Below are 111,336 nucleotides of genomic sequence, written 5' to 3' on the forward strand. Positions count from 1 at the left end.
GAAGCCGAGCGGATCATCCGGTCGGCGCCCCACGTGCGGACCGACCAGGACCTGGCCGAGGGGCTGGACTACCTGGCCGGCAGCATCAAGGCGACGCTGCACATGGTCTGGGCCTACGACCGGGACTTCCCCTACTTCGCCACCTCCACCGGGCCCTACACCAAGCTCGGGCTGGACAACCCGGACACCCTCTACTTCCACGCCTACCTGCGCGACGACGCCGAATACGTGGTCACGGGCCGCCGGGGCAGCACGGCCGACCTGAGCTTCCAGGTGCTCAACGGCGACTACTCGCCGTCACGCTCGCCCGACAGCCTCACCGCGTTCGACGACCGCGACATCGAGATCGCCGCGGACGGATCGTACGAGCTGCGGTTCGGCCCCGCCGGAGCCGGGACGGGCCCGAACCGGTTCACGCTGGGGCCGGGCGCGGCGATGCTGATCGCGCGCGAGGTCTTCAGCGACTGGGACACCGAGCGGCCCGGCGAGATCCGCGTCCACCGGGCCGGCGCGCTCGGCACCGCTCCCCCGCCGCCCACGGCCGAGCGGATGGCCAGGAGGTACGAGATCGCGGGCCGGATGCTGGTCTCCCGGCTGCGCACGTTCCTCGCCTTCCCGGAGCGGCACTACCTCACGCTGCCGGTCAACACGATGACCGAGCCGCGGCCCACCCCGGGCGGGCTCGCCACCCAGTACTCGTCGGTCGGCCACTACGACCTCGACGACGACCAGGTCATGGTGATCACCGTGCCGGTCGCCGGCCGCGCCGTCGCGCCGTACCAGGGCTTCCAGCTCGGCAGCATGTGGTACGTCTCGCTGGACTACATCAACCACCAGACGAGCCTCACGGCCGGCCAGGCGCGGGCCGACCCTGACGGGATGATCCGCTACGTCGTCAGCGAGCGCGATCCCGGCCTGGCCAACTGGATCGAGCGCACCGGGCACCGCCGCGGCTACCTGCAGTTCCGCTGGCAGCGGCTGGCCCGCGAGCTCAAGCCGGACGACGGCCCCGAGGTGGAGGTGATCCCGTTCGGCGAGTTGCCGGAGCGGCTCCCCCATTACGAACGGCAACGGGTGACCCCGAGCGAGTGGGCGAGCCGGATCGCCGCGCGCCAGACCGCCGTCGCGAAGAGGATGCTGGGCTGATGTCTCTGGCGAACCGGGTCGTCGTCATCTCCGGTGCCGGGCCGGGGCTGGGCCGCGGGCTGGCGCTTCAGTGCGCCAAAGCCGGCGCCGACGTGGTGCTGGCCGCGCGGAACGAGGCGCGGCTGGCCGAGGTGGCCAAGGAGGTGGCGGAGCTGGGCCGCCGCGCGGTCGCGGTGCGGACCGACATCACCGACGAGGCGTCGTGCCGGGAGCTGGCCGAGACGGCGCTGGAGTCGTACGGCCGGGTGGACGGCCTGGTCAACAACGCCTTCGCGATGCCGCCGCTGACGGACCTGACCACCGTGGACCTCGACGTGGTGCGCGCCGCCTTCGAGACCAACCTGCTGGCCGCGCTGCGGCTCACCCAGCTCTTCGCCCCCGCCCTGGCCGAGCGCGGCGGCTCCGTCGTGATGATCAACTCGGCGGTGCTGCGGCACTCCAGGCGGACGTTCGGCGTGTACAAGATCGCCAAAGCCGCGCTGCTCGCTCTGTCGCAGAGCCTGGCGACCGAGCTCGGACCGCAGGGCATCCGGGTCAACTCGATCGCGCCGGGCTACATCTGGGCGGACAACCTGAAGCGGTACTTCCATTACCTCGGGCGCGAGCGCGGCGTCCCGGCCCAGCAGGTGTACGACGAGATCGCCGCCACGCTGGACCTGCGCCGGCTGCCCGAGCCCGACGAGGTCGCGGACACGGTGGTGTTCCTGCTGTCCCCGCTCGCGCGGGCGGTCACCGGCCAGTGCCTCGACGTCAACTGCGGCGAATGGCACCACTGACCCCGGAGGGACGGCGACGATGACCACGGACACGGGTGTCGGCACGGCCGCGGACCTGCTCGCCTCGGCCACCACCTACACAGGGCTGGACGACTTCGGCGAGGACCCGTACCTCGACGGGCTCGAAGCGCTGCTGGAGTCCTACGCCCGCGACGAGGCGCTCACGCCGCTGGGCGTCAAGGTGACGCGCGCGACGCTGCGCGGGGCGCTGACCTCGCGGCTGCTGTCGGAGGCGGCCTGGCGGGAGCACCCCGAGCACGCGGAGGTGCCGGTCGAGCGGCCGATCTTCGTCACCGGGCTGCCGCGCACCGGCACGACCGCCCTGCACCGGCTGCTCACCGCCGACCCGGCGAACCAAGGGCTGGAGGTGTGGCTGACCGAGGTGCCGCAGCCGCGCCCGCCTCAGGAGACCTGGCCGGCGAACCCGGCCTTCCAGCGGATCCAGGCCGCCTACGAACGGCACCACGTGCGCAACCCCGAGTTCATGGGCGTGCACTACATGTCCGCCGGGCAGGTCGAGGAGTGCTGGCGGCTGCTGCGCCAGTCCATGCGGTCGGTCTCCTTCGAGTGCCTGGCCCACCTGCCGTCCTACTCCGCCTGGCTGGACGGCCAGGACTGGACCGCGGCCTACCGCAGGCACCGGCGCAACCTGCGGCTCATCGGGCTGCGCGAGCCCGGCCGGCGCTGGGTGCTGAAGAACCCGAGCCACCTGTTCGCCCTGGACGCGCTGATGGAGGTCTATCCGGACGCGCTGGTCGTCCAGACGCACCGCTCACCGCGGACGGCGATGGCGTCGATGTGCAGCCTCGCCGCCCACGCGACCGAGGGCTGGTCGGAGGTGTTCACCGGCGCGCTGATCGGGCGGGACCAGGTGGAGCTGTGGAGCCGGGGCCTCGACCGGTTCCGGGCCGAGCGGGCCCGGCACGACCCGGCCCGGTTCTGCGACGTCGACTACGACGCGTTCGTCCGCGACCCGCTGGGCACCGTCGAAACGGTCTACGCCCGGTTCGGGCTGCCGCTCGGCGACGCGGCCCGCGCGGCCATGGCCCGGCTGCACGAGGAGAGCCGCTCCGGCGGGGGCCGTCCGGCCCACCGGTACGACCTGGCCGACTTCGGGCTGACCGGCGAGGAGATCGACGAGCGCTTCGCCGCGTGAAATCCGCGAAACCGGTGCGACTTGGAACGATACGAGCTCTGGTCCACATTCGGCGGCGAAATGTACATTAAGGCAGCCTTCACCACAAAGCCGAGCTGAAGAGTCGAGGCGCTCTTCGGTTCCACGGGGATGCGCGACGACGCCCGCCCACTCGCCCGTCACCGGTGCCGGGTCGCGTCGCCGTGCCAAGAGAGGAAAAGTGATGGGAAAGACGGGGAAGAAGGGCTTACCCCAGGCCGTCGTCGCGCTCGCGGCGCTGATCGGCACCCTGTTCGTGACGGGGCAGCCCGCCTGGGCCGGTGAGTACGACCGCGAACCCGAGGTGACCTGCACCTCCGAGCAACATCCGCAGTTCGCCGACCAGATGGCCGACTTCATCCGCATCGCGGTCAACGTGGGGACCGTCGTCAGGCTGGAAGGACTCCGCGAGCCGGGCGTCGCCTTCTACGACCACGTCACCGGCACCGAGTGCTACAGCACGACGGAGCAGTTCTTCGAGACCGGCAGCCTGGTCAAGGCGTCCATCCTGGGCGCCCTGCTCCACCGGCCGCAGGACCTCAGCGCGGCCGAGCGGCCGCTGGTCGAGAAGATGATCCTCGAGTCGGACAACGACACCTCCCTGCGCCTGTGGCGGGAGTCGCTCGGCTGCGGCAAGGACGACAGCGGCACCGTACGGCCGTGCGACCTCTTCAGGGCGTTCCTCGAGGCGGCGGACATGGAGAACACCTATCCCGACGACGAGGGCGCCTTCGGCGACACCCACACCACGGCCCGGGACCAGGTCAGGCTGTTCCGGCTGTTCAGCGCGCCCAACCAGGTCATCAACGAGACCCGGCGCGGCTACGCCCTCGACCTCCTGCGCCGCGCCGAACCCCGTTACGGCGTGCCGTCCTTCGCCCCGCCAGGCACCACGCACGCGCTCAAGGTCGGCTTCAGCAAACTCGGCGGCAGCAACCACGAGTGGCGCACGAACGTCGCCGGGTACGTCTCCGGCGGCAACCAGGGCTACGACTACGTCACGGCCTTCCTCAGCGACCGCAACGAGGAGGTCGAGATCCCCGGCCCCTACGACTGGCCCTTCAACGGCATCAAGCGCCTCAACAAGGTGGCCGAGCAGGTCAACTGCGGAATCCGCGAGCTGAATGGCGACAACACCTGCTGGGACTTCGAGAACGAGGACTGCTTCATCTCCTCGCCGGACATGGAGTGCCGCACCGACCACCCGCTGCGCTCCCACCGCAGCCAGCACTGGGTACGGGTGGACATCGGCGCCAAGCTCGGCTCGACCGTGCACTGGAAGCTCGTGGACGCCGCGAACGGCATCGTCGTCGACGAGGGCGACGCCGTCGGCGGGCCGAACTGCGTCTGCGACAAGACCGTCTACGGCCTGTACGGCAGCTACATCCTGAAGCTCAACACGAGCGTGGCCAACGGCGGTGACAGGGGCGCCATCTTCAACCACACGGGCGGCCCCCAGGATCCCGATCCCGACCAGCCGCCTGTCGTCTCCGCCGGACCGGACCGCACGGGCGCCGAGGGCCAGGCCATCGAGCTGACCGGGCTCGCCAACGACGACAAGGGCACGCCCGCGGTCCACTGGAGCGTCGAGCCCGGCCCGGACGTCGACGCCGGGGCCTCCTGCTCCTTCTCCGCCCCGACGGCCACCCGCACCACGGTGACCTGCGATGACGACGGGACGTTCACCCTCAAACTGTCGGCGTACGACGGCGTCAACGCGGCGGTCGGCGACGAGGCACGGCTGGAGCTGACGAACGTGGCGCCCGCCACGGAAACGCCGAGGGCCGCGCGAGCCGCGTCGGCGGTTACTCCCCAGCCCTGGCAGGTGTTCCGCGCCGGTGCCACCGTGTCGCTGAGCGTGCCCTTCACCGACCCGGGCGGCAACGACACCCACACCTGCCTGACCGACTGGGACGACGGCACGACGTCCACGCACGCGGCCGACGGGCTGACCTGCCAGGACAGCCACGTCTACACGCGACCGGGAATGTTCACCATCAAGACCGAGGTCACCGACGACGACACCGGCTCCGGCGGGCACGAGGTCATGGTGATCGTCTACGATCCGGACGCGGGCTTCGGCACTCAGGGCGGCTGGCTGACCTCGCCCGCCGGCTCGGTCACCGCCGACCCGCCGGCGACCGGTAAGGGGCACTTCCAGGCGAACGTGAAGTATCTCCCCCACGACCAGGGGCCCGAGCCGGGCAACGGCAAGGTCTCCTTCCGGGTCACTCCGGCCGGGTTCGATCTCGACTCGACCAGCCTCGAATGGCTGGTGGTCACGCCCGACGACCGGATCGCGGTCAAGGGCACGGGCAGCGTCGACGGCCGGCCGGGCTACGGGTTCGTCCAGTACTCCTACGACGCCGACCCCGACCGGGTGCGGCTGGTGGTCTGGCCGCTGACGGCGGGGGCCTATCCGACGGACACGCTGACGTACGACAACGTCAGGGGCGCCGGGTTCGACCTCGACGTGGCCCGGCCACAGGAGATCGCGCACGGCTCGGTCGTGGCGCACAACTGATGCCTAGTGGGGCCTGGCCGAAGTGCCACCGGTCCAGGCCCGTTGGATCAGCCGGTAGTCGATGACGATGATCTCCTGGTCGCGGAGGAGTTCGCGGGCGGCCGCCGAGGTGAGGAACTCGTAGTCGGTCCGGCGCACGAGCCACCCACTGTCGATCGCGTGCGTCTCCTGGGTGCCCAGGCTGGGATGCACCGCCCACTCGCTGAGCCCGGCCGGGAGATCGCGCAACAGACGGGAGTACGTGAGCGCCTTGTCCTGGACAGCGAGGGAGAAGCTGTCCAGGAAGGGGTTGTCGACGACCGGCAGGCCCTGATCGCGCATCCTCTGCCGTCCCGGTTGGAGCCAGACCCGCACGGCGTGGCCCCGGTCGTCGAGCAGTCGCAGGGCGTGGTGCGCGGCGGGACAGGGGGTCATCAGGCTGCACGAGGCGGCGATCCCCTGCTCGATGGAGTCGATCACCGCGACGTTGACGGCCTCGTGCATGCCCAGGTCGTCGCAGTTGACGATGAGCACCCGGGCCTCCGGTGGAAAGCCCAGCAGCTCGCCTGAGGAAACCGGGGGCGTGGCGGGCTCTGCGTCATGGCTGTTCATGTCGTAAGAGTGGCCGGTCCGAATTCGCTCCCGCATGCGAATATCCGGCCTTTCGCCATTCCCGAGGTCGTGGTGAGAGCCGGCGACGGCCGGTCAGGCGGGGATGGCGGCCGCCGCTTTCTGGAGCGCGGTGCGCGCGCCCGTGATGGGGTCGCCGTGGCCAACGCAGGCGACCTCGGCGTCGAGGTCCGCGAGCCGGCGGAACGAGCGGAGCGTCTCGTCGCGGTCGATGTTGAACACCCCTGGCATGACCTGGCCGTTGACGTGCGCCACGGTGTCGCCGGTGAACAGGACCCCCTCGTCCGGCAGGTGGAGGGCGATGCTGCCGGCGGTGTGCCCGGGGGTGGCGATCACGCGGGCTCCACCGCCGAAACCGATCAGGTCGCCGTCCTCCAGTTCGCGGTCGACGCGGCACGGCGGGACAGGGGGCAGCAGGTGGGCACCGAGACCGCGGTGCAGTTCCCGCTCCTCGTCGGTGAAGTTCGGTGGCGGCGCGGGCGTCTCGCCCCGGATCACCGGCGCCTCCAGCCGATGAGCCATCACCGTCACATCCCCCCACGTCGCGACCGCCGCCGCGCCGCCGCTGTGGTCCTCGTGGTAGTGGGTGAGCACGACCTGCCGTACGGCGTCCGTGCGCAGGCCGAGCCGGCCGATCGCCTCGGCGATCTCGTCACCGGAGGTGGCGATGCCCGTGTCCACCAGCGTGAGCGCGCCCGCGTCGTTCCACAGGTAGGCCTGCCCGAACTCCAGCCGCAGCAGGTGCAGCCCTCGCCGGATCTCCACGATCTCCAATGCACAGCCCTCTCTTCCGAACGATGACGTCAGGCGACCAGATAACCCGCTCATCGAGGTCGCCGTCCAACAATGATCGACGCCGCATTGACAACCGATCGTTGTCGCTCCAGGCTCCCGGCATGGATGCGGACATCCCAGGCATGCGTGCCTTCGTCGTGACCGCCGAGGAACTGCACTTCGGCAGGGCAGGAGCGCGGCTGTTCGTCACCCAGCAGGCGCTGTCGAGACGCATCCGCAGGTTGGAGGAGGCGCTGGGCACGCCGCTGTTCGAGCGGACCACCCGGTCCGTCGAGCTGACAGCGGCGGGGCGGGACTTCCTGCCCATGGCGGTGGAGGCGGTCGCCGCGTTCGACCGGGCGGTCGAGGCGGTCCGCGTGGCGGACGCCCCGGTCCGGGTGGATGTCTACGACGAGCGGTTCACACCGCTGCGCATGGTCCGCGAGGCCAGCGAGCGCGATCCGCGGTTGCGGGTGGAGCTGAGCATGCGGCAGGGGCTGGCGGTCGCGCTGCCGGCCCTGCGCCGGCGGGAGATCGACGCGGCCTTCGGGCGGGCGCACGACCTGCCCGGGCCGTGGCCGGAGGAGCTGACGTACCGGCTGATCCATCTGGAGCCGCTGGCCGCGTTCGTACCGGAGGATCACGCGCTCGCGGGGAGGAACGAGCTGCGGCCCGCCGACCTGCGAGCAGGCGGCATCGCGATGCCCGACCCGGCGGGCGCCGCGGAGTGGCACGGCTACTTGAGACGCCTCGCCGACCGGTTCGGCGTCCCGTTGCGCTTCACCGCGCCCGCGATCGGCCAGCGGCATCTGGTGGAGCAGTTCCTGCGCGAGAAGAACGCCGTGGGCCTGGGCGAGATGAGCATCGACGCGGCCGGGAGCGGGCTGCGCAGGATCCCGATCGTCGAACCGACACCCCTCATGCCGTGGTCGGTGGTCTGGCACCGGCGCAACCCGCGCCCGCTGCTGCGAACGTTGCTCGGCCAGCTGCGACCCGTGTCCCCGCCCGATCCGGCCGACCGGCGGCACTGGATTCCCGAGATCGACCTGGCCGCGGTTTCACCGGGTGAAGCCGGCCTTCGATAGCGGAAAGAAGTCTTCCGCATCGGCTCGTACCGTGGCGGTGTCCAACGATCCGAGGAGTCTCCCGATGAGTATCGAGCCGTTCACCATCGCCGTCCCCCAATCCGCCGTCGACGACCTGACCGACCGGCTGGCGAAGACCCGCTGGCCCGATGAACCGCCCGGTGCCGGGTGGAGCCGCGGCGTACCTCTGGAGTTCTTGAGGGAGCTGGCCGCGTACTGGGCGTCAGGCTACGACTGGCGTGCCGCCGAGGCGCGGCTCAACGAGTTCGCGCAGTTCACCACCGAGATCGACGGACAGCGGATCCACTTCCTGCATGTCCGCTCCGACAATCCCGACGCCCTCCCACTGATGATCACGCACGGCTACCCGAGCGCGTTCGCCGAGTTCACCACGCTGATCGGGCACCTGCGGCAGGATTTCCACGTGGTGGCGCCGTCGCTGCCCGGCTTCGGCTTCTCCACCCCGGTGCACAAGCCCGGCTGGGAGATGAGCCGCACCGCGCGGGCCTGGGCCGAGCTGATGCGCCGCCTCGGCTACGACCGCTACGGCGTCCATGGCGGTGACATCGGCGCGGGGGTCTCGGGCGCGGTCGCCGGCATCGACGGCGAGCACGTCGCCGGGGTGCACGTGGTGACCGACCCGCTCACGGCGGCGCACACGGCCACCTTCCTGCCCGGCATGGCCGACCGGCTGGACCCGGCGGATCCGGCGGACAAGCCGGCTCTGGACCGGATGGCGGAGTTCCGGCGCGAAGGCAGCGGCTACCTGGCGATCCAGAACAGCCGGCCGCAGACCATCGGATATCTGCTCAACGACTCGCCGGCCGGGCAGCTCGGCTGGATCGTCGAGAAGTTCGAGGAGTGGACCGACCTGCCGTACGACCGGGACCAGCTGCTCACGATCGTGAGCCTCTACTGGTTCACCGGCTCCGGCGTCTCCGCCGCCCGCTACCTGTACGAGCAGGCCCACTCGTCCGAGTGGGGGGCGCCGCCCGCGGTGCCGCAAGGATTCTCGGTGTTCGGCGCCGACGCCACGGTCCGGAAGCTGCTCGACCCGCCCGCCGACGCCCACTGGGTGGAGCACCGGCGGGGCGGACACTTCCCGGCCATGGAGGCGCCGCAGGTGCTGGCCGCGGATCTGCGTACCTTCTTCGGGCAGGTGAAGTAACGCCCGATGGTGTCGGAACTCTCGGATCATCAGCGGCTTGATGTCGGATTTCCGCGACAGAGGGGGCGCTGGTCGGACCGGAACGCGGGAGATGGCGCAGAGTGTCGCGGTTGTCATCGACCGCGGCGCGCCGTCGCCGCAAAAACGATCACCTACGAACATCCGCCCGTGTGAACCGATGAGTTCGATCAGCTCGACTAGTCTGACCGGCATGCGCAAACTCATCGTCCAAGAGCTCGTCACGGTCGACGGTTACGCGGCCGGACCAGATGGAGAGCTTGACTTCTTCGAGTCCGTCACCGACTACAGCCAGGTCGACCAGGACAACCTGCAGATCATGGAGAACGTGGACACCGTCCTGCTGGGTGCCGCGACGTACCGGATGTTCGTCGAGTACTGGCCCACCGCCGACGAGACGGTCGCCACGTCGGTGAACACCATGCCCAAGCTGGTCTTCTCCAGCACCCTCGACAAGGCGCCGTGGGGAGACTGGGAACCGGCGCGGGTGGTGCGCGGCGACGCGGCCGAGAAGGTCGCCGAGCTCAAGCGCGAGCCGGGCGGGGACATCATGCTCTGGGGCAGTCTGTCGCTCGCCCGTTCGCTGATCCGGGCGGGTCTGCTGGACGAGCTCCAGCTCCGCGTGATCCCGGTCGCCGTCGGTGCCGGTCAGAGACTCTTCCCCGGCGATCTGGGCCGCCTCGACCTGGAGCTCATCGAGGCCAAGCCGTACAGCTCAGGGATCACCTCGATGCGTTACCGCCCAAGGCGCGCCTGAACCACCCCGCCGGTGCGGCTCCGATGGCGGACGACGGGGGACCTGCAACGGAACCGCTGAAGCCCGTCGCCCCGAAATCCACCGACGGCACGCCCGGATCTTGATTGAACGCAGCCCGACGCACTTCCGGCACGTAACCGCAAGCGCGCCACATACCGACAGGGCACTCGTCGTACATAATGGGGTGCCTTGCGGCGATCAAGGAGCGGCGATGCAGCTCACGCGACGATTAAGCACTGTTTTCGGTTGCGGCAGTCCTGACCGTGGGGCTGGGACCTCCGGCGGAGGCGACGGACGATGCCCTGGTCGTCCGGGACATCACCACCGGCAAGGTGCGTGCCGTGCCCGGAGTCAAATGGTCGACTACGAACCGATTCATGATAGAAATCTCGCCTGCCGGGCGTTTCATCATCCTCGATCGCGGCAGTGCGCAGCCGTACCGAATCCTGGATTCGGTGTCTGGTGAAGTGCACACGCTGCCTGCCGGGCAGATCCCGGTGAGTTTCAGCCCGGACAACAAGTATCTGCTCACCCGCGGGCAGGAGGTCGCCACGGTCTATTCGACCGAGACCTGGCGGATGGTACGGGTCAGACAGGGCACTCTGGGCGGCGCGCTCCATATGGACGGAACGACGGTCGCCTATATTGATCGCAGCGGCCACAAGACCCACTCCATCCGGTTCCTCAATCTGGCCACGGGCGGATCGGCCGGATCCCCGATAGAGATCCCCGGCGAGTCCGGCAGCGCCCGCGTCTATCCCCGTCGGCGGCACATCCGCCACACCATCCCTGAACCACGCGATCAACGCGCCAACCGCCGTGCCTGCGTTCGATGATCGCCGACGCCTCCTTCACCGTTATCACGGCGCCTCCGCACGCTGAACGGCCCTCCCGACGTCGCTGCCAGGCGAGGTGGGAGGGCCGTTACCGATCCTGCGGGCCAGCTTCAGCCCCCCAAGGTCGACCAGACCGGCAGACAGGGGCGAGAGTTGAGCCCCGTCTCACCCGCCGGCTTGCTGCCAGGGGAACGGAGCGAGGTCCGGCTCGACCCAGCCGGTCCTGGCCGGGTCGCTTGCCAGCGTCGAGGACCGATAGAAGCGGGCGAGCAGCTTCTTGTCGAGCAACGCGGGGTTCTGGTCGGCGAACGCGTCGAAGTCGGCGGTTTCCAACTGCCCGGCGTGGTGGCCCACCAGTTCGATCCAGGCCCGGCTGACGGTGGCGTTGTACTTCTGCGGTGCGCCCGCGTAGCGGGCGGTGCGCTGGATGCCGTCGCTGACCAGGTCGACCGCCGCAGTGGTGCCGTAGCGCCGGACGGCCAGCCAAGTCAGCTGGACGTGCTGGCGGTGCCCGAACCGCTCGGCGGTCGCCATCACCTCCCCCATCAACTCGGCGAACGGCGAGGACTCCTCGTCCGTGCCGTTCGCGCCGTGGCCGGAGTGCGGGCCGTGGTCGTGTGTGGTCATGACCCCTCCTTGACCAGCGCGTCCAGAACGGCGTAGAAGCCGGCGACCGCTTCGGCGGGCAGGCTCTCCAGCGCGCGGTTCTCGATGTCGGTCAGGGTCTGGGTGATGACGGCGGCCGCCGCGCGCCCGGAGTCGGTCAGTTCGATGAGCACCGAGCGGCGGTCGCCGGCGCGCGTGCCGCGAGTGATGTGACCGCGGCGTTCCAGCCGGTCCAGCACGCTGGTCAGCGTCGTGGGGCGGGCCCCGACCGCGGCCCCCAGCTGGGAGACGGTGCGGCCATGACCGTCGGCGAGGTTAGCCAGTGCGTTGATCTCGGAGGCGGTCAGGTCGAGGTCGACGAGTTCAGTGGCGATCAGGTGCAAGGTGGCGTGGGTAGCGCGCTGCAAGGCCAGCAGCGCCGACCGGCCCGGTGATACGGATTCGGACTTCACGTTTTCGGATATTACGATATCGGGATACTTTGCCGCAAGACGCCACCATCGTCACGGTGCCGCTCAGCACCCCGAATGGAGACCGTGAAGTCCAATCGAGGCCAAGCCGTACAGCTCGGGGATCACCTCGATGCGTTACCGCCCAAGGCGCGCCTGAACCACCCGTCCGGTGCGGTTCCGATGACGGACGAGGGGTGCTTGGGAGGTCGCGGGGGGCGGCGTGACTTCAACGTGAACCTTTGGTGCTACGTCGGGCTAGTAGTTGGTGTAAGCAGCTGCGGGCGAGAAGGACACCTATGGGCCCACCTGACGTGATTCGCGATGAGAGGGACGATGCGACGTTGATCGCGCAGTCCCTCGACGATCCCCAATATTTCGGTGCACTGTTCAGCAGGCACGCCCCGTCGTTGCACCGCTACGCCGCCCGTCGCCTCGGCAGTGATCTTGCTGACGACATCGTGGCGGAAACTTTCCACCTGGCCTTCTGGAAACGGGAGGGCTACGACCTGGCCCGGTGCGATGCGTTGCCATGGCTGTGGCGTATAGCCACCAACCTGATACGCCGCCACTACCGCTCGGAGGTGCGTCTGTACCGTGCGTTGGTTCGCACCGGTGTGGACCCGGTACTGGAAAGCCATGCCGACATGGTCGCCGAGCGGGTATCCACCGCTGCGGGAACCTCACATCTGGCGGCCGCGCTGGCCGGCTTACGCAAGGGAGATCGTGACGTCCTGCTGCTGACCGCCTGGGGCGAGCTCAGCTATCAGCAGGTCGCGGACGTCCTGGACATTCCCGTGGGCACGGTGCGCTCACGGTTGAACCGCGCCCGCACCAAGGTTCGAAAGGTACTGGGAGGAGTCGCAGATGGACGAGAGTGAGCCGCTGCAGAAGATGAGATCGCAGATCCCCTTGCGGGATCCCGACGAGCTGGCCATGGCCATCGGCTGGCAGCCGGGAGAGCCGCACAAGACGCGGCGATCTCGTCGAGCGTGGCGGGGGTTTCTCCCGTCGTCCAGCACCGTGCCCGTGGTGCCGGCGCGGCGGCTGATCATCGGCGCGGTGGTGACGGCGGGTCTGGTGACGGTCGCTGTGGTCGGCCCGAGCCTGGTGCCGGATGGCGTGGGCAGTGCCACGTCCTATGCCGGCTCGGCCATCGATATCAGGCAGGAGGGCGGGCAGTGGGTCGCCCGGATCAAGGATCCGCTCGCCGATCACGAGAGATACACCGAGGCGTTCAGTGCCGTTGGGCTCAAGGTCGAGTTGCAGCCCAGGCCTGTCTCGCCAACCCTCGTGGGAGACCTGGTCCTGACGCAGGGCGAAGACGGCACCACACCGGCGGGAACGTTCGCGGGTGGCCGCGAACCCGTCAATTGCAAGATCGGCGAGGAGGGTTGCTACCTGGCGGTTCGGGTTCCTGTCGGGTTCAAGGGAGAGGTACGAGCTCAGCTGGGCAGGCCGGCGGAGCCTGGTGAGCGCTACCAGGCCGCAGCTTCCGCCACCGACAAGGGCGAGGTCCTGGAGGGCGTGGAGCTGGACGATCGTACGGTGGCCGAGGTGCTTGAAGAGGTACGCAAGCGTGACGTGCAGGTCGTCTATCAGATGGTGAAGTCCGATCCCGACCCTTCGACAGTCAACTGGATCGACGGGAAGAAGGGCGGCTTCCACCTGTCGTACGAACCCATCGCCTCGGACGCCGTCGGCTCGGACTGGCTTGTGTGGGCGGCAGAGCCGCAAAGCGACGGAGTGGTCAGGCTTGGAGTCACGCCACATCCGCTGGAGCCCGTCGCCCCCACATCCACCGACGGCACGCCCGGATCTTGATTGACCGCAGCCCAACGCGCCTTTCGGCACGTACCCGCAAGCGCGCCACATAGCTGAAGGTGCGTGATGAGGCACCGACGCGATCGTCATCCGTTTCTCCGCCAGGACTGCCGGCCTTGCCCGGGCCGGCAGGCGCGCACCACCGCCGGACTCGCTATCGCGGCCTGGCCAAGGTCCATCTCGCCCGGCCGGAACTCACCCTCGCCGCCTGATCACGAACAAGCCAGGTCAAGACCCTCACCTGCGAACAGGAGCGGGACCGCCGTCATAGCGCGCCTATGACGGCCGCGCCGGCGACGGCACCGAAACCGATCAACCCGAGGATGCACACCACCTGCACGGCCGGCCGGGAACGGGTGAGCAGTCGTTGCACCCACATGGGTTCACCGAACGCGTTGACCGGTCGCCAGGGCGGGAGGAGCGTGCAGGCGGCCAAGGACAAGGAGAAGCCCAGGCCGTAGGCCAGGCCGAGCCACCAGGGCGCGAGCTGGAGCAGTGCGAGGCCGATGGTGACCCAGGTCAGGGAGGACACCCTGATCGTGGTCACCGCCGTCCCGGTGTCGATGCCCCACATGAACGTGCCCAGGTACGGGCCGAACCTGTCCTCCAACGCCTTGGGCGTCTGCCTGCGAAGCGTCAGTTTGCAGACATCCCCGGCCCTGAGACTGACGATGTCGACGAGGAGCATGCCCACGACGAGAATCCCCGCCAGCGCGACCCGTACGCCTTCCGGCAACCAGCCGATCCCGAACGCGGCGCCGGCGAAGGTCACCAACCCGAAAACGAGCGAGGCGGACAGCACGAATCCGGCAGCCAGCGCGGCGAGAGGACGCGCTGCGCGGTGGCGACGGATCTTTGTGGCCCCCTGGACCAGGGGGTGCGGCAGCTCCATGGCTGGTCTGAACATGCCGACGAAGGAGAGGCCTCAAGGGCTGAACAGCTGGGCGAACCCGGCCACCGCCGCCAGCAGGACCGCCCCCAGGGCTATGGCGTCAGGGGGCACGGTGACGCGGCCCTGCCTGACGGCGGTCGCCCGGCCCGGCGGCCGTGAGCACTTCCACCCCGTTCATCCTCCCTTCACGGACCGGACCGAGCACGCCGAAGCGAAAGTTCACGACAAGCCGACGGCGTACTCGGGACGGGCCGGTCAGATCAGTCAGCAGGCGTTTTGGTCGATCATGACGGAGCAGGTGTACGAGGTGCCGTTCCAGCACGAGGTGCCGCCCTTCTGACACTCTCCGCACGTGATCGGCCGGACACCGGCGATGCAGCCCCATGACCGTTTCGTCCAGCCGGATGGGCAGCAGAAGCTGCAGTTGCTCGGGCAGCCGCGGCTGCAGTTGTTGTTCCTCGCCAGGTGGCAGCAGGCTTTGTGGTAGCCGTCCGCCGAGGCCTGGGAGGAGGTCGCGACGATGGTGGCGATGCCTCCCACCAAGGCGATCCCGCCTTTGGAGAGCATTCCGAGCAGGCCGCGACGACGGATCGACTCGAAGCCGACGGACTCGTCGTGGGCGTGCTCGGCGACTGGACCGGTAAGGGGCGGGGCAGTCATCTTCACGATCACTTCACCTCCAGCGAGGACGGCCCGCCGACCTCGATCGTTCGGTTGGCGCGCAGCGACTCGAGCAGCGCGTAGAGCTGTCGGGAGGACGGGACGGTGGTCGCCCTGGTGAACCGCCCCTCTTCGACCACGATGGCCACCGGGGTCGTGTTGATGCCGAGGGCGTCGCCGATGTGGCGCGTGGAGTCGATGATCGTGCGGGTGGGATCGAGGTCGTAGGACATGGTCAGCCCGGCGCTCTGGTCGGGGTCCTCGGCCTCGATCACCAGGACCACGTCGCGAGGGACGGCACCGTCGAGCGAGGCGACGATCGACCTGCACGTCGCGCATTTGTCCGAGAGCAGCAACACAAGAGCCTGGGCCGCCGCATCCAGTTCGGCGGGCAGCCCCACGCCGCTCGGGCGCTCTCCCGAACGTGTGAAGGCGACGGGGACGGGGCGGTCGATCAGCCCGCTGTACTCGCGGAGCTGCTCGATCGTCCGATACATCTCGACCTGGGAACCCAGCAGCAGAAAAACCAAGATCGCCAATATCACGACCGACGCCGACAGTGCGACCGTCATCCCGTCTCGACCCCCTCAGCTCTCATCACGATGGGCCTGCGGACTCCGGCCGCCTCGCCGATCGCCTTCCGATAACCAGCGGACCTCGACGCGAGCCTCACCAGGGCGTGGGCGCGCACTGCGACGATGCCCACCGTCACCGCGGCCAGATATTGAATGCCCTGAGAGGCCGGCCAAGCCGGAGCCAGCAGGTACAGCGCGGCGGCCACGCCCAGCCAGGCCGGTAGGAGACCGATCTGCCGACGACCGAGCATGCTGCCACCCGCGCCGAGGCATGAGCACGTGATGTTCCGGCCGGTACGGAGAGCGAGCAGTCCGGCGGCGGCGAACAACACTCCCAGCCCGGCGACCGATGCGACCGGCCAGGTCGCCGATGGGACCAGAACCAGGCCGGCGCCCGTGACGATCTCGGCAACGGGAACGACGACGGCGAGCAGGCTCCCCGCTCTTCCGGCGAAACCGAGTTGCGCGAGGGTGCCCATGAACTGCCCGCGTTCCCGGAGCTTTTCGAGCCCTGCCCAGAGCAGGATCCCGGACAGCGGAAACGTCAGCAGCAATGCCGCCATCTGCGCCTCAGCCATGGAAGCGTAAGGCGACCGCGGTCAAAGAATTGTCTGTCCGGTTGCGGATGCAGAAAGCATCCGTATGGGAGCCGTCCGCCGACTTCTCGCCCATTTGGATCGTCTGCGGGGTGATGTTCATGTTCGCACCCGCGACGCTCACGGAGCGTCCGCGCTGCGTGCCGAGCGAGCCGGAGACGGAGACCACCACCGGCGCCGCATGGTCGGGCACGCCGTGGAACTCGGCCTTCATCACCATGACAGGGTCGCCCGGCCGCAACTGCCAACCGGGAGGGAACCCGACCGGCGGGACCAGCACGGTGCCGCCCGCGTCGAGCGCCACCTCGACCAGCGCACCGTCTACTCGGGTCACCTGTCCGACCAGCGCGCCGGGGCCTGCTGATCCGAGGGCCGCGCTCTCGCCCACGGCGACCACACCGGCCGCACCGGCCGCCACCGCGGCTGACTTCTTAAGAATTCCTCGTCGCGTGAACCTGTGTGCCATTCGGCCTCCTTCGGCCATTGTGTAAGCAGTCCGCGAATGCGTGAATGCGCGCCGTCATTGACCCCCGACCGATGCTGAGCAAGATTTTTTAGGCGTCCGCCAGGATTATCACTGACCTGTGATGTGATGTCCAGAAATATCCCGACATTTCCCAACCACTGCCTCATTCGCCAACCGCCTCGCACGGCCCGCGGCCCCCGAGGAGCGTTCATCCAGTTCCGTCGATTTCCCAGCCTCGCGGCTTTCGCTACGCGCGTCGGGTCATCTCGGGTGCGGCTCCGATGGCGGGCGACAGCCCTGCGGGGATGCGGGCGAGCAGGTCCCGGACGAGGGACGCGGGGACGCGCGCGAGTGCCTGTTCTGCCGCGTGCGCGGCCACGAGCCGTTCCGTCTGGTCCGTCAGGAGGTCGTCTGAGATCCGCGGGAAGAACGGCGAAGCCCCCAGGTCGCTCTGGGCCCCCTTGACGAGTGAGTACGCGATCCCCAGATGGCGTCCGTACGCGGCCAAGGCCTCAGTGGTGGGCGCGTCGCACCCACCGAGCCGAGCCCCCAACCGGCACGGCAGTTCGAACGCCATGGCGGTCTTGTCCCGCAAAATCCGGTCGCGTTCCGCCGGGCCGCCCACTCCCCCGGCGGTCAGCTCGCGCCCCCGTCCCTGGCAGAGCGCGGCGAGCGCCTCGGCGAACTCGGCCGCGACCGCGCCACCACCCGCGGCGGCGAGTTCGTAGGCTCGGGCCAGGAAGAAATCGGCGGCCAGCACCGAGAAGCGGTTCCCCCACGCGGGCCGCCCGTCCTGTTCACCGGCCTGTCGCACGCTGTCGGCCGCGAGGCCGGCGAGGAGGCCCAGGTCCACGGCCGCCGCCATGACCTGCGCGAGGGAATGGGGATGACCGCCCACGTAGGTGGCCAGCAGGAGGAGAACGGCGGGCCGTACCCGGTGTGCGGACAGGCTCTCCCCGAGCCCGTTCAGTTTGACGAACATCGGCCAGTCGTCACGGACGGTGCCCGCGAGCAGTTCGGCCACCGCCAGGAGATCGCGGCGGAGCATCCGGTCGATGGCGGGGTCCGGCTTCGGCAGGGGGTCGAGCAGCACCTCCGCGTAGGCGCCTTCGGGGAACAGGGCAAGGCGCCGGCACAAGGAGAACAGCGGACGGTCGTCGTGGAAGGTGGCGCCGAGCACTCGCCAGGCCAGCAGGTAGCGGCGTACCGAATATCGGCCCGTCTCGAAGTGCCCGCCGTGCCTGAGCCCGAGCCGGCGCGCGTAAGCCTCGGGGCGGACGGGGCCGGCATGGTCCGCGCCGAGGGACTCGTCGATGTGCTCGGCCGCCAAAGCGCCCGACTCCAGCGCGAAGCCGATGCCCTCGCCGGTGAACGGGCTGATCAGGCCGGCCGCGTCCCCGACCAGGAGCAGGCCGGGGACGCCGCAGCGGCCGGGGGCGAAGTCGGTGCGCAGCGGTGCCGCCGTCATGGGGCGTTCGGCCAGGGCGCGGCGGAAGCGGGGATCGGTACGGCGCAGATCGGCGACGAACCGGTGGTAGAGGTCGCTCACGTTCTGGGTCTTCTCGGGCTCGAACAGGCCGACGCCCACATTCGCGCGGCCGGGGCCCAGCGGAAAGATCCACCCGTAGGACGGCAGCAGGTACCGCTCGGTCATGTCCTCCAGCGGCAGGTGGAACTCCAGCACGTCGGGCAGCTCTTCGAGGCCGATGAAGTAGCCGCGGGCGGCGACACCGGTCCATCGGCCGCCGTCTGGACCCAGCCCGGCCTGCCTGGCCAGGCGGGACGACGCTCCGTCGGCGGCGACCAGGACCGATGTCCGTAGCCGGACGGGCCTGCCGTCGCGGACCACCTCGATGCCCTCGACGCCGGCCGGCCCGCCGATCAGTCTGGTGGCGGTGGCGGTCCACAGGGTGGCCCCGGCTCGGACCGCGTGGGCGCACAGCCGGGCGTCGAGCTCCAGGCGGGGCACCACCATGCCGTACCCGACGCCGCCTTCGTAGCCGAACTCACGGGTGCCCTGGTGGCGCATGGTCACGCTGACCCCGCCGATCCGCCGGGCGTGGGACGTCTCCACCAGTTCGTTCAGTTCGTCCAGCATGCCCATCTCAGTGAGGAGGTGTACGGCCCGGCGGGTCAGCCCGTCGCCACAGCACTTGTCCCGTGGAAGGCGTCTGCGGTCGAGGAGGAGCACCTGCCGGCCTCGTTTCGCCAGGTGGTACGCGGTCGCGGACCCCGCGGGACCGGCGCCCACCACCACCGCGTCGAACGCGGGCCCGGCCATGTCAGCCCGCCCTGGCCACGGCGTGGTCTGCGAGCCGGCACAGCGACTCCCGGGCAGGGGTGCGGGGCAGGGTCGCCAACTGTTCGCGGGCTTCGGCCGCCCGGCTTCTGGCCTCCCTCAGCGCCTCGTCGACCGCCCCCGATCCGAGCGCCAGCGCGGCCACCTCGGCGATCTCCGCTGGGCACGGATCGGTGAGACCGAGGAGCTCGCGCAGCCGCTTCGCCTCGGGCGCGGTCCTGCCGAGCAGCCGGGCGGGGAATCCTCCGCACACCGTCCTCAACATCCATGCTTTCGTCACGTAGCGCCGACGGCGAGGGGATGGCGACGGGACATGCCCGGTTTTGTCTAAGGTTTGGCCAGTCGTGAGCGCCCCCTTGGGAGGTACGCCGGACTGTTGTACGGCGGTCGACACCGTGGATCCACTTCGCCGACCGAGCGTGCCGGCGATGGCCCCGCCGGACGTGTGGCGGGGCCATCGGGGTGCCAGGTGCGCTGGATCGGGCCGTCTCAGCCGGCCAGGACCTGGCGGAGGGTGACGGCGAAGGCGTCCGGGTCGCCCTTCATGCCGAAGTCGCCGTCGAGGAAACCGCCGTGGTGACTGGGGAAGGTCACGGGCGTCGTGCCGAGCCGCTCGGCGACCGCCACGCCCGCGCGGTGGGCCATCTCCCCCTCCGACTCGGCTCCGACGCCGATGACGACGCGGGTCGACGCCGTGCGCAGCGCCTCGAAGTCATGCTCGTGGTGTGTGCAGCTGATGAGGTTCTGCGCGAACAGCGCGTCGTCCCGGGAACCGTCGTCCTCCGCCGGCAGGCCGAAGTCGCCCGGGCTCGGAGTCGGCCGTCCGGCGAGATCGGCCGGGATCTCGCCCCGCAGGCTGCTGACCGCGATGAACTTCACCATCGCCGGCCCGAACCCCTCGCGCTCGTACGTCCGGCGGACGTCCGCGACCGCGGCCATCGCCTGCTCACGGTCCGGCAGCACCTGGGCGGCCGGCGGCTCGTGGGCCACGAGGGTGCGCACCTGCTCCGGATGCCGGGCCACCAGCGCCAGGGCGTTGACCGCGCCGCCGCTGCTGGCGAAGATGTCCACCGGCCCGCCACCGAGCGCGGTGATCAGCCGGTGCAGATCGTCGGCGTGCTGGTCGGGCGTCGATTCGGCGGCGCCGTCGGTCCGCTCGCTCCGTCCGATCCCGCGCGGGTCATAGGTCGCCACCGTACGGTCCCGGAAACGCTCGGCCAGGCCGGCGAACCCGGTGGCGTCCATCGGCGATCCGATCATCAGCAGAATCGGCTCGGCGCCCGCCTCGGCCTCGCGTACGTCGTAGTGGAGGATGCCGCCGGGCACCTCGAGGGTATGGCTCTTGGGCTCGCTCACGTGTGGTCTCCGTTCCGATGTTTTGCCATGTGGACCATCGGGAGCGGCGAAACTGATCGACCGGCCGGCTCCTGACAGGGACGTCGAGCTTAGGCTTGGTTATCGCTCACATGTTCGACTGCGATCGACTGTACCATTTCTCAGGGATCCGCGGGCGCCCAGGATCGCCCGTACCGAGCGGTCGACGTCGTCCTCGGTGGTCGACCAGTTGGAGACCGAGACGCGCATGGCGTAGCGGCCGCGCCAGATGGTGCCGCCCAGCCAGCAGGTGCCCTCGCGCTGGACCGCGTCCACCACGCGCCGCGTCAGCGTGTCGTGGTCGCCGTCGTCCGCCCGGAAGGCGACGAGCACCTGGTTCAGCGTCACCCGGTTCAGCACCTCCACTCCGGGGACCTCGCGCAACCGCTCCGCGAAGCGCCGGGCGAGCTCGCAGGTGCGCTCCACCAGGTCGGCCACCCCCTCTCTGCCGAGGGCGCGCAGCGCCGCGTACACCGGCACGGATCTGGCCCGCCGCGACCACTCCGGGTTCCAGTCGATCTGGTCGCGGGTCTGCTCCGACAGCACGACGTACGGGGCCGCCGCGGCGGAGATCCCCATCGCGGCGCGGTGGCTCGCCGGATGGGCGCAGAGCGCGATGCCGCAGTCGAAGGGGACGTTCAGCCACTTGTGCGCGTCCGTGGACCAGGAGTCGGCCAGTTCCAGCCCTGCGGGGCGCAGCCGCCGGCTGGCCGCGGCCCACAACCCGATCGCGCCGTCCACGTGCACCCACGCTCCTGGAGCGTGTTCGCGGGCCAGCGCGCACGCCTCGGCGATCGGGTCCACCGCGCCGGTGTTGATGTTGCCCGCCTGCAGGCAGATGATGGCCGGATGGCGGGTCTTGTGTAGTTCGTCCCGGAGGGCGGCCGGGTCGACGGCGCCGTCGGCGTCGCACGCCAGGTCGCGGACGCCGCCAGAGCCGAACCCGAGGAAGCGCAGCGCCCGGTCCACGCTGGCGTGCCGCTCGGCGGAGGCGAGGATCGTCACCTCCGGGGCTCCGGTCAGGCCCCGTTCCGGCACGTCCCAGCCGTGCCGTTCAAGAAGGTGGTGCCGGGCCGCCGCGAGTCCCGTGAACGTCGCCATCTGGCCGCCGGTGACGAAACCCACCGACGATTCGCGCGGCAGGCCGTACAGCTCTACGAGCCAGCGCGCGCAGACCTCCTCGATCACTGACGCGGCCGGGCCGGGCGTGTAGGCGGCGGCGTTCTGGTCCCAGGCGGAGACCATCCAGTCGGCGGCCAGCGCGACGGGCAGGCTTCCGCCGATCACGAAGCCGAAGTAGCGCGGGCCGGGGCTGGCCACGGTCCCGCGCCTGCCGGCCTCGGCGAGCAGGTCGATCACCTCGGCGGGATCGGTGGGGCCGTCCGGCAGCGGGGCGTCCAGCAGGGCGCGGAGCTCGGCGGGCTCGGCTTCGGCTCCGGCGCGGCGGCCCCCGAGCCCGTGGAGGTGGGCGAGCGCGTGAAAACCCGCCCTGCCGAGCAGCCCTTCAGTGGTTCTGACGGGACTCTGCTCTGGTGCCGGACGGCGCGGCCTCTGGCTTGTCATACTCGAAGCCTACGAAGGCGAATACCGCCTCCTGAAGACAATCAAGTCGGGATAAATCCTGTTCCGCCAGCGGAATGACGGTAATTTTCAAATGTGACGATCGAAGTGGCATTAGACCTGATTGACCGGCAGATCCTGCGCGAACTACACGAGGACGCCCGGCTGAGCGTGGCCGGGCTGGCCCGGCGGGTGTCGCTGAGCCGCCCCGCCGTGGCCGACCGTCTTCGCCGGCTGGAGGACACGGGAGTGATCACCGGCTACGGCGTTCGCGTCGACGCGGCCAAGCTGGGGTTCGAGCTGCAGGCCATCGTGCGCGTGCGCACCCACGACCCGTCCGGGAACGCGCTCGACCGGATGCTCTCCCAGATCCCCGAGGTCGTGGAGTGCCGCCACGTCACCGGCGAGGACTGTTACGTGCTGACCGTGTGGGCCCGGTCGATGGCCGAGCTGGAACGCGTCTGCACCCACCTGGCCACCGCCGGCCGCACCACCACCACCCTGATCTTCTCCACCCGCATCCACGACCGCATCCCCCTGGGCCCCGAGGTCTAGGAGGCGAGATCGTGGCCGCCCGACGTGGATCACGTCATTGACAAAGTTTATTTTTACGTACAAACTTTTCATATCAATGCGAGGCGGCCTGCGCCCGAGCTGATCGCGCGGCTCCACCTCCCTCTGAAGGGAAGACCATGACCCAGCCCTTGACGATGAGCGCCCGCGTCTCCGCACCGGCCAAGACCGTGCACGAGGCGTTCACCGACCCCGTTCAGATGCGCGTCTGGCTGGCCGAGCACGCCGAAGCCGAGCTGCCGGACCGCTACGCCTTCTGGGGCCGCCACACCCTGGAGGGCGACGCCCCCCGCCAACGTCCGCTCCACGTCGACGACCACACGCTGCGCTTCGCGTGGCCGCTGGCGGGCAAGACGACCACCGTGGAGATCGGCCTCCGGGAGGAGACTCCCGGATCAACCGTCGTCACGGTGTCGCAGACCGAGTTCGACTTCTCCCATCCGGGCAGCCTGGGCACACTGCAGACCTTCTGGGCGCTGTCGATCGCCAACCTGGTGGACCACCTCGAAGGCCGCCCCCTCACCCCCAAGCCCGACTACACCTCGAACGAGCTGCGCGCGGACGTGCTCCTCGCCGCGCCGCCCGCCGAGGTGTACGACTCGCTGGTCGACGGGGCCCAGGTGAGCCGCTGGTTCGGTTTCCCCGTCGACATCGACGCGCGCGTGGGCGGACAGTACGGCCACGGCGGCAGGATCCTCGACCTGGACCCGGGCCGGGCGCTGTCCATCGACTGGGCGGGCACGGGCGTGTTCACCTGGGAGCTGGCAGGCTCCGGCGGCGGCACCCGGCTCACCCTGGCGCGCAGCGGCTTCGACGCCGGCCAGCCGCCCTACGCGGCCTGGACGGGCGAGCTGTGCGCCGTCGCGGAGCTGCGCCGCTTCCACGAGCTGGCCGACTGGCAGCCGATCTGGCTCCACGACGAGCACGACTCCACCGCCGGGTGAGCCCGCCCCGCCTCCGCGACCCGACCGGCCGCATCCCTGAATCGGAGAGACCTTGAGCAACCAGGCTGTCGACGAATACGTCAGGACCCGGGTCGCGCCCGCCCACCAACCCACCGTCGAGGCCCTGCGCGAGCTGATGAGGCAGCACGCGCCCGAGGCCCAGGAGGTGATCACCTACGGCTCTCCCGCCTGGCGGGGCAACAGGATCCTGGCGATCATCAGCGTCAGCAAGACCCACATCACGCTCGCCTTCGAGCGTGGAGTCGAGTTCGCCGACGCGCATGGCCTCCTCAACGGTTCCGGGAAGAGAACCCGGCACGTCAAGATCAAGAATCCAGAGGACGTCGATCACGAGGCCCTGCGTGACTACATCAACCAGGCCGCCGAGCTCGACCAGCGATCCTGAGGATCTGCCGACGGCAGGCCGGCGCGTCCGTGACGATCAGGCACGCCCGCCGTCAGTGGCGCGCGGCGGGAGCGGGGGCCTCGGCGTGCGCCTCGGGCTGCTCGGCCCGGCGTGGAAGGGCCAGGGTGATCGCCGCGGCGGACAGCGCGGCGCCGCAGCCGATGAGCATGCCGACCCGGAAGCCGCCCTCCGAAGGCACCACCGCCGGGCCGAACCGGATGGTCATCTGCGATAGGACGAGGCCGATCACGGCCGCCGAGGTCGTGGTGCCGATGGACCGCATCAGCGTGTTGAAGCTGTTGGCCGCGGCGGTCTCCGAACGCGGCACGACGCCCATGATGAGGGCCGGCATCGAGCCGTAGGCGAAGCCGATGCCGATGCTGCAGACGCAGGTGATGACCAGCATGCCCCAGGGTGAGCCGAGCAGGACCATGGAGGAGCCGTAGCCGAGCGCCATGATGAGGCTGCCGGTGATCAGCGTGACCTTGGGGCCGCGGACGGCGGACAGCCGGGCGCCGACCGGTGAGACGAGCATCATCATCAGGCCCGAGGGCGCCATCCACAGGCCGGCGGCCAGCATCGACTGGCCCAGGCCGTGGCCGGTGGCCTTCGGAAGCTGCAGGACCTGCATGATGATCAGCGCCTGGGCGTACATGGCGAAACCGACCACGATCGAGGCGAGATTGGTAAGTAGGACCTGACGCCGGGCGGTGACCCGCAGGTCGACCAGCGGATCGTCGTTCCGCAGCTCCCACCAGCCCCACGCGAGCAGGACGACCGGCGCGGCGCCCAGCAGGCCGAGCGTGGTGCCGCTGGTCCAGCCCCAGTCGGCTCCCTTGGACACACCCAGCAGCAGGCACACCAGCCCGGCGCCCAGGCCGAGCGCGCCGACGACGTCGAGGCGTCCCGGGGTCCGGGCGGGCGTGGGCGGCACCAGCGTGCCGATCAGCACGGTCACCAGCACGCTGAGCGCGGCCGTGCCCCAGAACAGCACCCGCCAGCTGGCGTACTCGGCCACCCCGGCCGCGAGCGGCATCCCGAGCGCGCCGCCGATGCCCATGGAGGAGCTCATCAGCGCGATGGAAGGGCCCAGCCGCTCGGGCGGCAGCAGGTCGCGCAGCGCGCTGATGCCCAGCGGGATCAGGCCCATGCCCATGCCCTGCAGGCCACGGCCCACGATCATCGGCGCGAGGGAGCCGGAGAGCGCGCAGATCACACAGCCCACGATGAGCGGCACCGAGCAGACGAGCATCATGCGGCGCTTGCCGTAGAGGTCGCCGAGCCGGCCGACCACCGGCGTCGTGACGGCTCCGGCCAGCAGCGTGGCGGTGAGCACCCAGGAGGCGTTGGACGCGCTGGTGCCCAGCAGCCGGGGCAGCTCGCCGATCAGCGGCACCACCAAGGTCTGGGTGAGCGAGGCGACGATGCCGGCCACCGCCATCACGATCACGATGCCGTGAGGACGGGTACCGGTCGTGGAATCCTCCACGCGAACTCCCTCATTCTTCAGCCGACACAAACGATGTGCACTCTACATATGACGTGTGACTTGCACATAATATGGGCGTTACACATCGCAAGGCAGTCATGCAGGCGTGCGCCGAGGGAGAAGGACTGGCATGGACAAACCCACGCATCTGATCGAGTACGAGACGATGCTGCTCGGGCGCTACCGCCACGTCGACCGCAGCGCCTACACCCTGCTCAGCCGCCTGCGGATGGAGGGCCCGATGTCCATCGGGCAGCTCAGCGACGCGTTCTGCCTGGACGTCTCCACCCTCAACCGCCAGACCACGGCTCTGCTGCGCGACGGGCTGGTCGAGCGCATCCCCGATCCCGAGGGGGGCATGGCGCGCAAGTTCCGCCTCACGGCGGCGGGCGAGCGCCACCTCGACGAGGAGCACGCCAGGAACATCCGGGGCCTGGAGAAGGTGCTGGCCGAGTGGTCGCCCGAGGACGTCGCCGCTTTCGCCGCCTACCTCAAGCGGTTCAACACGGACGTGGAGCGCCTGGGCGGGCGGCCCTGGCCGCGCCCGGAACGATCGCGGACGTCCTGAGGGCCGGTTCTGGCCGGCGTCCTCAGAACGATCGCGGTCATCCTTGACGGCCGGTTCCGGCCGGCGTCCTCAGAACGATCGCGGACGTCCTTGGAGGGCCGTTCTAGCCGGCGTCCTCGCGGCCGCCGAGGGTGTGGAGGGTGACGTCCAGCCGGGAGGCGAGCTCCTCGACGGTCGTGCCGTAGGTCTCGGCGACGGTCACACCGTCCGGGCCGAGGTGGAAGATCGCCTGGTCGGTGTAGAGACGGCTCACGCAGGCCAGGCCGGTCAGCGGGTAGGTGCACTCCGGGACGAGCTTGGGCGTGCCGTCCCTGGCGAACAGCGTCATCATGACGAACACGTTCTTGGCGCCGATGGCCAGGTCCATGGCGCCCCCAACGGCGGGGATCGCATCGGGGGCGCCGGTGTGCCAGTTGGCCAGGTCGCCGTGCTCGGACACCTGGTAGGCACCGAGCACGCACACGTCGAGATGGCCGCCGCGCATCATCGCGAAGGAGTCGGCGTGGTGGAAGTAGGAGGCGCCCGGCAGCTCGGTGACGGGGATCTTGCCGGCGTTGGTCAGGTCGGGGTCGATCTCGTCGCCGTGCGCGGCGGGGCCCATCCCGAGCATGCCGTTCTCGGTGTGCAGGATGACGCCGGAGCCGGCCGGCAGGTGGTCGGCGACCGTGGTCGGCTGTCCGATGCCGAGGTTGACGAACGAGCCCGGCGGGATGTCGCGGGCCACGACGGCGGCCAGCTCGTCGCGGTCGAGCGGGCCCCGGCCGGTGTGCTCGACCGTCCGGTCGTCGGGGTGGCCGTCGGTCCGGCCGTCGGGGTGGCCTTCGGGGTGGATGGAGACGGTCACGCTGAGACCTCCGCTGCGCTCAGGTCGAGGATGCGGTCGACATAGACACAAGGGGTGACGACGGTCTCGGGATCCAGCTCGCCGACCTCGACGACCCGGCGCACCTCGGCGATCGTGGTCGTCGCGGCGGTCGCCATGACGGGCCCGAAGTTGCGGGCGGTCTTGCGGTAGACGAGGTTGCCCATCCGGTCGCCCACGTGGGCGGCGATGAGCGCGACGTCACCCTTGATCGGATATTCCAGCACGTGGTCGCGGCCGTCGATGGTGCGCGTCTCCTTGCCCTCGGCCAAGGGCGTGCCCGCGCCGGTGGGACTGTAGAAGGCGCCGATCCCGGCGCCGGCGGCGCGCATCCGCTCGGCGAGATTGCCCTGCGGCACCAGCTCCAGCTCGATCCGCCCCTCCCGGTACAGGGAGTCGAAGACCCAGGAGTCGCTCTGCCGGGGGAACGAGCAGATCATCTTGCGCACCCGGCCGGCCGCGAGCAGCGCCGCCAGGCCGGTGTCGCCGTTGCCGGCGTTGTTGCTGACCACGGTCAGGTCGGTGGCGCCCTGCCGGATCAGCGCGTCGATCAGCGTGACCGGCATGCCGGCCATGCCGAACCCGCCGATGAGGACGGTGGAGCCGTCCGCGATGTCCGCGACGGCGGCGCCGGGATCGGCGGTGACCAAGGTCATCGGAGTTCCTTTGCTGGAGACCCCGGGCTTCAGCCCTGGGGAGGAGGTCAAGAAGCGCTCACGTTCTCGAGGACGACGGCCAGGCCCTGGCCGACGCCGATGCAGATGGCGGCCACGCCCCACCGCGCACGCCGTTCGCGGAGCACGTGGGCGAGGGTGCCGAGGACGCGTCCGCCGGAGGCGCCGAGCGGGTGGCCGATGGCGATGGCGCCGCCCTTGGTGTTGACGATTTCGGGGTCGATCTTCCACGCGTCCAGGCAGACCAGCGACTGCACGGCGAACGCCTCGTTCAGCTCGACGGCCCCGACGTCGTCCCAGCCGATGCCGGCCCGGCGCAGCGCCCGGTCGGCGGCCTCGACCGGCGCGTACCCGAACAACTGGGGCTCCAGCGCCGAGGCGCCACGGCCCGCGACGCGGGCGATCGGGTCGGCGCCGACGCGGCTCGCGGCGGCCTCCGAGCCGAGCACGACGGCCGAGGAGCCGTCGTTGATCGGCGAGGCGTTGCCGGCCGTGATGGTGCCGTCGGGGCGGAACACCGGCTTGAGCCCGGCGAGGATCGCCGGGGTGGTGCCAGGGCGGATGCCCTCGTCGCGCGCGAGGTCGGCGCCCTCGACCGGCACGACCATGTCGTCGTAGAAGCCGGAGTCCCAGGCGGCGGCGGCCAGCGCGTGGGAGCGTGCCGCGAAGGCGTCCTGCCGCTCCCGGGAGATGGAGTAGGTCTCCTGCAACTGCTCGTTGGCCTCGCCCAGCGAGACCGTCCACTCCCGGGGCATCCTCGGGTTCACCAGCCGCCAGCCGAGCGTGGTCGAGACGGCGGTCGCGTCTCCGGAGGGGAAGGCCCGCGACGGCTTGGGCAGCACCCACGGAGCCCGCGTCATCGACTCCACTCCCCCGGCCACCACGATGTCGGCGTCGCCGCTCTCCACGGTCCTGGAGGCGATCATGGCCGCGTCGAGGCTCGACCCGCACAGCCGGTTGACCGTGGTGGCGGGCACGCTGACCGGCAGCCCGGCCAGCAGGACGGCCATCCGGCCGACGTTGCGGTTGTCCTCGCCCGCGCCGTTGGCGTTGCCCCAGACGACGTCGCCGATGGCGGCCGGATCCAGCTCCGGGACCTTGGCCAGGGCGCCACGCAGGGCGGCGGCGGCCAGGTCGTCCGGACGGACACCGGCGAGCGCGCCGTTGAACCTGCCGAACGGTGTGCGCGCCGCGGCGTAGACGAAGGCCCCACCCATGCCGTCCTCCTTTGATGTTCGCTATGCGAACAACAGTTCCGTATACGAACTTTCGTAGTTTACCCGCATCTTCACCCGGTGCTACGGGCACGAGACGGGTACATCGGGGGCAGCTCGCCGGGTGTGAGGGCGGTCGGCCCGAACAACCAGTCCACGTAGTCGTAGTCGTAGACGTCGCGGTCACGGAGCACCTCGTTGCGCCACAGCCGCTTGTCCCCGTCGTGGTGCCACAGGTCTCCCCAGGACCGTGCCGTGGTCAGCACGCGGCGGCAGTGCTCCGGGCGGACCGCGTTGTAGGCCGCCAGCGCGGCGTCCCAGTCGACGCCCGTCGGGGTTCCCGAGGCCGCGGAGCCGGTCACTCCCTGCGCGCCCACGTGCTCGGCCAGCACCCAGGCGTCCTCGATGGCCATGACCGCGCCCTGGGCGAGGTACTGCAGCGGCGGATGGGCGGCGTCGCCGGTGAGGGCGATCCGGCCCCGGACCCAGTCCGTGAGCGGGTCCCGGTCGAACATCCGCCACCAGCGGTCACGCCACATCAGCGGCAGCCCGGCCCGCACCTGGGCGCAGGTGGCCTCGAAGGCTCCGTCCAGCTCGTCCGGCGTGCCCCAGTCCTCCTCACCGGCTCGCGCCTTCGGCGACTCGAACACCGCGACCTGGTTGAACATCTCGCCGTGGCGCAGCGGGTACTGGACGAAGTGGCACCGGGGGCCGACGTAGACGACCACGTCCTTGAGCCGCACGTCGAGGTCGGCGACCCGGTCGACCGGGATGGCGCCCCGGTAGGCGACGTACGCGGAGCTGACCGGCCGGTCGTCGCTCAGGATCCGGCGGGCCACCGAGTGGAGGCCGTCGGCGGCGAGCACGATCTCCCCGAACTCCCGCCCTCCGTCGTGGACGGCGACGGCGCCGCCCTCGGCCTGCTCGTACGCGGTCACCGTGACGTCGTTGACGAGGTCCACCCCCGCCCGCCGGCAGGCGCGCAGCAGCGTGCCGTGCAGGTCGCTGCGATGGATCACCATGTACGGGAAGCCGTAGCGCCGCTCCACGTCGTGCAGGTCGAGCCGGGTGAGGACGTCCGCGTCGACGGCGTCCTTCATGACGATGCTCTCGGGGAGCACGCCGAGCGACTTGATCTCGTCGAGCAGGCCCCAGCGGTCGAGGATGCGGGTGCAGTTGGGCGCGATCTGCAGACCGGCGCCGACCTCACCGAACTCGGAGGCCTGCTCCAGCACCCGCACCCGCAGGCCCTTCCCGGTGAGGGCGAGGGCGTTGGCCAGGCCGCCGATCCCGCCGCCGACCACCACCACGTCGACGTCGTTACCGTCTTCGGACATGTCCGATGTTCCTTCCATCAGGTCGTGCCGGGGAGCTAGAGCCACCGCGGAAGCTCGGGAGCCGGCCGGTCGCCGGCGGCGGTGACGCCGTCGCTCCGCCGGCCGGAGAGGTAGGCCGCAAGGCCGGCGAGGGTGCCGGTCACCGGAGTGGGGTCGCCGGCGCCGGACACGGCCCAGGTGCCGTCGTGGCCGGCGGCGGTGAGGGTGAGCGCGGGGCCGTCTCCGGCGCCGGACCGCTTGGCGGTGATGTCGTCGATCAGGGCGGCGAGGAAGCCGGCCGGGAGGGCGTCGAAGCCCACCCCGGCGCCGAGGTCGACGGCGTGCACCATGACCTCGCGGGCGCGCATCCAGGGGATCTCCCCGGCCGGGACGGTACGGCCCTGGGCGGTGCGGACCTGGCGGGCCCACTGCGACTCGTCCAGCTCGGCGAGCCGCGCGTCCAGGGCCTCGGCCGACCGCGCGGCCCAGGCGCGCAGCTCGGCCGCCGGCCGGGTGGCGCCGGCCTCGATGTCGGCGTCGCGCCGGCCCGGGGAGGAGTACATCGGCGTCTCCTCTCCGGTCCGCGCCCAGTGCGCCAGGTTGACCAGCGCGTCGGCGTTGGCGGCGACGTGGGCCAGCAGATGCCGGCCCGTCCAGCCGTCGAGCGCCGTCGGCCGGGCCAGCCGCTCGTCCGGCGACGCGTCCAGCGCGCCGAAGAAGAGCTCGCTCCCCTGGGCCGTCCAGCGCAGGCTGTCGGCCCGGCTCCTGCTCGCGGTCATCACGCCGCCGATTCGGCGACGGTCTTCGCCTCGGAGCGTCCCAGCCCGGTGATCTCGGTGGTCAGGACGTTGCCCTCGGCGAGGTAGCGGGCGGGCTTGCGGGCGTGTCCCACTCCGCCGGGGGTGCCGGAGGCGATGACGTCGCCCGGGTTGAGGGTGATGATCGTGGAGACGTAGCGCACCAGCGCGACGGGGTCGAACACGAGGTCCGAGGTGTCGGCCCGCTGCACCACCTCGCCGTCGACGGACCCGGTCAGGGTGAGCGACGGCCGGGTGCCGCCGGGCAGTTCGTCGGGGGTGACCAGGTAGGGGCCGAACGGTGTGCTGCCCTCCCAGGTCTTGCCCTGCAGCCACATCGCGGAGCGGTACTGCCAGTCGCGCATGGTGACGTCGTTGAGGACGGCGAACCCGGCGATGGCCTCGGCCGCCTCGTCCTCGCCGGCCCGCCGCACGGTCTTGCCGATGACGACGGCGAGCTCGGCCTCCCAGTCGACCTGCCCGGACTCCGGCGGCAGCCGGATCTCGTCGTCGGCCCCGATGAGCGCCTCGGCGTACTTGGCGAACAGCGTCGGGTACTCCGGCAGCTCACGCCCCATCTCCAGGATGTGGTTGCGGTAGTTGAGGCCGACACAGATGATCTTGCCGGGGCGGGGGACGACCGGCGCGTAACCGGCGCTCTCGACCGCGCTCCCTTGCGCACGGGTGGCGTGCCCGGCCCAGTCCGGCTGGGCCAGCAGCTCGCCGACGTCGGCGAACCCGAGGTCGACCAGGGTCTCCCCCTCCACACGTACGGCCCGGGTGGCGCCGTCGGCGGTGCGGATGGTGGCGAGCTTCATGCGTTCTGTCCTTCCACGTGGGCGCGGTCGAGGCGGAGCGCCTCGAAGATCGGCCCGTCACTGAATCTGAAGAGGTCGAGGGCGCCCGAGTCGGAGTCGGACGCCGAGGCCTCGGACCGGGCCGAGAACGGCGTCCACGACGGGACCACGAACAGGTCGCCGCGGGTGACCGACCAGGACGCGTCGCCGACGGTGACCCGCCCGCTGCCGTCGAAGACCTGGTACACCGAGGAGCCGACCTCGCGCAGTGGCGCGGTCTCGGCCCCGCCGCGGATCCGGTGCATCTCCACCCGGATGGTCGGCAGCACGTCGCCGCCCGTGGTGGGGTTGGTGTAGCGCACCGCCGCGTGGCCCGGCTCGACCGTCCCGGGGTGGCCCTCGGCCTCGAGTGCGAGCTGGTCCGTCAGAGCGCGGTCGGTGTCGGCCCACCGGTAGGCCAGCAGCGGGGTGCCGGGCTGGGCGCCGGGCGCGGAGACCGGGCGCAGGCCGGGGTGGCCCCACAGCCGTTCCGACCGGGAACGCTCGGGGGTGGCGTGCTCGGCCGCGCTGATCTCGTCCCGGCCGAACTCGAAGAACTGCGCCTCGGTGACGTACTGGAACGGGATGTCCAGGCCGTCGATCCAGGCCATGGGCTTGTCGGTCGCGTTGTGGTGGGCGTGCCAGTTCCATCCGGCCTGGGGCAGGAAGTCGCCGCGGCGCATCGGCACCGGGTCGCGGCCGACCACGGTCCACACGCCCTCACCCTCGACGACGAACCGGAACGCGTGCTGGGTGTGCCGGTGCTCCGGAGCGTCCTCGCCCGGCATCAGGTACTGGATCGCGGCCCACAGCGTCGGCGTCGCGAACGGCCGGCCGCCCAGCGCCGGGTTCGCCAGCGCGATCGCCCGCCGCTCCCCGCCGCGGCCGACGGGCACCAGGTGCCCGGCCCGGTCGGCCAGGGCGAGCAGGTTGTCCCACCGCCACAGGTGCGGGACCGCCCTGGAGCGCGGGTGCGCCGGCATCAGGTCGCCGATCTCGGTCCACAGCGGGACCAGCAGCTCCTTCTCGAAGCCGTGGTACAGCTCCTCCAGCGCCGCCGACGGCGCCGGCTGGTCCGGTGAGTCGAGCACGGTGAGGCGAACCGGGGAGTTCGCGTTCTCAGTCAAGTCTGGCTCCTTCGACGTGCCGTGACACGGCTTCGGCGCGGGGTGACATGGCGACGCCCACCGGCGCCGCCGTGCTGCAAGCTTGTATCTTGGGCACTGGAAAAGAACAGGAGATTCTGCTCTGAAGAATCCACCCAACTACTCCGTGCGCAGTGTCGACCATGCGCTCCAGCTCGCGGTCCTGCTCCAGGTCGAGGGCCCGTTCGGCGTGGGCGAGGCCGCGGAGCGCCTCGGGGTGGCGCCCTCCACCGCGCACCGGCTGCTGGCGATGCTGGTGTACCGGGACTTCGCGATCCAGACCAGAGATCGCCGCTACGCCGCCGGGCCGGTCCTGTCGCTGGGCGCGAGCTCCCAGTCGCGCACCGCGCTGCTGCGCTCGGTCGCCATGCCGCACCTGGCCGCCTTGGTCGAGCGGGTCCGCGAGAGCGCCAACCTGGTGATCCTGGCGGGCGACCACGTACGGTTCATCGGATCGGTGGAGTGCGCGCAGGCGCTGCGGGTCGGCAACCGCGAGGGCATGGTCTTCCCCGCGCACCTGGCCTCGGGCGGCAAGGTCCTGCTCGCCGACCTGCCGCCGGAGCGACTCGACGCGCTCTACAGCGAGGAGAAGTGGGCCGGCCGCCTCGACCGGCGCCCCAGCCTGGGGTCGCTCCGCCGCGAGCTGCGGACCGTCCGCGAGCGGGGTTTCGCCATCAACGCCGGCAAGACCGAGTCGGGCGTCACGGCCGTCGGCCGGCCCGTGCGCGGCGAGGACGGCCGGGTGCTGGCCGCGCTCTCGGTGTCGCTGCCCACCGTCCGGTTCTCACGGGACCGCCTGCCGGAGCTGACCAGCGCCCTGGCCATGACGGTCCGCGACGTCGAGGAGGAGATGCGCGGTGGCGGCGCTCACCTGCCCGGTCCGCGGTAGGTGGCGACCTGGTCGCCGCCGCCGGGGTAAGCCATGATCAGCAGGCGCTGGGCGCCCTCCCGCGCGCCCTTCCACGGGAACCAGGCGTAGTGCACGCGGATCCGATAGTGGCCCTCGCGGCCGTCGAGCGCGATGTCGGTCAGCTCGGTGCCGCTCAGGTCGTCCGTGAGCACGATCTCGCCGGTGGGGCTTTCGTAACCGACCTCGACGACGTGGTCCCAGCCCTTCGTCTCCACCGGCGGGCGGCGGGTGTAGGTCTCGACGTTGACGCACAGGTCGAAGTCGGGGTGTGACAGCACGATCAGATGGCCGGGACGGGCGGCTACCAGCCCGTTGTCCTGGGCCTTGTCCAAAAGTTCCATGCTGGACGGGTCGTAGTGGTCCTCGGTCTGCTCCCAAGCCTCCAGGACCCCGTGGTCGGTCCGCTGGGGCTCCTTGATCACGATCCGCCGGGCGGGTCTGATGAGCGGCCGGTGGCGCGGAGTCGCCGCACAGCCAGCGTCCGTGGGCGAGCAGCACCTGGTCGGGTGTGGTGGCGGCGAACTTCAGCGTGCCGCCGCTCCGGATGCCGCACAGGTACGCCTCCCCGCCGGTCGGCGTGCGTCTCTCGCTCTGGTCCAGCCCTCTCCACTCCTCGGGCGGCTCGCAGTCCTGGGCCGTGGTGACCGGGCCGCGCGACTGGTCGGCGACCGGCAGGAGGCAGAGGCTCGTGCGCGACGACCCACCACAGGAGGTCCACCTCTCCGGTGACCAGCGCGACGACGCCGAGCACGGCGACGGCGGCGAGGTAGAGCGCGGCGACCGACGCCGCGAGCCTGCCGAAACGGTGGCGACGCACGAGCACTCCCGGGGGGACGGAGCGGCCAAAGCGCCCCACCCTAGCGAGCCGCCGCGAGCCGATCTAGCGGGTTGATCATGGACCTGGAAGCCACGGAAATGACTTTTTCACGGCCGTGAACGCCTCGCGCTCACCGCCCCCTTCCGGCCGAGATCGGTACCGGCCTCCGGTGACAACGGGAGGGCGCGCACAGATATTCTCAAAACGGGACAATTAACCCGTTCGTCGGGAGCTGGAGGCGCGTGGATCGCGGCTATGCTTTGGCTTTGTGCGGTCGGTTGAGAACAAGAACTCGGGAGACACCGGGCGTCCGTCGGCGAACGGCACCCCTCCCGACGAGGGGCAGACGAGCAGCGGTGTGGAGCGCGCCCTTCAGGTGATCTTCGCCGTGGCCGCCGCCAAGGAGCCCGACATCGGGGTCTCGGAGCTGGCCCGGTCGCTCGGGCTGAGCAAGGCCGTGGTGCACCGCGTGGTGCGCACCCTCGTCGCCGCCGACTTCTTCTCCTTCGACGAGCGCACCCGCCGCTACCGGCTCGGGCCCGGCGCGGTGAGCGTGGGCCTCGCGGCCATGGCGCAGATGGAGGTGCCGCGGATCGCGCAGCCGCACCTCGAACGCCTCGTGGCCCGCACCCGGGAGACCGCGACGCTGTCCGTCCGCTACGGCTACCAGCGGATGTATCTGACACAGGTGCTGTCTCCGCAGGAGATCCAGATGTCGGTGCAGCTCGGCCGGCTCTACCCGCTGCACGCCGGCGGCTCGTCCAAGGCCATCCTGGCCGCGATGGAGCCCGACGAGATCCGCTCCTGCCTCGCCTCGGGGCCGCTCGACGCGCTGACCCCGATCACCATCCAGGACTCCGAACGCCTGCTTGAGGAGCTTGAGCTCACCCGGCGGCGCGGCTACGCGGTAAGCCTCGGCGAGCGCCAGCAGGGCGCGGCCTCGGTGGCCGCTCCCGTCTACGAGGCCACCGGCCGCGTCTACGGCTCCATCTCGGTCTGCGGCCCGGTCAGCCGCCTCAGCGCCGGCGAGACCGAGGAATACGGCCGGCTCGTCAAGGAGGCCGCGGCCGAGGTGTCGCGACAGCTCGGCTACCGGCCGGCCCAGCCCTGACCCTCTCTCCCCGGAAGCCGTCCCGCGACGCCATGTGAACCGGCGCCTGGAGTTCGACGGCGTCCGCGGCATCCCGTGCCACCTGCGGACATCACCTTTCGTGTCCGCATCATCACCTCGCAGTGGTAACCGGAGCCGTCAATCCGGATGCTGGGCCTGCTCGGCTGAACGCGAGAGGCGCCTCCAGGCGGCGCCCGGCGAACGAAGCGTTGACCTGGAAAGAAGCAATGAACTAACCTCTGAGCGGACCAGCGTTCGCTATAGCGGAACATGGAGCTGAGGTGGAAGACGGCCCGCTGACAGGACTGAGGGTGCTGGACGCGTCCACCATCCTCGCCGGACCCCTGTGCTGCCAGATCCTCGGCGACCAGGGCGCCGAGGTCATCAAGATCGAACACCCGGTCAACGGGGACGGCATGCGAGGGCACGGACCGTCCAAGGACGGGGTGCCACTGTGGTGGAAGGAGATCTCCCGCAACAAGCGGGCGCTCGGGGTGAGCCTGTCGGCTCCCGAGGGCGCCGACATCCTCCTGCGGCTGGCCGTGACGGCCGACGTGCTGGTGGAGAACTTCCGGCCCGGCACGCTCGAACGCTGGGGCCTCGGGCCGGAGGCGCTGCACGAGGCCAACCCCCGGCTGGTCATCGTCCGCATCACCGGCTTCGGCCAGCGGGGGCCGTACGCGGCCCGCGCCGGGTTCGGCACGCTGGCCGAGGCGATGAGCGGGTTCGCCCACCTGACCGGTGAGGCCGGCGGCCCGCCGACCCTGCCGGCGTTCGGCCTGGCCGACAGCATCTGCGGCATCGCCGCGTCGTCGGCGACGATGATGGCGCTGTGGGCCCGGGAGCGGACCGGGCGGGGCGAGGTCGTCGACCTGAGCCTGATCGAGCCCATCATGGCCGCCGTCGGGCCGGGGCCCACGGTGTACGACCAGCTCGGCGTCGTCGGCCGGCGGCAGGGCAACCGGTCGTCCAACAACGCCCCGCGCAACACCTACCTGTGCAAGGACGGCGGCTGGGTCGCGGTGTCGACCAGCGCGCAGAGCATCGCCGAGCGCGTCCTGACGCTGGTGGGCCATCCCGAGGTCATCGATGAGCCGTGGTTCGCCTCCGGCCGCGGGCGGGCGGAGCACGCCGACCTGCTCGACTCCTACGTGGGGTCGTGGATCGCCGAGCGCACCCGCGCCGAGGTGCTGGCGGAGTTCGAGCGGGCGGGCGCGGCCGTCGCGCCCGTCTACAGCGCCCGCGACCTCGTCGAGGACCCGCACGTGCGGGCCACCGGCATGCTCACGCACGTCGAGGACGAGGATCTGGGCCCCGTGCTCATGCACAACGTGATGTGGCGGATGACGGGCGCTCCCGGCCGCATTCGCTTCACCGGGCGGGACCTCGGCGCCGACACCGACAGGATCCTCCTGGACGAGCTCGGCTTCGACGCCGGGACGGTGGAGGACCTGCGCACCAGGCGGGTGATCGCATGACAGGCGCCGGCATCACCGGCGTTCGGACCAGTGACGAAGGACGAGAAGCGTTGAGCCCAGAAGAGTCGAGCCGACAAGAGTCGAGCCGGGAAGCGTTGAACGGGGCCACCACGACCGACCTGCTGCTGCGGGCGGTCCAGGGCGGGATCCGGATCTACGACCTGGGGCGGCCCCTGACGATCGGGATGCCCCAGTCGCCCAACCACCCGGCCTTCTGGCACGCGCTGCCGCGCCGGCACGGCGACATGGTCCGGGCCGACGGCGGCTCGGCCGCCAACGACGTCATCACGATGGGCACCCACGTCGGCACGCACATCGACGCCTTCTCCCACGTGTCGCAGGACGGCAGGCTGATCGACGGGTCCGACGCCGTGGAGGCGAGCCGGGGCGGCAGGTTCGCCGCCCTCGGAGCCCACACCATCGCCCCGATGTTCCGCCGGGGCGTGCTGCTCGACGTGCCGGCCGCCCTCGGCACGCCGGAGGGCTGCGCGCCCGGCTACGAGATCACCCCCGAGGACCTGGCGGCGACCGCCGAGCGGCAGGGCACGCCCATCGGCGCCGGCGACGTGGTCCTCATCCGCAGCGGCTGGGGGCGCCTGTTCGGCGACCGCGACGCCTACACGGGCCTGGAGTCGGGCGTGCCCGGCGTCGGCGAGGCCGGGGCGACCTGGCTGGCCGACCACGAGCCGCACGCCGTCGGCGCCGACACCATCGCCTTCGAGTGTCTCAAGCCGGGCGGCGGCCACAGTCTGCTGCCCGCCCACCGCGTCCTGCTCGTCGAGCGGGGCGTCTACATCGTCGAGACGATGGTGCTCGACGAGCTGGCCGCCGACGCCGTGCACGAGTTCGCCTTCGTGCTCTCCCCGCTGCCCATCTTCGGCGCGACCGGGTCCCCCGTGCGTCCCCTGGCGGTGGTCGGCCATGGCTGAGACGCCGGTCCTCGCGGCCGAGCTGTCCCGGTTCGCGGCCGGGACGCTGACCGGGCCGCTGCCGGACGAGGTGACCGACAGCGTGCGCCGCCGGATCCTCGACGTGCTCGGCCTCTGCGTCGCCGCCTACCGGCTGCCGACCAGCGCCGCCGCCGCCGGCTACGTGGCCGACCAGGGCGGCGCGCCGCGGGCCAGCGCCGTCGGGGTGGCCGGCCGCCTGCCCGCCCCGCAGGCCGCCTTCGCCAACGGGGTGCTCGCCCACTCGCTCGACTACGACGACACCCACCTGCCGTCGGTGCTCCACCCGAGCGCGGCGGTCGTGCCGGCCGCGCTCGCCGCCGCCGAGGCGTCCGGAGCCTCGGGGGCCGACACGGTCGCCGCGGTGGCCGCCGGGCTGGAGGTCGCCGTACGGCTCGGCATGGCCGGCTACGACAGCGAGCTCGGCAACTCGGTCTTCTTCGAGCACGGCCAGCACGCGACCTCCATCTGCGGCGCGATGGGCGGCGCGGTGGCGGCCGCGCTGCTGATGGGGCTCGGCGCGGACGGTGTCGGGCACGCGCTCGGGATCACCGCGTCCTTCGCGTCCGGCATCATCGAGGCCAACCGCACCGGCGGCACGGTCAAGCGGCTGCACTGCGGCTGGGCCGCGCAGTCGGCCGTCACCGCCGCGGAGCTGACCCGGCGCGGCTTCACCGGCCCGCCCACCGTCCTGGAGGGCCGCTTCGGCTTCTTCGAGGCGTTCCTGCGCGGCGAGACCGACCTGGACCAGGTGCTCACCGGGCTGGGCGAACAGTGGGCGGTCCCCGGGATCTTCTTCAAGCCCTACCCGGCCAACCACTTCACCCACACGGCCATCGACGCCGGCATCGCGCTGCGGGAGCGGGGCGTCCCGCTCGACCGGATCGAGCACATCGAGCTGCGCGTGCCGTCGGCGGTGATCCGCACCATCGGCCAGCCGCTCGATCAGAAGCGGGCCCCGGAGACGGGCTACCAGGCGCAGTTCAGCGGGCCGTACGCGGTGGTCGCCGGGCTGGTCGGCGGGTCGGGGCTCGGCGTGGGCCTCGACGACTTCACCGACGAGCTGGCCCGCGATCCGGCCCGCCGCGCACTGATGGCGCTGGTCGACGTCGTCCCCGACGAGCGCTGCGATGCCATCTTCCCGCACCAGTTCCCCGCGGTGGTCCGGGTGCGCGCCGACGACGGCCGCGAGTGGACCGAGGAGGTATTGGCCAACCGGGGCGGCCCGGCCCGGCCGCTGTCCGACGCCGAGCTGGCGCGCAAGTTCCGCGAGAACGTGGCCGGCCGGCTGCCGGAGGAGTCCGCCCGGACCGTACGCGACCTCGTCCTGCGGCTCGACCGCCTCACCGGCGTGGCGGAGGTCATGCGCCCGCTCACCCGGCTGACCGACACCCCGCCTTCCCTCTGAGACTTCAAGGAGAACCTCGTGGCATCGTTCGACGTGATCGTCACCAACGTCAGGGTCGTCCGGCACGACCGGCCCGAGCCGGAGACCGCCGACATCGGCATCCTCGACGGCCGGATCGCCGCCGTCGCGCCGGGCCTCGACCCGGCCGAGGCGCACACCGTCGTGGACGGTGGCGGCAAGCTGGCCTTCCCCGGCGCGGTGGACGCCCACCAGCACTGGGGCATCTACAACCCGCTGGCCGTGGACACCGAGACCGAGAGCCGGGCCTGCGCCCAGGGCGGCGTGACCTCCGCCCTCACCTACATGCGCACCGGCCAGTACTACCTCAACAAGGGCGGCCCGTACGGGGAGGTCTTCCCCGAGGTCCTGGACGGCTCCGAGGACCGCTCGTACGTCGACTATGCCTTCCACCTCGCGCCCATGATGCGCAGGCACATCGACGAGATCCCCGCCCTGGTGCGCGACCACGGGGTGACGTCGTTCAAGGTGTTCATGTTCTACGGCAGCCACGGCCTGCACGGGCGCTCCGCCGACCAGAACTCGTTCCTCATGATCCCGGAGGGCGAGCGGTACGACTACGCGCACTTCGAGTTCGTCATGCGCGGCATCCAGGCGGCCCGCGAGCAGTTCCCCGACCTGGCCGACGAGATCTCGCTGTCCCTGCACTGCGAGACGGCCGAGATCATGAGCGCGTACACGAAGATGGTGGAGGAGGAGGGCACGCTCACCGGCCTGGAGGCCTACAGCGCCTCCCGTCCCCCGCACTCGGAGGGCCTGGCCGTCAGCATCGCCTCCTACCTCGCGCACGAGACCGGGCTGCCCACGATCAACCTGCTGCACCTGTCGTCGGCCAAGGCGATGGACGCGGCGCTGCGGATGGCGGAGGCGTTCCCGCACATCGACTTCCGCCGCGAGGTGACCATCGGCCACCTGCTCGCCGACATCACCACCGCGAGCGGCATCGGCGGCAAGGTCAACCCGCCGCTGCGCCCGCGCGAGGACGTCGAGGCGCTGTGGGGCCACCTGCTCGACGGCAAGGTCGACTGGGTGGTCAGCGACCACGCCTGCTGCCGCGACGAGCAGAAGTTCGGCGAGCCGCGCGACGACGTCTTCGTGGCCAAGTCGGGGTTCGGCGGCGCCGAGTACCTGCTGCCCGGCCTGATCAGCGAGGGCTCCCGGCGCGGGCTGTCCTACGGCGACGTCGCCCGGCTGCTCTCCTGGAACCCCGCGCGGCGGTTCGGCCTGCGGACCAAGGGCGCGATCGCCGAGGGCCTCGACGCCGACTTCGTTCTCGTCGACCCGGACTCGTCCTGGACCGTGCGCGCGGCCGACTCCGAGTCCACCCAGGAGTACACGCCGTTCGAGGGCTTCGAGCTGACCGCGAGGGTGACCGACACCTTCCTGCGCGGCCGGCACGTGCTGGAGGACGGCAAGATCGTGGGCGACCCGCGAGGCCGCTACCTGGCGAGGCCGGTCACTGTCTGACCGAGGCCGCCGCAGCGTGCTCGCCCCGCCGGAACCCGGCGGGGCGAGGACCGTCGCGGTCGAGGGCCGCACGACGCGGTCCGCCGAGCCGGGCCGGCCGCCCTGGAGACGCCCGCGCTCAGGGGATGAGGGCGACCTTGCCGGTGACGCGGCGCTCCAGGAGGTCGTCCAGGATCCGGGCCCCCGACTCCAGCGGGGCGGTCGCCGGGGCGGCCGGGCTCAGCACGCCGTCGGCGACGAGACCGAGAAGCTCGGTGAGCAGGGCGTGCTGCCCCTCGCGATCGGACATCGACCAGGCGCCCCAGTCGACGCCGACGACCGCGCGGTTGCGCAGCAGCACCTGGTTGAGCGGCAGCGACGGGATGGCCCCCGAGGCGAACCCGATCACCAGGTAACGGCCGCCCGGCCGCAGCGACCGCAGCGCCGGATCGGCCAGGTCACCGCCCACCGGGTCGTAGACCAGGTCGACCCCGCCGGAGGAGAACTCACGGGCCGCCTCCTTGACGCTCCGCGTGGTCGTGTCGACCACGGCGACGGCTCCCGCGTCGCGGGCGGCCCGCCGCTTGTCCTCGCTCGACGCCCCGGCCAGCACCGTCGCGCCGAGCGCGGTCGCCACCCGCACCGCCGCCAGCCCGACCCCGCCGCCCGCGCCCAGGACGAGCACGGTCTCCCCCGCCCGCAGCCCGCCTCGGTTCCGCAACGCGAACAGCGCCGTGCAGTAGCTCTGGGCGAACGTGGCGGCCCGGGCCGCGTCGAGGGCGTCGGGGATCTCCACCGCGCCGGCGGCCGGGACGACGACCCGTTCGGCGAACCCGCCCAGCCCGCACACCGCCGCCACCCGCGTGCCCACCGCCAGCCAGGTCACGCCCGGCCCGACGGCGCTGACCGTGCCGGCGACCTCGCTGCCCGGCACGAACGGCGGCGGCAGCTTGATCTGGTAGCGGCCGTGGACGAACAACCCGTCCACGTAGTTGACACCCGCGGCCTCGACCGCGATGACGATCTGGCCGGCGGCGGGCTCCGGGTCCTCCGTCTCGGTCACCGCGACCGAGCCCAACTTCTCACAGATCAACGCGCGCATCACGCCACCCTACGCGCCAACCGAACGGCGTTCTACCCGGGACGGGCGGTCACGCAGGGCTGCCGGAATTGGAGCCCACGCGGCCATCGTGAGACGATCACCATCGTGACCGGACTCCCCAGCTCGCCGTCCCGTCGCCGCTGCGCCATCGCGGCGGCCTCCAGCCACCCCGCGACCGCTGGGCGAGCGCCGGCACCTACCCGCGCCCGCCTCGCGCGCCCGTGCCCCGATCCGGCCGGCGGCGACGTGCCCGCCGGCTCCGGCCGGCGGCTCGGGGGCTTCCGGCTGAACTTCCCCACTGATCTGGTCGTCACCTGGAGCGGTCGATGAACACGCACCCACTCGACGGCGGCAGGCCGGCATCGAGGACGACCCTGCCACTCGGCTCCCGCTCAACCGGCGTCCAAGGGGTGACCGAGACCGCCGCTCCGCCGACCGGCCCGCCGGTGACCAGCGTCGGGGAGATCGCCGGGCTACGGCCGCGCCGCCGGGCCCGCGACGGCGGCGAGGTGCCCGGCGGCGACGTCGATCTGATCGACGCCCTCGACGAGCAGGCCCGGCACACCGTGGCCGGCTGGCTGGCCGACACCCCTTCCCCGGCCGGCCGGCGGACCCGCCTGCGGGTGCTGGCCGCCTTCCTGCGCTGGCTGCACGACCTTCGGCCCGCGGTCGAGCTGCTCGCGGTCACCGAGGAGCACCTCGACTCCTACCGCGACGCCGCCGCCTCCGGCGCGCTCACCGTGGGCGTGCGCTCACCCGGCAAACCGCTGGGAAGCTCCACGGTGGCCAAGAGGCGCGCCACCCTGTCGTCCTTCTACACCTACGCCCGGCTGCGCGGCGCGCTGGGGGACGACCCCGGCGCCGCGCCCATCGAGGCCGCCCGCGCCCGCCGGCCGCTCTCCCGCGAGGAACGCCGGATGTTGCGCCAGGGCGTCGCCCGGCTGGCCGCCGACGGCCGGCTGGCCACCGCCGCCGCCATCGCGCTGCTGGAGGGCACCGGAGCCCCGATGGGCACGCTGGCCGGCCTGACCGCCCGCGCCCTGCGTACCGTGGCCGAGGTCGACGGCACCGAGCACAGCGTCATCACCTTCCGCAACCACGGCGGCGACATCGTCGCCGTCCCGGTGCCCCGGCCGGCCCGCCGGCTGCTGGACGTGCTGCGCCTCAGCCGGCCCGCCGGCGAGCTGCTGATCACCAAGGACGACGGGCAGCCCGCCGACCGCGAGTGGATCGGCGCCGCGCTCATCGACGCCGCCCTCGCCGGTGGCATCTCGCGTGAGCGGGCCGGGCAGTTGCACCCGCACCTGCTGTGCGCCGCCACGATCAGCGAGCTCCTCGACGGATGGTGCTTCCCCACGTCCCCGCGTTAGGGCCCCGGCCTCGGCACCCCGCTGATCGGCGCGGTTCAGCCCAGCAGACGATCGATGAGGAGCCAGGCGCCGACACCGATCATGGCGGCTCCGGACAGGCGGCTGATCAGGCGGCCGGCGGGGCGGCCGTACAGGAGCGCGCGGGTGAGCCGGCCGACGGCGAGGTAGAACAGGCCGCAGGTGGTCATGAAGGCCAGGCCGAGCACGCCGATCTGCGCGGCGACCGGCCAGGCGCCGCGCGGGTCGGTGAACTGCGGGAGCAGGGCGAGGAAGATCAGCAACCCTTTGGGGTTGAGGCCGCTGACGCCGATCCCGCGCAGGAAGGTGGTCCAGTCGTTGCCGGCCGGGCCGTCGGCGGGCGCGGTGAAGGTGGCCGGGCGGGCGAAGGTCGTCGTGCCGTGCCAGATCAGGTAGAGACCGCCCACCACGGTGAGACCGGTCAGGATGACCGGGTTCGCGGCGACGAGGGCGCCGACCCCGGCCGCGACGACGAGGGTGACCGCGGCGTAGCCGACGACCAGCCCGCTCACCGCCGGGTACACCGACCGGCCGCGCAGCCCGGCGCCGATGGTGAACGCCCAGTCGGCGCCCGGCACGACGATGAGCAGGAGCGCGACCCCCCAGAAGGCGAACACGGAACCGGCCGTCATGCCCACCATCTCCCCTGATAGCGATGATGGGCGAAGAATAGTGTCGATCAGCCCGAAAGTGCTTCCAACTTTTGCCCCCTTCAGTGGCGATTGTGGAATGATCTTCTTCATGGACGCGATCGACCGGAAAATCCTTGCCGTCCTGCAGGAGGAGGGCCGCCTGACGATCACGGAGCTGGCGGCGCGGGTGGGCCTGAGCGTCTCGCCCTGCCACCGCCGGCTGCGGGAGCTGGAGCGCGGCGGCGTCATCCGCGGCTACCGGGCGATCGTGGACCCGGCAGCGGTCGGCCTGACGTTCCAGGCGCTGGTGTTCGTCACCATGCGCCAGGAGGACCGTGACACGCTGCTGGGCTTCGAGGAGGCGGTGGCGCGGGTGCCGGAGGTGGTCCAGGCCCAGCGGTTGTTCGGCGACCCCGACTACCTGCTGCGCGTCGTCACCGCCGACCTGACCGCCTACCAGGAGCTGGAGGACGACGTGTTGTCGGCGCTGCCGGGCGTGCAGCGGCTCAACTCCACGCTCGTGATGAAGCACGTGGTGAACGACCGGCCGCTGCCCGCCTAGCGGACGATCCCCGGGTGGTCAGCCCGCCGTCGCCTCCAGCAGGTCGCGCACCTCCTCGGCGGTGGTCTCCCGGAGCTCGTCCGAGAGGAGCAGCCAGCGGGTGATGCCCACCGATTCGAGGAACGGCAGGTCGTGCCCGGCGATCAGGAGCGCGCCCTGGTAGGAGTCGAGAGCGCCGGTCAGCTGCCGCACGCTGGCCGCGTCGAGGTTGTTGGTCGGCTCGTCCAGCATCAGCAGCTGCGGGGCCGGAGCGGCGAGCATCGTCGCCGCGAGGGCGGCCCGGAAGCGTTCACCGCCCGACAGCGTGCCCGCCGGCTGCTCGGCCCGCGCCCCCTTGAACAGGAACCGCGCGAGCTGGGCGCGGATGTGGTTGTCGGTGACGCCGGGGGCCAGGCGGGCCACGTTCGCGGCGACGCTCAGCTCGTCGTCCAGCACGTCCAGCCGCTGCGGGAGGAACCGCAGCGGCACGAACGTCCTCGCCTCGCCCGTCAGCGGCGCGACCTCACCGGCGAGGGTCCGCAGCAGCGTGGTCTTGCCGGATCCGTTGCGCCCGACCAGCGCGACGCGTTCGGGCCCGTGCACCCGCAGATCGCCGCCGCGCAGCCTGCCGAACCGCAGGCTCAGCTCGCGCAGGCTCAGCACCGTACGGCCCGCGGGCACGGCGGTGTGCGGCAGGCTCACCCGGATCTCGGCGTCGTCGCGGATCGCGTCCGCGGCCTCCTCGCGCCGCTCGCGCGCCTCCTCCAGGCGTTCCTCGTGCAGACCGCGAAGCTTGTCCGCGGACTCCTGCGCCGATCGCTTGCGCTCGCCGGCGACGATCCTCGGGGCCCGCCGCTGGGCGTCCAGCTTCTTGCTGAGCCGCTGGCGGCGCGCCACCTTGATCTGGGTCTCCTCCAGCTCGCGTTTCTGCCGCCGCACGTCCGCCTCGGCGGCCCGCAGCATCCGCCCGGCCGCCTCCTGTTGTACGGCCAGGGCCTCCTCGTAGGCCGACCAGCCGCCGCCGTACCAGGTGACCGATCCGGCGCGCAGCTCGGCGATGCGGTCCACCCGCTCCAGCAGGTCGCGGTCGTGGCTGACCACGACCAGCACGCCGGAACGCCAGGAGTCGACGGCCTCGTAGAGCCGGCGGCGCGCGAACAGGTCGAGGTTGTTGGTCGGCTCGTCGAGCAGCAGCACGTCGGGACGCTCCAGCAACAGCGCGGCCAGGCGCAGCAGAACGGTCTCCCCGCCGGACAACTGCCCCACGGTGCGGTCCAGCTCGACGTCGCCGAGCCCGAGGGAGCCCAGCGTCGCCAGGGCTCGCTCCTCGACGTCCCAGTCGTCGCCGACGGTCTCGAAGTTCTCCTCGCGCACGTCTCCGGCCTCGATGGCGCGCAGCGCGGCGCGCCGCTCGGCGATGCCCAGCGCCTGGTCGACGCGCAGGGTCGTGTCGAGGGTGAGGTTCTGCGGCAGGTAGGCGAGGCTGCCGCCCACGGTCACCGACCCCTGGGAGGGGCGCAGCCGGCCGGCCAGCAGCCGCAGCAGGGTGGATTTGCCCGAGCCGTTGACGCCGACCAGGCCGACGCGGCCCCGGCCGACGCTGAGGGAGAGCCCGTCGAAGACGGTCGTGCCGTCGGGCCATCGGAAGGACAGGGCGGAGCAGGTCACGGAGGCATTGATGGAATTGGCCATGGTGGTTCTCGCAGTCGCACGCGGTGGATGGGGACTTCGTGTGCGAGCACCACGCGGCGACCGGGCCGGAAGAGGGGTGCGGCGGCCCTCCGAAGGGTGAGGACGGCTCATGCACCGAGGTCGCATTCCACGCGGGGTCACGGGCGGCCGGGAAGGCAGGCTGCGGCGTGACGTGTACGGACCAGACCGTACCGCGCGGTGTTCGCGGACCTCAGATGCGCAACGTCCACCTCTATCGGAGACGACAGGACCCTGGAACCCTACCCCGGTCGCTCGCCGGAGTCGCCGGATTTATCACCCCTAAGGCGGGTGCCGCGTGGCGGAGTGCCGCCCGCGCCGGGCCCGGGTTAGGTTCGAGGAAGACCCGGAGCGAGCGGAGGGGGCCGCGCCATGGCCGTGCAGCTGAACCACACCATCGTCGAATCCACCGACCGCGACGGCACCGCGGCCTTCCTGACCGATCTGCTGGGGCTGGAGCCCGCGCCCCTGTTCGGCCCGTTCCGCGTGGTCGAGCTGGGCAACGGCGTCTCCCTGGACGTGATGCAGAGCGGCGGTCCGGTGCACCCGCAGCACTACGCCTTCCTGGTCACGGAGGAGGAGTTCGACCAGATCTGGGACCGGATCAAGGGTCGCGGCCTCACGTTCTGGGCCGACCCGCGCCACGACCAGCCCGGCACCGTCAACACCCACGACGGCGGCCGCGGCCTCTACTGGTCCGACCCGGACGGCCACAACCTGGAGATCATCACGCGCCCGTACGGCGGGTGAGTGGTCGCGCCGGTCGCCGGAGGCAGGTGGTTCGGCGGCCGCCCGCGATCAGCACGGTCACGTCGTGGTCGCCGGGGACGAACCAGGCGCCGAGCCGGACCCCGTCGTCCGCGCTGAACGACACGTCGCGCGCCCCCGGGATCATCTCGGCGGCGGGCGGCACCGGCTCGCGGCGCACTGCTTCCCGGCCTCGCGTACGTCTTGGCGAAGGTTTTAAGTCAGTCGCTTGACTTTGATTCGCGGGCTCTGGTTGCCTGACGGTGAAGGTTGACCAGAGAGGTGACGATGAGCCAGGACATCAGTAAGCAGCCGCTGAGCTATCCCCTTCCGAACGACGCGCCGCTGGAGCCGCCGGCCGAGTGGGCGCTGCTGCGCCGCCAGTGCCCGGTCGCGCGGGTCGAGCTGCCCAGCGGGGACGAGGCCTCCCTGCTGACCCGCTACGAGGACGTCAAGCAGGTACTGGCCGACCCGCGCTTCACCCGGCTGCTCAACGCCGACGACGCGGCGCGGCTGTCGGCCGACGACTCGGGCGGGCTGTTCAGCAGCGAGATGGCGCAGGTGATCCCCGACAGCGGCGAGGGGCACCAGCGCTGGCGGCGGCTGGTCGGCAAGTGGTTCACCGCCAAGCGGATGGCCGCGCTGCGACCCGTGATGGAGGAGATGGCCGACCAGCTCATCGACGACATGGTCAAGCGCGGCCGGCCCGCCGATCTCAAGGCGAGCCTGGGCTTCCCGCTGCCCGTGTACGTGATCTGCGACCTGCTCGGGGTGCCCGCCGCCGACCGCGACAGGTTCGCGTACTGGTCCGACACGATGCTCAACCTGACCAAGTTCGCCAAGGCGGAGATCGACGCCGCGCAGGCCGAGTTCGCCCAGTACATGTCCGAGCACGTCGCCGCCAAGCGGGAGCAGCCGGGCGAGGACCTGATCAGCGAGCTGATCAGGAGCGCCGACGCCGAAGGCGGCGGGCTGTCCGACGTCGAGCTGCTGGTCACCGGGATCGCGCTGCTGGTGGCCGGGCACGAGACGACCGCCAACATGATCGGCAAGATGGTCGGCATGCTGCTGGCCGACCGCACCCGCTGGGAGCGCCTGCTGGCCGACCGGTCGCTGGTGCGCACGGCCGTGGAGGAGTCGCTGCGGTTCGACGCCAACTCGGGCTTCGGCCTGCCGCGCTACCTCCGCGAGGAGACCGAGGTCGGCGACACGGTGCTGCCGCGCGGCACGACCGTGATCTGCAGCATGGCCGCGGCCAACCGCGACGAGAGCGTCTTCGACGGCGCCGGCGAGATGGACCTGGGCCGTAGCCCCAATCCGCACCTGTCCTTCGGCTCCGGGGCGCACTCCTGCCTGGGCCAGGCGCTCGCCCGCACCGAGCTGCAGGTCGTGCTGGAGGTGCTGCTGCGCAGGCTGCCGACCTTGGAGCTCGCCGTGCCGGTGGACGACCTGCCGAAGGTGGACGGCCTGGTCGTCGGCGGGTTGCGCGAAGTCCCGGTGCGGTGGTGAGGAATGGCGGCCCGAGCCGAGCGGGTCAACGCGACGCGTGAGCAGATCCTGGCGGCGGCGGAGCGGCTGTTCGCCGAGCACGGAGTGTTCGCCGTGTCCAACCGCCAGGTCAGCGAGGCCGCCGGGCAGGGCAACAACGCCGCGGTCGGCTACCACTTCGGCACCAAGACCGACCTGGTGCGCGCGATCGTGCGCAAGCACGTGGAGCCGATCGAGCGCATCCGCACCCGCATGCTGGCCGAGGCCGGCGACTCCGCCGAGGTACGGCACTGGGTGGCCTGCCTGGTGCGCCCGTTCACCGAGCATTTGGCCGCCCTGGGCAACCCCACGTGGTTCGCCCGGTTCAGCGTCCAGGTACTGACCGATCCCGCCCTGCGCGACATCATGATCGACGAGGCGCTCACCTCGCCCACGCTCCTGGACATCCTCGACGGGCTCAACCGCTGCCTGCCCGAGCTGCCGCCCGAGGTGCGGGCCGAACGCGGTGACATGGCCTCGCACCTGCTGCTGCACATGTGCGCCGAGCGCGAACGCGCGCTCGCCGACGGCCTGCCCACCCCCCGCGCCGGCTGGCACGGCGCGGCCACCGGGCTGATCGACGCGATCGCGGCGGTGTGGACGGCCCCCGTCACACCCGACGCGACCTGATACAGAAAGGAATCCCCTGATGAAAGTCATCGTGGACGAGGCCAGGTGCTGCGGCGCCGGCCAGTGCGTGCTGCTCGCGCCAGAGGTGTTCGACCAGCGTGAGGACGACGGGATCGTGCTCCTGCTGGAGGCCGAGCCGGCCGAGCACCTGCACGCTACGGTACGCGAGGCCGCGGCCGTCTGCCCCGCGTCCGCCATCGAACTGAGCGACGCCGGGTGAGCGTTCCCGCCGGCGTCGTGGTGGTCGGCGCCTCCGCCGCCGGGCTCGCCACGGCCGAGGCGTTGCGGCGCAAGGGCTACCGGGGCGGCCTGACCGTCCTGGGTGCCGAGCCGCACCTGCCCTACGATCGGCCGCCTCTGTCCAAGCAGGTCCTGTCCGGCGCCTGGGCCCCTGACCGCGCCCGGTTGCGGCCACGGGAGGCGCTGTCTGCCCTGGGCGCCGAGTTCCTGCTCGGTGACCCGGCCGTCGGGCTGGACGTGGAGCGGCGCGCGGTCCACACCACGTCCGGCCGCACCCTGCGCGCCGGCGCCGTGGTGGTCGCCACGGGACTGCGTCCGCGCACGCTGCCCGGACAGGACGGGCTGGCCGGGGTCCACGTGCTGCGCACCCTCGACGACGCGCTCGCGCTGCGGGCCGACCTGCGGGCCGACCTGCGGGATCCGGCGCGGCTGGTGGTGGTCGGCGACGGGGTGCTCGGCGCCGAGATCGCCGCCACCGCGCGCGAGCTGGGAGCGGCGGTCACCCTGGCCGGCCCCGAGCCCGCGCCTCTGACCGGCAAGCTCGGACCGATGATCGCGGGACTGCTCGCCGAGCGCGGCGTGCGGCTGCGGCCGGGCGCCGGGGTCAGCGGGCTGGACGGGCACGACGGGCGGGTCACGGGCGTGCGCCTCGTTACCGGCGAGGTGCTGCCGGCCGACGTGGTCGTGGTCGCGATCGGGGCCGTCCCCGAGACCGGCTGGCTGGCCGGCAGCGGCCTGCGGCTGGACGACGGTCTGGTGTGCGACTCCCGCTGCCGGGCCGCCCCGGGCGTCTACGCCGCCGGCGACGTGGCGCGCTGGCACCACGACACGCTCGGCACGCTGATCAGGCTGGAGAACCGCACCAACGCCACCGAACAGGCCGGCCTGGTCGCGTCCTGCATCCTGGGCGACGACCGGCCCTACCGCCCTGTGCCCTACTTCTGGACCGACCAGTTCGACGCCAGGATCCACGTCCACGGGACCCCGTCCGCCGGCGCCGAGATGACCGTCGTGGACGGCGACCCGGCCGCACGCCGCTTCGTCGCGCTCTACCACCGCGACGCCACCATCACCGGCGTCCTCGGCTGGAACATGCCCAAGCAGGCCCGCCTGTGGCGCGGCCGGATCGGCGACGCCGTGGCCGGCCTCGCTCCCGCCCTGTGACGACACGCAGCGCGGCGGAGCACACCCGTCCGGCGTTCCGCCGGCGCGAGGGCCAGGTCGAGACAGGAACCCTGACCGGCGGCCGTGGGATTCCTCCTCGTTGACGAGGGGAGGATGTCAACCGTCAGAAAGGTGCCAGAGACGACCGGTGAGCGGTGCGGACATCTCTCCGGGTCGGCAGGGCGGCGGACGGGGGATCCCATGAAGATCGTGGTCATCGGCGGCAGCGGACTCATCGGCAGGAAAGTGGTGAACGACCTGCGCGGGCGCGGTCACGAGGCGGTGCCCGCGTCGCCGTCCTCGGGCGTCGACACCCTCACCGGCGCCGGCCTGGCGGCGGCTTTGCAGGGCGCGCCGGTGGTCGTGGACGTGTCCAACTCCCCCTCCTTCGAGGACAAGGCGGCGCTGGACTTCTTCAGGACGTCGACCCGCAACCTGCTCGCCGCGGAGGCGGAGGCGGGCGTCGGACATCACGTCGCGCTGTCCGTGGTGGGCACCGAGCGGTTGTCCGAGAGCGGCTACTTCCGCGCGAAGAACGCGCAGGAGGAGCTGATCAAGGAGTCCTCGATCCCCTACTCGATCGTCCGGGCGACGCAGTTCTTCGAGTTCGTCAAGAGCATCGCCGAGGCGGGCTCCGAAGGCGACGCGATCCGCATGCCGACCGCGCTCATCCAGCCCATCGCGGCCGGCGACATCGCCGACGCCGTGGCCGACGTGGCCGTCGGCCCGCCGGTGAACGGCGTCGTCGAGGTCGCCGGGCCCGAGCGGTTCCATCTCGACGACCTCGTACGGCGCGGCCTGAGCGCGTGGCGCGATCCGCGCGAGGTGGTGCCCGACCCCCACGCGCGCTATTTCGGCATCGAACTGGCCGAGGACACCCTCATCCCCGTCGGCGAGGCGCGCATCGCCGAAACCCGCTTCGCGGACTGGCTCGCCCGCCCGGCCACCTAGCCGGAGCAGGCCGGAGCCCGGCCACCGCGAGCCGGGGCGGGCTATGGTCTGGCAGATGGGTGACGCGCGAAGGGCGACGGCGGCGGACGCCGCGGAGCTGGTACGACTGCGGAGCGTGATGTTCGCCGACATGCCGGGACAGGAGTCTGGCGGCGACGCATGGATGGGGAGCGCCAGGGAGGCGCTGTGCCGCCGGCTGGACGAGCCGGACCCGTCGATGGTCGCGTTCGTCGTGGAGCGCCCCGACCGGCCGGGCGAGCTGGCGGCCTGCGCGGTGGGCGCCGTGGAGTTCCGGCTCGGAGGCCCGAGGAATCCCAGCGGAGTGTCCGGATACGTCTACAACGTCGTGACCGATCCCGCCTACCGGCGACGGGGCTACTCCCGGCTCTGCGTGACGGCACTGCTCGACTGGTATCGCGACCGCGGGATCACCACCGTCCACCTGCGCGCCTCCACACAGGGCGAGCCGCTCTACCGCTCGCTGGGGTTCGTCCGCACGGCCGCTCCCGCCATGCGGCTCAAGGGCTGAGCGACCGGCCGGCCCCACCAGACGTCGCGGAAGGGAGGGCGACCACCCCACCTCGGAGGAAGATCGCGATGGCGCATTGACAAAATTGATTTTTATATTCAAGATTCCTTTTGAAAAGGTACGCGCATCCCGAGGAAATGAGTGCACATGAGTCATGCCTGGCAAGCGCCCGAGACGGCGCCCGTAGCCACCTCGTCCAGGACGACGCCCCTTCTGTGGTGCGGTGTCGCCGCCGGCCCGCTGTTCGTCGCCACGGTCGTCGTCCAGGAGCTCACCCGTGACGGGTTCGATCCCGTGCGCCACGCGCTCAGCCAGCTGAGCCTGGGCGACAGCGGCTGGATCCAGACGGCCAACTTCGTCGTCTCCGGCCTGCTGGTGCTGGTTTCCGCCGTCGGCCTGCGGCGCCTGCTGCATCCGGGTCCCGCCGGGACGTGGGGGCCATTACTGATCGGCCTGTACGGGTTCGGGCTGATCTGGGGCGGCGTGTTTCCCACTGATCCGGCCGCCGGTTTCCCACCAGGCACGCCTGACGTGGTGAGCGAGCCGAGCTGGCACGGCATGCTGCACAACCTGGCCCCGGTCTTCACCGGCCTGACCCTGATCGTGGCCTGCCTGGTCTTCGCCCGCCGCTTCGCCCGGCTCGGGCAGCGCGGGTGGGCGGCCTACTGCCTGGTGACCGCGCCGGCCTACCTCGTCCTCGGGTTCGCCGCCTTTCCGCTGGCGGACCTGAGATGGCTGCTGCTCGGCGGGGCGCTGATCTGGCTGTGGGCGTCGGCGGTGACCTTCAGGCTCATCACCGAATCGAGGACGGCCGGTCAGCGGTAGCCGGTCTCGCCGTCGCGCAGCCGGTACGGTCAGGCCCGGGTCAGCCAGGCGTGGCACAGCCACCAGGCGTCCACCGCGCCGAACGTCGCGTACGGGTCGATCCCGGTGACGTCGGCGAAGCGCTGCAGCCGGTTGCGCACCGTGTTGGGGTGCACGAACAGCGTCTCGGCCGCCCTGGCCACGTCGCGGTCGGCCTCCAGCCAGGCGCACACCGCGCGGGCGATCGGCTCGGCCCGCGTGCCGAGTGCCGTCCACGCCGGGCGGTGATGGTCGAGCAGCACCGCCGCCAGCTCGGTACGGTCGGCCATCGCGGCCAGCGCCGGCACCCTGGCGACGTGCACCACGCCGTCCCGGCCCGTCGACTCGGCGGCGTTCAGCGCGGTGATCGCCAGACGTCGTACGGTCGCCAGTTCCTCGGGATCGGCGGGACCGGCGAGCCCGGCCACCGTCCCTGGCCTGGCGGCGCGGCCCGACGGAGCCCGGCCGAGCACCCCGACCAGCAGGCCGTCCACCACCGCGCACAGCACCGGGGGCTGCTCACGCAGCGAACGCTCCAGGGCCGTCGCGGCCTCGCCCGGACGGGCGGCCACCACCCACAGGCCGCCGGTGACCGGCAGGCCCGCCTCGGCCGCCGCCAGCGCGGCCGCCGAACCTCCGTCGAGCAGGCGGCGCAGGATCGACGCCTCCCGATCCCAGGTCCGCGGGCCCTGCACCGCCTTCGTGGCATGGTGCGCCGCGATCAGCCTGGCCCGCATGGCCTCCGCCCAGTCGTCGTACAGCTCGCGAGCGTCCAGCAGGCGATCAGGACTGACCCCTGCCGCGCCGGCGACCTCCCGGGCCCGCGACCAGATCGCCCGCTCGGCCACGTGGATGGCCCCCAGAACCGCCTCGATGGGCACGCCCTGCCGGGCCCGCGTGACGGCGAGCTCCTCCACGAACGACAGCTCCGCCTCCGTCGGGCCGCGCCTGGCCGCCAGCGCCCGGGTCGCCGCCACGAGCAGCGCGCGGGTGTGCCCGGCGATGTCAGGCGACGGCAGGACGGCGATCTCCCGCACCTTCGCCCGCACCACGGACACGACCGACGCCATCAGGTCGGCGTCGCCGGCGATCCGTTCGATGAGGTCGCCCACGGGAGTCCAGTCGTCGCGAGAATCCACCCCGTGATCGTGCCCGAGGTTGTGATTCCTCACAACCCGGGACGGCAAAACCGTAAGGAGGACCATGGTCCGGGCCCCGATCAGGCCATACGTTGGAAACCGCCACAACAGGCGTCCACAGGCGGGTGGTGACCCCACTCGCCGCGCCCTCTGACGTAGCCGCGCCCCTCGAGGAGAACGCCCCCATGCTCCCTGCCTGCCGTGTCGCCGTGATCGGCGCCGGAGCGGCCGGACTCGCCACCACCAAGGCCCTGCTCGACGCCGGCCTCGACGTTGTCACGTACGAGAAGGGCGACCGGCCCGGCGGCCTGTGGGCCCGCGACAACAGCAGCGGCCTGTCCCCCGCCTACGCCTCCCTGCACCTCAACACCAGCAAGGGCCGCACCGAGTTCGCCGACTTCCCGATGCCCGCCGAGTGGCCCGACTACCCGTCGGCCGACCACGTGGCCGGCTATCTCGCCGACTACGCCGAGACTTTCGGCCTCACCCCGCATCTGCGGTTCGGCGCCACGGTCGGCTCCGTCGAGCGCGATGGCGCCGGGCACTCCTGGACCGTGACGACCGAATCGGGAGAGACCGGCCGCTACGACGCCGTCGTCGTCGCCAACGGCCATAACTGGGACCCGCGGCTGCCGGATCCCGGCTACCCCGGCACGTTCGCCGGCACCCAGATGCACGCCCACGACTACCGCGTTCCCGACGTCTTCCGCGATCGGCGGGTGCTGGTGGTGGGCATGGGCAACTCCGCGATGGACATCGCCGCCGACGCCTCCAACGTCGCGCGCGGCCCCGTCCTGCTCTCCGCCCGTCACGGCGTGCACATCGTGCCGAAATACCTGTTCGGCCGGCCCGCCGACGCGACCGGCGCCGCCATGTCCGCGCTGCCCTGGCGGCTGCGCCAGCGCATCGCCGAGACCCTGCTCAGGCTGGCCGTCGGCGCCCCGCAGAGCTACGGACTGCCCGCCCCCTCGGGCGGCCTCTTCCAGAACCACCCCACGATCAGCGACACCATCCTGCACCGCCTCACCCACGGCGAGGTGGCCCCCCGGCCGGGCGTCGACCGTCTCGACGGCGAGCGCGTCGTCTTCACGGGCGGCGCCTCCGACCCGGTCGACGTGATCGTCTGGGCCACCGGCTACCGCGTGACCATGCCCTTCCTCACCTCACACTGGCTCGGCGACGATCCGGAACGGCTGCCGCTGTACCAGCGCATCTTCCACCTGCGGGATCCGAGCCTGGCCTTCGTCGGGCTCATGCAGTCGACCGGCGCGGCACTGCCCATCGTCGAGGCCCAGGCCAAACTGGTCGCGGCCCACCTGTCCGGCCGCTACGCGCTGCCCTCCGCAGCGGAGCAGCGGCGCTCCGTCGCCCGCGCGCTGCGCGCCGCCACAGAGCGGTGGGGCGACCGGCGCCCGGCCATGCGCGTCGACTTCGACCGCTACGTCGCCGCGCTGCCGCGCGAGATGAAGGCCGGCCGGGCGCGGCTGCTGCGCGGCGCCCGGCCGTTCACCCCTACCCGCCGCGAGGAGACCCGCGCGTGAGCACTTCCCCCGCCTCCCCCGCCTCCCCTGGTTCCCCTGGCCGTACGACCGGCCGCCGCCGTGACGCGCGCGGCCTGCGCGTCATCGTCACCGGTGCGTCCGGCACGTTCGGCCGGGCGATCAGCGCCCGGCTGGCCGGGCTCGGCGCCCACGTCGTCGGCCTGGACCTGGCTCCGCGCTCTGACGACCCGGTCGAGGTCCTGGCCTGCGACATCACCGACGACGCCGCCGTGCCCGCCGCCGTGGCGGCCGCCATCGCAAAGCTCGGCGGCCTCGATCTGCTGATCAACAACGCCGGCGTCGGCGGCCCCGCCCCGGCCGAGCTGCCGCCCGGAGCCGAGGCCCGCCGCCAGCTCGACATCAACCTGCTCGGCACCTGGCGTGTCACCGCCGCCTGCGTGGACGCCCTCGTCCGATCCCGCGGCCGGGTCGTCATGCTCTCCTCGCGGATGGCCGTCATGCAGCTGCCTCTCGCGGCCGCGTACGGCGCCTCCAAACGCGCGCTCGTCGCGTACGCCGACGCGCTGCGCCTGGAGATCGGCACCCATGTCACCGTCACCTGCGTCTACCCGTCGGCGGTGCGCAGCCCCATCCACGACTCGACCGCCGCCGCCGGCCTGTCGCTGGAGGGCATGAGCAGCTACGAGCCGCTGGAGGGCGTGGTCGACGCGGTGCTCCGCGCCGCGCTCGGCCGTCGGGCCCGCCGCGACCTGGCGACCACCCGCCGCGGCGCCGTCGAGCTGTTCCTGGCCCGGCACCTGCCCTCGGTCACCGACCGGATCATCGCCCGCACCCTGGCCGGCCGCGCCCGTTCCGGCGCGTTCGACGGAGCCGAGCTGGCGGCCGGGGTCGTCGCGCGCCACACCGGCACCCCCTGAGCACGGTGCCGGGCACGCCGGCTCCCCCGCCGGGTCAGGGGCGCAGCAGCACCTTGATGGCGCGGCGCTCGTCCATGGCGCGGTAGGCGTCGGCGACCTGCTCCAGCGGCAGCGTCAGGTCGAACACCTTGCCCGGGTCGATCCGCCCGTCCCACGCCCGCTCGATCATGTCGGGCAGGAAGCGGCGCACCGGCGCGGGACCGCCGCGCAGCCCTACCTGCGAGTAGAACAGCTCCTCGACCGGGAGGTCGGCTCCGTGCGGGACGCCGACGAAGCCCACGTTGCCGCCGGGCCGGGTCGAGAGCAGGGCCTGCAGCATCGACTCGTGGGTGCCGACGCACTCCAGCACGGAGTCCGCGCCGACTCCGTCGGTCATGTCCTTGACGCGGGCGACGCCCTCGTCTCCCCGCTCGGTCACGAGGTCGGTGGCGCCGAACGCGCTCGCGAGCCTCTGCCGCGTCTCGTGACGGCTCATGGCGATCACCCGCTCGGCACCGAGTTGCGCGGCGGCCAGCACACCGCACAGCCCGACGGCGCCGTCGCCGACCACGACGACGGTCGCGCCGGGCTTGACCTCGGCGGCCGCGGCGGCGTACCAGCCGGTGCCCATGACGTCCGACAGGGCCAGGAGGCTGGGCACGAGCTCGGCGGCGGGCTCGCCGGGAGTGGCCACCAGGGTGCCGTCGGCCAGCGGGACCCGGACCAGCTCGGCCTGGCAGCCGAGCATGAGCTCACGGTGCAGGCACGAGCTCTGGTAGCCGGCCCGGCAGTTGGGGCAGATGTTGTCCGAGGCGAAGAACGAGCCGATGACGAACTGGCCGGGCTTGATCGTGGTGACCTCGCCGCCGACCTCCTCGACGACGCCGACGTACTCGTGCCCGATCGGTGTGGACTCCGGGAACGGGGTGATGCCGCGGTAGTACCACAGGTCGGACCCGCACACGCAGGTGGCGACCGTGCGGAGGACGGCATCGCCGGGATCGACGACCGCCGGGGCGGGACGCTCTTCCAAGCGCACGTCGCCGGGGGCGTGAAAGACGGCTCCTCGCATGATGGCTCCTCGCTCTCGGGTCCGGGGCTCTCGGGTCCGGGGCTCTCGGTCCTGGGCTCTCAGTCATGGGCTCGGGTCACAGGCGGGACCGGCCCGCCCGCGCGTGGCCCGCCGGCCGCCGGTTGTGGAGCTCCATGGCTTGGCTCACCGGCTGACGCGGCGCCGCGTCAGCCGATGTCGTCCTCGGCCCGCTCGACGATGGTCTTGAGGGTGTTCATCGCGGTCATGGCGGCCGGCCAGCCGGCGTAGAAGGCCAGGTGGGTGATCGCCTCGACCAGTTCGTCCTTGGTCAGGCCGTTGTCCAGGCCCTTGCGCAGGTGGAACTCGATCTGGTCGGTGCGGTACAACGCGGCCAGCGCGGTGATGGTGACCAGGCTCCGGTCCCGAGGGGACAGTTCGTCCCGCTCCCAGACGTCGTCGAACAGCACGCCGTCGGTCAGCTCGACCAACTTCGGCGCGAAGTCGCCGAACCGCTGACGGGCGGCGGTGGACTGTGTGGCCATGGTCGCACTCCTCGACGGTCGCCATATAACCCCTTTTTATGGTTATTCACCTCATTCGGGGCATACCCGGCGATAGACGACATTCCGTCACCGGCAGTCCTGCTGCGCACCCGTTTTCGGGAAAACGGGCGCGTAGCAGACGTCGAGTTGAGCGACGAGCAGCTGAACACGCTGGACGACCTCCCCCCGGCCTCGGCGAGCACCACGACGAGGAGCAGACGCGGTTGATCGGCCACTGACCGGGGACCGGCCGGGGCGCTCAGACGGCGCCGGGCGTGGCCGAACCGGCCAGCCACTTGGCGCCCTCGTCATACAGGCGCTCGACGGCCGGGCCGACCAGGCCGGGCAGCCCGCCCTTCACGGTGAACCCCGCCTTGGTCTGCAGATAGCCCAGGTGGCGGTAACCGGCCGGAAAACGACCCAGCAGCTCCGCGTCCAGCGCCAACGTGGCCGCCGGGTCGACGACGTCCAGCCGGTCCTTCTCATAGATCGGCTGCCTGCGTACGAGCTTCCAGGCGCCGTCGTGGACGGCGAGGAAGTCGTAGAACCGCCCGGTGCACACGACGTCGACCTCCACGCCGTCGATCGCCGCCCGCTGGTTGATGGTCATCTTCGTCTGGGCCACCGCCCGCTCCCTCGCCAAGTCACACGTGTGACCGCCGAGGAAGTGCAGGATGTTCACCCCGGCCTCGAACCCCTCACGACTGCGCGTGATGAACTCACTGGCCGGCCCCTGGAACCAGGTGGCGCTCATCCAGCCGTCCATCGGATGCCAGAGCGTGGCGAACCGCTCCCAGAAACCGGCGTCACGCCACAACGCCTAGTTTTCCACGAGCTCGCGAATCGCGATCCTGTCCTCATCCACCTTCGCCAACGCGGACCTCCCGGTCGTCCTCGCTCGAACCCCGATGGCACCCGCCATCGGGAACCACGTCCGGCATCGTCCTGCACCGGACCTCGCGCGGTCCACCATCCGCTGCCGTCCAGTGGCAGCCGTCCAGTGGCAGCCGGCCCCGCACGTCGCGGCGGGGATCACCGATCGCGCGGGCCTGTCGGTCAAGGCCACCGAACCCGCGCCCACCCGGCCGAAACCCGCGCTCATCCATCAGAGGCTGTCGACCGGCGGCCCCGGCGCAGCAGGAAGGCGGCGAGCACGCCACCTCCCACGAGGGCCTGGACGACCACCGAGGTGGCCGGCGAAGCCGCCGGGTCGGTCAACGCGGCCAGCGTGGGGAGGCAGCCGAGCAGCGCGAGATCGACGCCGGTCAGCGCCCAGATCAGCGGCCCGGTCGGCAGGGAGCCGACCGGCGTCTCGATGACCGGCTGCGCATGGTCGACGGGCCGCCGGCCGGCCATCCGCAGGGCCGCCGCGGCCAGCGCGGGAGCGAGAGCCGGGCCCAGCAGCCACCACGGACCGCCGGGAAGGACACCGGCCACCGCCAGGCCGGCCAGTGCGAGGGTGGACCACAGGCCTGCCATCAGGGCGGGCAGCAGCGCACGCGCGGCCAGCAGGGCTCGCCCGTCCACGGCCAGCAGCCGGGCGAGGGAGGGGTTGTCGCCGTCGCGGCGTGCGCCGGTGGTGCACGCCACGGCGGCTGCCAGCGCCCCGCACAGCAGGACGCCGATCGGCAACACGGACATGCCTCCCGAGGCCTGCGCAGCCAGAGCGGGCAACGCGACGGAGCCGGACAGCACCGCCAGCCGTCCCGGGCGTCTCCCGGCCCGCCGCCACTCCTGCCAGGCCGGCGCCAGCGCCCTCCCCCAGCCGCCCGCAGCGGCGAAACCGGGCCAGGGACGGGAGCCCAGCGCCCGTCCACGCCAGTGGTCGTCCTCGGCGGCCCAGGTCAGCGCGCCGGGATCCAGGGTGACCGCGGCCGAGATCACCCGCCCGCTCCTGACCGACGAGCTCAGGAGCCGCCGAGCGGGGATGCGGTCGAGCGCCGCCCATGCCCGCCGCAGCAGCACCGCGGCCCCGGCGGCCACCAGGCCGGCCGCCGACACGGCCAAGCCGACCGGCGCGCCGGCGACGGCGGTGAGAGCCTGCCGGGCAGGGCCACTGCCCAGGACGGCCACCAGCACGGCCATCACCACGATGCCCGCGATCGCCACCCGCAGCCAGGAGTCCCACGCTCCGGCGGCCTGGGCGAGCACCGCCGCCGCCATGCCTCCCGCGCCCGCGCCGACGCCCACCACGAGTGCCGCGACCAGGCGGAGAACGAGGTTGTCCGGGGCGCCGAACGCCGACAGCGCGGCCAGGCCGAGCACCGCCCCGCCCGCCACCGCGATCACCAGCAGGACCGTCACCGCTCTGCCCAGCACCGAGCGGCGCGGCAGCGGAGACAGCACCAGCCAGGCGGCGTCGGCTGCGGGCAGCACGACAGGCCCCAGGAGGCGGGCCAAGGCGAGGTATCCCGCGTAGGCGACCATGACCAGCGCGAGCGCCGCGGCCAGCCGCGCGGGATCGACCCCGGCCGCGAGCCCGCGCAGGGTGGCGGCGAGGGGCTGGCCCAGCAGCGCCACGCCAAGGGCCGCCCCGAACACCGCGGCGTAACGATCCGACCAGGTCATCGGCCGTCCCCGGCGGGATCGGAGGTAGGCGCGCGCGGGGTTCACGACGCGGCTTCCAGCGTGATCAGGCGGGCCCCGGTGGCCGTCGCGAGCTGGAGGTCGTGCGTCGCCATGACCACCGTGCCCCCGTCGCCGGCGTAGCCCTGCAGAATCGCGGCGAGGCGGGCCCGGAACGCCGCGTCCAGCCCGCGCTCCGGCTCGTCCAGCAGCAACAGCCGGCTCGGCCGGAGCAGCGCCATCGCCAGCGACAGCCGTTGCCGCTGTCCGGTGGAGAGGGTCAGCGGGGACAGTTCGGCCCGTCCGCGCAGCTCGAACATGTCCAGCGCCTCCCCCACCGTCAGACGGGCGTCCCGGTGGACGGCACTCATCAGCTCCAGATGCTCCTGGACGCTCAATCCCGGATACCAGGCCGGCTCGTCGCCGACCAGCACGACCCGCTCCCAGAATTCGGCGGCGTCGACCGGAGGCCCGCTGAGAACCTCGATCAGGCCGCGCAGCGGCGGGCGCAGACCGGCCAGGCAGCGCAGCAACGTCGACTTGCCCGCGCCGTTCTCCCCCAGCACGGCTACGACCTCGCCCGCCGCGGCCACGAGGCCGACATCGCGCAGGACGGGGGTGTCCCCCAACTCCACCTCGACGCCGTGGGCAGCGATGATCATTTCTGACATGGCCCGAGCCTACGTGCACCAGGCGCCGCCCGGTCCCTGGGCCTACAGGACAGCGGTCACGCTATGTCCTCTTGAGAGGCGGTCCGAAAGGTGGTCGTGAACAGGGCCTCGATGCTCTCGTCGTCGAGCCCCGCCCCGTCCTGAGGAGCGCCTCGCCATCCGCGCTGCCCGCCTGGTCAACCGGTCGCCTCTGGCGCGCTCGCGGCCCGCCAGTAAGCCTCCAGGGCGGGTCTGTTTAGGACTTGGAGCCCGACACGGAGGGTGTCGGTGTCGAGGACGGGACAGAGGGCGATGTGCTCGGGTCGGGGAGGTCGCCGGGGACGGGCTTGGGCTTGCCAGAGATGCAGGAGTCGACGAAAAACTCCTTTACCTGAGCCTGCCACTGGGGCGTGCTGCCGCCAGTCTGCATGTCGGGCGGCATGTCGCTGCTCGCACCGCTGCCGTTGAAAGCGCGCTCGCACCGCGCCTTGTCGATCTTCGCCTCCTGCGAGTACAGCAGCTTGTAGGTGTCCACGCCCCGGTTGGCTGACTTGCGCAGGAAGGCCATGCGCTCGTCATAGAGGTGGAACTGCTGCAGGCCGTGGTGAGCGCAATGGCAGCAGCCGCCACGGAAACCAGAGCGATCTTGCTGGGGGATTCATGTCTCACATTGTGAAGGGCGCCGACGTTCTGGGACTGCTGGAATTGCGATGCGGAGAACGACACTCCCGACGACGACGACTAGGAGTGGACCTGGCGGACGCCCCGCCACCCATCGCACGCTGACGTTAAGCCGCCGATCATGTCAACCATCGGCGTGACGCGACAGGACCCCACGCAGGACCACACCGGCCCCCTGCAGCCCACCCCCCAGCAGCAGGCGAGCCGCGAGGCGCTGCAGCGGCCCACGATGACCGTCCGCGAGGCGGCCGCGGTGCTCGGCGTCGACCGCGGCGCCGCCTGCGCGGCCGTTCACCGCGGTGAGTTGCCCGCGCTGCGTATCGGCCGCAAGATCCTCATCCCCACCGCGCCCATCCGGGCCATGCTCGGCATGCTGCCCGCCGACGGCGGGCAGTGATGAGCATCCACCTGATCGTCGAGGTGATGGATCACGCACCCGACCTCACGCACCGCGAGCACAAGGTGCTGATCGTCTTCGCCGAGAAGGCCAACGACATCACCCGCCAGGCCTGGCCTGGCATCGACAGTCCCGAGTTCGTCCGGCGGACGCGGATCAAGAGCCGGTCCGAGCGCTACCAGGTCATCAACGAGCTCATCGCCAAGGGCGTGCTGCGCCGGGTCAGCGGCGGGCACAACGGCCGTCGCGCGGTGTTCGAGATCCCGCCGCTTGCCCCTCAGGCCACCACAGGACAGGACGGTCAGGGTCCGGGAGACCAGGACCCTTCCGCTGGGAAGCCTCCGGGAAAGCCGGACCCTACGGCAGCGGCGAAGGATCCGGAAAACCTGGCCGAAGGGGCCGGGAAAACCAGCCGAAGCGTCCGGGGAAGCTGGACCCCATCTCCTCAATCCCCTCAAGAACCCTCATCATCAGGGCGCGTACCTGCGCGATCAGCCCCCGTCGTGCGGCCCGCGCAGGTGGTGATGAACGAGCTCGGCGTCGACGCCGGCGAAGCCGCGCAGATCGCGGCCGCCGTGCAAGCCGAGCACCGGCCGCGCGACCTGGCCGGCTACCTGACCAAGCTGGCCCGCACCGGCGACCTGGCCGACTGGCAGGACCGCGTCCGCGAACAGGCCGCCCGCCAGCAGGCACGCGCGGCCGCCGGCGACCACCGCACCGCGCCGCCCTGCCCGCACGGCGAACCCGGCGGCGACCAGTTCCACCCGCGCACCGGCCGCCCCTGGTGCCCGCTATGCCGGGCCGGCGCTCCCGCCGACATCGACGCCGCCATGCTCTCGGGCAGCAGGACCGGCGGCTCATGAGGGCCACGGGGTTCCCGGACTGGCCTACGCCCGCGTGCCAGGACGGCTCGCTTCGGCCGTCCTGCCCTGAACTTTCGAGAGTTTTGCGAGGCACCACGCGCGCGGGCGCGCGCGAACGCGGTGGCGTCGCTCGCTGCCAGGCCAGCCGCTATGGCGCGAAGTGCGCGAACGCCCGGCCAGGTCGCAATTGGTGACAATTTTGCAACACTCGGCAATCAGTGGGGTGCCCTGCTCTTGTCACTAAACCTGGCAACAGGGCACACACTGCTGGTGCTAGTGTCCGGCCGGGCGGTCGCGGGCGTCGTTGATGCGCAGCGCCTTAGCGAGCTGGTCTTCCAGGATGATGATCCGGCAGGCGGCTTCCACCGGGGTGCCCTGGTCGACCAGTTCCCGGGCCCGGGCGGCCAGGCGCAGCTGGTAGCGGGAGTAGCGGCGGTGCCCGCCGCCGGAGCGTAGCGGCTCGATCAGTCCGGCGGTGCCCAGAGCCCGCAGGAACGTCGGGGTGACACCGAGCATTTCGGCGGCCGCGCCCATGCTGTAGGCGGGGTAGTCCTCATCGTCGAACCGATCCTCGAACCGGTCTTCGGCCCTGAATCCGGGCGTGGATCCGGCCGTGTGCGCGATCCTGCCGTGAGCGATCGTGTCTCCACCGGCAGCCGAGCGACGTTGACCCATACATTCCTTTCCCTGACGCGCACAGGGGGCCCCGGCGCGTGTCGCGCCAGGGCCCCGAAGAGTTCAACACCATCTACCGGCCATCCGGCCGGCTTACCGTCGTCCGCATCCGCCGTACTGCCTGGCGTGATGCGGGGATCGCGGATACGTGACCTCAGACCACCTTCCCATCTGTGGAACTGCGGTACCCGAGCGGCGAGACTTCAGCCGGCAACGGGCGATCCCGATGGCGTTCAACACTCCCTTCATCTCTATCTTCCGGACCTACTGCCCTACTTCACCTGCAGGCAGCGCGTCCACGCTCTGGGCCCCTAACCGTGCGCTGGCCCGTCACGTCCGACCTTCTGCCTCAACTTGCACTTCATCTAGCTCCGGGCAGTTCATCGTGGTGCCAATACTTCCGCTGCCCGTCGATCCGTCCTTGCGATGTGAGAAACACTAGCCCCAGCAGCCTCAAATGTCTACTGTGGCGAATGAAGATTTCCGCTGTCAGGCGTGGCAGCCTTCCGGCGGCGTCATGGAGAGCTGCTTCGCCCTGGTATCGGCGACCCGCGTGCCAGGCCGGAATGTGTGCATCAGCCGATTCCGTGATGATCGCGCCGATACGGTGACCGTCGTGGACACTGCGAACACCGTTCACTAGATCAAGGTCACCCTGCGCGAGGTTCACCCGCCGGTGTGGCGGCGTTCATCTGCCGTCGACGGCGACCGGTCCGATGGGTCTTCAAATAACGATCGTTTGTTGAAACGGCGAGAGTGGGGAAGATCGCCGTTGCCTGCTACCTGGCAGACCCGCGGCGAACCGCGGGCCTGCCACTTGGACGACCGTCACGCCTATCCGGACTGCACATTGACCGCGACAGGTTTCTCGGCCGCGGTATTCACTACCGCCCGGTCGCCCAGCGGTGTCTTCAACCGGAGTTGCACCGGATGCGGATACCCAGTCAACGTGCTGTACGTCGGCTCTTCCCAAGGCCACGGCCGATCACAGATGTCCTCCTCTACGAGAACACCGATGACGACCGTCGATGCGGACTCTTCCACAATGGTGTCGGCCACGCGCTCGCACGGCTCGGGATTCGAAGGAGGGCGGCTGAACATGACCTGCATGGTCAGCGTCCGCCCGTCGGGCGACAGCGTCACGTTCTTGACGTTCCGCCACTCCGACGTACTGCATCCCGCCACAACCAGTGAGACGCAAACCACTGCGAGTGCTCTGCTCCCCAGGCTGGTCCTGAGCGTGGCCATAGAGTCTGCCCTCCTTACCTGCGTTTCATGACGTCGCCACCGTACGACTGCCGCACTGTGGTGATGTCGGTGAACGCTACATAGCAGTCGAGCAGGGTGGAGGTGCCGCTGCTCGTGATGCCCTTGGCGACGACGGATCCATCAGATTGGAATGTGTAGATGGGGCCGCCGGAGTCTCCGCCTTCTTCCCTGAGGCATTCCGAAGCGTGCGTGGCGGGGATCGCGTTGTCCAGCAGTCCTCCGTCGGTCTTGAAGTAGTCGTTGCCTTCCACGACCTTCCAGGAGCAGTGCTGCCCGTAGTATCTGCCGCCGACGCAGAACAGATCGCCGGGTGCCGACCGTCGTTGCCAGCTCCGTTTCACCGGCCGCTTCTCCCTCGACGTTGGACCACCGATGAAGATGGACGCGGTCGGGTAGATCGAAGCGTTCGGGGTCACCAGGGCTGAGTCGCCCTGTGCCTCGTTCTTACCGGGCAGGAACACTGTGCCTATACCGTCGTCCCAGGTCGTCAGCACGCGCTTGCCGTACTCGCGCGTCCCGCCGGTGAGCGGTACGCCCGTAGGGTCGTCCACCGGGAGGCAGTGCCCGGCCGTCACCAGTCGCCTCCCAGCGGGAAGCGACCACGCGAACCCCATCGTGCACTCGAAGTCATTCTTGGTGTCGAATGCTCCGCCACCGTTGATGTATTCGTCATTGTCGTTCGCGCGACTGTCCGTGCCCGCCTGCGTCGTCAGCTGCCGGTTGTCCGTGCCCGTTTTCGTCGTCAGTCGTGCGGCGTCGGGCTTGAGCCTGATCACCACGTTGTTGACCCCGTATCGCTGGGCTAGCGCCAGGCGGAGCTCCGGTGACACGGCGTTGGCCGTGATCAATACCTTGTTCCGCTCGGGCCACGGCCGCGCGGAGATGATCGCGTCTGCTCCGGGAAGTTGAGCGCTGGTCAACTGCAGTACTTCACGAATGATCGTCACTTGCTGGCCATGGCTGGCCGTCACATCGGGGACCTGGGGGGTGAAGTTGTATGACTCCGTTGGTCCGGGTGGGCCTTCGCCGTCTTCGTCGGTGTCGCCGTCGGTGTACTCGCCCGGGATCGTCCAGTCCGTCCCGCCGTATCCGAGGTAGGCCGTACCGGACAGCAATGCAGATCCGACGGCGTGGCCGTCAGCGGTGGCCGCAGGCACGATGACCTGGCCGCTGACCATGTCCACGTACGGGTCGGCGAGCTTGTCGGCATTGGCCACGACCCGGTCGAAGGCCGCGCTCAAGGCGTGCGCCTGCGGCTCGGCCATCTGTACGGCGTCGTAACGCCAGTTCGCGGGAGCCTGGATCACCTCCACCCCGTCCGGCCCTGCCGGACTCACCACGACCGGGTCGCCGACCGGCGAGAACGTCGCCGTGAGCTTCGGCGGATCGTTGAAGTCGCTGTTCTCCGACGACGGGTAGACGCGGTAGTTCCGGACCGCCCGCTCCGTCGGCGACATCAGCACCAGCCCGTAGTTGCCCACGTCGGCAGCCCACTGCTGCGCCACCGCGGTGATGTCCCACGTCATCGGCGTCGGCGCACACGAACCGCCCACGCTGCTGCGGTTGGTCACGGCGTTCTCGGTGGTGTTGGTCGGCTGCTGGGCCCAGGTCACCGTCGCCGGGCTCCAGCCGCTCGTGACCCGGCGCACCTGGATGCCGTCGCTCACCTGTGACCCGCAGCTCGGGCCGTCGATGTTGAGCAACGACAGGGTCACGTTACTGATCTGCTGTCTCACCAGGGATGATGTGTCGAACTTCAGATAGGCGCGGCTCTTGGTTCCATCCGACTGGGTGCCGGCCATCAACGTCATGCCGCTGCCGTTGGGATCATTGGGCGTGACGCTCCACACATCCGCGTCGGAGGCAGCTGTCATACTGAACGCCGACTGGAGCGTGACCGGGTACCGCGTCGCCGGATCGGCGAGGAAACCGGGGTCCGGCTTGAGCTGCAGCACTTGCTGCGTGCCGGACTCTTCGACGGAGGTCTCGACCGCCCCGGCGCGCCCGGCGGGCTTCCGCATGTCCTTGGCGCTCCGGAGGGTTGGCGGAGAATTGACCGCGATGTTCAGCCCGGAGGCGTCCGTCACACGAAGGACGCCATCGGAGGTTTCCCGAAGAGAAAGACCCTTCCCCCGGAAGGGAATCTGGAGTTTCACGTCCTTGGCCGGCCGGGTCCGCAGCACCACGTCGTACCGGAATCCTGTCGCGAGCGCGGTGACGACGAGGTCTGCACCGGGGCCTGCCGCGTCCGGGTAGGTGGCGTGGCTGCCGTCCAGAGTCGGCGTGGGCAGCGTCGTCGGCCAGGTCAGCGAGAGGGATCGGCCGTCTTCGGGCGCGTAGGAGGTGATCGCCGCATCACCGCCACCGGACAGTGCCAGGTCGCCCTTGATGACCTTGGGCTTCACCACGCCGCCCTGTTCGCTCAGGGTGGGGTCGATCCACGCCCAGGCAGCATTCTTCTTCACCCGCACGGGCCGCGCCCACATCTCCGTGGTGATACGACCGTCGGGGTGGCGCCAGTAGCGCGTGGTCTCGGTTGCGGCGCCGAGAAGCTCGACGGGGCCTGCCGCGGTCGCAGCACCCGTCCGGGAGGTTGTCGATGTTCCTGAGGCAAGGCCAGCGTGTGCGGGGGCGGAGAGTCCAGCGGCCAGAACAGGTACTAGGAGCCCTACCAGGATTCCGAGAAGCCGGCTGCGATGTCGAGTCGTGGGAGAAAGAGAGAGAACTGAGAGTGACACAGAACTCCGATCTTGACGAAGATCATCAACAGAGCGGAAGGTAACAGTAAAGATCGGGAAAAAGCAACATCACAGACAAAGGTCGCGATACGCGACAAGACAAACTCCGCAATGTGTGTGAAATAGGTCGTTTAAGGGACGGTTCCACGACGCCGGAGCCGTCTCCGCAGATCCCCAGTTCAGACGATCACGCGATTCCCGGCGATCGTCCCGAAACCCGTTGTGACTTTCTGAAGTCGCGTGCACGGATGTCCTGCTGTTTCGGAGTCTGTGCAGAGGACTGTGAAGCACCGGATTGTCAGCAGTTCTCTGCGCTACGGTGCGTTTGTTCCGTACTCGCGTGCGCGACGGTGAGGCCCTGGGCATGGATGGCGGGCAGACGGAGATCGTTGAGCGGGGCGTGCTGACCGCCCCGAATGCGGCTTGGGATGTGGCGATACGCCAGGCGGAGCTGATCAGCCCACTGGCCGATCAGCCGCGGCTGGGATTGGCGGCCGCGAACGCGGCGGCGGACGAGCTGGGGATCTCGCGGCGTCAGGTGTACGTGCTGCTGAGCCGGTGGCGGGCTGGCGAAGGCGTCGTGTCGGACCTGCTGCCCCGGAGCTCCAGCGGCGGCCGGGGGCGACGGCGGTTGCCTGCGGCCGTTGAAGCGGTGCTGCGCGAGGTCATCGAGTCGCGGTATCTGAGCCGGCAGCGGCGTTCGCTGGCGGCGGTCTACCGGGAGGTCGTACGCCGGTGCCGCATCGCCGGCCTGCCGGTACCGGCCCGTAACACGCTGGCGCAGAGGTCCCAGCGACGCATCCCGACCGCGGTGAATTCGCCAGCCGATTGAGTGCAAGCCATGGCTCCTCCACCGGGCCACCGGCGACGTGGGCGTGTTGAACGAGGCCATCGCCTCGGGCCGGGCTGCCGTGAGGGCAACCCTCGTCGACCATCCCGACCGGCCGCGGTTCCTCAGCAATCTGGCCGCCAGCCTGCGCGCCAGCTATGAACAGACCGGCGACGCCGCGCTCCTTGATGAAGCGGTCATGCTGTCACGCGCCGCGATCGACGCCACGCCCCCCGCGCAGCCCGCCGAGAACCTCGATCAGGCCGCGCAGCGGCGGGCGCAGACCGGCCAGGCAGCGCAGCAACGTGGACTTGCCCGCGCCGTTCTCCCCCAGCACGGCGACGATGTCCCCCGCCGCGGCCACGAGGCCGACATCGCGCAGGACGGGGGTGTCCCCCAACTCCACCTCGACGCCGTGGGCAGCGATGATCATTTCTGACATGGCCCGAGCCTACGTGCACCAGGCGCCGCCCGGTCCCTGGGCCTACAGGACAGCGGTCACGCTATGTCCTCTTGAGAGGCGGTCCGAAAGGTGGTCGTGAACAGGGCCTCGATGCTCTCGTCGTCGAGGCCGGCCAGGCGGGCCTTGGCCAGCCAGCGCCGCAGCTCTCTGCGCAACGGTGCGTGCGCGGCCAGGGAGGAGTCGGTCAGCGTGCGGGTCACGAACGTCCCGACTCCGGGCCTGGCCGCCACGAGGCCCTCGTGTTCGAGCTCCCGGTAGGCCTTGAGCACCGTGTTGGGATTGATCGCCAGCCGCCCCACCACGTCCTTGACGGTCGGCAGCTGGTCACCCTCACGCAGCAGACCCAGCCGCAGCGCCTGCCGTACCTGCTGGACCAGCTGCAGGTACGGCGAGACCCCGGACCGGCCGTCCAGATGGAACTCGATCATCAATCCTCCATTTATCTAGTCACCTAGCACTTGAGGGTAACGGATGCTCAGCGGCCGTAAAGGTAGGGTGAGGGCTTGTGACGACGTTCCGGATCAGCGAAGCCGCCACACTGCTCGGAGTCAGCGCCGACACCGTCCGCCGCTGGGTCGACGCGGGGCGGCTGCCGGCCGAGCGAGACGAGCACGGCCACCGGCGGGTCGACGGCGCCGACCTGGCCGCCTTCGCCCGATCCCAGATCGACGCGGGCGGCAGCGGCCGCTCCTCGGCGCGCAACCGCTTCCGCGGGATCGTCACCGAGGTGATCAGGGACGAGGTGATGGCACAGGTGGAGATCGCCGCCGGCCCCTTCCGGGTGGTGTCGCTGATGAGCCGTCAGGCGGCCGACGAGCTGCGCCTGGAGCCAGGAGTGGTCGCGGACGCCGTGATCAAGTCCACCAACGTGGTCGTGGAGATCCCCGACCACTCACGCGTGACCAGCGGCCACCAGGAAGCCAGATAGCGGCGTTCGGCCAGGTCGCCGGGCGACCAGCCGCAGGTTGGGCGCAGCCCCCCGATCCGCATGCGGATCATGACCTCGAAAGCCACCCTTTCTTGCGTCATGAGCAAGGCGCTATGCCAACCCCGCAAGCCGGCGTTACGGTCGAATCATGAACCACCACCACCAGCACGCGGCCTCAGGGCCCGGCGACCTCGCCATGGCCGAGCTTCTGGACCTCGACGCCGAAGTGCTCCACACCTACCTGTCCGACGTGACCGCCTGGCTCGCGGAGCTCACGAGCGATCGGCACCCGCGCCGGATCCTCGACCTGGGCAGCGGAACCGGCACCGGCACCTTCGCCCTGCTGGAACGCTTCCCGCAGGCCGCCGCGACCGCCCTGGACATCTCTCCGCAGTTGCTCCACCACCTGGCCCGCAAGGCCCGCGCCCGCGGCATGGAGAGCAGGATCGAGACGGTCCAGGCGGACCTGGACGCGGCATGGCCGGCCCTCGGCACCGCCGACCTGGCATGGGCGGGCTTGTCCCTGCACCACATGGCCGACCCCGCGCACATCCTGACCGAGGCGTTCGGCGCGCTGCGTCCCGGCGGGCTGCTGGTCATCTCCGAGATGGACTCCTTCCCGAAGTTCCTGCCCCACGACCTCGGCCAGGGACGCGCCGGACTCGAAGCGCGCATCCACGCCGCACGACACAACGAGCAGCCCCGCGCGACGCACGCGGGCCCCGACGAGCTGACCCCACAGCTCCGCACGGCCGGCTTCACACTCCAGGCCAAGCGAGCCTTCGCCATCGACCTGCGGCACCCGCTCCCGGACGCCGCCCGCCGCTACGCGCGACTCTCCCTCCAGCGGGCACGCGACCACCTCGACGACCACCTCGACACCGAGGACCTGACCACCCTCGACACCCTCATCGCCGGCGACGGCCCCCACAGCGTCCTGCGCCGCGACGACCTCACCGTGCGCACATCGCGGACCGTCTGGGCGGCCAAGCGGCCCTGAGGGGCACCCAGTTAGTCAGGTGTCCTACCCTAAAGCCGCCAATCACGGCGTTCGTGGCGCGTCACGAGTTGGTTTCGAGGCTTGACCGAGCCGGATTACCCACTTACGGTCCCTAGCAAGTTAGGAATCCTTACTAATCCTCCGGCGGACGACTAACCCCCCACACCAGCTCATAGGAGACCCTCGTGCGCTTCGTCCCTCTCGCGGCGGCCGGGTTGCTGGCCCTGTCGCTGACCGCATGCACTGCGGGCAAGGAGGCGCCGCCATCGCTCGGCGCCCAGCCCAAGGCCACGACGAGCGGCACCGGCCCGGCCGCCGCCGCGTTACCCGCCGCCACGCTGGAGCTGTGGCACGGCTTCTCCACCGACGTCGAGACGAAGGCGTTCGAGGAGGCGGTCGCGGGCTTCACCACGAAGTTCCCGCAGATCAAGGTCACCATGAAGAAGGGCATCCAGGACGACCAGATCACCCAGGCGATCCGCGGCGGCAAGGCGCCCGACGTGGCGGCCTCGTTCACCACCGACAACGTCGCCCAGTGGTGCAAGAGCGGCGCGTTCCAGGACCTCACCCCGGTCATCGAGCAGGACGGCATCGACCTCGGCGTGCTGCCGGCCGCGTCCCGCGCCTACACCGAGTTCGAGGGCAGGCGGTGCACGATGCCGCTGCTGGCCGACGCGTACGGGCTCTACTACAACAAGGCGCTGATGAAGGGCGAGCGGCCGCCGAAGACCCTGACCGAGCTGACCGAGCTGACCAAGAAGCTCACGGTCCGCGACGCCGACGGCACCATCAAGGTGGCCGGCTTCATCCCCAGCTTCCAGTACTACGAGAACTCCCCCAGCCACCTCGGCCCCATGGTCGGCGCCCGCTGGTACAACGACGACGCCACCTCTGCCATCGGCGCCGACCCCGCCTGGAAGCAGCTCCTGCGCTGGCAGAAGGAGCTGGTCGACTGGTACGGCTACGACAAGCTGGAGAAGTTCCGCAAGGGGCTGGGTGACGAGTGGGGCGCCGAGCACCCGTTCTTCAAGGGCAAGGTCGCCATGGTGCTCGACGGCGAGTGGCGCAACGCCATGATCGCAGGCGACCCCGTGGCGAAGGACCTGGACTACGGCACCGCCCCGCTGCCCGTCGCCGACGACAAGCCCGAGCTGTACGGCAGCGGCTTCACCGCCGGGACCGTGATCGGCGTGCCCAGAGGCGCCGAGCACCCCCAGCACGCCTGGGAGCTGGTCAAACACCTCACCACCGACACCGACTCGCTGGTGACGCTGTCGAACGCGCTGCGCAACGTGCCCACCACCAAGGCCGCCATGGACCACCCGGACCTGGCCAGGGACGAGAACTTCGGCACGTTCCTCGACATCTTCGCCCACCCCAAGACCTCGACGCTGCCGCCCAATGTCAACAGCGTCTTCAACCAGGACGCCTTCTCCACCTTCCTCACCCAGTGGGAGAAGGGCGCGGTCAAGGACCTTGACGCCGGGCTGGCCGGGGTGGACAAGCGGATCAACGACAAGCTGAAGCTCTCCGGAGGCTGATGATGGTCTCCACCCGCGTCGCGCCCCCGCCCCGGTGGCGCGGCGACGGCGCGCGCGCCCTCCTGTGGCTGTCGCCGTGGCTCATCGGCGTCGCGCTCTTCTTCGTCTATCCGCTGCTGTCCACGGTGTACTTCTCCTTCCACCGCTACGACCTGTTCACGCTGGAGTTCATCGGCCTGGACAACTACCGTTACGCCTTCTCCGACCCCCGCGTGCTGCAGTCGGGGCTGAACACCCTGTGGCTCGTGATCTTCATGGTCCCGGCCCAGGTGCTGTTCGCGCTCGGCGTGGCGCACCTGCTGACCAAGCTGAAGAGCGGCGGCGGCATCCTGCGGACGATCTTCTACCTGCCGTCGCTGGTGCCGATGGTGGCCGGCACGGTCGCCTTCGTGTACCTGCTCAACCCGGCGACCGGCCCGGTCAACCAGCTGCTGGCCTGGTTCGGGATCACCGGACCCGACTGGTTCGGCAGCGCCGCCTGGTCCAAGCCCAGCCTCACCCTGCTCGCCCTGTGGGGCGCCGGCAACGCCATCATGATCTTCCTGGCGGCGCTGCTGGACGTGCCCAAACACCTGTACGAGGCGGCCGCGATCGACGGGGCGGGCGCCTGGCGGCAGTTCCGCAGCGTCACGCTCCCGGTGATCTCCCCGGTGCTGATGTTCTCGGCGGTCACCGGCGTGATCTACGCGGTGCAGTACTTCACCCAGGCGATGATCGCCTCCCGGGTGGCCTCCGGCGCGACCGACTCGCCCGGCACCACATTCACCCCCGGCTATCCGGACGGCTCACTGCTCACCCTGCCCCAGCATCTGTTCCACACCGGTTTCCGCGACTGGTCGATGGGGCTGGCCTGCGTGCACGCGCTGCTGCTGTTCGTGGTCGCGATGCTGTTCACGCTGGTCCTGCTGCGCCAGTTCAGCCGGGCGGAGGCGGCGTCGTGACGCGCAGGCGCGGCCTGATGTGGATCGCGCAGCACGCACTGGCCATCGCGCTCGCGCTGATGTTCCTCGGCCCGGTCGTGTTCGTGGCGCTGACCGCGCTCATGACCGACGAGCAGGCGCTCACCAGCCGGCTGTGGCCCGAGCAGTGGAACTGGGCCAACTTCGGCGAGGTGTTCGCCCGCTCGGAGCTGCTCACCTGGACGGCCAACACCTTCGTGTACGCCTCGCTGGCGACGCTGTTCATGCTGGTGTCGTCCATTCCCACGGCCTACGCGCTGGCCCGCTTCCGCTTCCGGGGGCGCACGGCGGCCTTCCTCGTGGTGATCAGCGCGATGATGCTGCCGCCGCAGGTCGTCGCGGTGCCGATCTACCTGGTGTGGGCCCGGCTCGACCTGACGGACTCGCTGTGGCCGCTGATCCTGCCGATGCTCTTCGGCGACGCCTTCTCGATCTTCCTGCTGCGCCAGTTCCTCATCACGATCCCCCGCGACTACACCGACGCGGCCAAGGTCGACGGCTGCTCGGACGTGCGGATCCTGTTCACCGTCATCCTGCCGATGGCCCGTCCCGCGATCGCGGCGGTGGCGCTGTTCTCGTTCTTCTACTGCTGGAACGACTACTACGGGCCGCTGCTGTACGCCGGAGTCGACCAGGAGGGCTGGACCCTGTCGCTCGGGCTGGCCACCTTCAAGGCCTTCCACAGCGTGCAGTGGAACCTCACCATGGCCGCCACCCTGCTGGTGACCGCCCCGGTGATCATCGTTTTCCTCTTCGCCCAGCGGGTCTTCATCGAGGGCGTGACATTGACGGGAGTGAAAGGTTGAAACTCGCCGTGGTCGGGGGCGGCTCGACGTACACGCCTGAGCTGGTCGACGGGTTCGCGCGGCTGCGGGAGGAGCTGCCGCTGACCGAGCTCGCCCTGGTGGACCCGGCCGCGGAGCGGCTGGATCCGGTCGCGGGCATGGCCCGCCGGATGCTGCGCGCGGCCGGGCACCCGGCCGTCGTGACCGCGACCGCCGACGTGCGCGAGGGCGTCGCCGGGGCGCGGGTCGTCCTGCTGCAACTCAGGGTGGGCGGACAGGCGGCCCGAGAGGTGGACGAGACGCTGCCGCTGCGCTGCGGCTGCGTCGGCCAGGAGACGACCGGCGCGGGCGGGCTGGCCAAGGCGCTGCGCACGGTCCCGGTGGTGCTGGACATCGCCCAGGTGATCGCCGAGCACGCGCCCGAGGCGTGGATCGTCGACTTCACCAACCCGGTCGGCATCGTCACCAGGGCGCTGCTGGACGCGGGGCACCGCGCGATCGGGCTGTGCAACGTGGCGATCGGCTTCCAGCGCCGCTTCGCCGCCGCGCTCGGCGTCGAGCCGTCGCGGGTGTCGCTCGGCCACGTCGGCCTCAACCACCTCACGTGGGTGCGCTCGGCGCACCTGGACGGGGCCGACGTGCTGCCGGACCTGCTCAAACGGCACGGCCCGGAGATCGCCGCCGAAGTCGGGCTGCCGGCCGAGCTGATCACCAGGCTCGGCGCGGTGCCGTCGTACTACCTGCGCTACTTCTACGCCCACGACCTCGTGGTCGAGGAGCAGCGCACCGCGCCGACGCGGGCCTCCGAGGTCGCCGCCCTGGAGCGGCGGCTGCTGGAGCTGTACGCCTCACCGTCCGCCGACACCAAGCCCGAACTGCTGGAGAAACGCGGAGGCGCCTTCTACTCCGAGGCCGCCGTGGCGCTCATCGCCTCGCTGCTCGGCGACCGCGGCGACACCCAGGTCGTCAACGTCCGCAACGGCGGCGTCCTGCCGTTCCTGCCGGACGAGGCGGTCGTCGAGGTCCCGGCCAGGATCACCGCCTCGGGGGCCGTGCCGCTGCCCGTCGCCCCCGTCGAGCCGCTGTACGCCGGGCTCATCGCGCACGTGTCGGCGTACGAGACGCTCGCCCTCGAAGCCGCCCGGCGCGGAGGGCGTGAGCGGGTCGCCGACGCGCTGCTCGCCCACCCGCTCGTCGGCCAGGAGCACCTGGCGCGCGAGCTGACCGGGCTGCTGCTGGAGGCCAACCGCCCGCACCTGCGCTGGGCGGGAGCTCGGTGAGGACGATCCTGGCGGTCGACGGGGGCAACAGCAAGACCGACCTCGCGCTGGTGACCGAGGACGGCACGGTGCTCGCCACCGGCCGGACCGGCCCGTTCACGCCGCAGAGCGCCGGGGTGGACGCCGCCGCGGACGTGGTCGAGCGGGGGGCCAGGGCGCTGCGCGACGGCATGGCCGCGCCGTACGCCGACGTGATGGCGGCTTACCTGGCCGGGGCGGACTTCCCCGCCGAGGAGGAGGCGCTGCGCGCCGAGTTCCTGGCGCGCGGCTGCGCGGGCGAGGTGTCGGTGGCCAACGACACCTTCGCGGTGCTGCGCGCGGGTGCCTCCCTGCCCTGGGGGGTGGTCGTGGTGTGCGGGGCCGGCATGAACGCCGCCGGCGTCTCCCCGTCCGGCGACACGGCGCGCTTCCCCGCGCTCGGCAGGCGCAGCGGCGACTGGGGCGGCGGCGAGGAACTGGCCGAATGGGTGCTCTGGCACGCCGCCCGGATGGAGGACGGGCGTGGCCCGGCGACGGCGCTGGCCGAACTGGTCGTCACGCACTTCGGCACGGCGAGCGTCGCGGAGGTGGTGCTCGCCCTGCACTTCGGCGAGCTGGACCCGGCCCGGCTGCACGAGCTGGTGCCGGGCCTGTTCGCCGTCGCGGCCGGCGGCGACGCCGTGGCCAGGGGCGTGGTCGCCCGGCAGGCCGAGGAGGTGGCCGTGATGGCCAGGGTGTGCCTGGAACGGCTCGACCTGCTCGACACGCCTGCCGAGGTGGTGCTCGGCGGGAGCGTGCTGACCGCCCGGGACCCGTACCTGCACGGCCTGATCGAGGCCGCGATCGGCGCGAGCGCGCCGGACGCGCGGGTCGTGGTCAGCGCCCTCCCCCCTGTCGCGGGCGCCGCGCTGGCCGGGCTGGACCTGCTCGACGCGGCCGAGGCCGCGCGGACCCGAGTTCGCGATCATTTCAGGAGGAGCAGTTGACATCCTCCCGGCTCTGAAGAACCGGGATTCCAACCGTCGCCGGTTGGTCTTCCTGCTTCACCGCCGGTCGCCCGCCCGAGAGAGGACTCTCGTTGAGGTCTTACACCGGCTCCACAGGCGTTTCACCTCTCCGCAAGCCCTGCGGCGAGGATGTTTCCGATCATTCGTCCGGTGGCGGGCGCGGTCGTCAACGGCCCCAACGACGCGAAACTGTTCGCCGACGGCCTGGGCGAGCACTTCGCGGAGATGCCCCCCTGCCCGGCCGACGGCAAGGACCGCCACGAGCGCTTCACCGGGCACGGCAGCCGCTTCGTCGACGACGTGCGCTCCTGGCAGGCCTCCGAGCCGGCCGACGATTTCGCGGCGATCGCCCTGTACGCTCTCACGTTGACGTCCTCACCTTGACGTCGACGTGACGCCCTTCGACGCGGAGGTGACGTGAAGCCCCCTGTCCACGGGACGCCGAGGCTGATGCGCGCGATCAACGACCGCGCCGCGCTCCGCATCCTGCTGGAGAAAGGCCCGCTGACCCGCCCCGAGCTGAGCGAGCTGACCGGCCTGTCCAAGCCGACGGCGTTCCAGCTCCTGGCCCGCCTGCAGGAGGCGGGGCTCGTGGTCAACGACGGCGTCCGGGCGGGCCAGCCCGGACGCACCGCCGAGGTCTACCGGGTCAACGCCGCCGCCGCGTACGTGGCCGCGCTGGACGTCACACCTGAGCGGATCGACGTACAGGTGGCCGACATCACCGGCGCCGTCGTCGGCGCGGCCGGCTCACCCGCCCCGTCGCCGATGGGCGGCGGCCTGGTCGGGCAGTTGCGGGAGGCGGTCGAGGCGGCGCGGCCGCCCGGCCCGCTGCGCCGCGTCGTCATCGGCGTGCAGGGCGCCGTCGACCCCACGACCGGCAGGCTCGACCACGCCACCGCCGCGGACATGCCCGGCTGGCAGATCCCCGACCTGGTGCCCACACTCGGCGACGGGCTCGGCGTCACCGTCGACGTGGAGAACGACGTCAATCTCGTCGCCCTCGCCGAGCAGGCGCACGGCGCGGCGGCCGACTGCCCTGACTTCGTGCTGCTGTGGGCGGGTGAGGGGCTCGGCGCCGCCCTCGTGATCGGCGGACGGCTGCACCGCGGCTTCTTCGGCGGCGCCGGCGAGGTCGGCTACATGCCCGTCCCCGGCGCGGCCACCGCCCTCGACGGCGGCCGGTTCAGCCACCACGGCTACCAGGCGCTGGCCGGCGGGCCGGCGGTGCGGGACCTGCTGCGCTCGTACGGCGTCCAGGGGGCCGACTTCCAGGAGTCGATGGCAATGGCGGTGCGCCTGGCCGAGGGCACCGGGAGGGCCGCCGAGGAGGCGGTCGCGGGCCTGCGGACGGTGGCCGCCCGGGTCGCGCTCGGCCTGGCGACCATCGCCTCGGTCGTCGACCCGGGGCTCGTCGTGCTGGCCGGGGGCCTGGTGTCCGCCGGGGGCGAGCGGCTGCGCGACCTCGTCGAGCGCGAGCTGCGGGCACTCGACGTCGGGCGGCTGCGGGTGCGGCTGTCGGCCGTCCGGGGCAACCCGGTGCTGGTGGGCGCGATGGACCTGGCTCTCGCCCGGGTCAGGGACGAGGTGTTCGGGCAGGTCACCCGCGATGGTGGCCCGGCTAGCACGGGCCACTGACGGCGGGCGCCTTTACATTGTAGATTCGTGGGGGATGTCCGACAGGCCGGAGATCGCCCTCCGCAGGCGGGCCGCGCGTCCGGCCGGGGTCTTGGCCGTCAGCAGCGGCAGGATCACCTGGTAGCGGTCTGTCCTGCCGAGCGCCTCGAAGCGGACAGCGGCCTCCGGGCAGTCCGCCAGCGCCTCGGCCAGGTCGGGCGGGACAGTGGCCTCGCGCTGGGAGGGGTAGGCGGCCGCCCAGCGGCCGTCGGCCCGGGCGGCGGCGACCTCCGCCAGACCCGGCGGCCGCATGCGCCCGGCGGCGGTCAGCCTCTCGACGTGCCCGACGTTCACCTGCGACCAGGGACTGCCCTTGCGGCGGCGCGAGAAGCGCTGCAGGTAGCAGTGCTGATCATGGGACTTGCGCTGGCCGTCGATCCAGCCGTAGCACAGCGCGACCTCCAGCGCCTGCCCGATCGTGACCGTGGAGAGCGCCGACCCCTTCCTGGCGATCCGCAGCCAGATCCCGCCCTCGGTCTCGTGATGCTCGGCCAGCCACGCCTCCCACCGGGCGGCGTCCGCGAAGAGTCTCATCGGCCCAGGACCTCCAGGTAGTGCGGGTTGTACATGATGCCCAGCACGTTGCCGAACGGATCGATCACGGCGGCGGTGACGAACCCCTCGCCGCGCTCGGTGAGCGGCAGGTACGGCCTCGCCCCCATGGACGACAACCGGTCCAGTGCGGCCCGGACGTCGTCGACGTGCCAGTGCATGATCACTCCCCCGGGGTCCCTGGGCAGGCCCGGCGGGGCGTAGCTCCGGTCGATGAGGCCGAGCTCGGCCTGGTGGTCGCCGATCCGGAACTCGTAGTAGGCGGCCGGTCGGCCGTTGCCGGGCCTCTCGAAGTACGGCTCGACGCCCAGCAGTTCGGCGTACCACTTCCTGGCCGCCTCCAGGTCGTCGGCCCAGAAGTTGATGGTGGCCGGTCCTCGCAACATGTGTTGCTCCCTTCCTCTCCCCCGAACATTAGGAGCCATTGCGGAACGTTCGGTTCCGCATTGAACCCCGGTATTCGCGAGTTTCAGACCGCACTGATCCCGTCCACACTGCCCGCGCCGCAGAGGCCACCTCGCTTTGGCGCCTGGCCGGCAGATGACCACGGCTCAGGACTACGATGACCACATGACCGCTCCCCAGCACCGGTCACACCTTGCCGACCGTGCCCAACGGCTCGAAGCCGCCGCCTTTACGCTCGGTGCCGACATGGGGGATATCAAGACCGCGGTAGACCAGCTCCCGCACACGATCCGCCAGGAGATCCTCGAATACACCGAGCCCGTCTTCGGGGAAATCATGGCGGGCAACGCTTCGCTGGCCACGAAAGAACATTTGGACCAGCTTGAGCAACGTCTGAAGAACCTGATGGACACGCGCTTCGGTCAGGTTGACGCCAAACTGGACGCGCTCTTGGCGGCTCTGCAGTAACCGCCCTCGAACGGTCCCGGGCGGCAGGGCCCGTGCGGTCACCGTGGTGAACCTGGACCGCACCGGCCTCGGCACCTTCACCCGTCGGCCCTGACCTCCCCGCCTCGGGGGCGCTCAGCGGCCGAACGTTCGCCGGTAAGCGACAGGGGTGGTGCGCAGAGCGCGGTGAAACCTGCGCCGGAGGTTGACCGCGGAGGACAGGCCGACGCGGGCGGCGATCGTCTCGACCGGCAGATCGGTCTCCTCCAGCAGGGCCTGGGCCGCCGCGACGCGCCGGCTGAGCAGCCACTGCCCCGGGCTGACGCCGAGCTGGCCCGCGAACCTGCGGGCCAGCGTGCGCGCGGAGACCCCGGCGCGGGCGGCGAGCCGGTCGACGGTGAGGGGCTCGTGCAGCCGTTCGGCGGCCCAGTCGAGCAGGGGCCCCAGCGAGTCGGCCGGCCGGGCGGCCGGGGGCGCGGCGGCGTACTGCAGCTGGCCGCCCTCCCGGTGCGGCGGCATCACCATGTGCCGGGCGACCTGCGCGGCGTAGGCGGCGCCGTGGTCGGCGCGGACCAGGTGAAGGCACAGGTCGATGCCGGCGGCCGTGCCGGCGCTGGTGGCCACGTCGCCCAGATCGGCGTAGAGGGTGTCGGCGTCGACGTCGACGAGCGGGAACCGGTCTCTCAGCTCGGCGGCCATCCGCCAGTGCGTGGTCGCCCGGCGGTGGTCGAGCAGCCCGGTCTGGGCCAGCAGGAAGGCGCCGGAGCAGATCGCGACCAGGCGCGCGCCCCGCCCGTGGGCCCGGCGCAGCGCGTCGAGAACGGCCGGCGGGGCGGGCTCAAGGGGCCGCTGCCAGCCCGGGATCACAACGGTGCCGGCGTGGTCCAACGCCGCCAGCCCCGAGGTGACCGCCATGTCGTAGCCGGCCAGGGTCGGCACCGCGCCGGGGCGCTCGGCGCAGACCTGGAAGTCGTAGTGGTCGGGCAGCCCGGGACGGCGCACCCCGAAGACCTCGGCGGCGCACGCCAGCTCGAACGTGGACTGCGGCGGCAGCGCGAGCGCGACGACCCGGTGAACACCCATGGCAGGAAAGTATCTGAGAATGTCAATCCGGTCACTGTGCCGGAGAGCCTCCCCCGGCCACGATGGGAGCCATGGAACACGACGACATCCAGGTCCTGAACGTCGACGAGGTCGAGGCCGTCGAGATCGTCCCCGGAATCGTCCGGCGCCGGCTCCCCGCCACCGAGTGGGCCCGCGGCTGGATGTACGACTTCGCGCCGGGCACCGAATGGCCGGAGGTGGACGTACACGACGGGGAGGAGCGCTACTACGTCGTCTCGGGAGAGTTCATCGACAGGGGGCACCGGCTCGGGCCGGGCAGCTACGTGGTGTTCGCTCCGGGCAGCACGCACCGGCCGCGCACCGAGACGGGAGCGCGCATGCTCGGCATCAGCATCATCCCCGCGCGCTGAGCGGAGCCCGGCGGCACGCGCCGGTCACGGTCGTGCCAGAGGCCGGCAGCGTCAGGCGACCCGGCGGCCTGGCGCTCTTGGCCGCTTCCCACCCTAGGAGGACGAGTGTTCCTCGTCGGCCGCGTCACCCAGGGGGATGCCACGGAGGCTGAGCAGTATGAGCAGGACGCAGCCCCCAGTGAGGGCGATGTCGGCGACGTTGCCGACGAACAGGCCGCCGTAGTCGATGAAGTCGACGACATGGCCCTGGGCGAAGCCGGGCGGGCGGAAGAGGCGGTCGAGCAGGTGGGTGGTGGCGCCGCCCAGCAGTGCGCCCAGGACGACGGCCCACACGGGCGAGCGCGACCGCCGGCCGACGTACAGGATGCCGGCGACCGCGGCGGCGGCCGCGAGGGTGAACACCCACGTCACCCCCTCGCCGATCGAGAACGCGGCACCGGGGTTGAACAACAGCCGCAGCTGGATCAGTCCCGGGATCACCGTGATGCGCTCACCGTCCGAGAGCGCCGAGATCGCCCAGAACTTGGAGGACTGGTCGGCGAGGAGCACCACCGCGGCCAGCGCCAGCATCCACGCGTACGGCCGTGATCCTCGTCTCGTCCCCTGCGAACCGCTGGTCTCCTGCGAACCGCGCCTGACCGACACCCGTACCTCGCAATCCGCGATCTTCTTGCATCGAATCTACCGAAACCATGCCCGTCCGCTCGCCTTTACGTTGTAGATCCTTACAGCCGGGAGGCCGCGGTTCCCTCAGAACGAGCCGTGCCCGTCGCCGTCTGGCACCGGGTACCGGCGGATCGGCCGGCTACCGGCTCTCCTCCAGCCGGGCGCGGTCCACCTTGCCCGTCGGGTTGCGCGGCACGGCCCGCACGAACACGACATCCCGCGGCACCTTGTAGCCGGCCAGCCCGCTCCGGACGGCCTGCTTGAGCTCGTCGGCCGAGGGCGTCGCGTCCGGCGCCGGCACCACGTAGGCCGCCAGGCGCCGGCCGTACTCGTCGTCGGGCACTCCGAGCACGGCCACGTCGGCGACCTGCGGCTGCCGGGCGAGGAGGTCCTCGACCTCCTGCGGGAAGACGTTCTCCCCGCCTGAGACGATCATGTCGTCCTCGCGTCCGTCGATGAACAGCCGCCCCTGCTCGTCGCGGTGCCCGAGGTCGCCGGTGCTCAGCAGGCCGTCGAGCGTCCGGTCGTCGTCGCCCGTGGAGCCCCCCATGGAGGAGCCGCCCGTGGAGCCGCCCGTGTGGCCCCCCGTGGAGCCGCCCGTGTGGCCCCCCGTGGAGTCGCCCGTGTAGCCGCCCGTGTAGCCGCCGAAGGTGACCCCGCCGCCCACGAACACCCTGCCGACCGCGCCCGGCGCGAGCTCCTCGCCACCGGGCCCGGCGACGCGCACCGTGGTCCCGCGCGAGGGGCGTCCCACCGTGCTCGGGGCCTCGCGCAGGTCGGCGGGGGTGGCGATGGTCGCCCAGCCGGCCTCGGTGGAGCCGTACAGGCTGTAGAGGACGTCGCCGTACGCGCGCGTGAACTCCTCGGCGAGGTCGGGCCGCAGCGCGGACCCGCCGGAGATCACCGCGCGCAGGTGCGGCAGCGGCCGTGGTTCGCCGGCGAGCAGGCGCCGCAGCATGGCCGGCACGGCCACCATCGCGCCGGCCCGGTGCCGGTCCAGCGCGTCCAGCACGGCCTCGGGCTCGAACCGCCGCATCAGCACGACGGGACAGCCGAGCACCAGCGCCACGCCGTACCAGAGCAGCCCGAGGCCGTGGAACAGCGGCGGCGCGATCAGCATCGGCTCGCCGGAGCGCAGCGGCACGGTGGCGAGCATCGAGGTGAACGGCTCGGCCAGCGCGGTCAGGGACAGCCGTCGCGGAGCGCCCTTGGGCGTGCCGGTCGTGCCGGAGGTGAGCAGCACCAGGCGGCCCGGCCGGCGCGGCGCCGGCGGCTCGTCCGCCCCGGCGGAGGCGATCAGCTCGTCCAGGTCACCGGTCTGGGGGCCGTCGAAGCCGGTGGGCGGCAGGCCGGGCGCCGCGATCAGCGTGTGGACGCTCTCCCGCTCCAGCACGTCACGCAGCGCGGGCCCGGCCAGGCCCGTGTTGAGCGGCAGCAGGTCCGCGCCCAGGCGGGAGACGGCCGCCATCGCCTCGGCGAAGCCCCGATGGTTGAGCCACATGACCGCGACCGTGTGCCCCGGCCGCACGCCGAACCGGTCGTGCAGGGCCGAGGCGAGTGCCGCCGCCCGGCGGTCGAGCTCGGCGAACGTCAACCGCCCGTCGTCGTCGAGGATGGCCGTGCGGTCCGGCCAGCGGGCGGCGGCGATGGCCACGCCCGCGGCCGGTGTCGCGTCGTAGCGCCGGTAGGCGGCGACCATCCTGGCCAGCCGGTCGGGCGGCTCGGGACGCAGCAACCCGTTGCGCCAGAACGTCTCCACCGCCTCGGCGCCGAAGCCGCACAATTCGGCCAGTCTGCTGGTCATCTTGGACCGGACCTTTCTTCCCAGGAAACGGACCTTCAGCGTGCTACCCAGGGCCATGGCCCCTATGAGGCGCGCCACCCGTGTCAACGCCCTTCCCCGTGCCCGTGCTGATCTCCATTCCGGTGCTCGCGCCGGTCCTGGCGCTCGATCCGGCGCTGCCGGCGCCCGCGCCAGCGGCGCAGGAGGGTGGTGACGACGGGCACCCGGGGCGGTTGCGGCGGCTTGGCGACCTTGAACCTCCTGGCGCCCTCGTGCACGGCCGCCGAGGACTCGGCCGGTTCCACTCCCGCGAACACCAGCACGTCGATGGCGACCATGTCCAGGGCCGCGACGGCGTCCCGGCCGCTGGCCTCGGTTTCGAGGCGTTCCAGGTCGAGCGCGCTGACGGCGTCGAGGACCCGGTCGGCGGCGTGCTGCCGCTCGGCGCGGCTACCGAGTCCGGCCGACAGGTCGCGCAGGATGTCGGCGAGGTGGGCGATGCTCGGCGCCAGCACGAGACGCTCGTCCTGGTCGGCGGCCAGCGCCGTGCGCGCGAGCATGAAGCAGCTCCCGCCGAGCAGGTCGAGGTAGCCGGCGTTCTCCCGCTCCTGCACCAGCGGCGCGGCCCGGACCCGCCAGGTCACGGTGTACTGCGTCACCATCGAGCTGACGTGCCGTGCCCTGCCCACCTCGGCGAGCCCGTCGATGAGGTCGCGCAGCTTCTTCATCGCCCGGTCGCCGGCCTCGCCCGCGTCGGCGGCGTCTCCGCCCAGCGCGCTGGAGGTGAGTTCGAGGCCGTCGGCCATCTTCTCCAGCGCCTCGGCCTCCGCCCGCCGCAGCAGCGCGACGGGCTCGGGAGCGAACAGCAGCTGGCTGAAGACGAGCGCGACCCCGGCGCCGATCAGCGCGTCGATGAGGCGGCTCGACCCCGCCATCGCCGTGGCCGAGGCGATGGTCAGGATCGCGCCGGCGGCGGCCTGGCCGACCACCAGCCGGCTCCCGCCGAGGGCGCGGGCCGTGGCGGTCCCGAAGAAGACGGACACGGCCAGGCCCAGGTAGCCGCCGCCCACGTGCGACAGCGTCAGCTCGCCGGCCACGATGCCGAGCACCACTCCCGTGAGCAGGCGCAGGGACTGCAGCCCGCGCTCCCCCGGCGCGGTGTTGAGCGCGACCACGGCGGCGATCGGCGCGAAGAACGGATCCTGGTGGTCGCCGAGGTGGGTCGCGATCACCCACGCGAGCGTGGCGGCGGCGGTCTGCTGCAGCAACGTCCACGCGTGCGTCACCAACCGGCGCCGGGCCCCGGCCAGGGCCTTCAGAAGCCGCTTCCACAGCTCGGCGGCGGGAGGGATGCGCGGGACTCGCATCCGCGGGCGTCGTGGTCAGACCTGGAGGTCGACGACGACCTTGACGTCGTCGGGATGCTTGTGCAGCCCGTCGACGAAGTCGCTCATCGGGATCCGTCTGGTGATCATCCGCTGCAGCCAGCCGAGGTCGGCCTTGGTCAGGGCGTCGGCGGCCTGCTCGAAGTTGCGGCGGGAGGCGTTGACCGAGCCGAACAGCACCGTGTTCTTCAGCACCATCTGCTTGTTGATCTCGTCGAGCCGGGCCTCGGCCGGGTGTGTCGCGGGCATGATGCCGAGCAGGCAGATCACCGAGTCGGGCGCGACCCGCTCGGCCAGCCCGAAGACGAGCGGCCCGTGGCCGGTGCACTCCATCACCACGTCGGGAACGACGTCGAGGTCACCGAGCTCCCCCACGTGGAAGGTGGCGCCCAGGTCGGTGACCAGCCGCCGCCTGGGGCCCTGGTCGTGGAGGTCGAGGACGTGCACCTCCAGGCCGCGCTGGACGCCCATCAACGCGGCCAGCAGGCCGATCGGGCCCGCACCGGTCACCAGGGCGATTCTGGGCCGCCAGGTGGCGCGGCTGAAGATGCGCTCGCTCTGCTCCCACGCCTTGGCCAGCACGGACGCGGGCTCCAGCAGCACTCCGCAGTCGCCGAGCCCGGGGTCCAGCTTGATCGCGTACTGCGTGTCGACCACCCAGCGTTGCGAGCCGTACCCGTCGAGTTCCTTGATGCCGCGCTCGGTGTACAGGCCGTTGCGGCAGAAGTCCGGCTCGCCGTGCCCGCACGGTTCGCACGGGACGGGGTCGGGACGCCGCACCATGCCGGCGACCAGGTCGCCGGGGGCGAACCGGGTGCCCGGCGGCGCCTGGATCACGGTCCCGAGCGACTCGTGGCCGATCACCAGCCGTTCCCGGCCCGGTGGCGGCCAGCCGTAGTCGTCGCCCTCGACGATGTCGGTGTCGGTGCCGCAGATGCCGAGGAGCCTGCCCTCCACGAGCAGGTCGTCGGGGCCCGGCGCCGGCTCGTCGAGGTCGCTGACCCGCACCTGGCCGGGCCGGCCCGGAATCACCGTGATCGCCTTCATCGAATCTCCTTGAGGCTGGAGACCCCGTCCTTCAGGGCGGGGAGCAAAGCCGGAACAAAACGGCTATATCGAACACGTGTGCTAGATTTGGCGGATCTTGCGATACGGTGTGCGGCGTGGCGCAGATCGTGAAGCGGGCCTACAAGTACCGCTTCCACCCGACCCCCGAGCAGGCAGTGGAGCTTGCCCGGACGTTCGGCTGCGTCCGCCTGGTCTACAACAAGGCGCTGGAGGAGCGGACCCGGGCCTTCCGGCTGGAGGGCCGCGGCGTCTCCTATGCGGAGTCTTCGGCGCTGCTGACGGCGTGGAAGCGCTCTGCGGAGCTGAGCTTTCTGGGTGAGGTGTCGTGTGTCCCGTTGCAGCAGGCGTTGCGTCATCTGCAGGCGGCGTTCGCCGGTTTCTTCGCCAAACGGGCCAGGTATCCGGTGTTCAAGTCCCGTAAGAAGTCCCGCATGTCGGCGGAGTACACCCGTTCGGCGTTCCGCTGGCGCGAGGGCCGGTTGACGTTGGCGAAGATGGGCGAGCCGCTGGACATCGTGTGGTCGCGGCCCTTGCCTGAGGGAGCTGAGCCGTCCACGGTGACCGTGAGCAGGGACGCGGCCGGTCGGTGGTTCGTGTCCATCCTGGTGGAGGAGAAGATCGCCCCGCTGCCCCCGGTCACGCAGGTGGTGGGGGTGGACGCGGGGATCACCGCCCTGCTCACCTTGTCGACCGGGGAGAAGATCGCCAACCCGCGTCATGAGCGGGCCGACCGGCGCAGGCTGGCTCGCGCTCAGCGGGCGCTGGCCCGAAAGGAGAAGGGCTCGGCCAACCGGGTCAAGGCCCGGCTGAAGGTGGCCCGCGTGCACGCGCGGATCGCCGACCGCAGACGCGACTTTCTGCACAAGGTCAGCACCCGGCTTGTTCACGAGAACCAAGTGATCGCCGTGGAAGACCTGACCGTCCGCAACATGGTCAAGAATCACAGGCTGGCGCGCGCCATCTCGGATGCGTCCTGGCGGGAGCTGCGCGGCATGCTGGAGTACAAGAGCCGCTGGTACGGGCGGCGGCTCGTGGTGGTGGGTCGCTGGTTCCCGTCCTCCAGGCTGTGCTCTGTGTGCGGGACACTCCAGCCGTCCATGCCGCTGAACGTCCGGACCTGGGTGTGCGCCTGCGGCGCATCTCATGACCGGGACGTGAACGCGGCCAGGAACATTCTCGCCGCCGGGCTGGCGGAGAGCTGAAACGCCTGTGGAGCCGATGTAAGACCTCAAGGGAAGTCCTCCTTCCTGGCGGCGATCGGCGATGAAACAGGAACCCTCACGGGCGACCGTGGGAATCCCCCTCGTTCACGAGGGGGAGGAGGTCAACTCGCCGTCTTCCTGTCTCGGGCTGCCCGCCGTGGCGCGGGGCCGGTCTCCCGAGCGCACCTACCCGTCGCAGCAATCTCGATACGTATTGTGATATTTCCTTACGAAGTCTTCGCTTTTCTCCATCTGCTGACCCTTGGGGCAACCTTGGCGGGACACGGCCGGGAAAATCCCGGGCAAAGCCCCATCCCCAGTGGACCCTGTGATCGAAAAGGGCCGCCGACGGACAGGGGATGGCGATGGGACAACAGGCAGGGACCGCCCCGCTCGACGAGGCCGCCGCACGTCGCGCGGGCCCCGGCAAAGCGCTGGCGGCGGACGCCGGGCGGATCGTCATGTGCGCTCTCGACATGGCCGAGCGCTTCCATCGCAAGGGCCGGCTGCTCACGTTCGGCAACGGGGCCGCGGCGGCCGACGCCGGGCATCTGGCCGTGGAGTTCACCCATCCGGTGATCGTGGGCAAGCGCGCGCTTCCCGCGATCTCGCTGGCCAACGACGCCGCGGCGGTGAGCGGCCTCGCCGCCGCGAGCGGCTACGAGTCCGTCTTCGCCACGCAACTGCGGCTGCTGGGGCGGCCCGAGGACATCGCGGTCGGCTTCCTCACCGGCGACGGGTGCGGCAGCGTGCGCGCCGCGCTCGCGGCGGCCCGTGACCTGGGCATGCTGACGGTCGCCCTCACCGCGAGCGGCTCGGACGACGGAGTCGTGAACGGCCTGGAGATCCACCACGTGCTCCCCGCGCGGACCGGCGATCCACGGGTCGCGCGGGAGATCCACGTCACGATCTACCACGTCCTGTGGGAGCTGGTGCACGTGTTCTACGAGGATCCGGTGTTCTCCCTGGCCCCGGCCGCCTGCCACGACGACGGCGCCTGCGTCACGTGCGCCGACACGGCGGTCCCGGTGCGGGTCACCGAGGTGCGTGACGGCGGGCTGGCCGTGGTCGACACGGGCTCCGGCACCGAGGAGATCAGCGTGGCGCTGGTCGAGGCACGGGTCGGCGACGTGGTGCTGGTGCACGCCAAGGAGGCCATCGCGGTGCTCGGAGGTGACGGGGCATGACCGGGACGCTCTACCCGTTCCTCGGCACCGGCCAGGTCACCGTCGAGGACGTGACCCGCTCCAGCGTGGAGAAGGCCGGGGAGAGCCTGGCGCTGCGCCTGCGGGTGCTCGAAGGGCTCGGCCCGGCGCTCGCGGAGTGCGCGGACGTGCTCGCCGCCGCCTTCCGGTCCGGAGGCAGGCTCTACACCTTCGGCAACGGCGGCAGCAGCACCGACGCGCAGTCCGTGGCCCAGCTGTTCCTGACGCCCGGCGCGGACGGCCGGAGCCTGCCGGCGATGTCGCTGACCGGCGACGCCGCGCTGCTGACCGCGCTCGGCAACGACGTCGACTTCGATGTGATCTTCGCCCGCCAGCTGGCCGCCCTCGGCCGTCGCGGCGACATCGCCCTCGGGCTGTCGACCAGCGGCGGCTCGGCGAACGTGCTGCGCGGCCTGGAGGAGGCGCGCCGCCGCGAGATGGTGACCGTCGGCTTCGCCGGGTCGGGTGGCGGCCGGATGGCCACCGAAGAGCTCGCCGACCACCTGTTCGTCATCCCCTCGTCGTCGGTGCACCGCGTCCAGGAGGCTCAGACCACCGCCTGCCACGTGCTGTGGGAGCTGGTCCAGCGCTCACCGGCCGGGGCGTGACCGGCCGGGTCCGCTCGCGCATCCGGGTCGAGGGCATCGTCCAGGGCGTCGGCTTCCGACCGTTCGTGCACGCGCTGGCCTCCCGGTACGGCCTGGCGGGCCTGGTCGGCAACGACGCCACCGGGGTGTTCATCGAGGCGGAGGGCCCGCCCGCCGCGGTGACCGCGCTGGTCGAGGCGGTGCGCGAGCGGGCTCCCGCGCTGGCCGTGGTCGAACGGGTCAGCGTGACCGAGGTCGCGCCGACCGGGGCCCGGGGCTTCGACATCGCGCCCAGCGTGGCCGGCGGGGCCCGGCGGACGCTGATTCCGGCGGACGTGGCGACCTGCGACGACTGCCTGACCGAGCTGTTCGACCCGGCCGATCGCCGCTACCGGTACCCGTTCGTCAACTGCACGAACTGCGGGCCCCGGTTCACGATCATCACGGCGATGCCGTACGACAGGGGCGCGACCACCATGGCGGCCTTCCCTCTGTGCCCGCAGTGCGCGGCGGAGTACCGCGACCCGGGCGACCGGCGCTTCCACGCCCAGCCGGTGTGCTGCCCCGCCTGCGGGCCGGCCCTCACGCTGCGCGCGCCGGACGGGTCACGGGTGCCCGGTGATCCCGTCGCGGTGGCGACGGCCTGGCTCGCGGGCGGCGCGGTCGTGGCGGTCAAGGGGCTCGGCGGCTACCACCTGGCCGCCGACGCCGCCGGCGGGACGGCCGTCGCGACGCTGCGGGCCCGCAAGCGCCGCGCGGACAAGGCGTTCGCGGTGATGGCCGCGGATCTGGCCGCCGCGCGCGAGCTGTGCGAGGTGGACGACGCCTCGGCGGCGCTGCTGACCGGCCCGCGCCGGCCCATCGTGCTGCTGCCCCGCCGGGCGGACGCGCCGGTCGCGCCCTCGGTCGCGCCCGACGGTCCCGACCTGGGCGTGCTGCTGCCGTACACGCCGCTGCATCATCTGCTCGCCCGCGCGTTCGCCCGGCCGTACGTGCTGACCAGCGGCAACCTGTCCGACGAGCCGATCGCGTACGACGACGAGGACGCGCGGCGGCGGCTGGGTGGGATCGCCGACGTCTTCCTGTGCCACGACCGGCCGATCCACACGCCCGCCGACGACTCGGTGGTGCGGGCCTTCCGGGGAGCCGCGCTGCCGATCCGCCGGGCCCGCGGGCACGCCCCCGAACCGCTCGCGCTGCCCCTGGCCGCGCCGCGCCCGGTGCTGGCCTGCGGGGCCGCGCTCAAGAGCACGTTCTGCCTGGTCAGGGGACGGCACGCGTTCGTGTCGCAGCATCTCGGCGATCTGGAGAGCCACGAGACGCTGCGCGCGTACACGACCGGGATCGAGCGCCTCCGGCGGCTGCTCGGCGTCGAGCCGGAGGTCGTCGCCCACGACGCGCACCCTGACTACCTGTCCACGACGTACGCGCTCGGCCTCGAAGGGGTGGAGCTCGTCGAGGTCCAGCACCACCATGCCCACATCGCCTCCTGCCTGGCCGACAACGGCGAGGTGGGGCCGGTCATCGGCGTCGCGTTCGACGGCACGGGATACGGCTCAGACGGCACCCTCTGGGGCGGCGAGCTGCTGGTGGCGTCCCTCACCGGGTTCCGCAGGGCCGGGCACCTGGAGCCGGTGCCGATGCCGGGCGGCGTCACGGCCATCCGGCAGCCGTGGCGGATGTCCGCCGCCTTCCTGCACGCGGCGGCGGAGCCGGCGGACGGGCTGGACGTGGCCCGCCGCAACGCGGCCCACTGGCCGGCGGTGGCCGCGCTCGCCGCTCTCGGCGGTCGCGGTGTGCCCGTCACCTCCAGCGCCGGCCGGTTGTTCGACGCGGTGGCGGCGCTGATCGGCCTGCGCGACGCCGTGACGTACGAGGGGCAGGCCGCGGTGGTCCTGGAACACCACGTGGACCCCGCCGTCCGGGACGGCTATCCCGTGACCGTGACCTCGTTCATGGCTGACGGCCGGCCGGCTGCCGTGACCTCGTCCGGAGGGACGCTGGATGGTCGTCCGGCCGTGCTGATCAGGAGCACCGACCTGGTCCGGGCCGTAGCCGCGGACCTGCGCCGGGGCACGCCATCCGGGGTGATCGCGGCGAGGTTCCACCACGGGCTCGCAGCGGCGGTGGTGAAGGCGGTCCTGCTGGTCGCCGAGTCCACGGGACTCGACACGGCCGCCCTGTCGGGCGGCGTGTTCGCCAACCTGGTCCTGCTCGGCGGCGTGACCGACGGCCTGCGCGGCCACGGTCTCCGCGTGCTGACCCACCGCACGGTGCCCTGCAACGACGGCGGCATCAGCCTCGGCCAGGCGGCGGTCGCCGCCGCCCGAACCTGACCGGCGACCACCCTCAGCAGATGCGTGGGAGAGGGTCGCCGACGAGGACGTCGACGATGCGGGTGCCGCCGAAGGCGGTGCGGAGCAGGACGAGGCCGGGCGGGTCGGCTTTCACCGTGCCGATGACGGCGGCCCCCGCGCCGAGCGGGTGGCCGCGCAGCGCATCGACCGCGCGGCCGGCGTGCGCGCCGTCGACGATGGCGACGAAGCGTCCCTCGCAGGCGACGTAGAACGGGTCGATGCCGAGCAGCTCGCACACGCCCGTCACCTCGGCCCGCACCGGGACGGCGTCCTCGTCGACGACCACGGCCACGTCGGAGGCGGTGGCGACCTCGTTGAGGATGGTGGCGATCCCGCCCCGGGTGGCGTCGCGCAGGGTCCGGACCTTCCCGGGCACGCTGTCCAGCAGGCCGGCCACGAGCTCGTGCAGGGGCGCGGTGTCGGACTGGAGCGCGGCCTCGATGCCGTAGTCGCCGCGGGCCAGCATGATGGCGGCGCCGTGCTCGCCGATGGGCCCGGAGACGATGACCGCGTCGCCGGGCCGCGCACCGGAGGCCGACAGGCTGACCGGCCGCTCGATGACGCCGACGCCGGTGGTGGTGACGTAGCAGCCGTCGGCCTTCCCGCGTTCGACCACCTTGGTGTCGCCGGTGACGATCGACACGCCGGCGGCGCGCGCCGCGGCGGCCATGGAGGCGGCGATCCGGCGCAGGTCGGCGACGGGAAAGCCCTCCTCCAGGATGAATCCGGCGGCCAGGTACTCGGGGCGGGCCCCGCACATGGCGAGGTCGTTGACGGTGCCGTTGACGGCCAGGTCGCCGATGTCGCCGCCGGGGAAGAACAGCGGGGAGACCACGAAGGAGTCAGTGGTGAAGGCCGCCCGCGCGCCGTCGAGCCGCAGGGTCGCCCCGTCCTCCAGGGGGGCGAGCAGCGCGTTGCCGAACTCCTTCAGGAAGACGGCCTCGATCAGCGTCTGGGTCGCCCGGCCGCCCGCGCCGTGGGCGAGCGTGATGCGCTCCTCCTTGACGACCGCCTTGCGCCGCCTGGCCCGCGCGATGCGGTCGAGGACCTGCTGCTCGCGGCCGGGGTGGGGCGTGCCGGGCAGCGCGTGCCCGAGGTCCGGCGTCTCGCGCGCCGGCCGTTCGGTGGTCATGCCCGGGTCGCCTCTCTCACGCGGTCGCGGCTGAAGCGGCCGAAGTTGTAGTACGCGGCGCAGGCGCCCTCCGAGGAGACCATGCAGGTGCCGATCGGCGTCTCCGGGGTGCAGGCGGTGCCGAACACCTTGCACTCCCAGGGCCTGAGCACGCCCTTGAGGACCTCGCCGCACTGGCACGCCTTGGGATCGGCGACGCGTACGCCGGGCAGCTCGAAGATCCGTTCGGCGTCGAAGGCGGCGTACTCATCGGCCAGCATGAGCGCGGACTGGGAGATGAAGCCGAGGCCGCGCCACTCGAAGTGCGGCCGGAGCCGCATCACCCTGCGGATGACGTCCATCGCGGTGCGATTGCCCTGCCACGGCACCACCCGGGCGTACTGGTTGGCCACCTCGGCCCGTCCCGAGGCGAGCCGGCCAAGGAGCATGTGCACCGACTGGAGGATGTCCAGCGGCTCGAAGCCGGCGACGACGAGCGGCTTGCCGTAGTCGCGAGCGATGAACTCGTACGGCTCGCAGCCGATGACGGCCGACACGTGGCCGGGGCCGATGAAACCGTCGAGCCGGAGGTCGGGCGAGTCGAGGATGGCCTTGATGGCCGGAATTATCATGACGTGGTTGCAGAAGACGGAGAAGTTGCGGATGCCGTCCGCTGCCGCCCGCAGGATGGTCATCGCCGTGGACGGCGCCGTGGTCTCGAACCCGATGGCCATGAACACCACGCGCCGGTCGGGGTTCGCCTGGGCGATCCGGAGCGCGTCGAGCGGTGAGTACACCATCCGGATGTCGGCGCCGGCCGCCTTGGCGTCGAGGAACGAGCCCTGGCCGCCCGGCACGCGCGTCATGTCGCCGAACGACGTCATGATCACGTCCGGCTGGGAGGCGATGTGGATCGCGTCGTCCACCCTGCCCATCGGGATCACGCACACGGGGCAGCCCGGACCGTGCACGAGCACCACGTTCTCCGGAAGGTGGTCCTCCAGGCCGTGCTTGTAGATCGTGTGGGTGTGCCCTCCGCACACCTCCATGAACGTGTAGCGCCGTCCCGGCTCGCACCTGGACGCGATCTCCGCCGCCAGCATCCGGGCCTTTCCGGCGTCGCGGTACTCATCGACGAACCGCACGCGTCCCCCTTGTCGTGATACCGCTCATCCCGATACCGCTCATCCCGATGCCGCTCATCCCGATACCGCTCATCTCGATGCCGCTCATCCCGATGCCGCTCAAGAGATGTCCGACTGCCTGAGCGCGTCGAGCTCGTCGTCGTAGGCCTGGCCGAGCCCTTCCAGGTAGTCGAGGACGGCCTGCGCCTCCGACTCCGAGATCTTGGACAGCGCGAACCCGACGTGGACGAGCACCCAGTCGCCGGCCTTCAGGTCCTCGTCGGCGAGCAGGCCGACGTTGATGCGGCGGCGCACGCCGCTGACGTCCACCAGGGCGAGGTCGGCGTGCTCCTCGTCGGTCCCGACGAGTTCACCCGGGATGCCCAGGCACATGCGCCGGCTCCTCCCGGTAGCTGATGGATTCGAGGACCAGTTCGTCGCCGCCCGTGAGGTCGACGTCGTCGCCGCCGCACACCGGGCAGACGGCGAGCACGTCCAGTGACTCCGTCCGGCCGCCGCAGGCGCGGCAGGTGACGGTCAGCGGCGTGACGACCAGGTCGAGCACGGCGTTCTCGGCCGGTGTGCCCGCGGCCGCGTGCGCGAAGGCCTGGTCGAAGGCCTCCCCCACGACGGCGTGGCGGGTGCCGACGCGCACCCGCGCTCCGGTGATCTCCCGGTCGCCGGCCTGTCGCCGGATCAGGTCGACCAGTCCTTCGCACATCCCGTGCTCATGCATACGGCGCTACATCCATTTCATCATCAGATACCGCTTGATATCCGGCCATTGCAGGGCGATGACCGTTACCACCCCGCAGGCCCCGATCAACGCCACTACACGTGTCTTACTCATGTCATGTCACCTCATTCCGTGGTCCAGGACCGGGAGCCAGGCCCGGCACTTTCCGCAATCATCGAAACTCCTTGAACGTGGAGACCCCGGGCTTCAGCCCTGGGGAGGAAACGCGGCACGATGCCGCAGAACTTTGTCGGTGGTGGTCGGTAGGTTGATCGACGTGTCCCGCTTCCGGCTCTCGCCTTCGCCCGCTCAAGAGGCGGCGCTGGCGGAGCATTGCGGGCACGCCCGGTTCGTCTGGAATCTCGCTGTCGAGCAGCACGCGCACTGGCGTCCGGGGCTGAAGTCCGCGCCCGGATACAACGCGCAGTCCAAACAGCTCACCGAGGCCAGGGCGGAGTCCGCCTGGCTGCGGGCAGGGTCGCACACGGTGCAGCAGCAGGCGTTGCGGGACTTCGCGCAGGCCATGGCCGGCTTCTTCGCGGGCACCCACCGCCGTCCGACGTGGCGCAAGCGCGGCCGGAGCGAGGGCTTCCGGATCGTCGCGGTCAAGGCGGGAGACGTACGCCGCCTGTCGCGCAACGTGGGCGAGGTGAGGGTGCCGAAGGTGGGGTGGGTGCGATTGCGCTGGTCGCGGGCCGTCCCCGACGCGGTGAGGTCCTACCGGATCACCCGCGACCGCGCGGGCCGCTGGCATGTGGCGTTCGCCGCCATCCCGGAGCCGATCCCGGCACCCGGCACGGGCGAGGTCGTCGGCGTTGATCGAGGTGTTGCCGTGAGTGCCGCGCTCTCGACGGGCCAGATGCTGAACGCGCCCGCCCTGCGCGACACGGAGAAGGCCCGCCTGTCGCGGCTGCTGCGCAAGCTGGCGCGGGCCGAGCGCGGGTCGAATCGGCGGGTCAAGGTGAAGACGGCCATCGCCCGGCTGAAAGCCCGCGAGAGGGACCGGCGCAAGGATTGGGCCGAGAAGACCTCTACCGATCTGGCCCGCCGTTTCGACGTGATCGCGGTCGAGGATCTCAAGATCCGCGACATGGTCCGGTCCTCGAAGGGCACCATCGAGGCGCCCGGCAAGAACGTCCGGCAGAAGGCCGGTCTCAACCGGGGCATCCTGGCCAGTTGCTGGGGCACGCTCGTGCAACGCTTGGAGCACAAAGCTCCCGGTCGCGTCCAGAAGATCGACCCGCATCACACGTCGCAGACCTGCAACGCCTGCAAGCACATCGCCAGAGCGAGCCGTGAGAGCCAAGCGGTCTTCCTGTGCGTCGTCTGCGGGCACCAGGCCAACGCCGACGTCAACGCCGCGAAGAACATCCGCCACACCGCCGTGGGGCGCACGGTGGCTGCACGGGGAGGCCCGCCGCTGGGCGGACCTGCGAACCGTGAACCTCAACCTGTCCTCCTACCTGCGTAGAGATGGGTTGGAATCCCCCGGCTTCAGCCGTGGGGAGGACGTCAAGTCCATCACCAGGCGCACCGCTTGGTCGACGGCCGCCCGCACCGGCTCGCTCAGCTCGGCGAGCACGTCCTCGTCCGGCGATCCGGTCAGCACGGTGGCGGGCTCGCAGCACACCACGAGCACGCGCTCCGGCACCCGGCCGAGCTCACGGGCCAGCCGGAGCACCTTCACCGGATCCAGGCCGTGGCCCTCGATGGCGGCCGCGCCGCCGTCGGGCAGGTCTGCTTCGAGCACGGTGAGCGTGCCCGGCGGCTCGCCGCGCATCGCGGCGTCGACCAGGATCGCGGTGTCGTAGTCGCGTTGCAGCGCGTAGACCAGGTCCATGCCCCGGATGCCGAAGTCGACCACGTCCACGCCGGCGGCCCGCTCCTCCCTCGCCAGGCGGCGCGCCACCTCGACGCCGAACCCGTCGTCGCCGAGGAAGATGTTGCCGATCCCGGCGACGAGCACCCGCGCGGCTCTCGGCGCGTCCTGCGGCGGCCCGAGCGGCTCGACCTCCTCGGGCGCGTAGAAGAACCGGTGGCCCGGCATCCGGGCCTCCCCCAGGTCGCGGCCCGGGTCGTCGTCGAGGACGACGGCGACGTGGAAGGCGCCCGCGTCGTCCTGCTCGATCGACTCGACCACGGCCTCGCGCCCGGCGAGGACGAGGTCGAAGATGTCGGCCCGGGCCGCCGACGGCCGCAGCCGCACCCGGCTGCCCGCGCGCACCGGCACCCCGTCCACGAGCACCTCGTCGGGGCCGCGCCGCTCCATCCGGGTCCAGAAGTCCGTCTCGCTCATCCGGCCGGCTCCGCCCGTACGATGCCGTGCAGCCGCATGAGCTCCGCGGGCGTGAGCGAGGCGCACCGGTCGAGGATCTCGCGCCCGCGCGGGTCGCCGTCGCGGATCTCCCGCTGCTCCTCCTCGGTCAGGGCCAGCACGCTCAGCGTGAGGAGCTGGTCGATCTCCGTGGCGTCGAACAGGTCGCCGGGGCTCTCCGGCGAGACGCGCGGGTGGTCGTACAGGATGATCGGCGCGGCCAGCATCGTGCGGCGGTCGCCCTCCTCGCCGAGCAGCACCGGCCAGACGCCGAGGTTGCGGCACTCCTCCGCGAGCGGGCGCAGCTCCGCGGGCGGGTCCATGAGCGAGACGAACCGCCCGCCCTCGGTGTGCAGCACCGTGTGGGCCGAGATCAGGGTGTGCCGCATCGCCTCCGCGCGGATGTCGCCCGCCCAGGGTGTGGTGTTGACGACGCGCACGGTGAGCCGGAAGAGCCCTGGCCGCAGGAGCTCGGCGCGTGCCTCGACGTGGCCGCGCAGCGCCTGCCAGCCGCGCAGCACGGCGCCGGCCCGGCCGCCCGCGCCGTCGGCCAGCCATTCGGCCTCCTGACCGGCCGGGATGTCGATCTCGATCCGGCCCGGCCGCTCGGCCAGCCCGCCGAGGTCGAGCCCGGCCTGCGCGACCTCCCGCTCGACCGCCTCCTCCCGGGGCAGGTGGCGCCGGCCGGCGACGGTCAGCTCCGGCACCAGGTCGAGCTCCGCGCCACGCGCGCGGGCCACCTCGCGGGTGACCACGTGCAGGAACCGCACGCGCACCTCGATCGTGTCGGCCGGATCCGCCTCGACGAGGCACTGGGTCCGCGCCTGCCACGGGTTGCCGTCGTGCGCCCTGCCGTACGGCTCGGGATGGATGCCGCCGATCGTCCAGCGCTGCTGGTTCTTCAGCGCGGACCCGCGGTACGGCCACAGCAGGTAGCCCTCGTACAGCACGGCTCGCGCGATCTGTCCGGCCTGGTCCATCGCTCAGCTCCCGCCCGTCCTCAGCAGCGACTCGACCACGTCGTCCCAGCCGGCCAGGGTGTGGCGGCTCCGGTAGGCGTGCAGGCGGTCGAAGGCGTCGCGCCCCAGCCGCAGCCAGGCGCTCGCCGGAAAGTAGTGCTCCATCAGGTCCTTCCACGTCCGCACCGGCATGCGGAACTCCGCCTCGGTGTCCCAGGCGATGCGCGCGGCCTGCAGCCGGTCGTCCGCCAGGTAGAAGATGGTGCCGCTGAAGAGGAACTCCAGCGGGATCTCGCCGTCGCCGAGGCCGTGGAAGTACTTGACCGCCGCGACGTCGAAGTCGTAGGTGCAGGCCACCGGGATGGCGGCGGCCGTGCTGCCGGTGAACGCGGGCAGGTGCGTGACGGTCTGCGTCCACAGCAGGCTCGTCACGCTCCTGCTCCACTGCTCGGGCGCGCCGAACAGCTCGACGAGCCGCGCCTGGTCGGCTCGCCCGTACGTACGGCGGGCGGCGGCGATGCGGATCTGGGTGTTGAGCACGACGGAGCGCACCTCGACCCCGTCCGCGCCGTCGATCGTGAGGCCGAACTCCAGGGTCGGCAGGGCGGCGAACTCCGCCACCCGCACCCCGTCGACCGCTATCCGCAGCTCCGGCGGCCCGGATGTCATCGTGTGTCCCCCGGTCAGGCGGGTGAGAGGTTGGGCATGTCGGGGTGGATGGGCTCGCGGCCGTGAGCGTCGATGCCGGTGGAGCGCGCGGCGGTCGAGCGCCCGTCCGGCAGATGGCCGGCCTGCCTTTCGTAGTTGCCGACCGCGTTGCCCTCGTGGACTCCCCTGATGTGCGACGGGGTGTCCGGGCGCACGTGGGAGTGTCCTGTCCTGATGTGCGGGTCCTTCTTCCTGCTGGCCATTGCCTGGTCCCCCCTTGACTCAGCGGTGAAGCCGGTCGTCGGCCGCGGCCACGGTCGTGGACCGGCGGCGTAGTTCGGTGAAGAAGTGCGTGATCTCGGCCCAGACCTCGGCCCCTCCGGCGAGTCCTCTCCAGTGGGTGCGGAGCAGCCCGACGAGCGTGTAGCACTCGTCGACGGGCACGATCCAGTGCTCCCTGGCCTCGCCGGTCCGGTTCACGAGCAGGGCCTCGACGTCGGGGGCGAGCCGGCCGAGCACGGGGTTGGTCTCGGTCAGCTCCCGCCAGGTGTGCTCGTCCAGCGGTGATTCGACGGCCCCGGCGGGGCTGGGATAGAACAGCGCGGTCCGGCCCGCCGCCGAGTCCTGGAGCACGAACGCCATCCGCACGGGGATGCGCAGACCGGCCCAGGTCTGGTCGTCCAGCGCGAAGCCGTCCAGCAGCCACCGGCGGTCCGACACCAGGCGATGGCTCTGGCCGCCGGCGGCCGGGCTGTCGAAGAGCACCGCGCAGGCCCGGCAGGCGCAGCGCAGCTCGCGGGCCGAAAGGTCGAGCAGGTGGCGGTGGCCGGGCGGGACGGGGCCGGCGCACAGCTCGCACCGCTCCAGGACCGGCTCCTGCTCCTGCTCGGGCTCCCCGGCAGGCGCCGCCGCGCGCCGGGTGATCAGCCGGCGCAGGGCGCCTCCCTCGGTCCGCCGCGTCACGACGCCGGTGTCCCGGGACGGTCACGCCCGGTGATGCGGCGCAGCGACTCGACGGGGACCACGACGGGCGGCGCCGGCGGGTTCTCGACCTCGATCTCGACCGCCTCGATCTCCGGCGCGGCGGCGCGTACCGCCTGCTCCAGGGCCGCGGTCAGCGTCGCCGCCGACGAGCGGCAGCCGCCGCGCGCGGGCCGCAGGCGCAGCCGGACCACGTCCGGCTCGACGGCCACGACGTCCGCGCTGCCACCGCCGAGCCGCTTGCGCGCCACCCGCAGCGCCTGCTCGATGCGGGTGCGCGCGTCCAGCGGGTGCAGGCCGTGCAGCAGCAGCAGGTGCGAGACCAGCCCGTCGGCGGCCAGCCGCTCGGCCAAGCCCTCCCCTGCCGCCGAGGCCACCGTCATCACCCGTGACAGCGCCTCGCCGTACAGGTCGAGCAGCGCCTCGACGAATTCGACCCCGCGCGCATCGGTCACCTCGTCCAGCAGGGCGTCGACGCGGCTCAAGCGGCCGGCCAGCTCCTGGTCGTCCACGGCGGCCTAACCGGAGATGCTCGTGCCGAGCGTCGGGGAGTGCACCTGTTGGAGCACCTTCCCGTCGCCGAGGTACATGTGGACCCCGCAGGGCAGGCACGGGTCGAAGCTGCGGACGGTCCGCATGATGTCGATGCCCTTGAAGTTCTCCGGCCCGTTCTCCTCGAAGATCGGCAGGCCCTGGACCGCGTCCTCGTACGGCCCCGGTGTGCCGTAGCTGTCCCTGGGGCTGGCGTTCCACGGGGTGGGCGGGTACGGGTGGTAATTGGCGATCTTCCCGTCGCGGATCACCATGTGGTGCGACAGGACGCCCCGGACCGCCTCGTGGAAGCCGCAGCCGATCGCCTCCTCCGGCACCTCGAAGTCGGTGAAGACCTTGGTGCGCCCGGCCCTGATCTCGGCCATCGCCTGGTCGATGAAGTGGAACGCCATCCCTGCCGCGTAGGCGACGAAGTAGATGCGGGCCCGGTTGCGCTCCAGCGTGTTGGCCCACTTCGGGATGTTCCACTCCAGCCGCATCTCCGGGAAGGCGGAGCTCTTGGGCAGGTTGATCTCCACGCTGTGCCCGGTGGCCCGGACCGTGCCCGTGTCGACCAGACCGGCCAGGGCCGTCGACCAGAGCCTGGCGAGCGCCCCGCCGCCGGTGTCGAGCGCGAGATGGTCGCCGGAGTGGGAGTCGAACCAGCGGGGGCTCATGACCCAGCTGTAGTTGCCGTCCTCCAGGTCGCGCTTCTGCGGCTTGGGCAGCGTCGTCTGGTTCCACGGGTGGCGCTGGTCGATCGGGTTGCCCAGCGGGTCGTGGCTGACGAAGGTCTCCTCGTTCTGCCAGTCGTCGTAGTAGGAGCTGCCCAGCAGGATCCTGATGCCGAGGTTGATGTCGACCAGGCTGGTGGTGCGCAGCTGCCCGTCGAGCACGATGCCGGGTGTCACGAACATCCGGCGGCCCCAGTCGGCCATGTGCCGGTAGTCGTAGTCGACCACTTCGGGGTCCTGGAACGAGCCCCAGCAGCCCAGCATGACGCGCCGCCGGCCGACCTCCTCGTAGCCGGGCAGCGCCTCGTAGAAGAAGTCGAAGAGGTCGTCGTTCATCGGGACGACCTTCTTGATGAAGTCGAGGACTCTGAGCAGGCGGGACAGGTAGTCGGTGAACAGCTGCGGGGTCGCCACCGTACCGACGCCGCCGGGATAGAGCGTCGAGGGGTGCACGTGCCGCCCCTCCATCAGGCAGCACATCTCCCTGGTGACCCGGCTGACCTGCAGCGCCTCGCGGTACATCGAGCCGGTGAACGGGTTGAAGGCGCGCATGATGTCGGCGATCGTCCGGCAGCCGTGCACGCCGCCATGGGGCGCCTCGGTGGTCTCGGCCCTGCGCAGCAGGCTGGGGTTGGTCTCCTTGACCATCTGCTCGCAGTAGTCGACGAAGACCAGGTTGTCCTGGAAGAGCGTGTGGTCGAACATGTACTCGGCGGCCTCGCCGAGGTTGATGATCCAGTCCGCCAGCGGCGGAGGCTTGACCCCGTACGCCATGTTCTGCGCGTAGACCGAGCAGGACGCGTGGTTGTCGCCGCAGATGCCGCAGATGCGGCTGGTGATGAAGTGCGCGTCACGTGGGTCCTTGCCCTTCATGAACACGCTGTAGCCGCGGAACAGCGAGGACGTGCTCTTGCACTCCACCACCTCGCTGTTGTTAAAGTCGATCTTGGTGTAGATGCCCAGGTTGCCGATGATCCTGGTGATCGGATCCCAGGACATGTCCACCAGCTGGCGGGTCTCCTGCGCCTGTTCCATACGCGCGGTCACGTCGGCGTTCCCCCTCTAGCCGTGCCAGCGGGGGTCGTACCCGCTTGTCAGTTTCGGACCGTTGTGGCGCCACTTGGGCTCGTGGTTGGCCGTCTTGTTGGTGATGGCGCGGAGCCTGCGGATCAGGGCGCCGTAGGCCGTGGTCATCGTCGAGGAGACCGTGCCTCCGGGGGGCTGGTCCATGAACGGCATGAACTTGTCCGGGAAGCCGGGCATCGTGCAGCCGATGCAGATGCCACCCACGTTGGGGCAGCCGCCGACGCCGTCCATCCAGCCGCGCTTGGTCACGTTGCAGTTGACGACGGGCCCCCAGCAGCCGACCTTCACCAGGCACTTCGGCGAGTTGTAGTCCCCGGCGAAGTCGCCCTGCTCGTAGTAGCCGGCCCGGTCGCAGCCCTCGTGCACGGTCTTGCCGAACAGCCAGGTGGGCCGGAGCTCCTTGTCGAGCGGGATCATCGGCGAGAGCCCCGCCGCCTGGTAGAGCAGCCAGGTCAGGGTCTCCATGAAGTTGTCGGGCTGCACCGGGCAGCCGGGCACGTTGACGATGGGCAGGCCGCCCGCCGAGCGGAAGCCGGCGCCCAGGTAGTCGGAGAGCCCCATGCATCCGGTGGGGTTGCCGGCCATGGCGTGGATGCCGCCGTAGGTCGCGCAGGTGCCGATCGCGATCACCGCCCACGCTCCGGGCGCCAGCCGATCGATCCAGGTGTTGAACGTGATCGGGTCGCCGGTGACCGGGTCGTTGCCCATGGACGTCCAGTAGCCGTCGCCGTTGATGTTCTCGTTGGGGATCGATCCCTCGACGACGAGGACGTACGGGCCGAGCCGTCCCTCGGCGGCCTCGTGGAAGGCCGTCATGAACTCGGCGCCCGTCTCCTTGGCCAGCACCTTGTTGTGCAGGTGGACCTTCGGCAGGCCCGGCACGAGACCGAGGAGCACGTCCTCGATGCTCGGCTGCGTGGCGGCCGTGACGGAGACGGTGTCCCCGTCGCAGCTCATGCCCTCGGAGGTCCACAGAATGTGGACCTCGTCCAGCGCGGTATCCGGTATGGCAGCGCTCATCGCCTGGAGCCCCCTTGTCGGCCTGGCATCGCCCTGACATGGTCCGCGGGGCTCAGGCCCCGGTCACGGTTAGTATTCCCCCCTAACCCCATGTAGTTGCCTGTGGCGCTGACAAAGGTCGCAAACCCTCACCACACATGCCACGAGCCGGGCCCCGCGCGGGACCCGGCTCGTGGTGTGCGCTGTGTCAGGCGGGAACGATGTTCTCGGCCTGCGGGCCCTTCTGGCCCTGCGTGATGTCGAAGGACACCTTCTGGCCCTCGTGCAGCTCACGGTAGCCCTGGGTCGCGATGTTCGAGTAGTGGGCGAAGACGTCGGCGCCGCCGCCGTCCTGCTCGATGAAGCCGAAACCCTTTTCAGCGTTGAACCACTTCACGGTTCCGGTGGCCATGCCGATCTCCTCTGGTTGAGCCGAGGCCGCACCGTGCGGCCTCTGCGCGGTCGTGATGAACCCATCCGGAGATGACCAGCAAAAACAAATGCACCTGAGGTCACGTCCCGTCAGGTGCACCGATGTTCATGGGTACCACAACTGCAACTACTCCACGCTAACACGTACGCCGCGTCACGGCACGTGCCCCCCGGTACCGCGCCACCTATGTCCGGCGACCTCGGGAGAAGGCGCGTCCGCCCAGGTCAAACCCATGATCCCGATGGATGATGCGAGTGACCTGGGCCGTGCCGTGCGGGTGCTCAGGGCTTGCGGCCCACGCCGCACACGGCGCTCAGCGGGAGCGCCGGGTTGATCACGCCGCCGTCGGGGCGCCAGTGCGGCGTCGGCACCACGCCGGGTTCCACCAGTTCGAGCCCCTCGAAGAAGGTCGCGATCATCTCCGGGCTGCGCAGGTTGTAGGGGAAGGCCGCGTTGGCGTTGTAGCTCGACACGGCCGTGACGAGCGCCGGATCGGTGTTGACGCCGTCGCTGAGGGCCAGGTAGCTGCCCGAGGGGAGCCGGTCGACCAGTCGCTTGACGATGCCCTTGGGGTCGTCGGCGTCGGTGACCTGGCCGGCGATGCTCAGCATGGTCAGCCCGATGGGCCGGCTGAAGTCGAGTGTCTTGGCTGCGCCCTCCAGGATCGCCTCGGGGTCGCGCACGTCGGCGTCGAGGTAGTCGGTGGCGCCCTCGGGCGTGCTGGTCAGCAGGGCACGGGCGTGCACCAGGACCAGCGGGTCGTTGTCGACGTAGACGATCCGCGACTCGGGCGCCACCGCCTGGGCGACCTCGTGGGTGTTGTTCGCGGTGGGCAGGCCGGTGCCGATGTCGAGGAACTGGCGGATGCCGGCCTCGCCGGCCAGGAAGCGGACCGAGCGGATCAGGAACTCCCGCTGGAGGCGGGCCACCTGGGCGAAGGCCGGGAACAACGCCAGGATGGTGTCACCCGCCTCCTTGTCCGGCTGGTAGTTGTTCTTGCCGCCGAGCATGTAGTCCCATACGCGGGCGGAGTGGGGCTTGGTCGTGTCGACGCGATCCCACGCGGACTGGGCGGTCTCGTCGTCCATAGGGCTCCGTTCGGGAAGCGCTTGAGGCGTATGTCGATTTTCGATCACCTTAGAGCACGATCCCCATACCGGAGCACACATCCGATATCACCGTTAATCCACTCAACCCCGACTTCAGGCGCGGGGTGTCAGTCCCCGGGATTGCGGGCGGCGATCCACCCGTTCAGCGCCGTGGCGAACAACGTCCAGCCCGTGTACGGCAGCAGCGTCAGCCCCGCGCCGCGGTCGGCGCGCAGGCACCGGCTCACCAGCACCGCGTTGGAGGCGTTGAGCGCCAGCAGATCGGCCATGGCCAGGCGGGGCGCGTGCGCGCGGAAGAACAACGGCGTCCAGGCGGCGTTGAGGGCGAGATTGACGGCCAGCGCGCGGGTCACGCCGGGCCGGTCGTCGGATGCGGCCAGGGCGCGGGCCCCGGCGTAGGCGATCGTGGCGTAGAGCACCGGCCACACCACGCCGAAGGCCCAGCCGGGCGGCTGCCAGCGCGGCTTGCGCAGCCTGCGATACCAGGTGGAGTCCGTGTCGCCGGCCATCCCTCCCGTCACGGCGGCGGCGGTGACCGCCGTGGCCGTGCCGAGCAGGGTGCGGGCGAAACCGTTCCTCTTTCGTCGGTTGCTCATCCGCCACCCCTACCCACCGTCCGGCTGACATGCCGGGGGCCGCCCATGGCACGGGGAACCGAGGCTGATCCACCGCTCTCACCCGAGGCGAATGTCATGATCTGGCACGATTGACGGGTGAGGGTGTTACTCGTCCAGCCCCGGAGCTGGTCCGCCGACGGTCACGCGAACTTCGATCAGGTCGAGGCGATGCTGGAGGCCGAGCCGCCCGCACCGGGCGACCTGGTGCTCCTGCCGGAACTGGTGGGATCCAGCCTGCCCGGTGCGGCGTACCTCGACAGGCTGCGCGGCCTGGCCGCGGCGTCCCGGGCGGCCGTGGTGGGCGGCTCGCACTACGACGTGACGGCCTCGGGCACGGTCAACCGGGGCGCCGTCGTGGACCCGGCGGGCGAGGTGGTGGCCCGCTACGACAAGCGCCACCCGTACGGGGTGGAGGCGCGGGACGGCGTGCTGCCGGGGACCGGGGGCGCCGCCTTCGAGCAGGACGGGCGGCGACTGCTCGTGCTGCTCTGCGCCGACCTGTGGTACTCGGCCAGCCTGTCGCAGCACGCCGACGCGGTGCTGGTGCCGGCGTTCTCGGTGACCCAGTGGCCGACGCCCGCGCCGGCCCGCGCGCTGTGGCAGCACCTGAGCGTGGCCAGGGCCTACGAGTTCATGACGTACGTGGCGGTGAGCGACTGGCATCACGAGGTGACCTACCACGGGCAGCCGTGCGCCGGGGTGACGGGGTTCGCCGACCCGTGCCCGCCGGACCCTGAGGGCTACTTCACCGGCCGGGCCGGGCACGCCGTCTCGGCCTGCGAACTCGACTTCGAGCGGCTCGATGGCTTCCGGCTCAACCGCTCGGAACGCGGCTTCGCCCGCCCGTCCCCCGCCTAGCGACACCGTTTCGGACAGTGTAACGTCGTTCCACAAATCTTCGGGTGAGTGGAGGCACGCGTTGGGAGCCCATCCGCACGGCTGGTGGATCGTCCTCCACCTGGTGCTGTTCGTCTTCTGGCTCGGCGGCGACCTGGGCGTCTACTACTCCAGCAGGTTCGTGCTCCGCCCCGAGCTGACGCCGCAGGCCCGCGCCGCCGCGCTCGGCGTCATGAGCGGGCTGGACCTCGGTCCGAAGATCTGCCTGGTGCTGTTCCTGCCGAGCGGGGTCACCCTGATGGCCCTGGACCCGCACGGCGCGACCTTCCTCGGCGTCGCGCTCTTCCCGCTCTGGTCGGTGCTGCTCGTGTGGGTCTTCGCGCTCGGCTGGCTGGCGCTGACCGTGGCCGACCACCGCACCCACGGGCGCTTCCCGCTGGTCCGCAAGGCGGACTGGACGATCCGGATCGCGCTGATCGCGGCCATCGCCGTGTCGGCCGGCTACACGCTGCTGGCCGCGGAGCCGTTCGGCGTGCAGACCAATCCGCGCTGGCTGGGCGGCAAGCTGGCGCTCTACACCCTGGCCATCGCGGCCGGACTCGGCATCCGGCTCACGCTGCGGCCGTTCGGCCCGGCCTTCGGCACGCTGATGGCCTCGGGCTCGACGCCCGAGGTGGAGCGGACGTTGCGCCGCTCGGTCGACGGCTGCCTGCCCTACGTGTGGATGATCTGGGGCAGCGTGCTGGCCGCCGCCGTCCTCGGAGTACTCAAACCAGGTGCGATCCTGTGATGACAGGGATGACAGAGGGAGGCCCCCATGCCGATTCCGCGTTCCATCCTCACCAAGGCTGATCCGTCCGACCTGGAGCTCGACGTCGTCCAGGGCGCCTGGCCGTCGGACGTCTCCGGGCACATGGTGATCAGCAGCTCCGACCAGCGCACCCACCCCGTGCACGCCTTCTTCGGCGACGGCGTGCTGGTGCGGCTCTCACTCACGCCCGGCCCCGGCGGCCGGTTCGCCTGGCGGGCGAACGTGATCGACTCCCCGTCCGTACGGCTGCGCCGCCGGCGGCCCGACCTGTTCACGGCCGGCCCGGTCGGCACCAACTCCCCGTTCGGCGCCGTCAACGCGGCCAACACGGCCCCGCTGCCGTGGGGCGACCGGCTGCTGGCCACCTGGGACGCCGGCCGGCCGGTCGAGGTCGACCCGGTCACACTGGGCTTCGTCGCCGAAGTCGGCCACCGCGACGACTGGGCGCCGGTGCTGGACGCCCCGGTGCTGCCGTCGATCCTGAGCACCGCCCACCCGGTCATCGACCCCGAGCGCGGCTGCCTGTGGTCGGTCACCCGCGACCCGATGACCGGCGCCCTGTCGGTGATCCGCTACGACGGCGAGGGCGGGCACGTACGCCGCTGGCCGGTGGAGGGCGCCGTCTTCCCGCAGGCCACGCACACCATCACGCAGACCCGCGACTGGCTGGTGCTGGCCGACACCGCGTACAAGGTGGACCTGGACGAGGTGCTCGGCACCGGCGAGCGGACGGTCACCAACAACCCCGACGGGCCGTTGCTGCTGGTGCGCAAGGACACGCTGGACGCGACCCGGCCCGGCACGGCCGTCCACGGGACCGTCTTCCGGATCGCGCCGGAGGTCAACCACTTCTACGCGACCTACGACGACTCGGCGGGCGTCCGCGTCGTCATGGAGCACTCGCCCGGCGTCGACATCGGCCTCTACCTGCGCGAGGACGACATCGACGTCTTCGGCAGGCCCGTCGACCCGGCCCTGCGCGGCATGTACTGCCACGGCGCGAGTCCGGCCGTGGTGACCGTGATGGAGTTCGACCCCGGGGCCGGCACGGTGACCGACGTGGCCCGGCTGCGCGACCCGGGCCGCTACTGGCAGGCCGAGCTGTCGGCCATCGACTGGTCCTTCGAGGGGCAGCTCCGCCCCACCCGCCACCACCTGGTCTTCCAGGGCTTCCACCCCGAGGCGGTCAGCGCGCGGCTGCTGCGCAACTACGGCGACCGGATCGACCGGTCGTTGTTCCCCCGCGAGGAGACGCCCTCGGTGCTGGCCTCGCTCGACCGCGACTCGCTCAAGCCGCTGGCGGAGTGGGCCTGGCCGCTGGACGACTACCCCACCTCGCCGATCTTCGTGCCCCGCGCGCCCGGCGGCCCGGGCAGGTCGAGGTACGCCGGGTCCGAGCCGGGCGGTCACGACGGCTACCTGGCCGTGGTGGTGCACAACGACGCGAGGTTCCGGGTGGAGCTGTTCGACGCGGCCGACGTGTCGCGCGGCCCGGTCGCGACGCTCGCCCCCTCGCCCGGCACGGTGATCCCGTTCATGATCCACTCCGCCTGGATGCCGGAGGCCCGGCCGCACGACCCGTCGATCGAGCGGCTGAGGTTCGCCGACGACCTGGACGAGCGACTGGACCGGCTGGACCCCGAGCTTCGGGCGCTGGCCAGGGAGGTGGCCGCCGAGCTGTGAGCCACCGGGGTCGCACGGCGCCGAGCCCTGCGACCCCGGGTGGCGAGGCATGAGACGCCGGGTGGCGAGCCGTGCGACCCCGGGTGGTGAGGCATGAGACGCCGGGTGGCGAGCCGTGAGACGCCAGGAGAGTGCGGCTCAGCCGTGGTGGCCGAGCGGCTCAGCCGTGGTGGCCGAGTTGGGCCGACAGCCGGGCCGCCGACTCGACCACGAGGGGCGCCTGCTCCTGCAGCCGCGGCTTGAACCTGGAGCCGGGCCCCGACACGCTGACGGCCGCGATCACCAGGCCGTCGTGGTCGAAGACGGGCGCGGCGATCGAGACCGACCCCTCCTGACGCTCGCCGAACGAGGTGGCGTAGCCCCTGCGCCTGATCGCGGTCAGCTCGGCGCGCAGCTTGGCGGGGTCGGTGATGGTGCGCTCGGTGAGGCGTTCGAGGCCGTGCCTGACCAGGTAGCCCTCGATGTCGTCGGGACGCAGGAAGGCCAGGATCGCCTTGGAGGAGCTGCCCGCGTGCAGCGGGTAGGGGATGCCGAGCGAGACCTCCATGCGCAGCTCCTGGTCGGGGACGACCTGGTCGACGTAGAGCCGCGTGTCGCCGCGGCGTACGGACAGGGTGGCGGTCTCCCCCACGCGCGAGGACAGGCGGCGCAGCTCGGGGCCGGCCATCGCGCGCAGGTCGGTGCGCGCCAGGTAGGCGCGGCCGAGCGCGATGGCCGCGTGGCCGAGTGAGTAGCGCCGGGTGACGGGGTCGAGCGCGATCAGCTCGCGGCTGCGCAGCGCGGTGAGGATGCGGTGCACCGCGGCCTTGGTCAGGTCGAGCTCGGTGGCGATCTCGGTGACCCCCAGATCGGCTCGCGTGCTGCGGCCGAACAGCAGCAGAACGTCCATCGCCCGCTCCACGGCGGCGATGGAACGGCTCTGGGTCTCGGACTCCGCCTGAACTGGCACCTGGCCCCCTCACAAGGTGAATGTTCCCGTCGGAGCCAGTCTAGGGCGCAGGATTTCCCCACGGGAAACAACGTCACATTGACACGGCAAGACCAGGTCGTTACCTTCAGCGTTACAGTGTTTCCATGAATGGAACAGTGAGGAGCAGTGGCGACTGACGGCGAGACCTTCCGCGCGGTGCTGGCCCAGTGGCCCAGCGGCGTGGTGATCGTGACCACCGGAGCGGGCGACGGCTGGCACGGAATGACGGCCAGTTCCTTCTCCAGCGTCAGCCTGGACCCGCCGATGGTCCTGATCTGCCTGGCGCGCGACACCAGGACCCACCGGCTCGTGAGCGAGCACGGCGCCTTCGCGGTCAGCATCCTCGGCCGGGACCAGGCCGCGATCGGCCGCCGGTTCGCCGGACGGGCCGGCGCCGCCGACCGGTTCGCCGGCGCGCGGTGGGAGCCGGGCCCGACCGGCTCGCCCGTGCTGGCCGACTCCATCGGCTGGCTCGACTGCCGGGTGGAGCACGCCTACCCCGGCGGAGACCACACGATCTTCGTCGGCGAGGTGCTGGCGGCGGCCACCCCGCGCCGGGTGGCCCCCGTCCTGTTCCACTCGCGGACCTGGAGCCGGCTCGCCGACCCGCTGCCCGACCGGATCACCGTGGCCGACATCGGGCTGCTCGCCGTGCTGCGCGCCCGCGGCGTCAGCGGCGCCACGCTGGCCGGCGCCGCCCGGATGCTGCGCGCCGCCGGGACCAGGGTCCGCCTGTTCGACGGGTACGGCGACCCGCCGCCCCGCGAGGACCTCGACCCGGCCACCGCCTCGGCGCTGATCACCGACCCCGCACAGGCGGCGAGGGTGGCCGAGGCCGGAGTGGGCGTGGCCGAGTTCGCCGTCGGCGACTCCGCCGACCGGGCCGCCCCGATCCTGGAGGCGGCCCGGCGGGCCGGGCTGGCCACGGTCGGCTACCTGCCCGACGCGTTCGCCGCGGACCACGCCGGCCGGACGCTCTCGGCCGCCGCCCGGCTGGCCGAGCTCGGCTGCGACGAGATCGGGCTGCGGGACGGGCCCCAGCCCGCCACCCCGGTCCGGGTCCGCGACCTGCTCCAGGACGCCTGCGCCGCCGCCGAGCCGGCCGTGGTCCGGGTCGCGCTGCGCGAACGCCAGGGCATCGGCCTGGTCAACGCGCTGGTCGCGATGAAGAGCGGGGTGTGCCACTTCGACACCACCCTGGGCGGCGTGGACGGCGCGCTGCCCGCCGAGGACGTGCTGCTGCTCGCCGGGCAGCTCGACGTCGCCAGCGCCGTCGACCGGGACACGCTGATCGCCGGGGCCGCCCGGCTGGACCTCCTTCCCGAACACACCTGCGGATTCGCCAACTGAAGGGTTGACCGTGACCGACCGACTGACCGGCGAGCGCCTCGTCGACGACATGACTCCGGCCGAGCGGGCCCGCGCCGAACGCGTCGAGTCCGTGCTGCCCGCGCTGCGCGCCGCCGCGGCCAAGGCCGACGAGGAGGCGGACTTCCCCGTCGAGCACGTGGCCCTGCTGCGCGACGCCGGGCTGCTCGGGCTGGTGGTCCCGGAGGAGTACGGCGGCCTCGGGGGGACGCTCCGCGACCTGGCCGCCGCCACCTTCGCGATGGGCACCGCCTGCCCCTCCACGGCCCTGGCCTACTTCTTCCACAACACCAGCGCCTCGCGCGGCCTGCTCCCGCTGGAGGCGATCGAGGCCGGGCTGTTCGACGAGGGCGAGATCCCGGTCGTGCGCGCGTTCGCCGAGAAGGTGCTGACCCGGATGGCGTCCGGCACCTGGCTGGCCAACTTCGCCTCCGAGTCGGTCAAGAGCTCCGGCGCCAACATCACCATCGCCACCACCGCCCGCCGTACCGAGGGCGGCTGGATCCTGGACGGTGAGAAGTCCTTCGGCTGCGCCACCGGGGTGGCCGACCACTACCTGACCACGGCCAAGCTCGACGGCTACGAGACCGCCGAGGGGCTGGCCACGTTCTTCGTGCCGCGCGA

The 111,336-nt window shown here is 71.4% G+C and carries 119 protein-coding genes and 2 pseudogenes (2 of these 121 cut by a window edge); 58 read left to right on the forward strand and 63 right to left on the reverse strand.

Features of this window, described 5'->3' with window-relative positions; translation table 11 throughout:
* The 4 genes from AB0I38_RS04185 to AB0I38_RS04200 form a co-directional block, all read left to right on the forward strand.
* Positions 1-1,146: the 3' portion of a hypothetical protein gene (locus AB0I38_RS04185; RefSeq protein ID WP_358461578.1), read on the forward strand. The gene continues 33 nt to the left of window position 1, outside the view; 1,146 of the gene's 1,179 nt are visible here — the last part of the coding sequence; its start codon lies beyond the left edge, outside the window; its stop codon occupies positions 1,144-1,146.
* Positions 1,146-1,922, forward strand: coding sequence for an SDR family oxidoreductase (locus AB0I38_RS04190; protein ID WP_358461581.1), 777 nt, complete (start codon positions 1,146-1,148; stop codon positions 1,920-1,922). Before AB0I38_RS04185 ends, AB0I38_RS04190 begins: the two co-directional genes overlap by 1 nt.
* A 19-nt stretch (positions 1,923-1,941) precedes the next feature.
* The gene (locus tag AB0I38_RS04195) at positions 1,942-3,078 is read left to right on the forward strand and encodes a sulfotransferase family protein (protein WP_358461584.1); all 1,137 of its coding nucleotides are present in this window, start codon (positions 1,942-1,944) and stop codon (positions 3,076-3,078) included.
* Between the two features lie 202 nt (positions 3,079-3,280).
* Positions 3,281-5,620 (forward strand): hypothetical protein, encoded by a 2,340-nt coding sequence (locus tag AB0I38_RS04200; RefSeq protein ID WP_358461587.1) that lies wholly within the window; start codon positions 3,281-3,283, stop codon positions 5,618-5,620.
* 3 nt (positions 5,621-5,623) lie between these two features.
* On the opposite strand, the gene AB0I38_RS04205 is transcribed toward AB0I38_RS04200, so the two are convergent.
* Positions 5,624-6,211, reverse strand: coding sequence for a ChbG/HpnK family deacetylase (locus tag AB0I38_RS04205; RefSeq protein WP_358461590.1), 588 nt, complete (start codon positions 6,209-6,211; stop codon positions 5,624-5,626).
* A gap of 93 nt (positions 6,212-6,304) precedes the next feature.
* Complete coding sequence (locus AB0I38_RS04210; protein ID WP_358461593.1) at positions 6,305-6,994, reverse strand: MBL fold metallo-hydrolase; 690 nt, start codon at positions 6,992-6,994, stop codon at positions 6,305-6,307.
* Between the two features lie 131 nt (positions 6,995-7,125).
* On the opposite strand from AB0I38_RS04210, the gene AB0I38_RS04215 reads away from it, so the two are divergent.
* From AB0I38_RS04215 to AB0I38_RS04230, 4 genes are all read left to right on the forward strand, one after another.
* Positions 7,126-8,088, forward strand: a complete 963-nt coding sequence (locus AB0I38_RS04215) for a LysR family transcriptional regulator (RefSeq protein ID WP_358461596.1) — start codon at positions 7,126-7,128, stop codon at positions 8,086-8,088.
* Positions 8,089-8,152: 64 nt separating this feature from the next.
* Entirely contained in the window at positions 8,153-9,256 is a 1,104-nt protein-coding gene (locus tag AB0I38_RS04220; protein ID WP_358461599.1) for an epoxide hydrolase family protein, read from the forward strand.
* Positions 9,257-9,467: 211 nt separating this feature from the next.
* Positions 9,468-10,031, forward strand: coding sequence for a dihydrofolate reductase family protein (locus tag AB0I38_RS04225; RefSeq protein WP_358461602.1), 564 nt, complete (start codon positions 9,468-9,470; stop codon positions 10,029-10,031).
* 263 nt (positions 10,032-10,294) lie between these two features.
* Entirely contained in the window at positions 10,295-10,867 is a 573-nt protein-coding gene (locus AB0I38_RS04230; RefSeq protein WP_358462290.1) for a hypothetical protein, read from the forward strand.
* Positions 10,868-11,032: 165 nt separating this feature from the next.
* Here AB0I38_RS04230 and AB0I38_RS04235 read toward each other — a convergent pair whose 3' ends face one another.
* Positions 11,033-11,494, reverse strand: coding sequence for a hypothetical protein (locus AB0I38_RS04235; RefSeq protein WP_358461605.1), 462 nt, complete (start codon positions 11,492-11,494; stop codon positions 11,033-11,035).
* The gene (locus AB0I38_RS04240; RefSeq protein WP_358461608.1) at positions 11,491-11,925 is read right to left on the reverse strand and encodes a MarR family winged helix-turn-helix transcriptional regulator; all 435 of its coding nucleotides are present in this window, start codon (positions 11,923-11,925) and stop codon (positions 11,491-11,493) included. The genes AB0I38_RS04235 and AB0I38_RS04240 overlap by 4 nt, the downstream gene beginning before the upstream one ends.
* 296 nt (positions 11,926-12,221) lie before the next feature.
* Here AB0I38_RS04240 and AB0I38_RS04245 point away from each other — a divergent pair, with 296 nt between their 5' ends.
* A complete protein-coding gene (locus tag AB0I38_RS04245; protein WP_358461611.1) occupies positions 12,222-12,803 on the forward strand; it encodes an RNA polymerase sigma factor in 582 nt (193 codons plus the stop codon).
* A 55-nt stretch (positions 12,804-12,858) separates the two neighbouring features.
* On the forward strand, positions 12,859-13,746 hold the full coding sequence (locus AB0I38_RS04250) for a hypothetical protein (RefSeq protein WP_358461614.1): 888 nt from the start codon (positions 12,859-12,861) through the stop codon (positions 13,744-13,746).
* Between the two features lie 265 nt (positions 13,747-14,011).
* Here the strand turns inward: AB0I38_RS04250 and AB0I38_RS04255 are convergent, their stop codons facing one another.
* The 9 genes from AB0I38_RS04255 to AB0I38_RS04295 all read right to left on the reverse strand — a co-directional run bounded on the left by AB0I38_RS04255 (position 14,012) and on the right by AB0I38_RS04295 (position 22,171).
* Positions 14,012-14,653: a hypothetical protein gene (locus tag AB0I38_RS04255; RefSeq protein ID WP_358461617.1), complete on the reverse strand. Its 642-nt coding sequence runs from the start codon at positions 14,651-14,653 to the stop codon at positions 14,012-14,014.
* Positions 14,654-14,902: 249 nt separating this feature from the next.
* Positions 14,903-15,304: a hypothetical protein gene (locus tag AB0I38_RS04260; RefSeq protein WP_358461620.1), complete on the reverse strand. Its 402-nt coding sequence runs from the start codon at positions 15,302-15,304 to the stop codon at positions 14,903-14,905.
* A 2-nt stretch (positions 15,305-15,306) separates the two neighbouring features.
* Positions 15,307-15,828 (reverse strand): hypothetical protein, encoded by a 522-nt coding sequence (locus tag AB0I38_RS04265; protein WP_358461623.1) that lies wholly within the window; start codon positions 15,826-15,828, stop codon positions 15,307-15,309.
* Positions 15,829-15,866: 38 nt separating this feature from the next.
* Complete coding sequence (locus AB0I38_RS04270; RefSeq protein WP_358461626.1) at positions 15,867-16,451, reverse strand: MauE/DoxX family redox-associated membrane protein; 585 nt, start codon at positions 16,449-16,451, stop codon at positions 15,867-15,869.
* Positions 16,444-16,887 carry a hypothetical protein gene (locus AB0I38_RS04275; RefSeq protein ID WP_358461629.1) on the reverse strand — a complete coding sequence of 148 codons (444 nt, stop codon included), beginning with the start codon at positions 16,885-16,887 and terminating at the stop codon, positions 16,444-16,446. The genes AB0I38_RS04270 and AB0I38_RS04275 overlap by 8 nt, the downstream gene beginning before the upstream one ends.
* Before the next feature lie 295 nt (positions 16,888-17,182).
* Complete coding sequence (locus AB0I38_RS04280) at positions 17,183-19,216, reverse strand: geranylgeranyl reductase family protein (protein ID WP_358461632.1); 2,034 nt, start codon at positions 19,214-19,216, stop codon at positions 17,183-17,185.
* A 1-nt stretch (position 19,217) separates the two neighbouring features.
* Positions 19,218-19,487, reverse strand: coding sequence for a hypothetical protein (locus tag AB0I38_RS04285; protein WP_358461635.1), 270 nt, complete (start codon positions 19,485-19,487; stop codon positions 19,218-19,220).
* A gap of 236 nt (positions 19,488-19,723) precedes the next feature.
* On the reverse strand, positions 19,724-20,590 hold the full coding sequence (locus tag AB0I38_RS04290) for an alpha/beta fold hydrolase (RefSeq protein ID WP_358461638.1): 867 nt from the start codon (positions 20,588-20,590) through the stop codon (positions 19,724-19,726).
* 99 nt (positions 20,591-20,689) lie between these two features.
* Positions 20,690-22,171, reverse strand: a complete 1,482-nt coding sequence (locus AB0I38_RS04295; protein WP_358461640.1) for a pyridoxal phosphate-dependent decarboxylase family protein — start codon at positions 22,169-22,171, stop codon at positions 20,690-20,692.
* A gap of 93 nt (positions 22,172-22,264) precedes the next feature.
* Between AB0I38_RS04295 and AB0I38_RS04300 the strand changes: the two genes are divergently transcribed.
* From AB0I38_RS04300 to AB0I38_RS04310, 3 genes are all read left to right on the forward strand, one after another.
* Entirely contained in the window at positions 22,265-22,723 is a 459-nt protein-coding gene (locus AB0I38_RS04300; protein ID WP_358461643.1) for an Lrp/AsnC family transcriptional regulator, read from the forward strand.
* A gap of 137 nt (positions 22,724-22,860) precedes the next feature.
* Positions 22,861-23,685, forward strand: a complete 825-nt coding sequence (locus tag AB0I38_RS04305) for an SRPBCC family protein (RefSeq protein WP_358461646.1) — start codon at positions 22,861-22,863, stop codon at positions 23,683-23,685.
* 52 nt (positions 23,686-23,737) lie between these two features.
* Positions 23,738-24,091, forward strand: coding sequence for a DUF1801 domain-containing protein (locus AB0I38_RS04310; protein WP_358461649.1), 354 nt, complete (start codon positions 23,738-23,740; stop codon positions 24,089-24,091).
* A gap of 52 nt (positions 24,092-24,143) precedes the next feature.
* On the opposite strand, the gene AB0I38_RS04315 is transcribed toward AB0I38_RS04310, so the two are convergent.
* The gene (locus AB0I38_RS04315; RefSeq protein ID WP_358461651.1) at positions 24,144-25,580 is read right to left on the reverse strand and encodes an MFS transporter; all 1,437 of its coding nucleotides are present in this window, start codon (positions 25,578-25,580) and stop codon (positions 24,144-24,146) included.
* Between the two features lie 130 nt (positions 25,581-25,710).
* Between AB0I38_RS04315 and AB0I38_RS04320 the strand changes: the two genes are divergently transcribed.
* The gene (locus AB0I38_RS04320) at positions 25,711-26,148 is read left to right on the forward strand and encodes a MarR family winged helix-turn-helix transcriptional regulator (RefSeq protein WP_358461653.1); all 438 of its coding nucleotides are present in this window, start codon (positions 25,711-25,713) and stop codon (positions 26,146-26,148) included.
* A 103-nt stretch (positions 26,149-26,251) separates the two neighbouring features.
* Here the strand turns inward: AB0I38_RS04320 and AB0I38_RS04325 are convergent, their stop codons facing one another.
* The 7 genes from AB0I38_RS04325 to AB0I38_RS04355 form a co-directional block, all read right to left on the reverse strand.
* Complete coding sequence (locus tag AB0I38_RS04325; protein ID WP_436838714.1) at positions 26,252-26,992, reverse strand: 3-oxoacid CoA-transferase subunit B; 741 nt, start codon at positions 26,990-26,992, stop codon at positions 26,252-26,254.
* Positions 26,989-27,666 (reverse strand): 3-oxoacid CoA-transferase subunit A, encoded by a 678-nt coding sequence (locus tag AB0I38_RS04330; RefSeq protein WP_358461656.1) that lies wholly within the window; start codon positions 27,664-27,666, stop codon positions 26,989-26,991. Before AB0I38_RS04330 ends, AB0I38_RS04325 begins: the two co-directional genes overlap by 4 nt.
* A gap of 47 nt (positions 27,667-27,713) precedes the next feature.
* A complete protein-coding gene (locus tag AB0I38_RS04335; protein ID WP_358461659.1) occupies positions 27,714-28,901 on the reverse strand; it encodes a thiolase family protein in 1,188 nt (395 codons plus the stop codon).
* A 71-nt stretch (positions 28,902-28,972) separates the two neighbouring features.
* Entirely contained in the window at positions 28,973-30,235 is a 1,263-nt protein-coding gene (locus tag AB0I38_RS04340; RefSeq protein ID WP_358461662.1) for an FAD-dependent monooxygenase, read from the reverse strand.
* Between the two features lie 35 nt (positions 30,236-30,270).
* Positions 30,271-30,993, reverse strand: coding sequence for a maleylpyruvate isomerase family mycothiol-dependent enzyme (locus tag AB0I38_RS04345; protein WP_358462281.1), 723 nt, complete (start codon positions 30,991-30,993; stop codon positions 30,271-30,273).
* Positions 30,993-31,829 carry a fumarylacetoacetate hydrolase family protein gene (locus tag AB0I38_RS04350; RefSeq protein ID WP_358461664.1) on the reverse strand — a complete coding sequence of 279 codons (837 nt, stop codon included), beginning with the start codon at positions 31,827-31,829 and terminating at the stop codon, positions 30,993-30,995. The genes AB0I38_RS04345 and AB0I38_RS04350 overlap by 1 nt, the downstream gene beginning before the upstream one ends.
* Positions 31,826-32,974 carry a cupin domain-containing protein gene (locus tag AB0I38_RS04355; RefSeq protein ID WP_358461667.1) on the reverse strand — a complete coding sequence of 383 codons (1,149 nt, stop codon included), beginning with the start codon at positions 32,972-32,974 and terminating at the stop codon, positions 31,826-31,828. Before AB0I38_RS04355 ends, AB0I38_RS04350 begins: the two co-directional genes overlap by 4 nt.
* Before the next feature lie 145 nt (positions 32,975-33,119).
* Here AB0I38_RS04355 and AB0I38_RS04360 point away from each other — a divergent pair, with 145 nt between their 5' ends.
* Positions 33,120-33,881 (forward strand): IclR family transcriptional regulator, encoded by a 762-nt coding sequence (locus AB0I38_RS04360; protein ID WP_358461670.1) that lies wholly within the window; start codon positions 33,120-33,122, stop codon positions 33,879-33,881.
* On the opposite strand, the gene AB0I38_RS04365 is transcribed toward AB0I38_RS04360, so the two are convergent.
* The gene (locus AB0I38_RS04365; protein WP_358461673.1) at positions 33,860-34,324 is read right to left on the reverse strand and encodes a hypothetical protein; all 465 of its coding nucleotides are present in this window, start codon (positions 34,322-34,324) and stop codon (positions 33,860-33,862) included. The genes AB0I38_RS04360 and AB0I38_RS04365 overlap by 22 nt on opposite strands.
* Positions 34,325-34,413: 89 nt before the next feature.
* Between AB0I38_RS04365 and AB0I38_RS04370 the strand changes: the two genes are divergently transcribed.
* The 6 genes from AB0I38_RS04370 (at position 34,414) to AB0I38_RS04395 (ending at position 41,148) form a co-directional block, all read left to right on the forward strand.
* Positions 34,414-34,794, forward strand: coding sequence for a hypothetical protein (locus AB0I38_RS04370; RefSeq protein WP_358461676.1), 381 nt, complete (start codon positions 34,414-34,416; stop codon positions 34,792-34,794).
* Positions 34,795-34,987: 193 nt separating this feature from the next.
* Positions 34,988-35,830 (forward strand): IclR family transcriptional regulator, encoded by an 843-nt coding sequence (locus AB0I38_RS04375; RefSeq protein ID WP_358461679.1) that lies wholly within the window; start codon positions 34,988-34,990, stop codon positions 35,828-35,830.
* A gap of 281 nt (positions 35,831-36,111) precedes the next feature.
* Complete coding sequence (locus AB0I38_RS04380; RefSeq protein WP_358461682.1) at positions 36,112-37,308, forward strand: CaiB/BaiF CoA transferase family protein; 1,197 nt, start codon at positions 36,112-36,114, stop codon at positions 37,306-37,308.
* Between the two features lie 95 nt (positions 37,309-37,403).
* A complete protein-coding gene (locus AB0I38_RS04385) occupies positions 37,404-38,237 on the forward strand; it encodes a cyclase family protein (RefSeq protein ID WP_358461685.1) in 834 nt (277 codons plus the stop codon).
* Complete coding sequence (locus AB0I38_RS04390; RefSeq protein WP_358461688.1) at positions 38,230-39,663, forward strand: MmgE/PrpD family protein; 1,434 nt, start codon at positions 38,230-38,232, stop codon at positions 39,661-39,663. The genes AB0I38_RS04385 and AB0I38_RS04390 overlap by 8 nt, the downstream gene beginning before the upstream one ends.
* Positions 39,664-39,681: 18 nt before the next feature.
* The gene (locus tag AB0I38_RS04395) at positions 39,682-41,148 is read left to right on the forward strand and encodes a dihydroorotase (RefSeq protein WP_358461691.1); all 1,467 of its coding nucleotides are present in this window, start codon (positions 39,682-39,684) and stop codon (positions 41,146-41,148) included.
* A gap of 118 nt (positions 41,149-41,266) precedes the next feature.
* On the opposite strand, the gene AB0I38_RS04400 is transcribed toward AB0I38_RS04395, so the two are convergent.
* Positions 41,267-42,229 (reverse strand): NADPH:quinone oxidoreductase family protein, encoded by a 963-nt coding sequence (locus AB0I38_RS04400; protein WP_358461694.1) that lies wholly within the window; start codon positions 42,227-42,229, stop codon positions 41,267-41,269.
* 105 nt (positions 42,230-42,334) lie between these two features.
* Here AB0I38_RS04400 and AB0I38_RS04405 point away from each other — a divergent pair, with 105 nt between their 5' ends.
* Both AB0I38_RS04405 and AB0I38_RS04410 read left to right on the forward strand, forming a co-directional pair.
* Positions 42,335-42,559: a hypothetical protein gene (locus AB0I38_RS04405; protein ID WP_358461697.1), complete on the forward strand. Its 225-nt coding sequence runs from the start codon at positions 42,335-42,337 to the stop codon at positions 42,557-42,559.
* Positions 42,556-43,599, forward strand: coding sequence for a hypothetical protein (locus tag AB0I38_RS04410; protein WP_358461700.1), 1,044 nt, complete (start codon positions 42,556-42,558; stop codon positions 43,597-43,599). Before AB0I38_RS04405 ends, AB0I38_RS04410 begins: the two co-directional genes overlap by 4 nt.
* 35 nt (positions 43,600-43,634) lie before the next feature.
* Here the strand turns inward: AB0I38_RS04410 and AB0I38_RS04415 are convergent, their stop codons facing one another.
* Positions 43,635-44,249 (reverse strand): LysE family translocator, encoded by a 615-nt coding sequence (locus tag AB0I38_RS04415; RefSeq protein ID WP_358461703.1) that lies wholly within the window; start codon positions 44,247-44,249, stop codon positions 43,635-43,637.
* Between the two features lie 109 nt (positions 44,250-44,358).
* Between AB0I38_RS04415 and AB0I38_RS04420 the strand changes: the two genes are divergently transcribed.
* Positions 44,359-44,811 (forward strand): Lrp/AsnC family transcriptional regulator, encoded by a 453-nt coding sequence (locus AB0I38_RS04420; protein WP_358461706.1) that lies wholly within the window; start codon positions 44,359-44,361, stop codon positions 44,809-44,811.
* Positions 44,812-45,011: 200 nt separating this feature from the next.
* On the opposite strand, the pseudogene AB0I38_RS40360 reads toward AB0I38_RS04420, so the two are convergent.
* Both AB0I38_RS40360 and AB0I38_RS40365 read right to left on the reverse strand, forming a co-directional pair.
* A pseudogene (locus AB0I38_RS40360) lies at positions 45,012-45,753 on the reverse strand (ATP-binding cassette domain-containing protein); the annotation flags it as partial.
* Between the two features lie 135 nt (positions 45,754-45,888).
* Positions 45,889-46,608, reverse strand: a pseudogene (locus tag AB0I38_RS40365) (ATP-binding cassette domain-containing protein); the annotation flags it as partial.
* A gap of 264 nt (positions 46,609-46,872) precedes the next feature.
* On the opposite strand from AB0I38_RS40365, the gene AB0I38_RS04430 reads away from it, so the two are divergent.
* Entirely contained in the window at positions 46,873-47,250 is a 378-nt protein-coding gene (locus tag AB0I38_RS04430) for a VOC family protein (protein WP_189125644.1), read from the forward strand.
* Here the strand turns inward: AB0I38_RS04430 and AB0I38_RS04435 are convergent.
* Entirely contained in the window at positions 47,228-47,428 is a 201-nt protein-coding gene (locus tag AB0I38_RS04435) for a hypothetical protein (protein ID WP_358461713.1), read from the reverse strand. The two genes, AB0I38_RS04430 and AB0I38_RS04435, sit on opposite strands and share 23 nt — an antisense overlap.
* A 107-nt stretch (positions 47,429-47,535) precedes the next feature.
* On the opposite strand from AB0I38_RS04435, the gene AB0I38_RS04440 reads away from it, so the two are divergent.
* From AB0I38_RS04440 to AB0I38_RS04470, 7 genes are all read left to right on the forward strand, one after another.
* The gene (locus AB0I38_RS04440) at positions 47,536-48,756 is read left to right on the forward strand and encodes a cytochrome P450 (RefSeq protein ID WP_358461716.1); all 1,221 of its coding nucleotides are present in this window, start codon (positions 47,536-47,538) and stop codon (positions 48,754-48,756) included.
* Positions 48,757-48,759: 3 nt separating this feature from the next.
* Positions 48,760-49,404, forward strand: a complete 645-nt coding sequence (locus AB0I38_RS04445; protein WP_358461719.1) for a TetR/AcrR family transcriptional regulator — start codon at positions 48,760-48,762, stop codon at positions 49,402-49,404.
* 19 nt (positions 49,405-49,423) lie between these two features.
* Positions 49,424-49,624: a ferredoxin gene (locus AB0I38_RS04450; RefSeq protein WP_358461722.1), complete on the forward strand. Its 201-nt coding sequence runs from the start codon at positions 49,424-49,426 to the stop codon at positions 49,622-49,624.
* A complete protein-coding gene (locus AB0I38_RS04455) occupies positions 49,621-50,808 on the forward strand; it encodes an NAD(P)/FAD-dependent oxidoreductase (protein ID WP_358461725.1) in 1,188 nt (395 codons plus the stop codon). Before AB0I38_RS04450 ends, AB0I38_RS04455 begins: the two co-directional genes overlap by 4 nt.
* Positions 50,809-51,009: 201 nt before the next feature.
* The gene (locus AB0I38_RS04460) at positions 51,010-51,759 is read left to right on the forward strand and encodes an SDR family oxidoreductase (protein WP_358461728.1); all 750 of its coding nucleotides are present in this window, start codon (positions 51,010-51,012) and stop codon (positions 51,757-51,759) included.
* Between the two features lie 55 nt (positions 51,760-51,814).
* Positions 51,815-52,288, forward strand: coding sequence for a GNAT family N-acetyltransferase (locus AB0I38_RS04465; protein ID WP_358461731.1), 474 nt, complete (start codon positions 51,815-51,817; stop codon positions 52,286-52,288).
* A gap of 147 nt (positions 52,289-52,435) precedes the next feature.
* Complete coding sequence (locus tag AB0I38_RS04470) at positions 52,436-53,113, forward strand: DUF998 domain-containing protein (protein ID WP_358461734.1); 678 nt, start codon at positions 52,436-52,438, stop codon at positions 53,111-53,113.
* Between the two features lie 29 nt (positions 53,114-53,142).
* On the opposite strand, the gene AB0I38_RS04475 is transcribed toward AB0I38_RS04470, so the two are convergent.
* Complete coding sequence (locus tag AB0I38_RS04475; protein ID WP_358461737.1) at positions 53,143-54,270, reverse strand: helix-turn-helix domain-containing protein; 1,128 nt, start codon at positions 54,268-54,270, stop codon at positions 53,143-53,145.
* 185 nt (positions 54,271-54,455) lie between these two features.
* Between AB0I38_RS04475 and AB0I38_RS04480 the strand changes: the two genes are divergently transcribed.
* Positions 54,456-55,811 (forward strand): flavin-containing monooxygenase, encoded by a 1,356-nt coding sequence (locus AB0I38_RS04480; protein ID WP_358461740.1) that lies wholly within the window; start codon positions 54,456-54,458, stop codon positions 55,809-55,811.
* Positions 55,808-56,689: an SDR family NAD(P)-dependent oxidoreductase gene (locus AB0I38_RS04485; RefSeq protein WP_358461743.1), complete on the forward strand. Its 882-nt coding sequence runs from the start codon at positions 55,808-55,810 to the stop codon at positions 56,687-56,689. The genes AB0I38_RS04480 and AB0I38_RS04485 overlap by 4 nt, the downstream gene beginning before the upstream one ends.
* A 34-nt stretch (positions 56,690-56,723) precedes the next feature.
* On the opposite strand, the gene AB0I38_RS04490 is transcribed toward AB0I38_RS04485, so the two are convergent.
* The 6 genes from AB0I38_RS04490 to AB0I38_RS04515 form a co-directional block, all read right to left on the reverse strand.
* The gene (locus AB0I38_RS04490; protein WP_358461746.1) at positions 56,724-57,740 is read right to left on the reverse strand and encodes a zinc-dependent alcohol dehydrogenase family protein; all 1,017 of its coding nucleotides are present in this window, start codon (positions 57,738-57,740) and stop codon (positions 56,724-56,726) included.
* Positions 57,741-57,907: 167 nt separating this feature from the next.
* Positions 57,908-58,243 carry a carboxymuconolactone decarboxylase family protein gene (locus AB0I38_RS04495; protein WP_358461749.1) on the reverse strand — a complete coding sequence of 112 codons (336 nt, stop codon included), beginning with the start codon at positions 58,241-58,243 and terminating at the stop codon, positions 57,908-57,910.
* Positions 58,244-58,502: 259 nt separating this feature from the next.
* On the reverse strand, positions 58,503-59,060 hold the full coding sequence (locus AB0I38_RS04500; protein WP_358461752.1) for a nuclear transport factor 2 family protein: 558 nt from the start codon (positions 59,058-59,060) through the stop codon (positions 58,503-58,505).
* A 281-nt stretch (positions 59,061-59,341) separates the two neighbouring features.
* Positions 59,342-60,811, reverse strand: coding sequence for a DUF6297 family protein (locus AB0I38_RS04505; RefSeq protein WP_358461755.1), 1,470 nt, complete (start codon positions 60,809-60,811; stop codon positions 59,342-59,344).
* Positions 60,812-60,852: 41 nt separating this feature from the next.
* Entirely contained in the window at positions 60,853-61,479 is a 627-nt protein-coding gene (gene ccmA / locus AB0I38_RS04510; RefSeq protein WP_358461758.1) for a heme ABC exporter ATP-binding protein CcmA, read from the reverse strand.
* A gap of 235 nt (positions 61,480-61,714) precedes the next feature.
* Positions 61,715-62,026, reverse strand: coding sequence for a hypothetical protein (locus AB0I38_RS04515; protein WP_358461761.1), 312 nt, complete (start codon positions 62,024-62,026; stop codon positions 61,715-61,717).
* A gap of 234 nt (positions 62,027-62,260) precedes the next feature.
* Here AB0I38_RS04515 and AB0I38_RS04520 point away from each other — a divergent pair, with 234 nt between their 5' ends.
* Positions 62,261-62,536 (forward strand): helix-turn-helix domain-containing protein, encoded by a 276-nt coding sequence (locus tag AB0I38_RS04520; RefSeq protein WP_358461765.1) that lies wholly within the window; start codon positions 62,261-62,263, stop codon positions 62,534-62,536.
* Positions 62,536-63,399, forward strand: coding sequence for a hypothetical protein (locus AB0I38_RS04525; RefSeq protein WP_358461768.1), 864 nt, complete (start codon positions 62,536-62,538; stop codon positions 63,397-63,399). Before AB0I38_RS04520 ends, AB0I38_RS04525 begins: the two co-directional genes overlap by 1 nt.
* A gap of 273 nt (positions 63,400-63,672) precedes the next feature.
* Here AB0I38_RS04525 and AB0I38_RS04530 read toward each other — a convergent pair whose 3' ends face one another.
* The 3 genes from AB0I38_RS04530 to AB0I38_RS04540 form a co-directional block, all read right to left on the reverse strand.
* Positions 63,673-64,074 (reverse strand): helix-turn-helix domain-containing protein, encoded by a 402-nt coding sequence (locus AB0I38_RS04530; RefSeq protein ID WP_358461771.1) that lies wholly within the window; start codon positions 64,072-64,074, stop codon positions 63,673-63,675.
* Positions 64,075-64,908: 834 nt separating this feature from the next.
* Positions 64,909-65,322, reverse strand: a complete 414-nt coding sequence (locus AB0I38_RS04535; protein WP_358461774.1) for a hypothetical protein — start codon at positions 65,320-65,322, stop codon at positions 64,909-64,911.
* 14 nt (positions 65,323-65,336) lie between these two features.
* Positions 65,337-67,814 (reverse strand): DNRLRE domain-containing protein, encoded by a 2,478-nt coding sequence (locus AB0I38_RS04540; protein WP_358461777.1) that lies wholly within the window; start codon positions 67,812-67,814, stop codon positions 65,337-65,339.
* A gap of 607 nt (positions 67,815-68,421) precedes the next feature.
* Here AB0I38_RS04540 and AB0I38_RS04545 point away from each other — a divergent pair.
* Positions 68,422-68,913 (forward strand): helix-turn-helix domain-containing protein, encoded by a 492-nt coding sequence (locus AB0I38_RS04545; RefSeq protein ID WP_358461780.1) that lies wholly within the window; start codon positions 68,422-68,424, stop codon positions 68,911-68,913.
* Positions 68,914-69,115: 202 nt separating this feature from the next.
* Here AB0I38_RS04545 and AB0I38_RS04550 read toward each other — a convergent pair whose 3' ends face one another.
* On the reverse strand, positions 69,116-69,352 hold the full coding sequence (locus AB0I38_RS04550; protein WP_358461783.1) for an ABC transporter ATP-binding protein: 237 nt from the start codon (positions 69,350-69,352) through the stop codon (positions 69,116-69,118).
* A 56-nt stretch (positions 69,353-69,408) separates the two neighbouring features.
* Positions 69,409-69,801, reverse strand: a complete 393-nt coding sequence (locus AB0I38_RS04555; protein WP_358461786.1) for a GntR family transcriptional regulator — start codon at positions 69,799-69,801, stop codon at positions 69,409-69,411.
* Positions 69,802-69,878: 77 nt separating this feature from the next.
* On the opposite strand from AB0I38_RS04555, the gene AB0I38_RS04560 reads away from it, so the two are divergent.
* The 9 genes from AB0I38_RS04560 to AB0I38_RS04600 all read left to right on the forward strand — a co-directional run bounded on the left by AB0I38_RS04560 (position 69,879) and on the right by AB0I38_RS04600 (position 78,490).
* The gene (locus tag AB0I38_RS04560) at positions 69,879-70,301 is read left to right on the forward strand and encodes a TOBE domain-containing protein (protein WP_358461790.1); all 423 of its coding nucleotides are present in this window, start codon (positions 69,879-69,881) and stop codon (positions 70,299-70,301) included.
* A gap of 148 nt (positions 70,302-70,449) precedes the next feature.
* Positions 70,450-71,301, forward strand: coding sequence for a class I SAM-dependent methyltransferase (locus tag AB0I38_RS04565; protein ID WP_358461793.1), 852 nt, complete (start codon positions 70,450-70,452; stop codon positions 71,299-71,301).
* 185 nt (positions 71,302-71,486) lie between these two features.
* A complete protein-coding gene (locus AB0I38_RS04570) occupies positions 71,487-72,842 on the forward strand; it encodes an extracellular solute-binding protein (protein ID WP_358461796.1) in 1,356 nt (451 codons plus the stop codon).
* A complete protein-coding gene (locus tag AB0I38_RS04575; protein WP_358461799.1) occupies positions 72,842-73,783 on the forward strand; it encodes a carbohydrate ABC transporter permease in 942 nt (313 codons plus the stop codon). The genes AB0I38_RS04570 and AB0I38_RS04575 overlap by 1 nt, the downstream gene beginning before the upstream one ends.
* Complete coding sequence (locus AB0I38_RS04580; protein WP_358461802.1) at positions 73,780-74,607, forward strand: carbohydrate ABC transporter permease; 828 nt, start codon at positions 73,780-73,782, stop codon at positions 74,605-74,607. The genes AB0I38_RS04575 and AB0I38_RS04580 overlap by 4 nt, the downstream gene beginning before the upstream one ends.
* The gene (locus tag AB0I38_RS04585; RefSeq protein ID WP_358461805.1) at positions 74,604-75,866 is read left to right on the forward strand and encodes a 6-phospho-beta-glucosidase; all 1,263 of its coding nucleotides are present in this window, start codon (positions 74,604-74,606) and stop codon (positions 75,864-75,866) included. The genes AB0I38_RS04580 and AB0I38_RS04585 overlap by 4 nt, the downstream gene beginning before the upstream one ends.
* Entirely contained in the window at positions 75,863-76,831 is a 969-nt protein-coding gene (locus AB0I38_RS04590; protein WP_358461808.1) for an N-acetylglucosamine kinase, read from the forward strand. The genes AB0I38_RS04585 and AB0I38_RS04590 overlap by 4 nt, the downstream gene beginning before the upstream one ends.
* Positions 76,832-77,002: 171 nt before the next feature.
* Positions 77,003-77,236 (forward strand): hypothetical protein, encoded by a 234-nt coding sequence (locus AB0I38_RS04595; RefSeq protein WP_358461811.1) that lies wholly within the window; start codon positions 77,003-77,005, stop codon positions 77,234-77,236.
* A 33-nt stretch (positions 77,237-77,269) separates the two neighbouring features.
* Positions 77,270-78,490, forward strand: coding sequence for an ROK family transcriptional regulator (locus AB0I38_RS04600; protein ID WP_358461814.1), 1,221 nt, complete (start codon positions 77,270-77,272; stop codon positions 78,488-78,490).
* A 12-nt stretch (positions 78,491-78,502) separates the two neighbouring features.
* Here AB0I38_RS04600 and AB0I38_RS04605 read toward each other — a convergent pair whose 3' ends face one another.
* Both AB0I38_RS04605 and AB0I38_RS04610 read right to left on the reverse strand, forming a co-directional pair.
* On the reverse strand, positions 78,503-79,063 hold the full coding sequence (locus AB0I38_RS04605) for a YdeI/OmpD-associated family protein (protein ID WP_358461817.1): 561 nt from the start codon (positions 79,061-79,063) through the stop codon (positions 78,503-78,505).
* Positions 79,060-79,467 carry a VOC family protein gene (locus tag AB0I38_RS04610; RefSeq protein WP_358461820.1) on the reverse strand — a complete coding sequence of 136 codons (408 nt, stop codon included), beginning with the start codon at positions 79,465-79,467 and terminating at the stop codon, positions 79,060-79,062. The genes AB0I38_RS04605 and AB0I38_RS04610 overlap by 4 nt, the downstream gene beginning before the upstream one ends.
* A 184-nt stretch (positions 79,468-79,651) precedes the next feature.
* Between AB0I38_RS04610 and AB0I38_RS04615 the strand changes: the two genes are divergently transcribed.
* Positions 79,652-79,954, forward strand: a complete 303-nt coding sequence (locus tag AB0I38_RS04615; protein ID WP_358461823.1) for a hypothetical protein — start codon at positions 79,652-79,654, stop codon at positions 79,952-79,954.
* Positions 79,955-80,068: 114 nt separating this feature from the next.
* On the opposite strand, the gene AB0I38_RS04620 is transcribed toward AB0I38_RS04615, so the two are convergent.
* Positions 80,069-81,016 carry a helix-turn-helix domain-containing protein gene (locus AB0I38_RS04620; protein WP_358461826.1) on the reverse strand — a complete coding sequence of 316 codons (948 nt, stop codon included), beginning with the start codon at positions 81,014-81,016 and terminating at the stop codon, positions 80,069-80,071.
* Positions 81,017-81,087: 71 nt separating this feature from the next.
* Here AB0I38_RS04620 and AB0I38_RS04625 point away from each other — a divergent pair, with 71 nt between their 5' ends.
* Positions 81,088-81,408 carry a cupin domain-containing protein gene (locus tag AB0I38_RS04625; RefSeq protein WP_358461829.1) on the forward strand — a complete coding sequence of 107 codons (321 nt, stop codon included), beginning with the start codon at positions 81,088-81,090 and terminating at the stop codon, positions 81,406-81,408.
* Positions 81,409-81,501: 93 nt separating this feature from the next.
* Here AB0I38_RS04625 and AB0I38_RS04630 read toward each other — a convergent pair whose 3' ends face one another.
* From AB0I38_RS04630 to AB0I38_RS04645, 4 genes are all read right to left on the reverse strand, one after another.
* Positions 81,502-82,053 carry a signal peptidase II gene (locus AB0I38_RS04630; RefSeq protein ID WP_358461831.1) on the reverse strand — a complete coding sequence of 184 codons (552 nt, stop codon included), beginning with the start codon at positions 82,051-82,053 and terminating at the stop codon, positions 81,502-81,504.
* 160 nt (positions 82,054-82,213) lie between these two features.
* Positions 82,214-83,878 (reverse strand): AMP-binding protein, encoded by a 1,665-nt coding sequence (locus AB0I38_RS04635; protein WP_358461834.1) that lies wholly within the window; start codon positions 83,876-83,878, stop codon positions 82,214-82,216.
* An 83-nt stretch (positions 83,879-83,961) separates the two neighbouring features.
* A complete protein-coding gene (locus AB0I38_RS04640; RefSeq protein ID WP_358461837.1) occupies positions 83,962-85,224 on the reverse strand; it encodes an FUSC family protein in 1,263 nt (420 codons plus the stop codon).
* 15 nt (positions 85,225-85,239) lie between these two features.
* A complete protein-coding gene (locus AB0I38_RS04645) occupies positions 85,240-86,289 on the reverse strand; it encodes a glucose 1-dehydrogenase (RefSeq protein ID WP_358461840.1) in 1,050 nt (349 codons plus the stop codon).
* A 116-nt stretch (positions 86,290-86,405) separates the two neighbouring features.
* Here AB0I38_RS04645 and AB0I38_RS04650 point away from each other — a divergent pair, with 116 nt between their 5' ends.
* The 4 genes from AB0I38_RS04650 to hypF all read left to right on the forward strand — a co-directional run bounded on the left by AB0I38_RS04650 (position 86,406) and on the right by hypF (position 91,640).
* Positions 86,406-87,512, forward strand: coding sequence for an RNA-guided endonuclease InsQ/TnpB family protein (locus AB0I38_RS04650; RefSeq protein ID WP_358461843.1), 1,107 nt, complete (start codon positions 86,406-86,408; stop codon positions 87,510-87,512).
* A 365-nt stretch (positions 87,513-87,877) separates the two neighbouring features.
* Complete coding sequence (locus tag AB0I38_RS04655; RefSeq protein WP_358461846.1) at positions 87,878-88,699, forward strand: HypC/HybG/HupF family hydrogenase formation chaperone; 822 nt, start codon at positions 87,878-87,880, stop codon at positions 88,697-88,699.
* Positions 88,696-89,325 carry a D-sedoheptulose-7-phosphate isomerase gene (locus AB0I38_RS04660; RefSeq protein WP_358461849.1) on the forward strand — a complete coding sequence of 210 codons (630 nt, stop codon included), beginning with the start codon at positions 88,696-88,698 and terminating at the stop codon, positions 89,323-89,325. Before AB0I38_RS04655 ends, AB0I38_RS04660 begins: the two co-directional genes overlap by 4 nt.
* Positions 89,289-91,640: a carbamoyltransferase HypF gene (hypF, locus tag AB0I38_RS04665; RefSeq protein ID WP_358461852.1), complete on the forward strand. Its 2,352-nt coding sequence runs from the start codon at positions 89,289-89,291 to the stop codon at positions 91,638-91,640. The genes AB0I38_RS04660 and hypF overlap by 37 nt, the downstream gene beginning before the upstream one ends.
* A gap of 13 nt (positions 91,641-91,653) precedes the next feature.
* On the opposite strand, the gene hypE is transcribed toward hypF, so the two are convergent.
* The 5 genes from hypE to AB0I38_RS40370 form a co-directional block, all read right to left on the reverse strand.
* Entirely contained in the window at positions 91,654-92,793 is a 1,140-nt protein-coding gene (hypE, locus tag AB0I38_RS04670) for a hydrogenase expression/formation protein HypE (RefSeq protein WP_358461855.1), read from the reverse strand.
* Entirely contained in the window at positions 92,790-93,917 is a 1,128-nt protein-coding gene (hypD, locus tag AB0I38_RS04675) for a hydrogenase formation protein HypD (RefSeq protein WP_358461858.1), read from the reverse strand. The genes hypE and hypD overlap by 4 nt, the downstream gene beginning before the upstream one ends.
* Positions 93,918-94,016: 99 nt before the next feature.
* Positions 94,017-94,289, reverse strand: coding sequence for a HypC/HybG/HupF family hydrogenase formation chaperone (locus AB0I38_RS04680; protein ID WP_358461861.1), 273 nt, complete (start codon positions 94,287-94,289; stop codon positions 94,017-94,019).
* Positions 94,267-94,632 carry a hydrogenase maturation nickel metallochaperone HypA gene (locus tag AB0I38_RS04685; RefSeq protein WP_358461863.1) on the reverse strand — a complete coding sequence of 122 codons (366 nt, stop codon included), beginning with the start codon at positions 94,630-94,632 and terminating at the stop codon, positions 94,267-94,269. The genes AB0I38_RS04680 and AB0I38_RS04685 overlap by 23 nt, the downstream gene beginning before the upstream one ends.
* A 6-nt stretch (positions 94,633-94,638) precedes the next feature.
* Positions 94,639-94,746 carry a DUF6893 family small protein gene (locus AB0I38_RS40370; protein WP_436838715.1) on the reverse strand — a complete coding sequence of 36 codons (108 nt, stop codon included), beginning with the start codon at positions 94,744-94,746 and terminating at the stop codon, positions 94,639-94,641.
* A 142-nt stretch (positions 94,747-94,888) separates the two neighbouring features.
* Here AB0I38_RS40370 and AB0I38_RS04690 point away from each other — a divergent pair, with 142 nt between their 5' ends.
* A complete protein-coding gene (locus AB0I38_RS04690) occupies positions 94,889-96,103 on the forward strand; it encodes an RNA-guided endonuclease InsQ/TnpB family protein (RefSeq protein WP_358461865.1) in 1,215 nt (404 codons plus the stop codon).
* Here AB0I38_RS04690 and AB0I38_RS04695 read toward each other — a convergent pair.
* The 11 genes from AB0I38_RS04695 to AB0I38_RS04745 form a co-directional block, all read right to left on the reverse strand.
* A complete protein-coding gene (locus AB0I38_RS04695; RefSeq protein ID WP_358461868.1) occupies positions 96,092-96,928 on the reverse strand; it encodes a hydrogenase maturation protease in 837 nt (278 codons plus the stop codon). The two genes, AB0I38_RS04690 and AB0I38_RS04695, sit on opposite strands and share 12 nt — an antisense overlap.
* On the reverse strand, positions 96,925-97,926 hold the full coding sequence (locus AB0I38_RS04700) for a hypothetical protein (RefSeq protein WP_358461871.1): 1,002 nt from the start codon (positions 97,924-97,926) through the stop codon (positions 96,925-96,927). Before AB0I38_RS04700 ends, AB0I38_RS04695 begins: the two co-directional genes overlap by 4 nt.
* A 3-nt stretch (positions 97,927-97,929) precedes the next feature.
* The gene (locus AB0I38_RS04705) at positions 97,930-98,574 is read right to left on the reverse strand and encodes a DUF6084 family protein (protein ID WP_358461874.1); all 645 of its coding nucleotides are present in this window, start codon (positions 98,572-98,574) and stop codon (positions 97,930-97,932) included.
* Positions 98,575-98,588: 14 nt separating this feature from the next.
* Entirely contained in the window at positions 98,589-98,816 is a 228-nt protein-coding gene (locus AB0I38_RS04710; RefSeq protein ID WP_358461877.1) for a hypothetical protein, read from the reverse strand.
* A 19-nt stretch (positions 98,817-98,835) separates the two neighbouring features.
* Positions 98,836-99,516 carry a DUF5947 family protein gene (locus tag AB0I38_RS04715; RefSeq protein ID WP_358461880.1) on the reverse strand — a complete coding sequence of 227 codons (681 nt, stop codon included), beginning with the start codon at positions 99,514-99,516 and terminating at the stop codon, positions 98,836-98,838.
* Positions 99,513-100,046 carry a NifU family protein gene (locus tag AB0I38_RS04720; protein WP_358461883.1) on the reverse strand — a complete coding sequence of 178 codons (534 nt, stop codon included), beginning with the start codon at positions 100,044-100,046 and terminating at the stop codon, positions 99,513-99,515. Before AB0I38_RS04720 ends, AB0I38_RS04715 begins: the two co-directional genes overlap by 4 nt.
* Positions 100,047-100,052: 6 nt before the next feature.
* Complete coding sequence (locus AB0I38_RS04725; RefSeq protein ID WP_358461886.1) at positions 100,053-101,846, reverse strand: nickel-dependent hydrogenase large subunit; 1,794 nt, start codon at positions 101,844-101,846, stop codon at positions 100,053-100,055.
* Between the two features lie 15 nt (positions 101,847-101,861).
* Positions 101,862-102,905, reverse strand: a complete 1,044-nt coding sequence (locus tag AB0I38_RS04730) for a hydrogenase expression protein HypE (RefSeq protein ID WP_358461889.1) — start codon at positions 102,903-102,905, stop codon at positions 101,862-101,864.
* Between the two features lie 187 nt (positions 102,906-103,092).
* Positions 103,093-103,296 (reverse strand): cold-shock protein, encoded by a 204-nt coding sequence (locus AB0I38_RS04735; protein ID WP_189127616.1) that lies wholly within the window; start codon positions 103,294-103,296, stop codon positions 103,093-103,095.
* A gap of 302 nt (positions 103,297-103,598) precedes the next feature.
* Positions 103,599-104,405 carry an SAM-dependent methyltransferase gene (locus AB0I38_RS04740; RefSeq protein ID WP_358461892.1) on the reverse strand — a complete coding sequence of 269 codons (807 nt, stop codon included), beginning with the start codon at positions 104,403-104,405 and terminating at the stop codon, positions 103,599-103,601.
* 128 nt (positions 104,406-104,533) lie between these two features.
* Positions 104,534-105,022, reverse strand: coding sequence for a TspO/MBR family protein (locus AB0I38_RS04745; protein WP_358461895.1), 489 nt, complete (start codon positions 105,020-105,022; stop codon positions 104,534-104,536).
* Positions 105,023-105,139: 117 nt separating this feature from the next.
* Here AB0I38_RS04745 and AB0I38_RS04750 point away from each other — a divergent pair, with 117 nt between their 5' ends.
* From AB0I38_RS04750 to AB0I38_RS04760, 3 genes are all read left to right on the forward strand, one after another.
* Positions 105,140-105,901, forward strand: coding sequence for a carbon-nitrogen hydrolase family protein (locus tag AB0I38_RS04750; RefSeq protein WP_358461898.1), 762 nt, complete (start codon positions 105,140-105,142; stop codon positions 105,899-105,901).
* Positions 105,902-105,962: 61 nt separating this feature from the next.
* Complete coding sequence (locus AB0I38_RS04755) at positions 105,963-106,670, forward strand: hypothetical protein (RefSeq protein ID WP_358461901.1); 708 nt, start codon at positions 105,963-105,965, stop codon at positions 106,668-106,670.
* Between the two features lie 27 nt (positions 106,671-106,697).
* Positions 106,698-108,374: a carotenoid oxygenase family protein gene (locus AB0I38_RS04760; RefSeq protein WP_358461904.1), complete on the forward strand. Its 1,677-nt coding sequence runs from the start codon at positions 106,698-106,700 to the stop codon at positions 108,372-108,374.
* Positions 108,375-108,534: 160 nt separating this feature from the next.
* Here the strand turns inward: AB0I38_RS04760 and AB0I38_RS04765 are convergent, their stop codons facing one another.
* Positions 108,535-109,323 carry an IclR family transcriptional regulator gene (locus AB0I38_RS04765; protein WP_358461907.1) on the reverse strand — a complete coding sequence of 263 codons (789 nt, stop codon included), beginning with the start codon at positions 109,321-109,323 and terminating at the stop codon, positions 108,535-108,537.
* A 147-nt stretch (positions 109,324-109,470) separates the two neighbouring features.
* Here AB0I38_RS04765 and AB0I38_RS04770 point away from each other — a divergent pair, with 147 nt between their 5' ends.
* Both AB0I38_RS04770 and AB0I38_RS04775 read left to right on the forward strand, forming a co-directional pair.
* The gene (locus AB0I38_RS04770) at positions 109,471-110,694 is read left to right on the forward strand and encodes a flavin reductase (protein WP_358461910.1); all 1,224 of its coding nucleotides are present in this window, start codon (positions 109,471-109,473) and stop codon (positions 110,692-110,694) included.
* A 10-nt stretch (positions 110,695-110,704) separates the two neighbouring features.
* On the forward strand, positions 110,705-111,336 hold the beginning of the coding sequence (locus AB0I38_RS04775) for an acyl-CoA dehydrogenase family protein (RefSeq protein ID WP_358461913.1). 646 nt of this gene lie beyond the right edge of the window; 632 of the gene's 1,278 nt are visible here — the first part of the coding sequence; it begins with the start codon at positions 110,705-110,707; its stop codon lies beyond the right edge, outside the window.

It is taken from the genome of Nonomuraea cavernae (assembly GCF_040655715.1).
Classification (GTDB): domain Bacteria; phylum Actinomycetota; class Actinomycetes; order Streptosporangiales; family Streptosporangiaceae; genus Nonomuraea; species Nonomuraea cavernae_A.

Bases quoted from the DNA above. Each gene is read 5' to 3' on its own strand.
- AB0I38_RS04695 (WP_358461868.1), bottom strand. From the start codon at position 96,928: ATGAGCGAGACGGACTTCTGGACCCGGATGGAGCGGCGCGGCCCCGAC.
- AB0I38_RS04305 (WP_358461646.1), top strand. From the start codon at position 22,861: ATGACCCAGCCCTTGACGATGAGCGCCCGCGTCTCCGCACCGGCCAAG.
- AB0I38_RS04530 (WP_358461771.1), bottom strand. From the start codon at position 64,074: ATGGGTCAACGTCGCTCGGCTGCCGGTGGAGACACGATCGCTCACGGC.
- AB0I38_RS04610 (WP_358461820.1), bottom strand. From the start codon at position 79,467: ATGTTGCGAGGACCGGCCACCATCAACTTCTGGGCCGACGACCTGGAG.
- AB0I38_RS04680 (WP_358461861.1), bottom strand. From the start codon at position 94,289: ATGTGCCTGGGCATCCCGGGTGAACTCGTCGGGACCGACGAGGAGCAC.
- AB0I38_RS04215 (WP_358461596.1), top strand. From the start codon at position 7,126: ATGGATGCGGACATCCCAGGCATGCGTGCCTTCGTCGTGACCGCCGAG.
- AB0I38_RS04460 (WP_358461728.1), top strand. From the start codon at position 51,010: ATGAAGATCGTGGTCATCGGCGGCAGCGGACTCATCGGCAGGAAAGTG.
- AB0I38_RS04400 (WP_358461694.1), bottom strand. From the start codon at position 42,229: ATGCGCGCGTTGATCTGTGAGAAGTTGGGCTCGGTCGCGGTGACCGAG.
- AB0I38_RS04535 (WP_358461774.1), bottom strand. From the start codon at position 65,322: ATGGCCACGCTCAGGACCAGCCTGGGGAGCAGAGCACTCGCAGTGGTT.
- AB0I38_RS04520 (WP_358461765.1), top strand. From the start codon at position 62,261: ATGTCAACCATCGGCGTGACGCGACAGGACCCCACGCAGGACCACACC.
- AB0I38_RS04225 (WP_358461602.1), top strand. From the start codon at position 9,468: ATGCGCAAACTCATCGTCCAAGAGCTCGTCACGGTCGACGGTTACGCG.
- AB0I38_RS04480 (WP_358461740.1), top strand. From the start codon at position 54,456: ATGCTCCCTGCCTGCCGTGTCGCCGTGATCGGCGCCGGAGCGGCCGGA.
- AB0I38_RS04625 (WP_358461829.1), top strand. From the start codon at position 81,088: ATGGAACACGACGACATCCAGGTCCTGAACGTCGACGAGGTCGAGGCC.
- AB0I38_RS04320 (WP_358461653.1), top strand. From the start codon at position 25,711: ATGGACAAACCCACGCATCTGATCGAGTACGAGACGATGCTGCTCGGG.
- AB0I38_RS04550 (WP_358461783.1), bottom strand. From the start codon at position 69,352: ATGTCAGAAATGATCATCGCTGCCCACGGCGTCGAGGTGGAGTTGGGG.
- AB0I38_RS04440 (WP_358461716.1), top strand. From the start codon at position 47,536: ATGAGCCAGGACATCAGTAAGCAGCCGCTGAGCTATCCCCTTCCGAAC.
- AB0I38_RS04335 (WP_358461659.1), bottom strand. From the start codon at position 28,901: ATGGGTGGGGCCTTCGTCTACGCCGCGGCGCGCACACCGTTCGGCAGG.
- AB0I38_RS04415 (WP_358461703.1), bottom strand. From the start codon at position 44,249: ATGACGGCCGGTTCCGTGTTCGCCTTCTGGGGGGTCGCGCTCCTGCTC.
- AB0I38_RS40370 (WP_436838715.1), bottom strand. From the start codon at position 94,746: ATGAGTAAGACACGTGTAGTGGCGTTGATCGGGGCCTGCGGGGTGGTA.
- AB0I38_RS04575 (WP_358461799.1), top strand. From the start codon at position 72,842: ATGATGGTCTCCACCCGCGTCGCGCCCCCGCCCCGGTGGCGCGGCGAC.
- AB0I38_RS04745 (WP_358461895.1), bottom strand. From the start codon at position 105,022: ATGAGCAACCGACGAAAGAGGAACGGTTTCGCCCGCACCCTGCTCGGC.
- AB0I38_RS04190 (WP_358461581.1), top strand. From the start codon at position 1,146: ATGTCTCTGGCGAACCGGGTCGTCGTCATCTCCGGTGCCGGGCCGGGG.
- hypE (WP_358461855.1), bottom strand. From the start codon at position 92,793: ATGACCACCGAACGGCCGGCGCGCGAGACGCCGGACCTCGGGCACGCG.
- AB0I38_RS04700 (WP_358461871.1), bottom strand. From the start codon at position 97,926: ATGGACCAGGCCGGACAGATCGCGCGAGCCGTGCTGTACGAGGGCTAC.
- AB0I38_RS04525 (WP_358461768.1), top strand. From the start codon at position 62,536: ATGAGCATCCACCTGATCGTCGAGGTGATGGATCACGCACCCGACCTC.
- AB0I38_RS04740 (WP_358461892.1), bottom strand. From the start codon at position 104,405: ATGGACGACGAGACCGCCCAGTCCGCGTGGGATCGCGTCGACACGACC.
- AB0I38_RS04220 (WP_358461599.1), top strand. From the start codon at position 8,153: ATGAGTATCGAGCCGTTCACCATCGCCGTCCCCCAATCCGCCGTCGAC.
- AB0I38_RS04390 (WP_358461688.1), top strand. From the start codon at position 38,230: ATGGCTGAGACGCCGGTCCTCGCGGCCGAGCTGTCCCGGTTCGCGGCC.
- AB0I38_RS04605 (WP_358461817.1), bottom strand. From the start codon at position 79,063: ATGAGACTCTTCGCGGACGCCGCCCGGTGGGAGGCGTGGCTGGCCGAG.
- AB0I38_RS04495 (WP_358461749.1), bottom strand. From the start codon at position 58,243: ATGGCCACACAGTCCACCGCCGCCCGTCAGCGGTTCGGCGACTTCGCG.
- AB0I38_RS04615 (WP_358461823.1), top strand. From the start codon at position 79,652: ATGACCGCTCCCCAGCACCGGTCACACCTTGCCGACCGTGCCCAACGG.
- AB0I38_RS04620 (WP_358461826.1), bottom strand. From the start codon at position 81,016: ATGGGTGTTCACCGGGTCGTCGCGCTCGCGCTGCCGCCGCAGTCCACG.
- AB0I38_RS04410 (WP_358461700.1), top strand. From the start codon at position 42,556: ATGAACACGCACCCACTCGACGGCGGCAGGCCGGCATCGAGGACGACC.
- AB0I38_RS04685 (WP_358461863.1), bottom strand. From the start codon at position 94,632: ATGCATGAGCACGGGATGTGCGAAGGACTGGTCGACCTGATCCGGCGA.
- AB0I38_RS04280 (WP_358461632.1), bottom strand. From the start codon at position 19,216: ATGGCCGGGCCCGCGTTCGACGCGGTGGTGGTGGGCGCCGGTCCCGCG.
- AB0I38_RS04270 (WP_358461626.1), bottom strand. From the start codon at position 16,451: ATGGCTGAGGCGCAGATGGCGGCATTGCTGCTGACGTTTCCGCTGTCC.
- AB0I38_RS04295 (WP_358461640.1), bottom strand. From the start codon at position 22,171: ATGACAAGCCAGAGGCCGCGCCGTCCGGCACCAGAGCAGAGTCCCGTC.
- AB0I38_RS04465 (WP_358461731.1), top strand. From the start codon at position 51,815: ATGGGTGACGCGCGAAGGGCGACGGCGGCGGACGCCGCGGAGCTGGTA.
- AB0I38_RS04345 (WP_358462281.1), bottom strand. From the start codon at position 30,993: ATGACCGCGAGCAGGAGCCGGGCCGACAGCCTGCGCTGGACGGCCCAG.
- AB0I38_RS04450 (WP_358461722.1), top strand. From the start codon at position 49,424: ATGAAAGTCATCGTGGACGAGGCCAGGTGCTGCGGCGCCGGCCAGTGC.
- AB0I38_RS04655 (WP_358461846.1), top strand. From the start codon at position 87,878: ATGGGACAACAGGCAGGGACCGCCCCGCTCGACGAGGCCGCCGCACGT.
- AB0I38_RS04735 (WP_189127616.1), bottom strand. From the start codon at position 103,296: ATGGCCACCGGAACCGTGAAGTGGTTCAACGCTGAAAAGGGTTTCGGC.
- AB0I38_RS04330 (WP_358461656.1), bottom strand. From the start codon at position 27,666: ATGACCTTGGTCACCGCCGATCCCGGCGCCGCCGTCGCGGACATCGCG.
- AB0I38_RS04255 (WP_358461617.1), bottom strand. From the start codon at position 14,653: ATGTTCAGACCAGCCATGGAGCTGCCGCACCCCCTGGTCCAGGGGGCC.
- AB0I38_RS04235 (WP_358461605.1), bottom strand. From the start codon at position 11,494: ATGACCACACACGACCACGGCCCGCACTCCGGCCACGGCGCGAACGGC.
- AB0I38_RS04760 (WP_358461904.1), top strand. From the start codon at position 106,698: ATGCCGATTCCGCGTTCCATCCTCACCAAGGCTGATCCGTCCGACCTG.
- AB0I38_RS04710 (WP_358461877.1), bottom strand. From the start codon at position 98,816: ATGGCCAGCAGGAAGAAGGACCCGCACATCAGGACAGGACACTCCCAC.
- AB0I38_RS04555 (WP_358461786.1), bottom strand. From the start codon at position 69,801: ATGATCGAGTTCCATCTGGACGGCCGGTCCGGGGTCTCGCCGTACCTG.
- AB0I38_RS04195 (WP_358461584.1), top strand. From the start codon at position 1,942: ATGACCACGGACACGGGTGTCGGCACGGCCGCGGACCTGCTCGCCTCG.
- AB0I38_RS04445 (WP_358461719.1), top strand. From the start codon at position 48,760: ATGGCGGCCCGAGCCGAGCGGGTCAACGCGACGCGTGAGCAGATCCTG.
- AB0I38_RS04730 (WP_358461889.1), bottom strand. From the start codon at position 102,905: ATGAGCGCTGCCATACCGGATACCGCGCTGGACGAGGTCCACATTCTG.
- AB0I38_RS04505 (WP_358461755.1), bottom strand. From the start codon at position 60,811: ATGACCTGGTCGGATCGTTACGCCGCGGTGTTCGGGGCGGCCCTTGGC.
- AB0I38_RS04645 (WP_358461840.1), bottom strand. From the start codon at position 86,289: ATGAAGGCGATCACGGTGATTCCGGGCCGGCCCGGCCAGGTGCGGGTC.
- AB0I38_RS04245 (WP_358461611.1), top strand. From the start codon at position 12,222: ATGGGCCCACCTGACGTGATTCGCGATGAGAGGGACGATGCGACGTTG.
- AB0I38_RS04200 (WP_358461587.1), top strand. From the start codon at position 3,281: ATGGGAAAGACGGGGAAGAAGGGCTTACCCCAGGCCGTCGTCGCGCTC.
- AB0I38_RS04420 (WP_358461706.1), top strand. From the start codon at position 44,359: ATGGACGCGATCGACCGGAAAATCCTTGCCGTCCTGCAGGAGGAGGGC.
- AB0I38_RS04635 (WP_358461834.1), bottom strand. From the start codon at position 83,878: ATGACCAGCAGACTGGCCGAATTGTGCGGCTTCGGCGCCGAGGCGGTG.
- AB0I38_RS04640 (WP_358461837.1), bottom strand. From the start codon at position 85,224: ATGCGAGTCCCGCGCATCCCTCCCGCCGCCGAGCTGTGGAAGCGGCTT.
- AB0I38_RS04430 (WP_189125644.1), top strand. From the start codon at position 46,873: ATGGCCGTGCAGCTGAACCACACCATCGTCGAATCCACCGACCGCGAC.
- AB0I38_RS04350 (WP_358461664.1), bottom strand. From the start codon at position 31,829: ATGAAGCTCGCCACCATCCGCACCGCCGACGGCGCCACCCGGGCCGTA.
- AB0I38_RS04515 (WP_358461761.1), bottom strand. From the start codon at position 62,026: ATGGCCTTCCTGCGCAAGTCAGCCAACCGGGGCGTGGACACCTACAAG.
- AB0I38_RS04250 (WP_358461614.1), top strand. From the start codon at position 12,859: ATGGCCATCGGCTGGCAGCCGGGAGAGCCGCACAAGACGCGGCGATCT.
- AB0I38_RS04340 (WP_358461662.1), bottom strand. From the start codon at position 30,235: ATGTCCGAAGACGGTAACGACGTCGACGTGGTGGTGGTCGGCGGCGGG.
- AB0I38_RS04490 (WP_358461746.1), bottom strand. From the start codon at position 57,740: ATGCGAGGAGCCGTCTTTCACGCCCCCGGCGACGTGCGCTTGGAAGAG.
- ccmA (WP_358461758.1), bottom strand. From the start codon at position 61,479: ATGTCAGAAATGATCATCGCTGCCCACGGCGTCGAGGTGGAGTTGGGG.
- AB0I38_RS04705 (WP_358461874.1), bottom strand. From the start codon at position 98,574: ATGACATCCGGGCCGCCGGAGCTGCGGATAGCGGTCGACGGGGTGCGG.
- AB0I38_RS04205 (WP_358461590.1), bottom strand. From the start codon at position 6,211: ATGAACAGCCATGACGCAGAGCCCGCCACGCCCCCGGTTTCCTCAGGC.
- AB0I38_RS04660 (WP_358461849.1), top strand. From the start codon at position 88,696: ATGACCGGGACGCTCTACCCGTTCCTCGGCACCGGCCAGGTCACCGTC.
- AB0I38_RS04470 (WP_358461734.1), top strand. From the start codon at position 52,436: ATGAGTCATGCCTGGCAAGCGCCCGAGACGGCGCCCGTAGCCACCTCG.
- AB0I38_RS04565 (WP_358461793.1), top strand. From the start codon at position 70,450: ATGAACCACCACCACCAGCACGCGGCCTCAGGGCCCGGCGACCTCGCC.